Here is a 104,074-nt window from a genome sequence, read left to right on the forward strand (position 1 = left end):
GGAAAGTATATCTCTACCAGGAAAAATGGGCTCCCGCCGCCGCTGAATTTGCAGAGGTGAACGGCGCAACGCCGGGACAGGCCAATGCCAAATACGGGTACAAGCTGCTGGAAAATTTCGGCGACCTCTGGAAGTCCGACAACGCCAGCAAATTCAACAGCGAATCCGTTTTCGAAATTGCCTTTACGTCCACTTCCGCCGGTACCTGGGATTGTGTGGCCTGTACGGAAGGGAATGTGCTGAACATCCTCGTTGGCCCGCGTGGCTACAATGCCCTGCAGGCAGGCGCTCCGGATTATGTTTCCGGCTGGAGCTTCCTCACCGTTACGCAAGACCTTTTTGACGTGATGCACTTTGATCCGCGTTACCGGTATACCATCGCGAACCTTGACAGCCTGGAAGCGAACGGCATCGCCTCCTATCAGAAAGCGCATAACAATACCGGCTATTTCCTCGAAAAATTCGCCGGCCGCGTATCCAATCAGACGCAGGGCGGCGGCTCCAAGGAGCTGAACTATCCGCAGAACCTTTACGAGATCAGGCTGGCGGATACCTATCTCATGGAAGCGGAAGCGCTGGTGCGCAACGGTGAAAGCGGCGCTGCGGGCACACGTTCCTACAACCTGCTGAATGCGGTGCGTGCGCGCGTGGGACTGACCGCTATCCCCGCCACGATCGAGAACATCTTCCTGGAAAGAAGGCTGGAACTGGCCGGCGAAGGCCACCGCTGGTTCGACCTTGTGCGCTCCGGGCAGGCAGCGGCGGTGCTCGGTCCACTCGGCTTCAAGCCGGAAAGGCATTCCATTCTGCCGATACCCTTGCTGGAACTGGAGAACACAAAAATGGAACAAAGCAAGGAATGGGGAGGAACAAAATAATCAGGCTATCACTTTCAAATCAATATCATGCGATCTTTATATATTATCGGGTGCGCACTGCTTTTCGCGGCCTGCTCCCCGGAAGCTTCCACCACACCTTTGCATCCCATACCGGAGGCAACATTCAGCGCAACGCCCTTGCCGGACAATGCCAACAAGATCGTCGTGAAAAGCACGACGCCCGGCGGGTTCCTCTGGCTCTGGAACTTTGGCACGAACGGCACGGCGCGCCGTGAACAGGATACCCTGTCGTTCTCCAAAAAAGGAGAATACACCATTCAGCTGACCGTGTTCACACAAGGGGGCTATGCCACCACCGCGCAGAAAGTGAACATCGCCAACGACATGCCGGCGGTGGATATTCTGAAGGGCGGCGATATGTCCGCCGGCAGCGAAACCTTCTGGCCGCTGCTGAATACCGGCGGAACGCAAACCACCATTGTCGTTGCGGACGGCGTGCTTAAGTTTTCCAGCGCCGGCGGTACCAATGGCGCCGTTTACCAGGCCATCACCGTGAAAAAAGGCAGGGAATACACTTTCGCCGCGGATATCAAAGGCGGCGGCGCCGTGGAAACCTGGTTTGAAGTGATCTTCGGGACCACGGCGCCCGAGCAGGGCAAGGACTATTCCGGCACCACGCTTATTGCCATGAATACCTGGGCAGGATGCGGAAACATGCCGTTCAACGGTGCGTTCGTGGGCATCGGTTGCGAAGGCGTGGGAAAAAGTGACGGCAAGATAAAATTTGATAAGGACGGCACCGTTTATATGGTGATCAAAGGCGGCAGCACCGGCGCCGGCACCATGGGGCCGGACGGTATTACGCTTGACAACGTGCAGTTCCTGGAAGAACAATAATCCTGATATCATCTAAATATCCAACGATGAAAATACTGCAATACACGCTGGGCCTGCTGATAGGGCTGCATGTGACAGCCTGCTCCGGCCAGGAGAAAGATACGGTCAGCGCCCCGGTTCCCCCGGCCGCGCAAGGCCCGCAGGATAAAGGCTGGAGCTTTGAAACAACACCGGTATGGCAGGATGAATTCGATTATACCGGCCTGCCCGACACCACCAAATGGGGATACGACATCGGCGGAAGCGGGTGGGGCAACAACGAGCTGCAGTATTATACGAACAGCATCAACAACGTCTTCGCCGGCAACGGCGTGCTGACCATTGCGGCCAGGAAGGAAGCCTTTGGCGGCCGCCAGTACACGTCCACCCGCCTGATCTCCAAAGGCAAAGGCGATTTCCTGTACGGGCGCTTCGAGATCAAAGCAAAGCTGCCGCAGGGCAGGGGCACATGGCCTGCTATCTGGATGCTGCCGACCGACTGGGCGTACGGCGGCTGGCCGAAGTCCGGGGAGATAGACATCATGGAACATGTAGGCTACGATACCAACAAAGTGCATATCAGCGTACATACCGAAGCCTATTATTTCAAGATCGGCACACACAAGACCAGCACCAAAGTGATAGAACAGGCCATGCACAAGTTCCATCTCTATCGTGTGGACTGGACGCCGTACGCCATCCGTGGTTATATCGATGATGTGCTGATCTATCAGTTTATCAATGAAGGGAAGGGGTACAAGGTCTGGCCGTTCGACAAACGTTTTCATCTGCTCCTGAACATTGCCATCGGTGGCGATTGGGGCGGGCAGCAGGGTGTGGACGATACGATCTTTCCAACCAGCATGGAAATCGATTATGTAAGAGTGTATAAAATGATCGACAAATGAGCAACAAAATATTAACGGCCATCGCATCATTGCTGCTGTCTGTGACGCTTTCGTCCGCCAGCTGCAAGGGCGGCGGCGGCGACAAGCCCGATCCGGTTGACCCGCCGGAAACCGGCCCCGTTAAATCCGACGTAGCGGTATGGCTGACAAAGCCGGACAGATCGGTGCTCTTTGCATCGCAGAAGACGGCGATGGTATTTAAAGATACTTTTAACGTGTATCCCACGATCAACATCGATGAAACACAAACCTTCCAGCAGATCGACGGCTTCGGCTACACGCTGACCGGCGGCAGCGCCACGTTGATCAATGCATTGCCCGCATCCACGAAAGATGCGCTGCTCGAAGAGCTGTTCCACTGGGACAGCACCTTCATCGGCGTCAGCTACCTGCGCATCAGCATCGGCGCGTCCGACCTCAGCGCTGAAACATTTACCTACAACGATCTTCCGGCCGGTCAAACCGACGAAGACATGGCGCATTTTTCCATCGCAAAGGAGCAGAAAGACCTGGTCCCGGTATTGAAAAAGATCGTAGCGCTGTACCCGCAGATCAAAATACTCGGCTCGCCGTGGAGCGCGCCGGTGTGGATGAAGACCAACAACGCATTCATAGGCGGCAGCCTCAAACCGGAATATTATGCGGCCTATGCGAAATACTTCGTAAAGTACATCCAGGCGATGAAAGCCGAAGGCATTACGATCGATGCGATCACCCCGCAGAACGAGCCGCTGCATGGCGGCAACAACCCGAGCATGGTCATGCAGGCGGCGGAGCAGGCGGACTTCATCAAAAACCACCTCGGTCCCGCTTTCAGGGACGCGGGTATCACCACAAAGATCATCGTGTACGATCATAATGCGGACCGTCCGGATTACCCGGTGGACATCCTGAAAGATCCCGCCGCGAATGCCTTTGTAGACGGCTCGGCCTTTCATCTCTATGGCGGTCAGATATCCGCGCTGACGCAGGTCCATAATGCTTATCCCGACAAACACATCTATTTCACGGAGCAATGGGTGGGCGGCCCCGGCAATTTTGGTGGCGACCTGCAATGGCACGTCAAGAACCTGATCATCGGCGCCACCCGCAACTGGAGCCGCAATGTGCTGGAATGGAACCTGGCGGCAAACCCTTCTTATGATCCGCATACGCCGGGCGGTTGCAGTACCTGCCTTGGCGCGCTGACTGTTTCCGGCGCCAGTATAACCAGGAATGTGTCGTATTACATCATCGCCCATGCCGCTAAATTCGTGCGTCCGGGATCGGTGCGCATCGGATCGGATAATCCCGGTACGCTGGAAAACGTAGCGTTTAAAACCCCGGATGGAAAGAAAGTGCTGATCGTGCTGAACGACGGCAACGTACCACAAAAGTTCAACATCAGGTATAATGGTAAGATCGTAACAGGCGAGCTGGTTAACGGCAGCGTCGCAACGTATGTTTGGTAATAATCATTAGGTTGATGAATGAGCAAAGCTTCCGGTTCTCCGGAGGCTTTTTTTATGTGAATGCTTACATGAGTTGAAATTTTTTTTGGTGGGAATTAAAAATATTTTAATTTACAGTTAGTGTTAACCTAAATTGTATCTTTGTAGTGAATATCACATTTGCAGACCGGAAACTCGGAAAATTGATCACTAACGATCGAAGGCTGGATCAGGCTTTAGGAAAGATCAGAGCAGATAAATTACGGTTGAGGCTGGCACAGTTACAAGCTGCTGAAACCCTTGAGGATGTACGTTATCTGGCGGGTGGCTATCATCAGCTGAAAAATGATCGTAAAGGCCAGTGGGCCTGTGATCTGGATCAACCCTACCGGTTGGTTTTCAAGCCACACGAAGATCCTATTCCCATGAACGATAACGGGCAATGCACCTGGATTGAGATCACGGGCGTAGAAGTTTTGGAAATTGTAAACTATCATAAAGAGAAATGATCATGGCAAAGAAAAACGCATATTTTCCGCAATCTGTTCCGCACCCCGGTACAGACCTTGCAGAGAAGCTGGAAGAGTGGGGGATGGGGCCCAAAGAGTTTGCCATCAGAACCGGCAAACCTGAAAAAACCATTACGGCCATTCTGAAAGGTGAAAGCTCCATCACCCCCGATATGGCCGTACAATTTGAGAATGTAACCAGGGTTCCCGCGCATTTCTGGCTCAACAGGCAGCGTAACTTTGACGAGTGCAATGCCCGCGAGCGGCAGCGGGAAACGCTGGTTCAATCTATCGGCTGGGCGAAGCAATTCCCTGTTTCTGAAATGGTGAAAAAAGGGTGGTTGCCGGATGTGATCACCTGGGAGGAAAAGACGGCCGTGCTGTTGGCTTTCTTCGGTTTTTCAAATCATCACGCCTGGGAAGATTATTATTTCAGGCAGCAGCTGAAGGTTTCATTTCGTATATCACTGGTGCAAACCACGGCGCCTTTTGCGATCTCTGCCTGGCTGCGAAAAGGTGAGCTGCAGGCGGCGGAATTGTCTTCAAAGCCTTATTCTGCGGCTGCATTCAAGGAGGCGTTACCAGAGCTGAAGAAGATCATGGCCAGCCATCCTGCTACGTTTTTTGACCAGCTACAGGCGATTTGCCAGGAGGCCGGGGTCAAAGTGGTGCATACGCCCTGCCTGCCCAAAACGCCTATCAGCGGAGCAACGCGCTGGTTAAACAATACGCCGTTAATTCAACTGACAGGCCGGTATAAAAGAAACGACAGCTTCTGGTTTACTTTCTTTCATGAAGCAGGTCATATTCTGCTGCATGGTAAAAAAGATATTTTCCTGGAAGATGTGGAGTATGAAAAAAGAAAAGTGACAGAAGATGCGGAGATGAAAGAGAAAGAACAGGAGGCGGATGAGTTTGCAGTAAAATGGACGTTTTCGGAGGACGAAGAAGCGGAGGTACTTGCAGTAGCTCCTATATCTGAACAGCATATCCGGCGTTTCGCAAAGAAATTCGGTACGCACCCGGCGATTATTACCGGCCGGCTGCAGCATAAAGGGATCGTTCCCTATACCTTTGGAAAGCAGTATTTTCAGGCGGTAGACTTTGCCTGAAATAGTTATATTGTGTCAGCTAATTTCACCCTCAACCACGTTATTTCACATGCAAAAAATGCTTCTCCTCAGCGCGCTTTTCATTACCGCCGCTATCACCGCTTCTGCGCAAACCCGCAGTCTCTTTAACGGAAAAGATCATACCGGCTGGCATATAGATGTGCCGGCGAAAGACAAGGACGCCAATGCGCCCAGTCCCTTTATTATCCGCAACGGTATGATGGTCAGCCTCGCCAACCCGCAGGGGCATATCATTACGGATGCCGTTTATAAAAACTACCGCCTCCGGGTGGAATACCGCTTTCCCGGTAAACCGGGCAACTGCGGCGTGCTGGTGCATGCTTCCACGCCCCGCGTGCTGTACGGCATGTTCCCCAAATCCATCGAAGTGCAGCTGATGCACAGTAATGCCGGTGATTTCTGGTGTATCGGTGAGGACATTGCCGTGCCGGACATGGAGAAACGCCGCGGCCCGAAAGAGAACTGGGGGGCGGTGGATGGAAAAGAGCGCCGCATCGTTAACCTGACGGACGATTCAGAACGTCCGCTGGGCAAATGGAACACCATGATCGTGGAGTGCCTCGGCAATGAAGTGAAAGTATGGGTGAACGGCGACCTGGTGAATCATGGTTTCAACGCCACGGCGAGTGAAGGCCAGATCGCCTTGCAGGCCGAAGGGTCGGAAGTGGAATTCCGTAAAGTGGAGCTGACGCCGATCAGCAAGCTGACGAAATAGTTACCTATGATATCCTGTCCGTGGCTACTTTGTAGTCCGGATCTTCCAGCACATTTACTTCAATAACGTCCGCCGCATTTTTCAGCAGCAACTTGCAGTCTTCGCTGAGATGCCGGAGGTGAAGGGTTTTCCCCGCCTTGCGGTATTTTTCCGTGAGCTTGTTCAGCGCCTCTATGCCGGACATGTCCGCTACGCGGCTCTCCCTGAAATCGATGATCACTTCCTGCGGGTCGTTCTGCACATCGAATTTTTCATGAAAGGCCGTTACGGAGCCGAAAAATAAAGGACCATAGATCTCGTAATGCTTGACGCCCGAGGCGTCTGTATATTTCCTGGCGCGGATGCGTTTGGCGCTTTCCCAGGCAAACACCAGCGCGGAAATGATCACGCCGATCAGCACCGCTAGCGCCAGGTTGTGCAGCCACACCGTAATAACGGCCACCAGTATGCCGGTGATCACATCCTGCTTGGGCATCTTGGTAATGATGCGGAAGCTGACCCATTCAAAAGTACCGATCGCCACCATGATCATTACGCCCACGAGCGCCGCCATCGGTACTTTTTCAATCACCGGCGCTCCGAACAGGATCACCGCCAGGATGGTAATGGATGCGATGATGCCGGACAGGCGCGCTCTCGCTCCGGCGGAAAGGTTCACGAACGTTTGCGCGATCATCGCGCAGCCGCCCATCCCGGAAAAAAAGCCGTTGAAGATGTTGGCCGTTCCCTGCGCCACACATTCCTTGTTGCTCCTGCCGCGGTTACCCGTAATTTCATCCACAAGGTTCAGCGTCAGCAGACTTTCCGTAAGGCCCACACCAGCCATGATGAGGGCGTAGGGAAAGACCGTTTCCAGCGTATCCAGCGTAAGTGGTATGGCCGGAAGATGGAAAGACGGAAGCCCGCCGCTGACGGATGCGATATCTTTTACGGTTTTTGTATCGATGCCAAATCCGAGCACAATGCAGAATACGGCGATAATCGCAACGAGCGATGCCGGAACCGCTTTGGTCAGCTTCGGGAAGAACACTACAATGGAAATGGTCAGCATCACAAGCCCTGTCATGATCCACAGCGGTTGCCCCGAAAGCCAGGCGGGTTCGCCGTTGACGACGGTACGGAACTGTTCGAACTGCGAAGTGAATATGATAATGGCCAGCCCGTTCACAAACCCGTACATCACCGGTTGCGGCACCAGCCGGATGAATTTTCCCAATTTAAAGATCCCCACCGCCACCTGCAGCACGCCCGCCAGCGCGACCGCCGCGAAAACATGCTCCAGGCCATGCGATTGCATGAGCGCCATCAGCACAATGGCCGTAGCGCCCGCGCCTCCGGAAACCATGCCCGGTCTTCCGCCGAGGAGTGAGGTCACCAATCCCATAATGAATGCGGCATACAGTCCCACCAGCGGCGGAAATCCCGCAACAATGGCAAATGACAGGGACTCCGGCAGCATGGTCATGGCTACGGTAAGGCCGGCAAGGACCTCGTTTTTATAATTCACTTTCTGGGAAAAATCGAACAGGTTCAGGTACGCTTTCATGCAACATGCTTTGGAAGGCGCAAAGGTAGCAAAGAATGCCTAGACGCGGTGAAATATATGCTGCCGGTACTGTTCGGGGCTGCTGCCGGTGTGCTTGCGGAAGAAACGGCAGAAATAGGAACTGTCTGAAAAGGAGAGGTTGAGGGATATCTGGCTGATAGTTTGTTCTGTTTGCACCAGCTGGGCTTTGGCTTCCAGCAATAGCTGCTCCTGGATGTAGTAACTGGCGGATTTGCCGGTCTGCTCCCGGATGGTGTCATTCAGGTAACCGGGCGTAACGAACAGCATGGCCGCATAATCCGATATCCGCCTTTTGTCCGCATAATGTTGCGCGACCAGTTTTTTGAATTGCGCCACGAGCAATTGCCGGCGGGGGATGGCGGTGTCTTTTGCCTGCTGCAGATGTGCGTACAGGCGTTCCAGCTCTATCAGCATCACGTTCAGGTAGAGCCTTACCAGCAAATCGTCATTCATTGTTTTGCGGCGGCAGTACTCGGTATTCATTTTCGAGAATAACGCAGTGATCTGGCCGACAGCGGTGGCGGACAGCCGGAGAAAAGGCGGTTTGTCCGGCTGGAAAAACGGGTAGTGGTGGAGTTTCACCTGGTTACGCAGGCAAAGCAGGAAATAATCTGTATCAAAGATGCAGTGAAACCCTTTGATATCCGGGCTCCAGTATTCCGTTGCGTGCAAAGTGTTTTCGGGAATAAAATATATGCTGCCCGCCTCAAAAGTATAGGAGCGGTGGCCGATGGTTTCCCGCGCGGTGCCGGCGGTGATCAGCACCATGGTGTAGAAGTTGCGGCGATCGGATGGCTGGTTACCGTTTTTGACGGAAGGGCGCAGCTTTTCGAGCGGCACTACTTCCATGAAAGCCGTGTCTGTACTGGCCTGGCACTGCCGCGTTTCATAGGCGAAGTGTACTTTGAAATCGCGCGGGTTCTTTATGTTGATAGTGCTTTGCATGACGATGTCCTGCAAATATATACAAAATGCATCGTTGTTGCAAAATTATATCATGGCTTTATCTCCAGGCACAGCAGCTTCCCGTCCATCGAGGAAGTGATCACGGTGTTGCTATCCACCGGCTGCGCGGTGTTGACGAGGCAATTCGAGAATTTATGCTTCCACAGCAGGGAGCCGTCGGCAGCGGACAGGGCATACAGCACGCCGGAGCCGGTGGGCACGTACAGCACGCCGTTATATTCGTTGAGGGGAGAAGGGCATATCTCGTAACCCATCTCTACCGGCGATTTCCAGATCATTTCCCGTTCGTTGCTGCGGGCGTTGAAGGCGAGCACCTGTCCCTGCATGGTCTTGGCATACACGCGGTTGCTGTCCGGCGAAATACCCATGGATTCGCGCACCCAGTTGGCGGTATCGCGGAAACGCCAGACTTCTTCGCCGGTGCCGGTTTGCAGCACGGTCATATAGCGGTCCGGCGAAACGATCCACGCCTTTTGGTCGAAGGCCACCGGCCAGCATGCGGCGGGAGAGAACATGCGGTTGTTGGCGCCGTTGGTCCAGTCCCACAAAGGCTTGCCGGTAGCGGCGTCCAGCGCATAGAAATGATTGCCCCAGGAGCCGAAGAGCACTTTGTTCTCATAAATGAACGGCTTCGTTTCCACGAAACCCTTCACGCCGTCATAATCCCAGCGGAGCTTGCCGCTGCTGATCTCCCAGGCCCTGCAATGGCCGTCCGATCCCGCAACGACCGCAAGTCCGTCATATGCCGCGGCGGATGATACGATGGCTTTGCCGGTAGCTCGTTTCCAGGCGGGTTTGCCGTTTTTCAGCCGGAGGCAGTACACGGTGCCGTCTGTGCAGGGAACGATCACATGGCCGTCATGCACTAACGGCGTCGAATATATTTTCCCGCCGGCTTTGTACGTCCAGCGCCGCTTGCCGGTTTTCAGGTCCAGCGCTTTGATCTCGCCGTTGGTGTTGGTGTAAATGACTTTGTCTTCCGTGATGGCGACGGCGCTGCCCATATCGCCGGCTTCCTGTACCTGCCATTTTATTTGTACCTGTGGGTAAGCAGCGTTCATGCTGTAGGAAGGACGCGGCGGGTTGGGCATCCAGGCGGGCTTGCCGGTGGTGTTGACCTTGTGCCAGGCCGCCAGCGTTTCCATGCCGGGTGTGCGCTCGTTGAACACCAGTTCTCCGGGCGTAACGGAAACGATGTTGTATCCGCCAACGGGTTTTTTCGCGCGGAGGTTGGAGCGGCACATCACGCCGGGCACGCCTTCCCAGTTGTACGCCCTGTTCACATGCCCGTGCCCGCAGAGCATGATCTTTACGTTGCGGTCGCGCAGGCGATCCAGCACGTCATACCAGTTGTTGAGCCCGCTGTCCTGCGGATAGTGATTGATATAGATAATGGGTAATTCCCTGTTCTGTTGCTGTTGCAGCTGCCCGTCCAGCCACACGAGGTTTTCCCGCGGCACCTGTCCCGGTCCCATGCGCATGTTCGGGCCGCAGTTGGTGCCGAGGAACCAGTATCCCTTGTGCATGAAGCTGAAGGTTTCGTTACCGTATACGGTCCTGAAGGAATTGCAGCCGCTTTCGGACCATTTCGTGTCGTGATTGCCGGGAATGATGTGCCAGGGTTTGTTGAGCCGGGTGATGATGCTTTTGGAGAGGCGCAGCTCCTCATCGGAACCAAACTCTGTAACGTCCCCGGAAAAGATCACGAAATCGATCTGCGGTTGTTGATTGATGTCCGCGATGGTGCGTTCCAGGTCTTCCTGCCCCGTTTGCGTGCCTACGTGGGTATCTGTGACCAGTGCGAAGCGGAAGAGGGTATCTTGTGCCGGAGCGGCAAGGGCCGCCAGGCACAGCACCTGGAAAATGAAGAGTAGCTTTCTCATGACGAGAAAAATACAACTTTCCTCTAATTTTTAATAGATAGCTGGATGGATGGTCATTTGTAGTCTTCCCGCACGGGGCTGAACGAATCGATCAACCGGCATTCGGTTACCGCCTTTCCGCCGTGTGGCGTGTGGGGCGGGATGAGCAGCACATCGTGTTCCCGGAGGATATGCTTTACGCCGTCCAGCTCCATTTCCAGTGTGCCGGAGAGGACGTAGGTCATTTGTTCGTGCATATGCTCATGTACGGGGAACACTGTGCCGGCTTTGGCTTCCCAGTAGGCCAGCGTATGTTTTTCACCGTGAACGAAGCGGCCGGTCATACCTGGAAGCGTTTCACGGGAGGGTTTGTTCTGGAATGATTCAGGATTCATTGTGGTAAAATTACTTATTCTGCGGAATATCATCTCCGGGCGCATCCTTGCGGGGATTGTACACGGCCACGGCTACACGTGAATCGGCGCAACCATAATACAGGTACCATTTCTTTTTGAAGTACACGAGGCCCTCGATGAACACGGTGCCATCCACATACTGACCGCTTTTTTCAAAGGGTTCCACCGGCCGCAGGAACGGCACGTCCAGCCGCGCGATCGCTTTGGTCGGGTCCTGCAGGTCGAACAGCACCTGGCCGGCGCAGTAGGCGTTGCCGTTATAACGCTGGTCGCCACCGGCGCCGCGTTTGTTCTTGCCGTTGTACAGCAGCACGATGCCTTTGTCCGTCATCACCGCGGGCGGCCCGCACTCGGTGAGATCGCTGTCGAAATAACCCCTACGTGGACGAATAAACGCTTTCAGGCTGTCCTTTTCATTCAGCACCGGCGCCCAGTTCACCAGGTCATCGGAAGTAGCGCCATATACGGCGTTCTCGCCCCAGTACATAAAATACCGGCCGTTTACCTTGCTGATCACCAGCTTGCCGTCCACCACCTTTGTAACGATCGAAGCGGACTTGCTCCAGGTATTGAGGAAGCGGCCATTGTAGGCATCCTCGAAAGCGGGGCCGTGCTTTTCCCAGTGCACAAGGTCCCGCGACGTGGCCACGCCCAGCCGGGCATTCTTCCGGTTCCATTGCGTATAGAGCATCACGTACAATCCATCTTCCGTAACGGCCACCCGCGGGTCTTCACATCCGCCGGGATATTCATTCTCCCGCTGGCTGTCTTCTCCCGGATAGAGCACCGGCGTGGGCAGCCGTTTGAATGAACGGCCGTTCCTGCTTTCCGCGTAGCCAATGCGGGAAGTCCTTTTACCGATGCCGACGCCGGATTTGTCTTCCGCGCGGTACAGCACCACGATCTTTTTCTTTTTCACGGCAGCGGCGGGGTTGAATGTATCGTTGGATTCCCAGGCTACCGTTTGCTTTTGCATCGGGCAGCTGAACCAGGTGTCTTCACGGGGAGAGATCACGGGATTGACCTTCGCGGGCCGCACAAATCCTCCCAGCGCCCAGTCGGGCAGCACATTCTCCTGTTGCGCGTAAAGGGTGGAAAAAAGAAAAAGACAGGCGGTCAGCGGAACAAGCAGCTTTTTTATCATAATACGGTCTTTGAACAACCCGATAAATATATCTAATTTGATGACAAATCGTTAACCGATGGAAGCTTTTTTTGAAACGGTGCGCAGCTTTACGCCGCTTTCCCCCGAAAGCAGGGATGCTTTTGCCGGCATCCTGAAAAAAATGGAAGTGCCGAAAGGAGAAACGCTGGTAACGGAGCATGGCGTTTGCAATTACATCTATTTTATTGAAAGCGGGCTCACCCGCACCTATTATCTGAAAGACGGAAAAGATATCACGGACTGGATCAGCCTGAACGGCACATTTGCCTGTTCCATCGTGAGCTTTATCACGCGCCGGCCGGACATCCGCATCATCGAAACGCTGGAGGACTGCGTGCTGTGGGCTATTCACTATGACGACATCGAACAGCTGTTCCGGCAGTTTCACGAGATAGAACGTTTCGGGCGTCTGCTGGTCAACAGCGGTATCGTACAGATGCAGCAGCGTTTTGACGAACTGTATTTTGCGACGGCGCAGGACCGTTATCATACATTGATGAACAATCATCCGGAGATCATTCAGCGGGTACCCTTAGGCATGGTGGCTTCCTATCTCGGCATCACGCAGGAAACCCTGAGCCGCATCCGGCGGCATTGAGCTTTTTTTGACAAATGTCAAAGGAACCCCCGGCACGCTACCCCAACTTTGTGGTAAATAAACACACATTTACCATGAACACTTTGCTCTGGATATTACAGGGATTCCTCGCCCTCACATTCGCCTACTCCGGCTTCATGAAATCATCACAGGAACGGGAAAAGCTGGTCAGCGCCGGCCAGACGGGCGTGGCTAATCTTTCATACCCCATTATCCGTTTTATCGGCATCAGCGAGCTGCTGGGCGCGGTGGGCATCACCGTTCCCTGGCTGACCGGCATCCTCCACATCCTGACGCCGGTTTCCGCCGTTTGTTTCGCCGCCATTATGGTCATGGCGATGCGCATCCATTACAGGAGAGGTGAATACTGGAGCGTAACGCTGAACGTGCTGCTGTTCGCTGCCAGTGTTTTTGTGGCGTATGCCCGTTTCCGGGAAATTTAAGCCGCTGCGCTTATCTTTATCCCCATGCAGAAAACTGTACTGATACTCGGCGCCAATTCAGACGTAGCAAAAGCCGCCATCCGGTTGTATGTAGATAAAGGTTACAAGGTGATCGCGGCATCGCGGAGCCTGGACGAGCTGAAGGCTTTGCCCGTTGAAGCGATGTATTTCGATGCCACGGATTTTGACAGCCACCGCGCGTTTTATGACAGCCTGCCACAGAAACCGCACATTGTGCTGTATGCGGCGGGTTATCTCAAAAATAATGAAGCAGCGCTGCTGGATTGGGAAGGCAGTTTCAGGATGATGAAAGTACATTATTGCGGTGCGGTATCTATCCTTAATATCATCGCCATGGACACCGAAAACCCGCACCTGGAAAAGATCATCGGCTTATCTTCCTTGTCCGGCGTACGGGGGCGCAGGAGCAACTTTATTTACGGCAGCACCAAATCGGCTTTTACGCAATACCTCGCGGGGCTGCGGCAATACCTGTTCTCCCGCGGGATCACGGTAAATGTGGTAGTGGCGGGTTATATCCGCAGCAAGATGACGGCGGGGCTTGATCTGCCGGAATCCCTCATGCTGGAACCCTCGTTCATCGCGCGGTCTGTCGTGGAATCAGGAAAGCGGTTCACCATCGTTCCGGGTTTTAAATGGAAGGTGATCTACCAGGTGTTAAGGCTGATGCCGGAGCGGCTGGTAGCCAGGTTGCCGTAATACCCGGATCACGCAGGGCCTATATCAACAAAATATCAATACGGTGCGCCTGCACCATCTGCGCGGTTTCCGACCAGGAAAAAACGGTAAAATATCCGTCCTGCGACGCTACCAGCGCCAGCGCATCCCGCTGGTCGTGGATGAACTGCGCGGCGGAAAGATGGCGGGTGCCGCCGATCTTGGAAGGATGTATCTGCAACGGCGTGCCGCCGATGATAGGTTCGGTGAACAATACTTCATCTACCGGGGTGGACCAGCTGGCGCGGGCGATCTTCACGCCGAAAGCCAGCAGCTCCTGCTGGTCGTTGATCACAGTGGCGCCGTCTACCGCCGTGAGGCCGGTCACATTTTCCACTTCGCGCCGCAGGGCGTTCTGCCAATAGATCTCACTCACTGTATTGCCGTCCTGCCGGATAAGATCTGCCACGCCGGTGAAGGCGGGCGCTATGGGATATTGCATCGGATGAACGATCGATTCTTTCCATCCGTCGTGATTCGAAGGCGTCACCAGCAAAATGCCGCCACGCCGGTGTGCGCGCATGGACACGGCTATCTGTATCAGCACATTCACAGGATGGTTCCACACGGTGGTGGATTCCACGCCAAGTAACGTAGTGAGAATGGCCGGGCTGTCCGGCAGCAGGCCGCTGTCTTCATTCACGATCTTGATCTGGTCGCCGCGCAGCACCGCAACGTTGGTGAATTTGCCCAGTCCCGTGATGCGGCGGTGTTTCACTACCAGTAATCCGGGTTCGGACACGTCCACCACAAAACAATAATTCGGCAGCTGGATGGTAGTGCCCCAGATGTACAGCTCGTCGTCCTCAAACCAGATGCCCACGTGCACGCCGGCTCTTTCCACGCCGGGCGCGAGCTTGGTGAGCAACTTGGCGTTCAGGGGAATGCGGTGCTCGAACAGGAGCGGTTTGCCCACCTGGTCCGGGTGCATAAATGCCAGTGATATGCGGGTAGTGATGCCTTCTTCTTTGCGCAGGCTTGCCCAGAATGCCACATCAATGATCTTTTCGATGAGCATCGCGGAGGGTGCGGTGGCGAGGTCTTCTTCTCCGTTCCTTTCCGCACAGGCAAGATGTTTTACAAAATGTTCTTCTATCGGCGCCGCCACTTTGGAGGCCGCCTGGTATGTTGATCCGCTCGTCAATTCCATAATTTGATCTCGTTTACGGCTCAAATTTAGCCCTTTTTCCGCATGCGCCGGAGACGGCGTCGCGCAACGAAAAGCCGGTATACGATTTCACATACCGGCTTCTTAATGCGGTTATCGGCGCATGTTTACTGGGTCGCCGGATGCTCCCACAGCGGTTTATCAGCGCATCGGTGTTTCTACAGGGACGCTGCCGGATGCTCCCATGGCTGGCGGTACGGCCGTTGCAGCAACGCCGTGGCCTGCGGGTCGCCCACAATGATCCGCTTTTGCGGATCGTAGACCAGTGCCCGGCCGGTTTGCATGGATAGATTGGCGAGAATGCAGCTGGCCGTGGAAATGTGCCCTTCTTCAATATCCGCCACCGGCCGTCCGCCGGTCTCGATCGCTTTCAGGAAATCCAGCATGTGCAGGCGCGTAGCGGGGGCCGCATTCAGCTCGATATCCCGCTCTTTCAGATCTTCGGGGTATTTTTCTTTTTCATATACCACGTCCCCGTGAATGGGTTCGCCTTTGCCTTGCGGGATGAAGTCGTATGACATGGTGCTGGCCTTTAGCGTTCCCTTCTCTCCGTACAATGTAAAGGCCCAGGGATATTTCGGGTCCGCCGGCGTGCCCCAGCTGCGGTGCTGCCAGACGCAATTAAGGTTGTCGTATTCAAAAATGGCCGTCTGCGTATCCGCAATATTCGATTTTCCTTCCGTCTGCAAATAAATACCACCGGTGGAGGTAATGCGTTTGGGCCAGCCGAGCTGCAGCATCCAGCGGACAGTATCCAGCATATGTACGCACATGTCGCCCATGATGCCGTTGCCGTATTCCATGAAAGTGCGCCACCAGCGTTTGTGCGGAATCCCGTCGTATGGCCGCAGCGGCGCAGGGCCGGTCCACATTTCATAGTCGAGGAAATCCGGCACCGGTTCCACAGCGGGGTTGCCGTTGGCGCGCATGTGGTAATAGCAGCACATTTCCACATGCGATATTTTACCGAGCATGCCGGTATCTACAAATTTCTTTTTGGCTTCGATGAGGTGCGGGGTGCTTTTCCGCTGCGTGCCCACCTGCACCACGCGGTTGTATTTCCTGGCGGCGGCCACCATGGCTTCGCCTTCCAGCACATCCACGCTGATAGGTTTCTGCACATATACGTGCGCGCCGGCTTTCATCGCTTCAATGGCGGTGAGCGCATGCCAGTGGTCCGGCGTACCGATCAGCACAATATCCAGCTTGTTATCCGCCAGCATCTTGCGGTAATCCGTATACAGCTTCGGCTTTGCGCGGGATTGCTGCCGCTGGCTGACCATCTCCGCCGCGCCGGCCAGCATGTTTTTGTCCACATCACACAGCGCTACCACATTCACCGGCGATACCTGTATCAACCTGAACAGGTCGCTTTTGCCGTACCAGCCCGCGCCGATAAGACCTACGCGATATGTTTTTAACGGATCGGTGAAATCAAGCGCTTTTGCGCCGAGGGTGGATAATAACAGGGAAGCCGTAGTCCCTTTCAGAAAATGACGTCTTTGCATGAGTGGAATTTTCGTTAAACGCTCTTTAAGATACAATATTCTTAGTTTTGCGTCATGCTGAAACTGAATAAAGTACATCATATCGCTATTATCTGTTCAGATTACGAGCGTTCCAAAAGATTTTATACGGAAGTGCTGGGTTTTGATATCATGCAGGAAACCTTCCGGGCGGCGCGGCAGTCGTGGAAGCTGGACCTTTCCCTGCAGGGCGTTTATATCATCGAGCTGTTTTCTTTCCCCGATCCGCCGCCCCGCCCTTCACGCCCCGAAGCGCTGGGCCTGCGCCATCTTGCTTTTGAAGTGGACGATGTGGATGCCGCGGTGCATGCGCTGCAGGCAAAGCAGGTGAGCACGGAGCCGGTGCGGGTGGATGAACTGACCGGCAAGCGCTTTACTTTTTTTACCGATCCTGACGGTTTGCCGCTGGAGATTTATGAACGGTAGATGACATCGTTGCCGGGAACGATTGCGTAGAAAAATAACCCCCGATCTTTCGTTTAACCGAAAGTTCTGTTTAAGATTGTTGCAAAGGTTCCACTCAATAGCACACGTTATGATAGCAACCTTCGTTTTCCTGCACTGTAAAATACCTGTTGCTAATGAAAAGCATAGTATTGTTCCTGTTGTTGTCCCTGGTGGCCCCGCCCGCCAAAAAAAAACTTACGATCTGGATGATCGGGGATTCCACCATGTCCGTCAAGAGGCCGGAGGCTTACCCGGAAACGGGATGGGGTATGGCATTGGGCGCGTTCTTCCGCGATAATGTGCAGATCGAGAACAGGGCGCTGAACGGCCGCAGCACGTTGTCTTTCATCCGGGAAGGCCGCTGGCAGCCGGTTATGGACGGATTACATAAAGGCGATTATGTGCTGATCCAGTTCGGGCATAACGATGAGAAGATTGATAAAAAAGGCGTGGGCGTTATGTTGCCGGAATACAAGGCAAATCTTGCGCGGTTCGTGACGGAAGCCCGCAGCCGGAAAGCCATTCCCGTGCTGCTCACGTCCATTGCACGGCGGCATTTTGAGAACGGCGTGCTGCTGAACACCCACAAGGGTTACCCGGACGCGATGCGCGCCGTGGCGGACAGCCTCAAAGTGCCGTTGATAGATATGGAAAAAAAGACGATGGCATTGCTGACAGCACTGGGCGATGAACGCTCCATCCCGTTGTTCCTGCACGTAGCGCCGGGACATGAACATTACCCGAACGGGAAAAAAGATGATACCCATCTCAGCCCCGAAGGCGCCAGGGCTGTGGCGGCGCTCGCCGTGGAGGGCATGAAGGAAAACAAATTGCCGCTCACCAAATATCTGCGTTAAATGAAGAAACTGTCAGGCATTATATGTTTGCTGCTGGCCGCCCTTTTTGCGGCGGCGCAGCCGGGTTATCCGTCCCGGCTTACCGTGGCGAAAGACGGCAGCGGCGATTATACCACCATACAGGAAGCCGTGGATGCGGTAAGGGCGTATTCTCCCGTGCCGCTGACCATCCTGATCAAAAACGGCACGTACCATGAAAAGCTGGTGATCCCTTCCTGGGTGACCAATATCACCTTCACCGGCGAGAGCCGCGACAGCACCATTATCACGAATGACGATCATTCGGGGAAGGAAGTGAACGGCAAAAAGCTGAGCACTTTTAATTCTTATACCGTCTGGGTACAGGGCAATGACGTAACGATGGAAAACCTTACCATACAGAACACCGCGGGGCGTGTAGGCCAGGCCGTTGCTTTGCATGTGGACGGCGACCGCTTTGTGATCCGCCGCTGCAACCTGCTGGGCAACCAGGACACGCTGCTCACGGCGAATGATAACAGTTGCCAGTATTACGAGGACTGCCTGATCGCCGGCACGACCGATTTTATTTTCGGGCCGGCTACGGCGCTGTTCCGCCGCTGCAAGATCCGGAGCCTTTCCAACTCCTACATTACGGCGGCCTCTACCACGCGGAAGCAGGCATATGGTTACGTGTTCATGGATTGCAGGCTGGAAGGGAGCAGCGAGGCGGAGAAAGTATACCTTGGCCGGCCCTGGCGGGCCTACGCGCGGACTGTTTTCATCCGCTGTGAAATGGGGAAACACATACGGCCGGAAGGCTGGCACAACTGGGGTAAAACGGAGAATGAGCAAACTGCTTTTTACGCGGAATACGGAAGCACCGGAGCAGGAGGAAAGGCAGGTGGCAGGGTGCCCTGGAGCCGGCAACTCTCCGCAAAGGAAGCGAAACAGTACACCGACGTGAAAATATTCGGGGGTTGGAACCCGGCAAACATGGAAAAATGATCAGGATGAATAAAACAGGAATTTTAGTGGTTGCAGGCATGCTGCTGACTGTAACCGGCTTTGCCCAGTACTCCTGGAAGAACCTGCCCACAGCAAAGCAGCCCGTTTTCAGGAAGGATACGCTCAACATCCGTAATTACGGCGCGGTGCCGGACGGCGTTACGCTGAATACGGAAGCGATCAACAACGCGATCGCGGCATGCAGCCGCAAAGGCGGCGGCGTGGTGCTGGTGCCCGCGGGCCTCTGGATGACGGGACCGGTAGAAATGAAAAGCAATGTGAACCTGCATCTCCGGCGGGCAGCCACGCTGCTGTTCACGCCGGATAAAGATCAGTACCCGCTGGTGGAAGGCGTTTACGAAGGCCGGTCCGCCGCCCGCAACCAGTCACCCATCTGGGGGAACAACCTGCAAAATATAGCCATTACCGGTAGTGGCGTGATCGACGGGAACGGTGAAGTGTGGCGGGCGGTAGGTAAAGGCGAACTGACAGAAAGCGAATGGAAAAAGAAAGTGGCCTCGGGTGGAGTTGTTCGTAAGGATGGAAAGGAATGGTACCCGAGTGAGCAATACCGTGCCGCCAAAGAAGAGAATATGAGCATGTTGCTGACGCCGGGCAAACCGTTAAAAGATTACGCGGTGATGAAGGACTTCCTGCGCCCGAACCTGCTGGTATTTAACAACTGCAAAAAGGTGTTGCTGGAAGGCGTGACCTTTCAGAACTCTGCCGCTTGGTGCCTTCATCCTTTGATGTGTGAGGACCTTACCCTGCGCAACCTCCTGGTGAAGAACCCCGCGTACGCGCAGAATGGTGACGGGCTGGATATTGAATCCTGCCGCAACTTCCTGGTGGAAGGCTGCACGTTTGATGTTGGTGATGACGCTATCTGCATCAAATCCGGAAAGGACGAAGAAGGCCGGAAACGCGGCAGGCCCACGGAAAACGGCGTCATCCGGCATAACGTTGTTTACAAGGGCCACGGCGGCTTTGTGATCGGCAGCGAGATGAGCGGCGGCGCAAGGAACCTCTTCGTGCATGACTGCACTTTCATGGGTACCGACAAGGGGCTGCGCTTCAAGTCCACCCGCGGGCGCGGCGGCGTGGTGGAGAAGATCTATGCCAGGAACATTTTCATGAAAGACATTGTGCAGGAAGCGGTGTTCTTTGACCTGTACTACTTCGTGAAATTCGCGACGGACAGCGAGCGGGATGAGCGGCCGGTGGTCAACGAAGGAACGCCGGTATTCCGGGATATGGAGTTTGACAACATCGTGTGCAACGGCGCCAATAAAGCGATCTTCATCCGGGGGCTGCCGGAAATGCCGGTAAGCAACATCCGCATCAGGAACAGTGTTTTCAACACCACGATCGGGAAAGAGGAAACGGATACGAAAGATATTGTGCTGGAGAATGTTCGTATGAACGTTCCCGTTAAGCAGTGAAATTTTTTTGCGTTTTTATCAGAAAGGCGGTTGCCGAAATTTTCCTCCACCGTACAAGTGTGCGACGCAACGGCGGCTGATGGAAGCTGCCAAAGCCGGCCTCCCCCAAAACGGTTATGAATAATGCTGTCAGAACAAACGGAGCTGGCTTTGCGGATGTGGATTATTTCCCGGCAGCGTATTAATATGAAACACCTGCGTGGCCTCATAGCGGGAGGCCACCACGATCTGCGTGCCGTTGGCATGCTGCGTGAACAGCGAATGCACCAGGTCCGGCGAATTATTGTCTTTCGACAAATGGGAGAGCAGCAGATGGCTCATGTGCGGTGGGCGGTGCGCCTTGAACAGTTCCAGCGCCTGGGTGTTGGAAAGATGGCCTTTCCCGCCGCGGATGCGGTTCTTCAGGAAGTATGGGTAGCGGCCCTGTTCCAGCATCGTTTCATCGTAATTCGTTTCTAAAAAAGCGGCGTGGCACAGCCGGAAGTGATGAACGAGCTGTTCGCAGGGCAGGCCGATGTCTGTAAACACGCCGATCCTTGTATCCGTATGATTGCAGCGGATGATGAAGCTGTGCGGGTCGGAGGCGTCATGGTGTTTGGGAAAAGCGGTGATGTTGAGCTGCCCGATAGTTACCGGTTCGAACGCCCGGAAGGGCAGGACCTGTTGCAATTGCATGCCGCTATAGCTCAACGTGCCGTCTGTAATGTACACCGGCAGGCGGTATTTTTTGGAAAGAACGGGAATGCCGCGAATGTGATCGGTATGCTCATGTGATACGAATATCGCTTTCACCTTTTGCATGCTCAACCCGATGCGGTGCATGCGGCGCTCCGTTTCCCGGCAGGAAATACCCGCGTCAACAAGAACAGCTTCCTCCTCATTGCCGATGTAATAACAGTTTCCGTTACTGCCCGAGTTAAGTGATGTAATGAATAGCGACATCGATCTGCAAAGTAAAGGGATTTCCCCAAATTATCCGACCTTTGCTTCCTCGTATGAAAGTCTGTATAGCTGAAAAACCCAGCGTGGCAAAGGATATCGCTGAAGTGATCGGTGCGCGGCAGCGCAAGGATGGCTATTGGGAGGGGAATGGCTACCAGGTTACCTGGACCTTCGGCCATTTCTGCACCCTGAAAGAGCCGCACGACTATACGGAGCAATGGCGTTTCTGGCGGCTGGAAGACCTGCCGATGATCCCGGCCAGCTTCGGCATCAAGCTGATCGACAACGCCGGCGCGCTGAAGCAGTTTGCCGTTATAGAAGGACTGGTGCAGCAGAGCGAGGAAGTAATCAACTGCGGTGACGCGGGGCAGGAAGGCGAGCTGATCCAGCGCTGGGTGCTGCTGAAGGCGAAATGCACCGCGCCGGTGAAGCGGCTCTGGATATCGTCGCTCACCGAAGAGGCCATCCGGGATGGGTTCGCGCACCTGAAAGACGCGGCGCAATACGATAATCTTTATGCGGCGGGCAGCGCGCGCGCTATCGGCGACTGGCTGCTGGGGATGAACGCCACCCGTTTGTTCACCAAGAAATTCGCGCAGGGCAAGACGGTGTTGTCCATCGGCCGGGTGCAAACGCCCACGCTCGCGATGATCGTGGCGCGGCAGAAAGAGATCAACGCCTTTGTATCGGAAGAATACTGGGAGCTGAAAACGGTCTACCGTGATGTGGAGTTCACCGCATCTATCGACCGGATCAAAATACAGGACCGCGCTGCAAAAGGACTGGCTTACCTGAAGGAGCATCCTTTCGAAGTGACCTCATTTGAAAGAAAGGAAGGCAAGGAAGGCAATCCCCGCCTGTTCGATCTCACCGCCCTGCAGGTGGAGGCCAATAAAAAGTACGGCTATACGGCGGATGAAACGCTGCGGCATATTCAAAACCTCTACGAAAAAAAGCTGGTCACCTACCCGCGGGTAGATACCACCTACCTCTCCGAAGACCTGCATCCCAAAATAGAAGGCATTCTCCGCGATCTTACGCCTTACGCCCCGCTGACGGCCCCGGTGCTCGAGAAGCCCATTCCCAAGCTGAAATCCGTGTTCGACGACAAGAAGGTGACGGACCACCACGCCATCATCCCCACCGGCATGTACCCGGAGCAGCTGCACCTGGATGAAAAAAGAATTTACGACCTGGTGGCGCGCCGCTTCATTGCCGCGTTCTACCCGGAATGTAAGATCGCGAACACTACGGTGCTCGGGAAAGTAGGGCAGGTGCCTTTTAAAGTGACCGGCAAGCAGATACTGGAACCGGGCTGGAAGCTGGTATATGAGAACGATACCAGCGCGAAAAAAGAAGGAGAGGAGGAAGAAAAGATACTGCCTGTATTTGAAGCAGGGGAAAGCGGTCCACATGAACCGCGCATCCACCAGGGCAAGACCACTCCGCCCAAGCCCTTTACTGAAGCCACTTTGCTGCGCGCCATGGAAACCGCGGGCAAGCAGGTGGAAGACGAGGAAATGCGGGAATTGCTGAAAGACAACGGCATCGGGCGGCCATCCACACGCGCCAATATCATTGAAACCCTGTTCCGCAGGAAATACATCGAGAAGAAGAAAAAGAACATCTTCGCCACACAAACCGGCATGGACCTGATCGATACCATACAGTCGGAATTACTGAAAAGCCCCGAGCTGACCGGGCAGTGGGAACGTAAATTGCGGTTGATAGAAAAAGGGGAGTATGCGATGGAAACGTTCAAGCAGGAGCTGGTGCAGATGGTGATAGACCTTACACGGGAAGTGAAAACCGCCTCATACAAAGCGATCGCCGTTGCGCCGGAAGCGCCGCCGGTGGAGGAGAAGCCGCGGAAGAAGAAAGGCTCCGCATCTCCGCAGCAGCCTACAGACTCCACCTCTCCTCGGAAGCCTGTTGATCCCAAGACTCACAAACAGCCCTTCGATCCCGGTTCGCTAACCTGCCCCAAATGCAAAGCCCATCCACTCAAGAAGGGCAACACGGCCTGGGGCTGCGCCAACTTTTCCGCCTGCGGCTTTAAAATCCCCTTTGAGGCCGGTGGTAAAAAGCTGACGGACAAACAGCTGGCCGATCTCGTGCAGAAGGGCCGCACCGGCAAGATCAAAGGACTGCAAACCGGCACTGTGCTTGTGTTGAATGCGGCTTTCGAGATCGTTGCGGAATAGGCGCGCGCCTTTTATCCTGCTAAAATCCGATCAATATTCATCAAAAACGGTAACTACCACCGTTGATTATCCCTGTAATTTTAAGTGTTTATTTGATGGTTATTAATGAATGTAAACCGTTGATAGGATTATCAATGCTGATAGTCGCTGCCTGGAAATAACTGATCTCTGAATCGCTGAATATCCCATTTTCTCACCCGAAAAAACTACTTGCTTATGATACGTTTCATAAGGCAGACAGGCATCCTGTGCCTGCTAATGATCTCCACATGTTTATATGGCGCGGCTCCCGCCATTACCGTTTCCGGCACTGTTACCGACAAGGTCAGCGGTGATCCGCTACCGGGCGTATCTGTTCGTGTCAAAGATACACAAACAGGCGCCGTTACAGATGCAAAAGGACACTTCCGGCTGGACGTGCCGGGCAGTGCAAGCGTGCTGGTGATTTCCTTCACCGGTTATGCCACGCAGGAGATAACCGTTGGGAACCGCAGCAGCCTGCTTATTACGCTCGAAACTTCTTCTTCCAGCCTGGATGAGGTAGTGGTGATCGGTTACGGCAAACAGCGCAAGGGTGATGTGACCAGCGCCGTGGCCAGCGTGAAGCGGGATGATTTTGTGAAAGGATACGCGCGTGACGCGGGCCAGCTGATACAAGGGAAAGTAGCGGGTCTTGCTGTAGTGACCAGCAGCGGCGATCCCAACGCCACCACGCAGATATCGCTGCGGGGAAACAGCACGTTGATGTCTACCACAGAGCCGCTGGTATTGATTGACGGCATCCCCGGCGCATTGAATACCGTGCCGCCGGAAGACATCGAATCGGTGGACGTGCTGAAGGATGGCTCCGCCGCAGCGATCTACGGCACGCGGGGAACGAACGGCGTTGTGCTGATCACCACCCGGAAAAAAAGCGCGCGGCCCGCAACCATCAACTACGACGGGTATGTGAGCGTTCAGACCATTGCCCGTAAAATGGAATTCCTCGATGCGGAAGACTACCGCAGGCTGATCCGGGAGGGCTTTTTTGTGCCGACGGCGGATGAGAAATATGATTATGGCACTTCCACGGACTGGCTGAAAGAGATCACGCACACGCCCGTCAGCCACACGCATAACCTGTCCCTGCAAGGCGGGAACGGGCAAACCAACTATGTGGCGACGATCAACTACCGGCAATGGGAAGGGCTTTTTAAACGTTCGAAAAACGAGCAGCTGACGGGGCGTGCGGACATCAATCACTCGATGCTGGACGGCAAGCTCAAAATGAACCTCAACGTGATCGCCCGCAACCGCGTTTATTTCTCCGCGCCGAACTATGCGTACATCTACCGGCAGGCTATTATCCGCAACCCGACGGACAGCGTGTACGACTATGCCGGTAAATGGAAGGAAGATCCCAATGGTTACTTTTATGATAACCCCGTCCGCCCCATTTATGAAGTGGATGGCGAAAGCCGCGTGAGCGAAACGCGGTATAACGGTAACGTGGTCTTTACGCCTGTCCGTGATCTGAACATCAAGCTGCTGTTGTCTTCTGTTAAATCTTCCAGCGTAACGGGCTATTTCGAGACCTTTGACCACAAGGCGTCCGAAACGAGCCGCCGGAAAGGGTATGCTTCCCGCGGTACGTCCATCGTCCGCGATAATATGATGGAGCTTACGGGCGATTATTCACGGTCCGTGCAACGGCACAAGTTCACGGTATTGGGCGGTTACAGCTACCAGGACGTGACGTTCGAAGGCTTTTCCATGTACAACTCCGATTTTCCCACCGAGCTGTATACCTATAACCGGTTGCAGTCCGGCGACCAGCTCCGGCTGCAAACACAGGGCGAGGTAGGCTCGGGCATGTCCAGCTACAAGAACAACCACAAGCTGGCCGGTTTCTTCGGAAGGCTGAACTATGCGTGGGACGACCGTTATCTGCTCATGTTGTCCGTCCGCCACGAAGGCTCTTCCAAGTTCGGGCGTAACTATAAATGGGGCACATTCCCCGCTATCTCGGCGGGGTGGCGCATCAGCAAGGAATCTTTCCTGGCGGGCAGCGGGTTCGTCAATGATATGAAACTCCGTGCAGGCTTTGGCGTTACAGGCACCGTGCCCACCGATCCTTACCTTTCGCTGATCAGCCTGAACTACGACGGCGCCAGCCGCTTCCTGTACAACGGCACCTGGGTGCAGCCGCTGGTGCCGGTAAGGAACCCCAACCCGGACCTTCGCTGGGAAAAGAAAGAGGAATATAACGCGGGGCTGGATTTCGCGCTATGGAAAAGCAGGATCAACGGCAGCATTGACTTGTACCAGCGGGATACGCGCGACATGCTGTATAATTTCCCCGTGCCGGTGCCGCCTAACCTTTTCGGCTCTACGATCGCCAATGCGGGCAGGATGAGGAACCGCGGGGTGGAGGTGCTGCTGAATTATGATATCATCCGTACGAAAGATTTCGGGCTGACGAGCAATATCACCTGGTCGTACAACAAGAATACCCTGTTGTCCATTTCCAACGATCTGTACAAGACCACCAACGATTTCTTCTTTGCCGGTCACACGGGCGAGCCTATTCAGCTGACGACGCACCGCGTGCAAGTGGGGCAGCCCATCGGTGATTTCTACGGCTATAAATCCATCGACATCGATGAAAATGGTAAATGGATCATTGAAGGAGAAGACGGCAAGCCGAAGCCCATCGGCGAGGCGCAGCCGAATGACCGAAAAGTGCTCGGCAACGGCATTCCGAAACACACCGCCGGCTGGAACCTGGCATTCCGTTATAAGCGCCTGGACCTGTCCGTTAACATGCGCGGGCAGTTCGATTACCAGATACTCAACTTCCAGCGCCTCTATTACGAAAACCCCACCATCAAACAGTATAACATGCTGAAGACCGCTTTCCACAACGTATACGGCAAACGGCAGCTGGATAACCCGCTGGCATACGTTTCCTATTACATCGAGGACGGCGATCACTGGAAGGTGGACAATGTGACGCTGGGGTATAACCTGGACCTCGGCGCGGCCTCGTACCTCAAACAGGCAAGAGTGTATGCGTCCGCGTTAAACCTGCTGGTGATCACCGGCTACAAGGGCATCGACCCGGAGGTGAACCGCCTGGGCCTGGACCCCGGCAATGATTCCAGGGACAAATATCCGACTACACGCACCTTCACACTGGGTATCAATTTTACATTTTAATCTGAAAACAGATCCGATATGAGAACGATATATTTAACTGCGGCACTGACGATCCTGTTCTGCGGCTGCACCAACCTGGAAGAGGATGTGTACGACCAGGTACTCGAAACATCTTTCGAAGCCACGGAAAATGACCTGCCGTCCGTCATAGCACCGGCATATACGGTGATGCGCAACCTGTACATCGGCTGGCAGGGCAACTTTGACCTCCAGGAAGAATCCGCCGATGCGATCGTAACGCCGGAGCGCCCCAATGGCTGGTACGATGCGGGCACCTATCAGCGCATGCACTGGCATGAATGGCCATCGAACCAGTGGCAACCGCAGAACCTGTGGAACAACTGCTTCGCCGGCATCAATAATGTGAACCGCATTATTTCCCAGATAGAAGCCGGTACCATTCCCGTTACCAGCGGCAAGGAAAATGTGATCGCGGAGCTGAAAGCGGTGCGGGCCTTTTATTATTCCGTGCTGGTGGATACGCATGGCAATGTGCCCATCGTATCGGATTTTAACAACGCGGAGCTGCCGATGCAGAGCACACGGCAACAGGTATACGATTTTGTGGAAAAGGAGCTGCTGGATAATATGGAGCTGCTCAGCACCGAGGTTTCCAAAGCTACTTACGGCCGCCTCAACAAATGGACGGCTAAAGCCGTCCTTGCCCGTCACTACCTGAACGCGCAGGTATATACCGGCACGCCGCAGTGGGACAAATGCATCGCCGCCTGCGACGACATCATTGGCAGCAACAAGTACATCCTGGAAGCAAATTACAAGACCAGCTTCCTCACCAATAACGAAAATTCCAAGGAGATCATTTTTGCCGTGCCTTATGATGAGGTATTTGCCACGCAGAATTCCATCCACCGTAAAACGCTGGCCACCGCGCACATCAATGTGCTGAACCTGGCTGCACCCATGTGGGGCGGTAACTGCGCGGTGCCTCAGTTCATCAACACCTATGATCCGGACGATACGCGCCTGAAAGATACCTGGATCATGGGGCCGCAGTACAGCGTAACTACCGGCGCGCTGATACTGACCTATACGAAGAACGTGCCGAGCATTGAAGAAACAGGCTTTTTCGACGGCTACCGCATTGGCAAATACGAGATCAAGCCCGGCGCCAGCGGCGGGCTCAGCAACGATTATCCCATCTTCCGGTATGCGGATGTACTGATGATGAAAGCAGAATGCCTGCTGCGCAAAGGATTGGCAAATGACGCGGCCCTCCTGGTAACCGAAGTGCGGCAGCGCGCCTTTGCCACCACCAATGCCGCAAAAGCGACCGTCACCGGTGCACAGCTGCAACAGGGTAGCATATACGAATACGGTTACTGGCAGCCCAACGGCACCGTGGCGGACCCGGAAGGCGGGGCAGACATCCAGTATGGCCGCTTCTTTGACGAGCTGGGCTGGGAGTTTGCCGCGGAAGGGCACCGGCGGATGGACATGATACGCTTCGGGGTATTCTCCCGGAAGACCTGGTTCAATCATCGACCTAAAAATGACGGGAAAACGCGCTCACTGTTCCCCATCCCCCAGGAAGAGCTGGATAAAAATCCCAACCTGGATCAGAATGGGGATTATAAGTAAGGTATGTAGCCGTGTTTTAAGCGGCTACATATTTTAATTCCGGATAAATTATTTTCATTTATAATAAACATGATAAAAATTTATTATGTAACAGCGATGTTTTTGTTTATTTTGGCGGCAGTTTTTAACAAACCCGATACCAGATGAGATCAACATTGCTGCTGCTGACCCTTGCCACCACGTTAGCTGTTTCCTGCAAAAAGAAAGATAAACCGAAACCCGATCCCCTTGAGCCGCCGGTGGCAGGCGAAACGGTGCGTACCCGCATCCGCTTGTCCGGAGACATTTTTTCGTCTGAATCGCCTTTGCCTAACGGGCGGAAGGTGAATGATGCGCCGCAGTATGCGAAGGAGTTGAGGGATAGCACGCTGTATGGAATCATGGTGAAAACCGGCCAGTATTTCAACACGACGATCTCACGAGGATTGTTTAACAATACTGATTCGATCGTCATTGACCTGCCCGTGGAAGGACAGTTCAGGATTATTGCTTATGCCTATAGAAGGGGAACCGGCTCAGGATTTTTCTATGAGTGGCAGGCAGGGGAGCAATATTTTGGCTGGCCTATTTATACAACTCTCAGGAACCGGATGGATACCAGCGGCCCGATCACGGAGCATTTTAACACAATCATGGATACCCTCAGCAGCTTTCAGCTTTTTGATCCGCTGGATTCAACGAAGACCATCCCGGCGAGGGAATACACCGAAGCAGATGTGTACCGCGGTGCGATAGATGTTACCGCTACCGGCGCCCCGACGATCATTGAGCTGCCCGTGAAAAGAATGGTCTTCGGTATTAAGTTCGACGCGGCAAACTTTTCCGAAGGCAAGCTCCATGCGGGATTTTCGGGTGGATATATGGCCGTGCAGCAAGTGACGCCGGAGAATATCAATGACAAATATTTCATTTATACCGCGGGCGATTTCAAATACGCCGATACATTACGTTGGCCTGTTACCGTAGTAATGTCATGGGAAAAGCCGGATGGCAGCACGGTGGCTTTGGGTGAGAAAGAGATCAAGTTCAAGCGGAATGTGCTGACTACGATCCATGTAACGATTCCTGGTACCAGCGGCGGAATTATCCTGGACCCCATCATTACCGAATCAGAATGGTCAGGTACGGAAACAGTTACATTTTAACAATCGAAGGATGACAGGATTCAAAAGTAAAAACTGTGTTTTCAACAAACCCAATACCCGGATGAGATCAACATTGCTGCTGCTGACCCTTGCCATCACGTTAGCCGTTTCCTGTAACAAGAAAGATAAGCCCGCCCCGAATCCGCCGGAACCACCGGTTACGGGCGAAACGGTAAGCACCCGCATCCGGTTGTCAGGAGATATTTTTTCGTCTGAATCGCCCTTACCAAATGGACGGAAGGCGGAGGATGCGCAGCAGTATGCGAAGGGGTTGAGGGATAGTACGTTGTATGGCGTGATCGTGAGTTTTGCAAACAGTTATGGCCGTTTTTCCTCTGGATTGTTTAATAATAGAGATTCCATAATGGTTGACCTGCCGGAGGGAGAATACGATATCAGCGTAATCGCTTTTAAGCGTGGTTCAGGGCCTGGTTTGTATTATGAATGGAAGGATGGGGTTCCTTATTATGGTGAACCTATTAATTCTTCGCTGACAAACAGCATGTACGGTCCTAACCGCATCCAGATGCGTGATTCCTTATACTCTATGCAGCTTTTTGATCCGCAGGATTCAACGAAATCCCTTCCGTTAAAATTCATTGCTGAAGTAGATGGTTACCATGGCAGAAAGGTAGTTGCTGTTAACGGAACTCCTTCGGTCGTTACGCTGGAAATGAAAAGAATGGCGTTTGGTGTACAGCTTAGTGCCGATAATTTTACGGAAGGTAAACTACATGCGGAATTTATCGGCAACGGTGCTATGCTCCCTAAAACTGTAACGCCGGAGAATATGGGTGGGCATTTCATTTATACTTTACACTCTTTTATCGGTCAGGAGGATACTTATAGCCGTTTACTGAATGTCAGGATAACCTGGGAAAAGGCGGATGGCACGATGGTGCCGTTGGGAGAGAAGCCGGTTTATTTCAAGCGGAACATTCTCACCACCATTCATGTAACGATTCCCGGCCCTGATGAAGGAACTATTCTGGACCCGGTCATCATCGAATCAGAGTGGGTTAAGATAGAAACAGAAGAATTTTAAATAATTGAAGGATGAAGAGATCACTGCTGCTGATATTGTTGGCGATAACTTGTTCAGTTTCCTGTCGGAAGGCCAAAGATGCTGCACCCGCTGCCGGTACGCCTTTTTCAACGATCAGGTTACGGTTGACGGGGGATATGCTCATTGCTGAATCTCCACTGCCTCATGGCCGTTGGGCAGGCAATATTTCCGGCAACGCGCGGGAATTGAGAGATAGCACATTATACGCGGTGATGGTTTACAGTGGAACACCGTATTCCCACACTGTCACCAGGGGATTATTTAATAACCCTGATTCGATAGTACTGGATTTACCTGCAAGCGGCCAGTTTACTATCACAGTGATCGCGGTGAAACGAGGGACAGGCACCGGGATATATTACACCTGGAAGGACGATATTCAATATTATGGTTCTCCTTTTTACAGTACGATAACTAACAGAATGGACGCCTCCCCAGGACATCCTATGACAGATTCAATGTATTATTTTGCTTTTGATCCGGAGGATTCCACCAGGCATTTACCCCAAAGCGGGACCCCGGAAATAGATGCATACAAAGGAGATACGGCGATCGATGCTTCGTTGCTGCCGGCATCAATTACGCTGGCTCTGAGAAGGAAGGCATTTGGGATGAGGTTCAGTGCTACCGGATTTAGCACCGGAAAACTGGTTGCCGAGTTTAGCAATACGTCCTTGCCGCCTAAGATCTTTACACCGGAAAATATAGGAAGCAAAGATTTTATTCACTCATATGATTTCGGAAATCACGGTTGGTTTTCATTGCCTGTCAAGATCAGCTGGATAAAACCTGCTGGTGATACCGTTGTCCTGAATGAAAAATCGGTGCTGTTCAAACGCAACGTCCTGAGGCACATCCACATAACCATCCCCGAAACCGGCCGCACCAGCTCCGGCAACGCCGTACTGAGCTATTCCGAAGAGCCCCTCCGATAAAATTGCAATCATAGCATACCAATTTGAAATCCTGGCATCAGCGCCGGGATTTCTGTTTTTCTACATTTGCCCCGATACAAAAAATTGTTTACCCAATTTAAAATTACCCTATGGACCAAAATCAGGGAAGGGCCTTCCCGCGTTGCGCCCTTATCTTAACAGCACTCGTATTATTATTCACCGGAGCGGCAAAAGCCATGATCCGGGATTCCCTGCCCAATCCCGCGGTCAGCTTTTCCTTCACCCTCGGCAGCACGCTCCGCACCAGCGCCGGCGTATACACGGAAGACAGTGTGCTGGTCAAAACCCTCTGGAGCGGCATTACCTATTCCTCCGGCACGCATACCGCCACCTGGGACGGTACTACCGACGAAGGAACGCTGGCGGCTGACGGAAATTACAAAGTGCGGGTGCTCAGCAACAACGTGCAATACGCATGGGAGGGCACCATCGGCAATAACTCCGATGCGGACACCGGCGCTTCCGTGCAGGGCGGATACGCGCCGATCATCACCATGGCCGTCGCCGGGCAGTACGCCTACATTGCCAAGGGCTATTCTGAAGGCACGCCCAGCCAGGTCAAGTTCAACCTGAACACGCCACGCGCCGGGATTCAGATTCAGCCGCCTGGTGAGAACACCGGCCAGCAGACCACCTTCGTGGCCAGCGACAGCACCAATGTGTACTGGGCGGGTAATGATCCGTTCAACAAGACGCTGTATTTCATCTTCGCTACAAGAACGAGCGACGACCAGGAAGTGACCTTCCCGGTATACGGAAGCCCCGTAGACGCCGCACGCGGAAAGCTGTACAAAAGCTGCATCGACACGGTGAAAAATGAAAATTCCATCATCACCGGCATGGCGGTGCAGCCCACCGGTAAGTTCCTCTTCGTTTCGCACGGTCAGCTGAATGCCCTGCATGTATTGGATAAAACCACCGGTCAGCTGCTGCAAACGCTTTCCTACACCGCGCCGGGCGTACTCGCCACCGATACGGCCAATCATCTCTGGATGGCACATACTTCCGGCGGCAGCGGAACGATCGAACAATTTTCCGTGGACACGAGCGGCATCCTCACGTCTACCGGCGTTACCGTCTCCGGCGTTATCAAACCGCTCGCACTTGGCGTTTCGCCCGACAACCAGCTGATCGTGGCGGCGGACGGTGATTCCACCAGCCAGCAGCTGAAAGCCTACAGCAACCTTACCGGCGCCGCCAGCTGGACGTACGGCCTCGCGGGCGGTTACGTGAACGGTCCGGATGTTACGAACGACAAGTTTTATTTCCGGGACGTACGCAGTACCATGAATACTTTCATCGCTTTTGAGGCCGATGGCTCTTTCTGGGTGGGAGATCCCGGAAACTGCCGCGTACAGCATTATGCGGCCGACCGGACTTTCATCGACAACATCCTGTACCAGCCCAATTTCTATAGCTGCTTTGTGGATTACAATAATCCCACGCGCGTATTCGGCGCGTTCCGGGAATACGAGATCGACTACAGCAAACCGCTCGCCCGGAACAACGGTTCCTGGAAGCTGGTGAAAAACTGGGGATACAATGTGCCCGCGGCCTATGCAAATCAATACAACATCCTGCGGAACGTGAACACCCTGAGCAATGGCCGCACCTACGCCCTGTTGCGCAAATTGGGCACTACGAAATGGGAGGTGGTGGAGCTTCCGGCTTCCGGCAATCTGCGGTTTACCAATACGCTGGTGGAGGTGGATAATACCCATCTTTATCCTGATGGATCGTTGCGGAAAGTGACCCGCCTTTTCCTGAACCAGCCTACAGTATGGTCTAAACGCGAACTGACGGGATTTGATGGCGCCAACAACCCGCAATGGGGGGCATTTACAACGGTCGCCAAAACGCAACCCGCCACCGCGTCCGACCCCGGCTATTGGGGAGATGCAAACAGATTAAGACCCGGTGAGGTGACCTCCTCCGGCATCGTGCTCTCTTTCGATGGCGCCGGCGCGCATGCGGGGTTTGACAATTATCACCTCGGCGGCGTCAGGGTGGGAGACAGCACCTGGCTGTGGCGTGTGGCGCCCAGCACAACAAAAGATTACAATGGCCCGTTCCCGCCGGACGGAGCTTATGACATCGGCAACGGTGTACAGTATTCCGGCGTTTCCGCCATGGCGGTAGACCGACATATCTTTTGGGGATATCACGGCGAATTCTGGAAAAACAGCCAGACCAACAAATGGAACCACGTGTATGACGATGGCCTTTTCGTAGGGCAATTCGGGATCACAGGCCCGGAAGTTGCCGGGAAACTGGCTCCCGCGGAAATGGCGGGCAATGCCTTCAGTGCCAACATGATCCGGATGGGCGACACGGCTTACCTCTATCACAATGATGAGGGGCTGAAGCTCAGCGGCGGCATCCACCGCTGGCGGGTGACGGGGCTGAGCACCGTGCAGGAACAGGAAGTACCCGTCAGCTTTTCCATGACGGGCAATGGCCTGTTGGCATCCTACTACAACGGCACCGATCTCAACAACATGCGGCTGGCAAAGCACCGCATCGACAGCACCGTGCATATGGACCTGGCAGATACGGACCTCGCCGATACCACCGATTTCTCCGTGAGCTGGACGGGCTACATCGTGCCGCAGTACTCTGAATTATACACCTTGTACGCCAATGCCAATAAAAGAGTACGGTTATGGGTAAACGACAAAATGCTGATCGATACCACTGGTCCCGGTGAGTTTAAAGATAGCCTGATCCTCGCGGCAGGACAGCGTTATCCCGTACGCCTGGAAATCATGCAGGACGGCGGCGGTGCGGTTGCCTCGCTGTTATGGAGCAGCAGCAGCCAGCCAAAAGCGGAAGTGCCTTACAGCAGGCTATACCCGGCTCCGGCGCCTGATTATTCTGGCGGTTACGACCTGCTGGAAAATCTGCCGTTCAGGAGTATTATGGAGGATAGCATGTATGGGTGGAGGAGAGATCCGGTTCCGGAAGACTACACAGACCAATACACGAAATACTGGTCTGTAAAGACCAATATCAAGACATATGCAACGAAGGACCGCGATGTGTATATCCGGTTCCGGTCCAAAATAGCGAATACCGTCGCGACGGTTGACCGTGACCTCGGAGAGGTCAGCAGCGCCGCGTGGGAATTGTCCGGCGACCTGAATTATGAACGGAACTATCCGAATGAAGATTCGCTTAAACTGGGCCCGGATGGTAACGGCGGCAGCTTCATGGAAGTGCTGGACGATCAGGGCAGGGTGATCGTACGTTTCTTCTGGAACATGAAATACAGGTCCAAAGACACGCGCCTGTACGCCAACAACAAGATCATCATCAATGGTCATAATGATGTGATGAAGCCGATTTATTCCGTGGCGCAACCGTTCAGCATCAACATGTCCGGCGACAGCGCAACGGTTACCTACGCTGATTTCCCACCCGTGACCGTTGCCGCGCTGGACACGGCCGCGCATACGGACAAGCCCGCAAAAGTGCGGTTCTATTGCTGGTATAAAAGCTGGAACTCCGACCGCATCATTGATATCAGTCGCCTGAAATTCGCGCTCGGCACCCCAATGCCGCTGCTGATGAGGAACAGCAATTCAGAGCAGCTGAAGGAACCTTTGCAGCCGCAACCGCCGGTATTCAAAGTGTTCCCGAATCCCGTGAACGGCGCCACCTTCTATATCCGTTTCACAGACCCGGTGACGAAGGATGTACGTGTAAGGATCACCGATATGTCCGGTAAAACGGTGTTTTACAAACGCATCAGCGGGAGTGTTGTGGAACTGGACAGGAAGCTGCCTGCGGGAGTGTATATCGTGACGGTGAATGAGAAACATTCATCGAAGTTGATGGTATATTGAGGTACTAAATGACAAGGAGGGGCACTGCAAAAACAGGATAGCCCCTCCTTTTATTTAGACCGGTTTTCCAGCGATTTGATCCTTTCTTTTAATTGTTGCATGTCCTCATTCATCTGGATGATGTACAACATTTGTTCTTCAACTTTTTGCACAAGCCTTCTGTTTATTTCACCCAGATCGATGCCCTCTCTTTCTACTTCCGATGCTGCAGGCATATCCGGGAGATGTTTATTTTTCCTGATGTATTGGTTGACTTCTTCCAATGATGGCAGTGTAAATTTTTCATCGAAAACATAATCAGGCCAGTTACTATAGGATTTGACTTTCACTTTTGTAAAAATCCCGCTGCCATTAACGGCAAGCCTGTAGCCCTTGGTGTCAGAAGTTCCGATGCCGACCGATCCATCGGCCTTTACCATCAGGAGGTTTTTGCCCACCGTATTGACAGCAAAGATATTATTGTTAGCCGGTCTCGTTCCCGTTTTAGTCCTTCCATCAACCATTACAGCCGCATAGCTAGTGTCAGATCCCACTGGAACAAAGTCATCCGCCTCTCCAATGAGATATAGCCCCGAAGGCTTTCCGGGCACATAGGCTCTTCCCATAATAGTGGGAATAAAATAGCCGGAAGCAGAGGTTCCGTTTTGGATATTCAGATAGCCATCGGAGGTCGGTATGTTCGATTGGGTAAATTTTCCGATAACAGCACCCTGTACGCCATTAACATGTAGTTTTGAGGTAGGCGCAGCGGTTCCTATTCCGACATAACTATTTGACCGCTGAATGGTAAATGCTGAGTACAGATAGTTTCCGGTATTATTATACCCCCATATGGTGAAATCTGAGCCGCTGTTTCCGGTGCCTTCCACACCAAAAAGACCGATGTTCCAACGGAGGCCTGTAGGGGTGCTATCCGTAGATAGCAGGCTAATATGTCCTATGCCGGCAGCACTGGAGCCTGCGGTTGTACGAAACCTGGTGGCGCGGCCTTCCCCGAAAATTCTAAAGTTGGCAGGCTGTACTGTATCCAGTTGGTTATTAATATACGATTGCGCATCAGCAGCATGTATGCACAACAAAAGTGGAATGAAAATGAGGCAAAGGAATTTGATTTTCATGTTATTTGACTTATTGGTTTAGGGAGATGTGGGTTATCTGAGCAAATTACATTTTTGTTGAATGCATTTTTCATCCTTTTTTTACAACTCAACCCCCAAATCCTGCAACTCAACGGAAATTTCGCGGAATCCCACCCGCATATGCCAATATTGCAGGCATGAAACCGGAAAAAATCCATAACAAGGGGCAGGCCTCGCTTTTCAGGAGCAAATTCCTGGAAGTGCTGACCAAAACACACCCGCTGGTGATCTTCTGTATCTATCTGCCCCTTATCGGGTATATGCTTTATTTCAGCTACACAGCGTTGCATTTTTCGTTGCTGCGTATACTGCTGACATTTTTCGGGGCGGTGCTGTTCTGGAGCTTTTTTGAATACATCGCTCACCGCTACCTTTTCCACTGGGTGAGCGAACGTCCGTCCATCCGCCGTTTTACATATGTGCTGCATGGCAATCATCATGAGTTTCCGCGGGACAAACAGCGGCTCTTCATGCCGCCGGTGCCGAGCATTATCATTGCAGCGGTGCTGTTCAGTCTGTTCTATTTGCTGATGGGCGATCACGCTTTTGTCTTTTTTCCGGGATTCATTACCGGCTACCTCGCTTACGGCAGCATGCATTACGCTATTCATGCCTGGGCGCCACCGTTCAAATGGATGAAGCCGCTGTGGCGCAATCATCATCTGCATCATTATAAGGATGAAGAACGCGGTTTCGGCGTCAGCTCTACGTTGTGGGATCTTGTTTTTGGAACGATGTTCAAATCCCGGGAGGGGAAATAATATGCATACAGCAACTTATACACTGATCACCGGCGCCAGCTCCGGGCTGGGAAAGGAGTTTGCGATCCAGTGCGCCGCGCTTGGCAGGAACCTGATCCTGATCGCCCTGCCGGGCGGCAACTGTGCGTCCATTGCGCGGAACCTCGCGGCGGAATTCGGCATCAAAGCGGAAGTATTCGAATTTGATCTGACGGACAGCCTGGCACTGCAATCACATGTGGAGCACATCATGACGCACTTTAACGTGGACTTTCTCATCAATAACGCCGGTATGGGCGGCACTTCCGCCATCATGGATACTTCATTGGAGCGCATCGACCAGATCATCCAGCTGAACGTGCGGAGCACGGCATTGATCACCCGCCTGCTGATCCCGCACCTGCTGAAAAATCCGAAGAGCTATATCATGAACATTTCCAGCATGGCGGCTTTCACGCCTATCGCTTACAAAACGGTATATCCCGCATCCAAAGCCTTTATATCCTCCTTTTCACTGGGCCTCCGCGAGGAATTCGCCGGCACGGGCCTTTCCGTCAGCGTGGTATATCCCGGTCCCATTATGACCAATTCCAACACCACCCGGCGCATCATCAGTCAGGGCCTCAAAGGCAAGATGGGCCTGCTGTCTACCCCCGAGCTGGCAGCCATCGCACTGCGGAGAACATTGCTGCATGATCCGGTGATCATTCCCGGGCTGATGAACAGGATCAACCATTTACTGATGAACCTGTTACCTTTGGGTATGAAGCTCAGGATCGTATCCCGGGAAGTCAAAAAAGAAATACAATATGCCTGAACGCAATAAAGTGCTGGTGACCGGCGGCAACGGATTTCTCGGCTCCAACCTCACCCGCGAATTGTACCGCCTTGGCTACGACGTGCGGGTGTTGATCCGCCCCAATGCGGACATCAAAGGCATTGCGGACATTCCCTGCGAGATCTTCCGCGGGCATATCGACCGGGAAGAAGATGTATTGCAGGCCGTAGACGGATGCCGCCTCGTGATCCATGCCGCTTCTGTCACGGAGCAGTGGGCCATTGCCTACGAAGAATACGAGCGGGTCAACTTCACCGGCACGCAGCACATCGTAAACGCCTGCCTCGCTTACGGCGTGGAGCGGCTGGTGCATGTGAGCACCGCCAACACCATCGGGCCGGGCAGTAAAGAGAAGCCGGGAACGGAGCTGAACGGGTTTACGCTGTTCCATGCCAATTCGGGTTACATCAATACCAAATACCTCGCGCAGCAATATGTGCTGGAGCAGGTGGAGCGCAGGCAGCTGCCGGCCGTGATCGTCAATCCCACTTTCATGATCGGGCCGAATGATGTAAAGCCCAGCTCGGGCAAGCTGCTGCTGTACGGGCTGCACAAAAAAATCCTGTTTTATCCGCCGGGCGGAAAAAATTTCGTTTATATTCATGATGTGTGCCAGGGCATTATCAACGCCCTGCACAAAGGCGAAACGGGGAATTGCTACCTGCTGGCAGGGCAGAACCTCAGCTACCAGGAGTTCTTCGGGCTGGTGGACAGACTGGAAAACAGGCCGCGATGGCTGATCCGCATTCCGGGATTCTTGCTGAAGCTGGCCGGCTTTGCCGGCGGGATCAGGAAATGGGTGACGGGATCGCCGGGAAAACTGAACCCCTCTACCGCTTACATGCTTTGCCTGGACAACTATTACTCCGGCAGGAAAGCGGAAACGGAATTGTCCATCTGCTACACCCCCGCCGAGGAGGCGGTACGCAAGGCATTGCAATGGTTTAAAGAGCATAATTATTATTGATGAACGAAGAACAAGCAAGCGCGGAAAGCAACGAATTCCTGATAAAGTTACCCGAGAGCCGCTGGTTCCGTTACTTGTCCAGGATACTCATTCTGTACATTTTCAGTTTGATCTTCAAGTCCTTCGACCTTTCATTTATCAACGACGTAGGCAATTACACTTTCCGTTCGCACATTTTCAGCCTTTATTTCGTGCTGCTGGGCCTGCTGGTCTGGGAAGGCGCCACCTGGCTGACGCGCATTGTGGAAAAGATATCCGCGCATGCCAGCGTATTTGTCCGTTTGCTCATCATCTGCTGCGTGCTGCTGGTGTACGGCGCATTCACCGCATTTCTATTTGCTTTCGTATACTCGGTCACCGATATCTGGCTGTATAATGAATACGAAGCCTGGAAGCATTTTACAGCGTTTAGCTATGATATGATATTCGGCATCTTCATGTTTTACATCATCGCCGTATGTTTCAACGGCATCATCCTGTATTACAAAAGATGGAAGGAATACCAGGTGCAGACGGAAAGGCTGATGCGGGAAAACATACAGGCAAAATATGATGCGCTCCGCAACCAGATAGAGCCGCATTTTTTCTTTAATTCGCTGAGCGTGCTCACCAACCTCGTTTACAAAAGCGCGGACCTTTCAGCGGAATATATCACGCAGCTCGCCAAGATCTATCGGTATATCCTCGACAAGAAATTCGAGAACCTGGTGAGCATACAAACGGAGCTGGACTTCCTGGAATCCTACCTTTTTCTTATCAGCATCCGCCATCAGAACAGCATCGTCTTTTCCGAAGAGATAGAAGAGAAGGTGAAGGAAAAAGGCATGATCCCGCCGGCCACGCTGCAAATGCTGGTAGAGAACGCCATCAAGCACAACCGCTTTTCTTCGAATGACCCATTAAAGATCACCATAAAAAGTGAAGACGGGTTCCTGCTGATCTCCAATCCGCTGAAAACAAAGGCCCTCCGTGAAATGTCGCCGGGCATAGGGCTGGACAATATCCGTAAACGTTATGAGCTGGCCAGCAACAGCTCCATTGAAATACTGGAATCCGTTGATTATTTTATCGTAAAAATACCGATCATCACTGCGCCATGAGGATTGCAATTTTTGAAGACGAGATACATAACTGCGAGCGGCTGGTCAGGCTGCTGAAGCAATGTGATATGGACATTGAAGTGACCGCTGTTATCAGTTCGGTGGCGGACGGCATCAAATGGTTGAAGGAACAGCATACGGCAGACCTCATCCTGATGGACATCCAGCTGTCAGACGGCAATTGTTTTGAATTGTTCGACCAGGCAAAGATCACCACGCCGGTCATCTTCACAACGGCTTATGACAACTTCGCGCTGCAGGCTTTCAAAGTGAACAGCATCGATTATCTGCTGAAGCCCATCGAGCTGAAAGAGCTGCGCCGGGCGCTGAACAAATACGAACAATTCCGCCCGGTACCCGCTACGCCGGGCATTGACATCTCCCGGATCGCGGACGAGTTCCTGCGCCGCAACAGCACCCGTTTCATCGGTAAGATCAATAACCAGCTCGTATACGTAAAAGCGCGCGACATTGCGTACCTGCAGTTCGTAAAAGGCATTACCTACGCTACCACCACCGCCAACCAGCGCATCCCCCTGGATTACTCTTTAGACCAGATCGAGCGGCTGCTCGACAAAAACCTCTTCTTCCGCATCAACCGCCAGTTCATTATTCAACTGGACGCGATCCGCAAGATCACCACGTACTACAACAGCCGGCTGATCCTTCAGTTGCAGCCCGCGATCGAAGGCGATGTGATCATCAGCCGGGAGCGGGTGGGGGATTTCAAGAGCTGGCTGGAGGGGAAGGATTATGAAAGTCGTACATAAAAATGTGAAATTTTACATAAAGTCGTACATAAAAATGTGATATACTTCAAAAAGTCGTACATTTTTATGTATTTTTGCTTTATGAAGCGTGATAATATCGCACATTTACTAAAGTGGAAAAAATCAAAAAATCGTAAGCCGCTGATAATCAGAGGTGCAAGGCAGGTGGGGAAAACCTGGCTGATGAGAGAATTTGGCCGAAAGGAGTATCAACAATACGCTTATTTGAATTTTGAAAGCAGCGCGGTACTTAAATCGTTATTTGCGGGAGATTTTGATATAACGAGAATTCTCACTGGTATTCAGATTGAAACGGGCGTGAACGTAGATCCGGAAAACACATTGATCATCTTTGACGAAATTCAGGAAGCCCCCAATGCATTAACAGCTTTAAAATATTTTCAGGAAAATGCTCCCGAATATCACATAATATCTGCAGGGTCACTGTTGGGCGTAGCGCTTAACAGTCATGTATCTTTTCCTGTTGGGAAAGTAGCTTTCCTTGATCTTTATCCGTTCAGTTTTACTGAATTCCTGGAAGCGCTGAATGAGAAACCCCTGGTTGATCTGTTAAAAAGCCATGACTGGCAGCTTGTGACTAGTTTCAAGTCGAAGTATATTGAGCTGTTGAAGCTATATTACTATATTGGAGGCATGCCTGAAGTAATATCCACTTTTGTTCAAAACAGGGACTTCGGTGAGGTGAGAGCAATTCAGCAACGAATATTAATTGCCTACGAACAGGATTTTTCAAAGCATGCCCCGCATGATATAGTTCCACGTATAAGGATGCTTTGGAATTCAATTCCGGCCCAATTGTCAAAAGAGAACCGGAAATTTATCTATGGAGCGATCCGTCAGGGGGCACGGGCAAAAGATTATGAGCTGGCATTATCCTGGTTGATCGATTGCGGCCTGGTCCATAAAGTGAATAACATCAAAAAACCGGCAATACCGCTGAAGGCTTATGAGGATTTTGGCGCATTCAAATTGTTTATGCTGGATGTCGGATTATTGGCTGCAATGGCTGAACTGGATGTCAGAACATTGCTGGAAGGAAATATTGTATTTGAAGAATTCAAAGGAGCTTTAACAGAGCAGTACGTCTTGCAGCAACTGGTTACACAAAATGAAGGGGTGGTTTATTATTGGTCTCCTGAAAATGCGCGCTCCGAAATAGATTTTCTGCTGCAGATCGCTGGCCGTATTGTTCCGGTTGAAGTAAAAGCCGAAGAGAATCTGCAGGCTAAAAGCCTGAAAGTTTTCTGCCAGAAATACCAGCCGGAATTGGCAATCAGAACATCTATGTCTGACTTCCGCCGGGAAGAATGGATGACCAACTTGCCTTTATACGCGATCCATGAAATATACCGCCTCACTGACCCCGTTAACACAAAATGATGAACGGCAACCCCCACCTGTGAAAAACCCGGTTATTCTGTTAATTTTGATGCCTTCATCAAATTAACAGTGGACAAATATGTTCAGACGCACGAAGTTTCCTGTATTACTGGCGCTCCTGTCGGTTTTACTCTTGCAGGCATGCTCAGACAGCACGCCGCGCATTCTCGTTTTCATGAAAACGAAAGGCTGGCACCATACCTCGATCCCCTCCGGCGCAAAGGCACTCATCCAGCTCGGCAAAGATCATGGCTTCAGGGTGGATACCACGGCTGACGCCTCCGTATTTACCGAAAGCAAACTGAAGAAATACCGCGTGGTGGTGTTCCTGAGCACTACCGGCAATGTGCTCAACGGCGACCAGCAGGTGGCCTTTGAACGGTACATCCAGGCGGGTGGCGGCTTTGTGGGCATACATGCCGCGGCGGACACGGAATATGGCTGGCCCTGGTACAACAAGCTGGTAGGCGCTTATTTCAAAAGCCACCCGCAGGACCCGAATGTGCGCAAAGCTACCGTTATCGTAACAGACACGTCATTCATCGCCATGAAAGGGCTGCCGGAAAAATGGGAGCGTACGGACGAATGGTATAACTACCGCAACATCCACGCGGGCATCAGGGTGCTCGCGCGGCTGGATGAAAATACCTACGACGGCGGTGAGAACGGCAACGATCACCCGATCGCATGGTATCACGACTACGACGGCGGCAGGGCCTTCTATACCGGCGGTGGTCACACGGACGAAAGCTATGCGGAGCCGCTGTTCCTGCAACATATTCTCGGCGGCATCCAATACGCTATGGGCAATGGCCAGCCGCTGGACTATTCCAAAGCCTACGCCGTGAAAACGCCGGAAGACAACCGCTTTACAAAAACGATCCTTTCCAACGACCTGAATGAGCCGATGGAACTGGCCGTAGCGCCGGACGGCAGCGCCTATTTCATTGAACGTAGCGGCAAGTTCTTCCGGTATGATGTCAAAACCGGCCAGACGAAAGTCGTATATACGTTCCCGGTGATGCCGGATACGAAGGAAGGATTCGGGAACGGACTGTTAGGGCTTACCATCGACCCCAACTTCGCAAAGAACAATTATATCTACTTCTATTATACGCCCGCCAAACAGCCGGCGGAGCAGTATGTCTCACGTTTCAGCATGGCCGGCAAAGATTCGCTGGACCTTTCTTCTGAAAAGGTATTGCTTAAAATACCGATCGAGCTGGAAGTGAGCGCGCACACCGGCGGCTCGCTGGAATGGGACCAGCATGGCAACCTCTTTATTTCCACCGGCGATAATACGGTGCCTTTTGCGTCTAATGGTTATGCGCCGATAGATACTATCCCGGGCCGCATCACCTTTGATGCGCAGCGTTCCGCGGGCAATACGAACGACCTGCGCGGCAAGGTGCTGCGCATCCATCCGGAAGAAGACGGCAGCTATACCATACCGGAAGGCAATCTCTTTCCCAAAGGCACCGCGGGCACAAGGCCGGAGATCTATACGATGGGCTGCCGCAATCCCTACCGCATTTCGGTGGACCAGGCAACAGGCATCCTTTACTGGGGCGAGATAGGGCCGGATGCAGGTGAAGATGGCGAGCAGGGCCCCCGCGGGTATGACGAGATCAACCAGGCGCGCAAACCGGGCAACTATGGCTGGCCATACCTGGTGGGCGACAACAAGCCTTACCATGAATATGATTTTGCCACCAAAAAGCTCGGGCCGCTGTTCAACCCCGATGCGCTGCAAAATCCCTCGCCCCACAACACCGGCCTGAAGGCCCTGCCTCCGGCGCAAAAGGCGATGATCTGGTACCCCTACGGCCAGGCCCCCGAGTTCCCGGAAGTGGGCGCCGGCGGCCGCTCCGCCATGGCGGGGCCTGTGTATCATTTCGATGCTTCGCTGAAGTCGGAAACGAAGCTGCCGGAGTATTACGATAAAGCACTGTTCATCTACGACTGGATGCGTAACTGGGTATTCGCCGTGCGGCTGGATGAACAATACAACTACAAACGCATGGAGCCTTTCATGTCCACCAACGGGGATTTCAAACGCCCGATAGACATGGCGATGGGCCCGGATGGCGACATCTACATGCTGGAATACGGCTCCGTGTATGGTGTGGACAATGATGATGCCCGGCTGGTGCGCATCACCTACAACGGCGGCAACCGCGCACCCGTCGCGAAGATCACTACCAACGATACCGTGGGCACCGCCCCGCTGAAAGTGAATTTCAGCAGCGCCAGCTTTGATTTTGATGAAGACGACCAGCTGCAATACGAATGGTATTTTGAAGGAAGTAAAGTAGGATCTGAAGAAGCCAACCCGGTGCATACCTTCACCAGCAACGGCCTGCACAAGGTAGTGCTGAAGGTAACAGACCCCGCGGGCGCTTCCAGTCAGGATACCATCACCATCAATGTTGGAAACACATTGCCACAAGTGAAGGTTCAAACCTCCGGCAACAGCACCTTCTTCTTCGGCAACGCCCCGCTGGCGTACAGCGTGTCGGTAACAGACAAGGAAGACGGAGAGATCAGCAAGGACCGCCTGATGATCGCGCTACATTATGTGCCGCAGGTAAAAGGGCAACCGCAGATGGGACATCAGCAGATCACCGCCGTACCGCAAAGCGCCGGCAAGCTGATGATGGAAGCGAGCGATTGCAAGGCTTGTCATCAGCTGGATAAACCTTCCGTGGGCCCGGCTTTCGTGGAAGTGGCGAAGCGGTATAAAAATGACAGGAACGCCATCAGCTATTTGTCCGACAAGATCATCAAAGGCGGTGGCGGCGTATGGGGCGAGCATTCCATGAGCGCCCATCCCCAGATGTCGAAAGAAGATGCGGCGGAGATCGCGAAGTATATTCTTTCCACCGGCGATCAGCAAGCCGCGGCAAGCCTGCCGCAGGAGGGAAGCGTTGCGCTGAAGGACCATTTGTCCAAAGGCGCGGACGGGCGCTATGTGTTGTCCGCTACGTATACGGACGGCGGCGGCAGCACCGTTCCGCTTACCGGCAGCGACCTGCTGGTGTTGCGCGCGCCGCGTGTGCAGGCGGAGGATGCGGATTCTGTGCGGAACATCGGCCGTACTTCCGAACACCTCGGCTCCATTCATAACAAATCGTTCGTCCTGTTCCGGCAGATAGACCTGAAAGGCATCCGCACCATCACCTACCGCTATTCCTCCCTGAACAGGGACGCGGTGCTGGAAGTGCATGTGGACAAAAAAGACGGCCCGGTGATCAGTACATTCGCGTTCAAAGCTACCGGGGACTGGAACAACTGGAAAGAAGTAACCGTACCGGTGAAAGATCCCGGCGGCAAGCATGATCTTTACTTTGTGTTCCGGAAAGACGAGCAGCCGGATCAGCATTTGTTTACGCTGGACTGGCTGGAGTTCAAATAAGATATCTGGATAAAATGGGGCTGACCACATACAGGTCAGCCCCGTTTCGTATTTAAAAGTTCGTATCCACGATCAGCTGCGCTCTCGTTGAATTGGCAAAGTCCATCGGGATGATGCCGTAATGCCCCGAAGTATTGCTTGTAAAATAGGTGTTGATGCGCGGGTTGATGTTATTGGAAACGGAGGTGATGCTGGGAATACCGAAGATGAGTGAGCGGTAGCCGCTGGTGAAATTGATGTACAGTGTGTTGTTGGTGCTGCCGGCTGCTTCCGTGAAGAGGCTGGTGATGCCGTCCCATTTGTCGTCATTGTCCGGCACCACGTACTGGTCCTGCACCCGGAGGTTCGCATCCGGGGTGTTGATGCTGAATGTGGTATTGTCCGCCCAGTTGGTGGCATTGATGCCTTTGGGCGTTGAGGACGCGCCGAACCTCCGCAACAGTACGATCTTCCCCCTCACGGTGCCGAGGTTGGGCACGGAAGCGGAGAGATGCCAGCGGCCGGGGTCTTGGGTTACATAGCTGTCGAACGTCTGCTCAAAGCTGCGCGTGTTGTTGGATGGCGTGTGCTCTTCCTTCACGCACATGATGATGGTTTCGCCCGGATGATTGTTCAGGAAAGATGTGCAGGCATTCAGCACATCCTGGAAGTTGAGGTTCTGGTAAATGGCGCCGTGATGGATGGCGAACGCATCGTCGATGTGGCGGCAGCGCACGTCCAGGAAGCGGATGCCGGCATCCAGCTGCTGCGCGATGGTGAGGTCCTGGCACTTGGCCGTGCCGGACACCGGCTCAAAGCGCGCGCCGGCGTCATGTGTACCGGGAATGGAAATCTGCGCGAGGCTGGTGTTGTCCGGCAGGTCCGTCATCCAGCTGTTCAGCGCCGCGGTCAATGCCTGGGGGCTGGCGGACTGCAATTCGTTCGTTAACAGGGGAGCGCTTTCCTGCGCGTCTTTGCGGCAGCCGAAAAATGCAATGGCTGCAAGACATAAAAGGGTTGTTCTTTTCATACTGTATAATTGAGGGTTGTGGAATATGCGGGTTTCGGGTACACGGGTTACATAACGTTTGTGAAAATACGACAGATTTTCGGGCTAATTCGATTTTCTCATTATCTTGTCGTTAAATTCAGTTATGATCATCGATACATTGCAGAACGCGCATCGCTACCACAGCCTCGGCCCGAAATTCATCAAAGCTTTTGACTATCTCCGCCAGACTGATTTTACCACACTGGAGAAAGGGAAATACGAGATCGATGGCACAGATATTTTTGCCATCGTGAACGAATATGATACGGTAGATCCTTCCGGTGAGCAGATGGAATCCCACAAAAAATACATCGACGTACAATATATCGTAAAAGGAAAGGAACAGATCGGGCATGCGTTCTTGCAGCAGCAGGTGCCGTCCAAAGCCTACGATGAGGAAGCGGACTACATGCTGTTCGGCGAAAAACCTTCTTTCTTTTCCCGTTTTGAGGAAGATATGTTCGCGATCTTCTTTCCTTCAGACCTACACATGCCCAACCTCCGCGCGGAAAAGCAGGAGCGCGTTAAAAAAGTGGTGATCAAGGTCAGCGTGAACGGCGTTCACCAGTAAAAATAGATCCGCCCGATATCGATCAGCTTGAACAGGATGAACCAGGTGACCAGGAAGGCGTGGAACTTCCGGTTCGTGCTTTTCATGGCAACGATGCACAGCACGATGTCTATTGCGCTGGTGGTAAGGTAATACGGGTAATTCAACGACAGGAAATGCTGCACGCCCTTGAGCAGTGTGTCGGCCACGTCAAATACGTTGGTGATGGCCAGCAGGCCGAAGAACCATTTGCGCCGGGAATAGAAGAAGTCTTCATAACCTTCATAATCCTTGATATCGTCCGGGAAGAGGAGGGAAGCCAGGCCGTAGAAGGTCATGATGTAACAGACCGTAAAGAAATACGCGGGGAACGTCCAGTGCAGGATGCCCGACAGTTTCCGTTCCCACCACCAGAACAGCAAAAGCTCCAGGAAAATGAAAAAGGCATAGAGCATATGTATCCAGTAAGGCTTTGTGCGATGGGGATGCTGAATGAATTTTACAGCGGCTTTCAACAGGGTGGCAAGACTAAGGCTGAGGATCATCCCGAGGACGATCCGGATATGGGGAAATGCTTCCATAGCGAATTTAACTGGTTCCTATAAAGTTATTGTTTTTTTTTAATGCTGACGGAATACCCGGGGCGGTACGCCTTCCAGCCGCCTGAATTGCCGCGTGAAATAATTGAGATTGTTGAAACCCGCGCGGTAGCTGGCTTCTGTGATGCTCAGTGAAGGATCGGCGAGCAATTGCTTGGCGAGCCTGATGCGTTCCCGCGTGATATATTCCACCGGCGAAATGCCGAATGTTTCCCGGAAGAGGCGGAAGAAAACGGACTTGCTCATGCAGGCCGTTTTACAGAGGCTTTCTATGCTGATGGAGCTGGACAGGTTTTCGCGGATGTATTGCACCACGGGCGCAAAGCGGTGAGCTTTGACGGGATTGTTCTCCAGGATGGATAACTGTTGCGTCTGTACGACGCGCACCAGCAGGGTTTTAATAGTGAGGTCGGTCAGCGCGTCCCGGATACCTTCTTCTTCCATGCTCACGCTGATGAGCTTGTTCAGGCTGTTGGCCAGCTCCTGGTTATTGAAAAAATGGAAATAGGAAAAGTTGAGTTCCCAGGGAATTTCCTTGGGGTAGTTCTGGTTGAGGAAATCCATCGTTTTGTTCACCATGTCCCAATCCAGCGCCAGCGTGGCGCACTGCACGGGGTGCTGCTCATCCGCTTCGGGGAAATCCACTTTCATGGAAACGCCTTCCGGCAATATCACGGTTTCCCCCGGCAGAAAATCAAAGCCGGGTTCCCCGGAGAGGTACATCACTTTTTTGCCCCGCATCATGCTGGTGATCACGAGCCCGTCGTACGACAGGGCTACGTTCTCGCATTTCCGCCAGGTTTCGAAAATGTTCAGCTCGCAATGTTGCAGGTTGAAGACGCGGCGATGTTCCACCAGTGAATCCACTTTGGAAATATCGCTCAGATTAATGGTCTGGATCGGGTATTTTTTCATAGTAGGCGCTCGACGGGATAAAATTACGGATATCCGGCAAAAAATAGGAGAATTGTGCTGTTTTCAGGGATGATCGTGCTACTTTTCTTTGCCCGGGACACTTATTTTTGCCCCGTATTACCCCATGGCGTTATGAAATACCGCCTCATTACTATCTCCAAATTAGCATCAGGAACTTAAAAATACTGCGCTGAATAATATTTCCCGGCGGCGTGCTGTCGAACTTGCCAAAGGTGAAATATCAGCGCAATTGATGTCGCCGGCGACAGTTGAAATTGATTTTGCGGAGATTGGCAGGAGTTTGCCGCCGGGCTGCGGCAACAATGGACGGAGGACGTGGGAGGCCCTTCATCCTTCCGGTTCAGCCCACAATGAAATAGAAGCCGTTCGCAGGGACGGCTTCTTTTATTGGTTGCCGTCCTGATAGACGATCCTGCCTTTTACCATGGTCAGCTTCACGTTGACGCCGGCGTCCATGATAACGATATCGGCATCTTTTCCCGGTGTGAGGGAGCCTTTGCGGTCGTCTACTTTCATGATCCTTGCGGGGGTGAGGCTCATCATCCTGACGGCGTCGGGGAGCGGCACGTCCGCCATCCGGATCATATTCCGCACCAGCCGGTCTGCCGTAGCCACGCTGCCTGCGAAGGAGCTGCGGTCCGGCAGCTTCGCCACGCCGTCTTCCACGATCACGTCCAGCCCGCCGTTGAGGGGGCCGAGTACACTTTTGCCGGGCGGCATGCCGGCGGCGCGCATGGCGTCGGTGATCAGCGCGATGCGGTCCGGCCCCTTGATCTTGTAAATGAGCTTCAGCAGGGCGGGCGGCAGGTGAACGCCGTCCGCGATGACCTCCGCATCGATTTCGTCGATCAGGTATACGCTTTCGATGACGCCGGCATAGCGTACCAGGTCTTTCCGCATGACGCCGGACATGCAGGAGTAGAAATGTGTGGCCAGCGTGTAGCCGCATTCCACGGCTTTGGCTACATCTTCATATACGGCATCTGTGTGGGCGATGGCGGGGAGGATGTTGCGGGAGCGGAGGTGCTGGCCGAGTTCCAGGGCGCCGGGCAGTTCGGGGGCGGCGCTCCACCGCACGATATGCGGGCTGTAATCCAGGATGGCGCGGTACTCCTCGGGGTCGGGGTTCCGGATATAACGCGGGTCCTGCGCGCCGCGCTGGTTCATGGCAAAGTAAGGCCCTTCCAGGTGTATGCCGAGCAGTTCGGCGCCGGGATGGCCGCTTTTATGCACCCGCTCAAATACATCGAGTGTGCGCAGCAGGTCTTCCTTTTCCGCCGTGAGCGTTGTAGGCACCATCGCTGTTGTGCCGTAACGCGCATGCAGCGCGGCAATGCCAAGAAAAGCCGCCTCCGTGCCGTCCATGAAATCATGTCCGCCGCCACCGTGAATATGGATGTCAATAAATCCCGGCGATACGTAACACCCCTTTGCATCGATCACCCGCGCCTCCGGCGCTTCCATATTTCCTTCGCTGATAGCCGCGATCACCCCGTCCCGTATCAGCAGGCTGCCTTCCGGGATAATGCGGAAAGGCGTGATGATCTGTCCGTTGATGATCCTGATCTGCTCCATTTACACAAGATACGTATAAGGGGTGAGCAATATTTGACATATATTTGCCGGAATCTTATCTCTTACGCTATGAAGAAATTACTTACACTTTCTGCGCTGGCAGGCGCCATGCTGCTCTGCGGCCAGGTAAAGGCACAAGACATTACCAAAGGTAACCTCGCATTCCTGAAAGGCGTTGACGAAATCAACGTTTCCTTTGTTTACACAGACCTCAAAGTGGGCAAAGAAGGCAAAGAAGCCAATTACATCAAAAAGAAAAAAACGGAACGGGAAGCCAAGGAACCCGGCGGCGGCGCGGCATGGGAAAAAAGCTGGTATGACGACAGGCCCAAGCGCTATGAGCCCAGGTTCATCCTCCTGTTCGGCAAGTATGCGGAAATGAAGATCGGCGATGAAGATGTAAAAGGCAAATACACGATGGTGGTGGACACCAAATTCATTGAGCCGGGCTACAACGTGGGCATCTCTTCCGGCGCCGCTGTCATTGACCTGGATATTTCCATCTTTGATGCAAGCGATATGACCAAGCCCCTTTGCAAGATCAGGATGGATGATGTGAAAGGCGGCAAAGGCCAGTTTGATACCGGTATGCGCATTGGTGAGGCATATGCCAAAGCGGGCAAGGAACTGGGGAAGCTGGTGGCGAAGAAGGCGAAGTGATGTTTTGTGGATGAAGTTATAAGGCCGGCCTCTTTGGAAGCCGGCTTTTTTATTCTTTATACCAGACAAATTGCCCCTGTTTAAGACTTCTGACCTTCCCATCATCATCGGCAACAAATTCATAGTGTATGGAATGCCCGTTCGCGCCTTCTACCTTAAAGCGGAGCCCACCGTCCGGGATCATAGGTTTGCCCGGTAACAGGTCCTGCAAATAGGAAGAATAGAGCGTATCGTTCCGCAGGGATATTTTCATTTCCGCGTATCCACCGGGCAGTTTGTAAGTGCCCACATAGCTTGTAATATCAGGCACTTCCTTTTTGCCATAAACGGTGTTGACGATATCCGCAATCTGCCCGTTGATCTGGTTGAAATCCACATCAGAAACATTGGTCAGGATCACCCAGCCTACTTTACTGTCCGGATTGAACACAACTATGCTGCGATAGCCGGGTACTGCTCCTTCGTGCAATGTGTAAGGGTAAGCGGGTTTCCATGCCAGTCTTGAATAGATCATCCTGGCTTTGCTTTCGGCTGAAAGCACGCGGGGCTGATCGTTAAACTGGAAGGAGATAAAACGGCACATATCTCTTGCGGTGGCGTACATGCCGCCGGCATATAATGCGGAGTACGGTTCAAAGTAGGGAACGGTGTCGGTGGCGCCGGTTACCGGGTTGTAGCGGTAGCCCTTGGCGACCTGTTTTCTGGCAGCCGGTTCGGTGAGGAACCCGGAGTTTGTCATGCCGAGGGGCTTGAGTATATTATTGCGTACATATGCGGAGAAGTCCGTTTTTGCAGCCCTTTCCAGCGCTATGCCCAGCACGCTGTAGCCGAGGTTGGAATAGTGCCGGTCGTTGTGGTGCAGATAATGGTAGGGTGGATATTCCAGTTTGATGAACTGCAGGGACCGGAGCAGCGCTTCGTCTGTCGAGAACCATTTCAACTTTTCTTTTCCCCCGGTGATCATCCAGCGGTCATACGAAACAGAAAAATCAGCGTCCGCCGGGGTGTTGCGCGGCAGGCCGGCGGAATGGGTCACCAGCTGGAAAAGTGTAGTGGGACCGGTTCCGGGGAAATCCGATTTTACTTTGTACTCGGGAACGTATTTTCTTACGTCATCGTCCAGCTTTACGGCGCCGCGCTCTGCCAGCTGCATCAGCATGGTGGCGGTAAACGTTTTGGTGACGGACATGATCGGGAATTTTGCATCGATGCTTGCGGGTGTTTGATGCGCTATGTCGATATATCCCAAAGATGATTGATAAACGATATCGTTTTCGTGCACCACACAAACAGCAAGGGCGGGCGACTTGCATTTATCGCTGAAACCGCTGATCGCTTTATTCAGTTTGACGGCGATGGAATCGGGAAGGCTTTGAGCCTGTGCGGGCCGCTGGATTAAAAGGATAGCAAATGTGAGCAGTACCGGGAAGTATTTTCTCATTTTATCGTTTTGGCGGAGAGGGATGAATATGATGCCAAAATGGATTTATTTAGACGGTAGGGGTTTACAGATATAATTGCATTGTATGTGTCCGGTTTCAATACAGCTGCCGTTCGCTTGCGGGCGGAAAAAAAGTGCCGGAGCTGATCTGCTCCGGCACGCCTGAATGCTATTGTTTGATCAGCCGCAAGGTTTCCTTTTTGCCTGCTCCTTCCAGTGAAAGGAAGTACATGCCGCTCGGGAAAGCGCTGATGTTCCTGCTCACATCTTTTTCTCCCCGCGCCACGTTCCATACGGTGATCAGTTTACCGTTCACGTCGTATACCTTTATTACCCTGCAATCGCTGCTGACGGGCGTGATCAGGATATTTCCGCTGGCGGGGTTGGGATAGACGATCGTTTTTGATGCCTGCATGATCTGTTTGCCCGGCGCCAAGGATAACAGGTGTTCTTCCGTTCCGGCGCTGGTCCCGCAATTATCAATGATGAACCAGTTGAACTTGAACGTGCCGGACACTACGTGTATGCCGGTATAGCTCAATGCGGGCAGTGTAATCGTATCCGTTATTGTCTGCCACTGGCCACCGGTGGAAGGAATATCCTTGATACCGAAGTTGAAGCTGCTATGCCCCACCTTTATCTGCGCGGGCGCTGTGGAGGATACGCGGAAGCTGATCCTGTACAGCCCTGCGGTTGGTACGTTCAGCGTGTTGTAAGCGAAGTAATGCCCTGGGGCAAGGCCGGTGAAGTTTTGTCCGCCGCCAATGTCCGTGCAGCTTTCCAGTGTGGGACCGGAATGGCGGGCGGAGAAGCTTTCGGCCTCATAGAACGTGTTCACAGAGCAATCGTAGACATGTAATGTGGCGGTATCGGTAAACCCGCCGGCGCTGGCTGTTACATGATATGTACCGGGCGCTGCGTTGGCGGTTACCAGTCCGGTGCTGTCCACCGTATTGCCGGAACCGGTGACGGACCAGCTTACTGCCGGCAGGGAAACGGGCTGGTTGCCGGCGTCATAGCCGGTAACGGCGAACTGGTGCCAGTCTCCTGTGCCGAGGGTTACCGTGTCAGGCGCCAGCTCAATACGGGCGAGGGGTTCCGGTTCTTCCGCGCAGTTATCGATGGCGAACCAGTTGAACCGGAAGCTGCCGGACACGGCATGTATGCCGGTGTAGGAAAGGGCGGGCAGCGTAAGGGTGTCAGAAATCGTTTGCCATTCACCGTTAGTGTTGGGTACGTCTACGATGCGGAAAGTGAATGTGCCGTGGCCGATCTTTATTTTCGCTGCTGCGGTGGTGGACACGCGCAGCCGGATATTGTACTTGCCGGGTGAGGGTACTTGCAGATTGCTGTATGCGAACCATTTTCCCGCCGTGATGCCGGCAAAATGCTGGCTGCCGTCCACGTCGTCCGTGGTTTCCAGGTAGGGGCCGGCGGCGCGTGATGAGGCGGATTCCGCTTCATAGCGGTGATTGACGGTGCAGGTATAACCCAGTTCCACCGCCAGTGTGTCGCTGACTGCGCCAGACCGGGCGATCACCGCAAATATGCCCGGTGTATTGCCGGCGGTTAATACGCCGTTGGCGTCAATGCTATTGCCGCTTCCGGTGACTGACCAGAATACTGTATCCATTACGGGCACCTCTGTGTTGTATTGATCATATCCTTTTACCGAGAATTGCTGTGAAGCGCCTACCGGTATTACCACCGAATCGGGTAGTATTTCGAGGCGGGAGAACACGGGCATGTTGTTGACGGTTACAGTGGCCGTGTCGGCAAGTGTACCTGACGTGGCGGTAACGGTGTACAGCCCCGCGGAATCCGCCTGCAACAGGCCGGTAGCACTGATCTGGCTGCCTGTGCCGGAAACGGACCATACTTCCGCCGGCGAAAGCATCATGTAGTTGCTGTCCGCGTCATATCCCCATGCGGTGAATTGCAGGGACTGCCCGGTAAAGAGTTGGGCACTGTTCGGTTTTATCACCACGCTTTCCGCTTCGTACGCGGATGCCGGAACGATTTCCAGCCAGTTGAAATTCCAGCCGGGAGTAGTGGATGTCACGCGGATCGTTTGCTGTCCCGGGCCAAAAACAATAGGTGCGGACGCAACGGTTATCCACGTTTGCCAGCCGCCGCTGGCGGGTAGCTGCACGCTTGCGAGCGCAGTGGAATCCCTTGTGACAGAAAGCCCCGAAAGCGTATTGGCGGCTACCCGGAACCTGATGCGGTAAGCCATGCTGTCCGGCACATCAATATCGTACTCAAACCAGGTCTGGCCGGTGATGCGGCTCATGTTCAGCCCGCCGCTGGTATCGGCGGTGTTTTCAGAACAGCAGGCATTGGTGTTATCGAAATCCTCGGCTTCTATTCTTGCCGGTATCGGTTTATAGTTTGTGGACCTTACCTGCACGTTGGTGGAGCCGGATAAGGTGATGGTATCGTGCGTGGCGGTGGCGGTAACAACGCCTGTGCTGTTGATGACGGCAAAGCCGGAGGCGCTGATGGTGTTGCCGCTGCCTGTGATGCTCCACACGGGCGTAATGCTGTCCATCACATGACCGTTCTGGTCCCATACTTTCGCGGTGAACTGTTGTGTTGCGCTAGGCAGTACGGATATTTCAGATGGAATGATCTCAACAGAATCCGGCACAGGCGTTCCCAATCCTTTTTGATAAACGCGCACATAGTCCACCAGCATGCTGTCCGGCCAGTCGGCTTCCACGATATTTCCACCCATTCCTCCACCGATGGCGATATTCAGGATAATGAAAAAAGGTTTGTCGAAAGGCCAGTCCCGCCAGTCCGTCTGCGGATTTACGTAAGTATAGAACGCCCTGCCGTCGTGCGTGAACCGCAGGGAGTCCGGCGACCATTCCAGTCCATACACATGATATACGGTATCCACGTCGGGCATTATTTCGTTTCCGCCGAGGTTGCCGCCGTTCGTCCAGTTCCTGTTCTCTGTATGCACGGCGCACATGGCTTTGCCGAAGGTATTACCGACGTGTTCGAGTATATCTATCTCGCCGCTTTTGGGCCAGTTGCCGTAGCTGCTGGTGGTGGGCATCAGCCAGAAGGCAGGCCAGGAGCCCCGCGCCTTTGGCAGCTTCGCTCTCATTTCCACCTTGCCATACAGGAAATCCATTTTACCCTGCGAGATCACCCGCGCGGACGACCAGGGCTCGTTGGGATTGCCGGTCGGGAAATCTTTTTTGCCGGTCAATACAAGATTGCCGTCCCTTACTCTGGCATTATCATGCGCAGCGTCCGTATATACCTGTTCTTCGCTGTTGATCCAGCCTTTCGGCCGCGGATCGATCGTCCATCTGGAAGCATCGGGCAGGCCGTCCGTTTCAAATTCATCGTTATATATCATCGTCCAGTCCGGGTTACCATCGAAGACCACGTTGCCGGTGGCTTTATAGGCGGCGATCTGCGCGTTCTGCAATTCATTTCCGTCCACCGTCAGCGTAAAAGCCGTTCTGGAATAATTGGCCGGTGAGTTGCCGCTCAGCACGATGCTGGCGGTGGTATCGTTTACCCGTAATATGCTGCCGACGGACACGCCGGGCGGCAGGGAGGAAGTGGTCCAGTTGGCGGGGGCAAGCGTTGCGGCAAACACATCGCCATACAATTTTACTTCGATCGTTTTTCCGTTTTCCTGTCCCATTGGAATATTCATACCGGTCATCCTGATGCCGGTGGGGTCGGGTGCGAGGATGTGGTCAAAATATAATATCCCGTTTGCCTTCCGGCCGTCGATGAACTGTACGGTGATGCGGTCCAGGTCCGTTCGGTGGCTCACGCCGGGAAAAGTGAACACGGCTTCTTCCCATTGATTGGCCTGCTGTATCTGGTACGTCTGGTACACAGCCTGCGTGTAGTCGCTGCCGGGCTGTAGCTTGAAGAGCACTTCTTCCTGCACATTGCTGTACACCAGCATTTTGAAAGTGCTGCCGGCGGACAGGTCGAACGGAGCACTGAGCGTGCATGCGGCGGCCATGTAGGGAGAGCAGGTCGTGTCCTTGATAAATTTAGCGACATGAGAACTTGGGTTGAGGGCGGAGGGTGCCGGGTTCGGCTCATTGAAAAGTACAGTGCCGGTGGCGTTTGCGCCGGCATTATAGATCCATATCCCCGAAGCGGGGCCGTTACCTTCCATGTCGTCGATCAACCGGAGCTGGGCCGGTAACCGGTGGCACAGCAGGATGGATAAAAGCAATAAAGTAGTGATCTTTTTCATATCGTGGAATATTAGGTGTCTAGGATGATGGTATAAAAGGGTGAACTGGGAACGGGCTACTGAATAAAAATATGGAATTTTTTTAATGCAACTATCACCTCTGCATGAAATATTCCCTGAACGCTACACTGGTACCGGTTTTTTGCTACCTTTGCCCTTACCGAATAAATTAACACCTACTCCTCTATGAAATACTGCGTTAATGCTGCACTGGTAGTACCGGTGTATGTTATCATTTCCTTACCAAAGAAATTAATACTGCCTTTCTATGAAATACTTTCTGAACGCTGCACTGGCAGCGCCGGTTTCCCTTTGCCTGAAATTACCGCCCTCAGCTGAATACGGACGCAAAACCCGCTAACGCGCGGGTAAGAACCCGATTTTTAATACAGCAATATTCAAATCCCTCCATGCAAAGGAACCCTTACCATTTCACCAGCCTGGCGCTGTTATGCTGGCTGGTCGTCCATCTTACCACTTCCTGTGCCGTAAGCAGGAAAACGGTGTATTTCTCCGATCTGCGGGATACGGCCGCGGAGCTGGCTTCATCCCGGTTTGATGCGCCGGTCATCCGGCCGGATGATATCCTGTCCATTCACATTCAAACAATCGATCCCACGGCCGCCGCGGCGATCAATGATATTCCGGCTGCACCCGCCACCGGATCCGCCTCACCGGCGGGAGCACAGGAAACCACGGGTTTTGTGGTGGACAAAAACGGGAATGTGGACATTCCCCTGCTGGGGGAGCTGCACCTGGCTGGTCTTACCACGTACGACGCCTGCCGCATTGTTAAACAGGCGGCCGCAAAGTATTTCGTAAATCCCGCTGTACAGGTGAGGTATGCGAACTTCCGGGTGACGGTGCTGGGCGAAGTAGCGCGTCCCGCAACCTATACGTTCCCCAATGAGAAGGTCACCGTGCTGGACGCCATCGGCCTTGCCGGCGACCTGACCATCTACGGAAAAAGAGATAATGTAATGCTCATACGCGATGAGGGGGGCGCCACAAAAAAAATGGTGCGCTTTAACCTGAATTCTTCTTCCATGCTGAAATCCCCTTACTTCTACCTGCGGCAAAACGATGTGATATACGTAGAGCCGGGTAAAGGCAAGATCGCATCGAATAACGCCGGCAGAGCGCAGCTGATCACGATCATCGGGGCGGTTGTTTCTGTCGCTATTGTAGCCCTGTCAAGACTTTAAACGGATGATGTATGACGGAATGGACTAACCCCGATATGGAAAACACCGTTAACGACCAGCAACAGGTCATTAACCTGGTGAACAGGCTGAAGGCGCACTGGTACTGGTTCGTGCTGAGCGGTATCCTGGGCCTGGCCGCGGCATTCGTGTACCTGCGCTATGCAACGCCGATGTATATGATCAATGCCAAAGTGCTGGTCAGCGATGAGAAGAAAGGCGCGGGCCTCGCCGGCGAAAACCCGATGCTGGAAGGCATTTCAGGTATGCTGGGCGCCAAAAGCACCGTTGATAACGAAGTGGAAATATTGAAAACGCGCACCCTCATGGAGCGTGTGGTGGAAGATCTCTGCGCGTATATTACTTACTTCCATAAAGGTAATTTACGGGATGCGGAATTGTATGAAGCTCCTTTTGAAGTGAGGCTACCCCGGCCCCGGCAGGATTTCAGTCCCGCTACTTTCAGCGTGCAGCCCATTGATGAAGGCCGTGTGGAAGTAAGCGCGGAAGATTTTTCCCGGACCGTACGTTACCATGAACCCTTTGACCTGAAGGGCATCGGGACCGCCTCCATCGCACGCAATACGGCGGTGCCGTATGAAAAGGAAAGCTACCTGTTCACCGTGACCGCCTTCGATCAGCAGGTGGCCAATTACCTGGGCAGGCTCAACGTAAAAGTCACCAATAAACTCGTAACGGTCATCGACCTGGGATTTCAATACCCCGTGAAGAAGAAAGGTGAAGAGATATTGAGTACGCTGATCAGCGCGTATGTGTCTGGCAACGTACAGGATAAAAACACGGTGGCGGACAGTACGATCGCTTTCATCGAAGACCGGCTGCTGCTGGTAGGCCGTGAGCTGGAGGCTGTGGAAAAACGCATCCAGCAATTCAAGCAGGTGAACAAGCTGACGGATATGTCCGCGCAATCGCAGCTGCTTATTGAAAATTCCAGCGAGCACGTGAACGATCTCGCGAAAGTGGAAACGCAGCTGAGCATTATGGACCGCATCCGGACTTACCTGGAAGACGACAAGGGCCTGCGGATATTGCCCAGCGCCGAGCTGTTGAACGATGTTGTTTTCAAGGGCCTCCTCGAAAGATATAATGTGCTGTTGCTGCAGCGGGACAGGGCGCTGCTAGGTTCCACGCCCAACAACCCCGCCGTGGTGAACCTCAGCAACCAGATCACTTCGCTCCGGCAGGATATGCTGGGAAATATCGGCAGCACGATCCATAACCTGGAGATCACCCGCAATGACCTGGAAGGCAAGATCGGTCAGATCGAATCAAAAATAAGAACAGTGCCGGCTACCGAGCGCATGTACCTTGGCCTCGCCAGGCAGCAGCAGATCAGGCAGGAACTGTATGTGTTCCTGCTGCAGAAGCGGGAAGAAACCGCTATCGGCAAAACCTCTAACCTGTCCAACTGCAAAGTGATCGATTTCCCCAAAGCGGCGGTCAAACCGGTAAGCCCGAGAAGAACGCTGGCAATGGCGCTGGGATTCATGCTGGGACTGGTGATCCCGGCCTGCGCCGTATACCTGAACGAGATATTCAACACCCGTGTGCGGAAAAAAGAGGATGTGAGCAGGGAAACATCGCTGCCGGTGATCGCGGAGATCAGCCACAACGATCAGAAGGGGAAAGACCTGGTAGTGGAGGAAGGCGCCCGCTCTCAGATATCCGAAGAATTCCGCTCGCTGCGCACCAACCTGGCCTTTTACCTGAAGTCGGACAACCAGAAGACCATTCTGCTAAGCTCCAGCATGGGCGGGGAAGGCAAATCGTTCGTAGCGGTGAACCTCGCCATGGTCATGGCGCTGTCCGGCAAAAAAGTGGTGATGATGGAGATGGACCTCCGCAAGCCCAATATCATGACAAAACTGGATGTCAAAGGAAAGCTGGGTTTTAGCAACTATGTGATATCGGGCGATATAACGCCGGAAGATATCATTGTCCCTTCCGGCATTCATCCGGACCTCTACGTTATCAGCGCGGGCCCCATACCGCCCAATCCTTCGGAAATGATCATGAGCAGCCGCACATCAGGGTTGATGCAGGCGCTGCACAAACAGTTCGATTATATCATTATCGATGCGCCGCCGGTGGGCCTGGTAACGGATGCACAGCTATTGAGCGAGTATGCGGACATCACTCTGTACCTCGTCCGCCATGCCTATACACACAAAAGCCAGCTGCGGCAGCTCAATGCGCTGTACAAGGAAGGGAAGATGGGAAGAATGGCGCTGCTAATGAACGATATCAAACGGAAGGGCGGCGGATATGGTTATGGATACGGTTACCAGGGATATTATACTGACAGCAGATCATAACGGCATGGAGGAGGCAATAGCAAGCAGATACCGGAAAATGGGCATGCGCGTGCGGGAGCTGATGCCGGCCATACTGGCCTTTGGCGTCCCGGCCACCATCAACCTCGCCAGCATCATGGTATTTACCCGGTTGCTGTCGCTGTACGCTTATGGAGAGCTTTCACTGGCCTGGGTAACTATAGAGTTCACCTGCGGGATATTCTACCGGTGGAGCAAGATGGGTATGATCCGTTTTTTCGACAGAAGCCAGCGCTCCATTATTGTGGGAATACAATTCACCTTCGGCGTATCCTGCCTGATGCTGCTGGTGTTGCTGCTGCTGTTCCTTTTCGGTGAAAGGTCGGGCTGGGTGAGCAGGCACACGTTTATCTTTCCTGTAATGCTCGGGATCATTGCGAGAGGGGTGGCCACTTTTATACAGGACGTGCAGCGGATATACCATGAAAAACTGGCGCGGTACACCTTCGTTTCTTTCCTCTGCAATGCGGCGTACTACCTGCCGGTGATCGGGCTGGCGATATGGACGCGGGGAAATATCCGTGTGGACGCGATCCTGTACATCCAGGCGTTCGCATTGCTGCTCCTGTGCCTCGGCATATCCGCGCGCCCGCTTTGGCTGCTCCGCAAAAAATTATTCCGCAAACAACAGCCGGGGATGTACCGGGGCATCATGCACTATGGCATACCCATCGCCATCGCCTCTGTGGCGATCGGCATGTTCGCACGGATAGACCGGTATGTGATCGAATACGTGCTGGGGTTCAGGGAGCTGGGCATTTATTCCGCCGCTTTCAGCCTCTCGAACCTGGTGGTCAGCTCCATTTTCACCGTGCTTACCATTTCCTCCTATCCGGAGATCATCCGCCGGCTGAACAGCGGCAGGCAGGCGGAGGCGAAAGTTTTGTTCAGACAGAACGGGCAGCTCATTCTAACGGCTGTGCCGGTATTTGTGTGCTGCGCCTGCCTGCTGAATACTTTCCTGTGCCAGGTATTGTTTGGCGGCAAGGCGCCTGAAATATCCGGCGTGTTCCCTTATGTGCTGCTGGCTACTTATCTCTTCAACCTGCGCATCCATTATTTCGACCAGGTGTTTCAGTTTTCGCACACTACCCGCGTATCCATGTACCTGGCTATCGTGCTGGGAGCGGGCCACCTGGCATTGAGCTTCCTGCTGACCCGTACGGCCGGCATTCATGGCATTGCTTTGTCTAACGCATTGATGAGCCTGGCGGGAATAGTGTTCACCTGGGTATTTGTAAGAAGAATTTTCAGGATAGAACTGAGCAAACCTGTAGTTGCGCTCAATATTGCGGGCCTGATCGCCATAACGATATACCTGATGCTGATATGAGGAACACCGCATATATCACTAACCGGTACCTGCTGATCTTTGTGACGGTGCTATGCTTCCTGGGCATCGGCCTGCTGGGCGCCGTGGGGTATACGATGGGCAAAGATGCGTCCAGCGCGGTCACCAAGATACATCCGCTTTCATATGTACTATTGTTTATCAGCATGCTGAACCTGATGCGGGTAAGGGATAAGGAGCAGATACTCCGCGGGCTGTCTTACAACAAGCCGGAATACCAGCTGCTCTTTTTTATCGGTGTCATTGTCTTCTACCTTTACCTGATACAGAACCTTTCTTCTATTTCCTTCATTGTGGATACGCTGGTGTGCCCGGCGCTGCTGGCCATTAACTTCCGGTATTACCCCGAGCGGTTCAAATGGTCTGCCCGGAAGCTGTGCCTGCAGCTGCTGATGATCAATGCATATGTTGCTATAGCGGAACGTTTGTTGTCAATGAACTTCTTTCCGATCGTGACCACCTTTGGCGAGGAGTTCCGTTCCACGGCATTGCTGGGTCATCCGTTGAATAACGCGCTTATCACGTTCGTAGGTTTTTTATATGCCGCTGTGGTGCCCTTGCCGGTGACGCGCAAGCTTTATACGATGACGGTGCTGCTGATCGCCATGGTGTGCTTCGGGGCGAGAGGGGCGCTGTATGCCAGCATGCTCAGCCTGGTCCTGTTGTTCATTGTGCCGGTATTCACATCCCGCAAGGCGTACTTCAAAAAGATCAGCCGCCCGCTCATCATCACAATGCTGACGGTGATGATAATGCTGGTGGTCTATCTCATTCTTTATACTTCATTCGGTGAAAGGCTGGTGGAGGCGTCTTTTTACGACAGCAGCTCGGAAGTGAGGGCGCGGGCTTTCGATATCATAGACCTGGACAATCTTGGCAATTATTTCTTTGCGAAAGACCAGGCGGAAATGGATATGCTGAGCTATTATGCGGATGTAGAGATCATAGAGAACTTTTTTATTTTCTGGGTCTTGAAATTCGGGCTGATCCTGGCGGTGGGGTTGTGTGTGATGATCTACCGGCTTTTTTATCTGCGGATGCCGATACAGAGCAGCTTTAAACGGCATGTTGTTGTTTTACTGCTGCTGCTGGCCGCGGCTACTAATAATTCGCTGAATACGAATACACAGCTGCTGTCCATATTCGTCCTGTTCTTTACCATTCCGGATACGGCAAAGGCTGTACATACTAAACAATGATTTGACCATGAGGATCGCACATGTAATTTTTTCACTGCAAACAGGCGGCGCTGAGCACATGCTGGTGGATATTATCAATGAACAGGTGTCGCAGGCTGAAGTAGCGCTGTTTGTCTTGAATAACGAGGTTAACCCGGAGATCGTCGGGCGGCTGAACAGCGCTGTTCGCTGCAGGACTTTCGGCAGGCGGGAGGGGAGCCGGAATCCCGTTCCTGTGGCTTTGTTCAATGCGGCGCTGCTAAGGGGTAAATTCGATGTCATTCACTGTCATAACCTGAACATGGCGGCCCTGCTGCTGCCTTCGCTCCGGAGAAAAGCAATGCTCACCGTGCATGATACTATCAGCACACCTGAAAATCTTACGCGGTACAACCGCTGTTTTGCTATTTCTTATGCGGTGCGGGATTCTGTGCAGACACATGCATTTACGCACTGCAGGGTTATACAAAACGGTGTAAACTTCAATGAAATAGCGGAACGCCGGGTGATACCGCTCCGCACCGGCAATTTCCGCATATTGCAAGCTGGCCGCCTGCGGCATAAAAAAAAGGGGCAGCACGTTTCAATTGAGGCATTGAGAATATTGAATGAAAGGGGCATTCATGATGTGGAGATCGACTTCATTGGCGAAGGCCCTTCCTGTTCATACCTGCAAAAGCTGGCAGAAGAACTTGGCGTCAGCAGCCATGTGCGCTTTCTCGGTTGTAAAGACCGTGCGTATGTGTACAATAATATACAGTGTTACGACCTAATGGTTCAACCCTCTGTTTATGAAGGCTTCGGCCTTACAATAGTAGAGGCGATGGCCGCAAAAGTACCGGTGTTGGCATCTGCCATTGAAGGCCCCATGGAAGTGCTGGATTCCGGGAGGTATGGTTTTCTTTTCGAGAAAGAAAGCGCCCCGGATATGGCGGACAAAATCATTCACATCATGGGCATTGCGCCGGAGGCCATGCGTGCTTCGGTGGACAAAGCATACGACTATGCGCTGGAAAGGTTCAGCGTAAAAAGAACTGCACGCGATTACCTGGAGGAATACCGGAGGAAAGATTAAAAAGAAAGGCTGTCTCAACAATAAAAGAGACAGCCTTTTCTTTATCAATCCTTCAATATCCACATCACCGCATTCACATTGTCGCTGCCGCTGAACTGCCGCTGGATGGCCTGGTCCAGGTTCTTGTTGTTATAGCTCAGCTCATTGGAGGGATAGAGCCAGCGCAGGGGGAATTGTGTGGTGGGGGTGTTGAGGTTGGTGCTGGAATTGAGCACGAACGCCGGATACCCGGTACGCCTTTGTTCATACCAGGCGTTATAGTTGCTCCCCTGCAAAAAGCCCGCGATATATTTTTGCGTGATGATCTGCTTCAGCTGGTCCTGCATGCTGCCGGTGAGCGCGTTGTTGGTGACGTATTGCGCGATGTAGGCGTCATCTATTTTCATGTTGTGATGATAATCCGCTACATCCGGCGTATAGGTTGCGGTGAACTTCATGGCATTGGTAATGCCCGCTGCGTAGTAACTCTGCGCGGTGGTTCCGGTTACCCAGCCCCTGATGGTTGCTTCGGCCAGTATGAACTGCTGCTCCTGGTAGCTGAAAACGCTCACGGGTTCCGCGTTTACAAGATTCACGTAGCGGTTGTTCAGGTCTGAATAGTCTTTCGAAACACGCATGGTTTGCAGGTCGGGGAATGCATCGGATGGCTCGGCGCCGAGATAGGCGTCCCAGTCGTCCGGCTGCATGCCGTTCGCTATTTTAACGGGAGAGGGCTTGGCGTAGTAGAACAGCCGGCGGTCGCCCATGGCTTTCATGGGATCGATGAGCGTTGCGGAAAGCATGGTGTAGTTGGATTTTACGAAGGAATTTCCCGAGCCGGCCGGTACGTCGGACCATGGATAGTTCTGCCCCGCGGTGGCGTTGTAGGCCAGCGCGAAGTTATCTTCGTATGTGCGTAACAGTGGCCGGTTGGCTACGATCTCCTTAAACCGCCCGATCACGTCCAGGTCGGTGTCTGCTGTTTTCCGGTACAGGTTCATGAGCACATGCAGCTGGAAGCCGTTGGCAAGCCTCCGCCAGTTATCGGTTTTCCCGTTAAAGATCGGATCGCCCGCGAAATCGGTGCCCTGCGCAAAGAGCATGTCTGCGCTGTCCAGCTCGTTGATGATGCCGAGAAAAACTTCTTTCTGCGTATCGTAGCGCGGCTGGATGATATCTTCCGATTCGCCTTTCACGGCTTCGGAATAGGGAATGTCGCCCACCTGCATGGTGGTCTGGAAGAATTGCCAGGCACGGATGAAATGCCCCAGCGCTTTGTAGGACTTCGCCTGGCCTTCATCCTGCGCGGCGGTGATCATGGGCGTAACATTGCGCAACAGCAGGATGCGGTCGAAGCTGGCCCGCCCGAACCTGTTATACTGCAGGTTTTCCTGGCCTTCTCCCCAGGTGAGATATTTGCCCAGCAGGTAGGGCTGCATGAAGCCTTTCGTGTTGCTGATGCTGCTCCTCGTAACGTTGAGGATCATATTGGTGGCGAGCATGGCGGAAGTAACCTGCGTGGTCTGGTTGGGATTGGTATTGATCTCGTTGAATTTCGAGCACCCCGCCCAGAGGACCACAGCTGGCAGGATGATGAAGATGTATCTGGACATTGAACGTTTCATGTGATTGCTTTTTGATGGATGATGCTGATCAGAATCCTACCCTGAAATTGATGCCCACCATTCGCTGGGAGGGAGCGTTCAGGTTTTCGTCGTCCACATCCGGGTCAGAGAACCTGAATTTGGTAAAGAGGAAGAGGTTCTGCGCGGTAACGGAAACAGATGCGCTCTTGATGCCGGATTTGCCCAGCACGCTGGAAGGCACCCTGTAGCCGAGGGACATTTCACGAATTTTCACAAAGGATTTTTTCTGCACGCCGTAATCTCCCGCCCGGAAGTTCTGCGTATAATCCTGGTAAGAAACCTGTACGTCGTTCGTGGCATATTTGCGGGAGTCGCTGGTGATGTTGCCGAAGTTATCGTAGGTAACGCTGCCGGAAGTTACTTTCACGCCATTGCCCACATAGTTCGTTTTTCCGTTCACCACTTCATCATACCGCCAGTTATTGTCCGTATCCGGATGCGTGCCGGTATCAAACATCTTGTCGTTGACATAGTTGTACATCAGGCCGCCGATGCGCCCGTCGATATTCAATCCCATGGTAAAATTCCCGAACAGGAAAGTGTTGATGAAACCGAAGCTGAAGTCGGGGTCCGTGTAGCCGTATTTTTTTACATAGTCGCTTTCCATGGGGTAGCCGTTATTGTGGATCACGTTGCCCTGCGGGTCCCGCAGCCAGTAGTAGTCGGTATAGTTATCCAGGCGCTCGCCTTTTTTCACCCAGGGGCTTTTGGCGGAGTACACGGAGTCCAGGTCTTTATAATAACGATGCTGGTTGGAGAAGTTGATCGTGGATATCCATTCAAACCGGCTGTTCCTGATCACAGAGCCGCCGAGCGTTATCTCGATCCCTTTGCGGACGTATGTTTCGTCTGTATTCACCAGCGTGCTGGAAAAGCCGGAAGCGTTGGAGATGGAGGCGGGTATCTGGCGGTTATAATAGTATTTGTTGAAATAGGCCACATCCAGGTTTACCCGTTTCTGGAAGAGATAGGCGGCCGTACCGATCTCCCAGGTGCGCTGTGAGCTGGGCAGGAGGCTTGCACCCAGCAGGTTGGAAGGGTAGCTGGCGGAGTTCAGGGTATTCCAGGCGGCTGTGGAGGTCGAGTACAGGCGGTTGATGGCATATACATCCGCCGGTGTTTTAAAAGTGGCCCAGGAGCCGCGGACCTTCCACATGTCTACAAAACCGGGCAGCATCAGGAATTCGGACAGCACCACGCTGGACCCGATGGAGGGGTAGAAGTAGGCGCGGTTCTCTTCGGGCTGCGAGGAGTTCCAGTCGTTACGCCCGGTAGCGTCAATGAACACGGCGTTCTTCCATCCGATGGCGGCTCTTCCGTACAGGCTGTTCACCTGCCTGCTCTGATAGCCGGGCGAAATGGTGGGCGGCTCTACAGAACCCGCGAGGGAGTAAAAGGTGGGGGAGGTGAGGCCGTTCTTCGTGCTGGCGGAAAGGGTTTCATCCACCCAGCGGTAGATGGTGCCGCCGGCCATCACGTCAAAAGTAAAATCACCTGCTTTTTTCTGGTAGTTGAGCATGATATCATCGTTCGTGCTCCAGCCGTAATCCTTGTCGATCCGGTAAAGCCCGCGTGCGTTCCAGCCTCCGCGGGTGGAGTAGATGTTGGCGGTGGGATTGGAGAACGTTTCCTTGTTATCATACACATCATAGCCTATCCGCAGCAGGAGGCTAAGCTCCGGCGTGAATTTGTAGTTGGCGGTAAGACTGGCGTTGATGGTGCTTTGCTGGATGCCGTTCAGTTTTTCGTATGCGATCAGGTAAGGATTGTCGTACCAGTTGGTGTACATCCAGTTTTGTGTCTGATACGGCACTTTCCAGTAGTCGCGGTACTGGCGGATGTCGTATTCGGGACCCGTCCACATGGTGAGCTGGTAAATGTAGCCCTGGTTGCCGTAACCCGAACCCCAGATCTGCGGCGCTGTTCTCCGGCTGATGCCTACGTGGCTTTCCAGCGTGAATTTGTTGGTAGCCTTCAGTTCCCCGCCTACGGTGAAGTTGAACATGTTGAGTTTGGCATTGGGGAACTGGCCTTTGTTGTAGATATGGTTCAGTGATGCGCGGAAGCTGCCGTACTGCCCGCTTTGCGCAACGCTGATATTATTGTTGGTGATCAGGCCCGTTTCCATGAAGTTCTTCAGGTTGTTCTTGCCGAGGGAGTTGAGCGGCCTGTCATCTTCGAATTGTTTGGTGACGGGGTTCCAGTCCCGGGCGGTTTCGCCGATGTCCAGCTTCGGGCCCCATACGTAGTCGTTGTCGATCTCTCCATTCTGCCCGCGAGCGTAGGAGCTTTGTATTTTGGGGATGGCGAGGAAGCCGGTTTGCAGCATGGTGTTGCTGTTGATGGAAATGGAGAGGCCGCCGCCGGAGCCTTTTTTGGTGGTGACGAGGATCACGCCGCCCGCGGCCCGGGAGCCGTACAAAGCGGAAGCGGTCGGTCCCTTCAGGATATCGATGCTTTCGATGTCGTCTGTCGGCAGGTCGCGCAAGCTGGTATTGCCGTAGGGCACGCCGTCTATTACCAGCAGCGCGCCTTCGCCCCGCAGCTCAATGGTGGGCCGCGCAAAGAACTCGGTGGAATTTTTGATCACCAGTCCGGCCGCCTGCCCGGTCAGCGATGTAGCCACGTCTACGCCCTTCACCGTTTGCACCGCATCGCCCTTTACCTTTTGTACGGCATATCCGAGCGCTTTTTCCTGCCTCCTGATGCCCAGCGCCGTTACCACGAACTGGTCCAGCGCGATGGCGGATTCGCGCAACACGATGTCAATGGTCTGCTGGCCGGTGAAAGCCTGTTCCACCGAGGTGTAGCCGAGCAGGCTGAACACCAGCACATCGCCGTTGTTCACGGGGTCCAGCCTGAACTGGCCGTTCATGTCCGTAGTTGTTCCCCTGCTGCTGCCTTTTATGTGCACGCTGACGCCCGGCAGTGCGTTGCCCGCGGAGTCTTTTACCACCCCTTTTACGGGCTCGCGCTGCGCTTCTTCAATAATGTCCAGGATGCTCTTGTGCGTATCAGGCTGCCCTGCTTTCACAACGTACAGGCGGCCGGCGATCTTCCGGCAAACGAGGCCCAGCGGCGAAATGTATTTGTTGAGCCGCGTTTCAATATTCCGGGCCCTGAATTCCCGTATATCCGGGATCGTTACCTGTTTCCCTTTTAACAGTTCCGTGTTGTAATTGAAACGAACATCGAGCCGGCTTTCGAGTTCATTGATCACGGTGATAAGCGATACTGCCCGGGGGCTGGCGCCGGACTGGGTCGCGGATAGCTGCAGACTGCATAGCAACAGGATAGCCATGATCAATCTGGAGCGGATAGATCTTATTTTTTTCATAGTGTTATCTTGGTTGTTGGCGAGATGCTATTTGTTAACGTGAATCTGGTTGTTTTGTAAGTGAATTTTAAGTGAGAATGCCTGTTCCAATGTTGTTAATGCCTGTTGCAGGTCGTTGGACGGGAGATAGCCGGTAAAGAGCAGATCTTCCGCGCCGGTGTGGTCGAACACTGCTTCATAGCCATATTGTTCCCCGAGTTGCCGCATGACCGTTTTCAGCGATTGTTCGCGGAAAGCGATCAGGTCGTATTTCCAGGAAGTGTAGCGCAGCGTGTCCGCCGGCTGTGCGGAGAGCTTTCCCGTTGCGGCGTCGTAGTCCGCCATCTCACCCGGCCGGAGTATGATGCTTTGCCGGGCCGAGCCTACTTTTACACTGCCTGAATTCAGCACTACCTGTGTTTTTTCTTCCTTTGTGTTGACGTTGAAGGAAGTGCCCAGCACGGTAACATCGAGCTTGCCGCCCGCATGCACTACGAAGGGCCGGCTTGCCTGCTGCTCAACGGTAAAGAACGCTTCCCCGTTCAGCCATACTTCGCGGCTGTTTTTTAAATTGACGGACAGGCGGGCCTGCTGGTTCAGTTTGATGATGGTACCGTCTTCCAGCTCGATGGTCTGAACCGTTCGGGTGCCGTTCTCATAATGTTGCAGCGCATTTTTGGGGGAGTATTGCAGGGCGATCAGCGAAGCGATAGCGATGGCCGGCACTATCACCGCCGCGGCCCTTACCCAGGTGCGTTTCCAGAAGGGCTTTATCCGCCGTATGGCGCCGGACCGGTATAAAATGGACGTTAGCACAGCTTCGGCGGCCCATGCGGGCATTTCCGGCCAGCTGCCGTCCGGTTGCAGTTCTTCCACGGAGGGGATCGCTTCCGGCGAGGGGTTGTGCCGCAGGTACCCGAGGATCTGCCGACGTTCCTCCGGTGTGCAGGTGCCTGCCGCCAGCCTGATAAACAGTTTTTTTATGTGATCCTGCTTTTCCTCCATCGGATTCAGATAAGATTGATCTATAGTAATACGGTCAGGAACGGGATGAGGACGATCGGGGAATAAAATATTTTTTTCAGGCGGGTAAGAGGATGTTGAACGCGGCCAGCAGCATGGCGATGTCCGCATGGCGGTGGAGGTACGCGCGCACAAAGCGGGAGGCTTTTACGAGCTGGTCCCGGACGGTGTTGACGGAGATGCCGAGGCGGTCGGCGATTTCCTGGTTGCTGAGCCCTTCTACTTTGCTCATTTTATAGATCAGCTGACGTTGCGCGGGGAGGCGGGAGATGGCGTTCATCCTGAGTTCTTCCAGCTGCTTTGTATAGAGCTGATGATCGGAGGCGCCAAAGCCTTCTTCGAAGGTTTGCAGAAAGCGTTTCCGGAATTTTTCGTCATGCACGGCTTTGCGGAGGTAATCGAATACGTAGTTGCGGGCAGACCGGAAAAGATAAGCCTTCAGCGGTCTGGAGGGGTCCAGCGCTTCATGCCGTTGCCATATCTTCATGAAAACTTCCTGTACTGTGTCCAGCGCCACTTCCGGCGAGCCGCACAGCTTCAGGGAGTACCCGTAGATCTGGTTCCGGTACCTGTCATATAATACGCTGAAAGCCGCCTGATCCCTGTCCCTGATCATTCCGCACAGCGCTTCGTCGGTTGTGTCCAGCATTGCCCCACAGATTTTGGTTAAACGGTACTAACTGTTACGGGTTAGTGAGTCAAATATATAAAATAACAAATGGCAAAGCGTTCCGTGGTATGAATTTCGGATTATTTTCATGTTAAAGGGGGGCTTGCGTTGCCATGAAGCGATTGTTTTTGCTTGCGTACCTGTTTGGGCTTAACTTTGGATCTGTCACTATTTTATTTCATGCAGAACATCGGATCATTCCTCCACATCTATAAACAGAACAGCGTACTCCCCATCCGCCTGGTTTCTCCAACCTTCGGCCATCTTCCGGCAGATATTACGGACAAATATGGCCTTGCCCACCGCAAGCCGCACTACTTTTTCATCTTTATGCTGAAGGGCGTCACCCTCCACGGCGTTGATCTTCAGCAGTTCGACATAAAAAGGAACGAGCTGCTTTTCATCGTCCCACATCAAATCCACCAGCTGCCATCTACCAAACTCGGTACGGACTATTTCAAGCTCGGTTTTGATGAGGACTGCCTTTCTCTCTTACCCAAACAGTATCCCTTCCTCATCAACCCTTTCAACAGGCAGAAAATTCAATTTTCCGCATCATCCGCGGCAAGACTTAAGTCTGTTTTCGAAATACTCCGCGAATTGCTAAGTGATATGAACACCAGTCCTGACCTCGTTCTTGCGCACCTCAACAGCTTGCTGGCGGAGATCAACGCCGCGTATTTCTCGGCGGACAAAAATCCCGCAGACGAGAGGCTCTCGAAATACACCCGGTTTAAAATCTTTGTAGAGGACAACCTTACGGATCACATGACCGTTCAGGATATTGCTGAAAAACTTTCCCTTAACACCAATGGCTTATACAACATCGTCAAGCACTATTCCGGGCTTTCGCCCAAGGAGTTCATCACCAACCGCCTGATACTGGAAGCCAAACGGCGCCTTTATTATGCCGAAAGTTCTTCGGTGAAGGAGCTGGCTTACGGGCTTGGCTTCAATGATCCCGAATACTTCTCCCGCCTGTTTAAAAAAGCCACCGGCAAAACGGTTTCCGCCTTCATTCAGGATTTGTCAGGGAACTAATGTGTTTTGTCCGGTTCCTTTACTGATGTTCGCGGGATATTTGTTCAAAAAAAATGATGAACAGAAAACTGGGAACAAACGGCCCTGATGTATCCGCAATAGGATTGGGATGCATGGGAATGTCCGGCGTTTATGGGCAAAGTGACGATCAGGAATCTATTGCCACCATTGAAAGAGCTTTGGAACTCGGGCATAATTTTTTAGACACGGCCGATTTCTACCGGGTAGGCCACAACGAAGAGGTGATCGCACAGGCCATCAAAGGTAAGCGGGGCAAAGCTTTCCTTTCTGTGAAGACCGGCATGTTCGTTGCACCCGGACCTAATAAAGCAATGACCATGGCGCGTGTAAACGGGCATCCTGATTATATCCGTCATGCTGTGCTTTTCAGTCTTCAGCGGCTCAAAACGGATTACATCGATCTTTATACACCTGCGCGGGTAGATCCCAACGTTCCCATCGAAGACACCATCGGCGCATTATCCGAGCTTGTTGAAAAAGGCGTCATCCGTTACATTGGTCTTTCAGAGGCCTCCGCGGCAAGCATCCGCAAGGCCGCCGCGGTGCATCCCATTACGGCGCTGCAAATTGAATACTCCCTGTGGAGCCGTGACATTGAAGCGGAAGTGCTGCCAGCCATCCGCGAACTGGGCATTGGCCTCGTGGCTTATTCTCCGTTGAGCCGCGGTTTTTTGAGCGGGGAGTTCCAAAAACCGGAAGATATAAAGGATAACCGCGCGCACATGCCGCGCTTCCAGGGCGAAAACTTTTACAGGAACCTGGAGCTGGTGGAAAAGATCAGGGCGCTGGCCGCTGAAAAAGGGTGTACGCCGTCGCAGCTGGCGATTGCCTGGGTGTTGGCGCAGGGAGAGGATATTATTACCATTCCGGGTACGAAGCGTATAAAGTATTTAGAGGAAAATATTGCATCGGAGCATGTGCGGCTGACGGAGGAGGATTTGCGGAGTATTGAAGCTATTATGCCGGCGGGAGTGGTTTCCGGTACGCGGTATCCGGAGATGTTCATGCATCATTTGAACAAGTAGATCAATTGATAACAACCCTCATCCCCTGGTACTGCACCGTATGCGCGCTGAAATACCCCAACGCCCCCCCGGTCACATTACTCACCGGGTTGGCCGGCGTTGCCAGCACATCGGAGCCGCTGGCGCCCGTGTTCAGGCTGTACCAGAATTTGTAAACGTTCGGATCTATGCACTGCATCTCCACATAAAGGCTGTCGCCTTCTTTCAGGTCATCTTCTTCCCGGATTTCCGCGGGGGAGTACAGGGCAAGAAACACGTCGCGGCCATTGGAGAGGTTGTCGTTATTCACAAATATATCCGGCCGTTGTTCGCCGTTCACGTATTGCACGAAGTTATAGCTATTGCCCGGCGCCTGCGGGTCGCGGTATCCCACATTCGCCACCACGCGGCTGCGCCCGGCAACGGACGCACGGCCTACCCACAGCGCGTCGAAGTTCACGGGGTCGGGCATCTTGCTGGATGCGGTAAAAATGTGATTGTCTATCGTCGCTTTCAGCTGATAGGTATGACCGGGAACGCCGTGTAGGCTTAAACTTTCATATACGCCCTTCCTTACTTCAGCCAGCGTCACGGGGGCGCCGCCGTTGTCGGACACCTGTATCACCGCGCCGCTGACGCCGCGGAAATTATTGTCGTCTGTAAAATTGCTGGTGGTGGACAGCAGCACGCGGCAGGTATCTTCATTGGTGATGATGCCTTCTATCACATATTTTTTTTCCGCAGGATGCAGGCCCGCATTGATCACTTTCTCGCAGGCGGTGAAAAGTCCGGCGGCCGTGATAGTACATATGAGTTGAAGTATCCTGTTCATCAGCATTAAAAATTGAAATTGTAAGTGATGGAAGGCACGAAACGGAACAGGGTCACCTGCACCGCTTCCGTGTAATCCGGGTTTTCCCTGGACTCGCGGAAGTAGATGGAATAGGCGTTCTCCCGGCCATAAGCATTGTACACGCCGAAGTGCAGCGCGGAGTTGCGCAGCTGCAGCGTTGCCGCCACGTCCAGCCGGTGATAGGCGGGCATGCGGTAGCCGTTGCGTTCGGTGTAATAATACACCAGCCTGTCGTCCATGACGATGTACTTGCCGGCGGGAAAGGTCACCGCATTGCCGGTATGGTACACCCAGTTGGCGGAAAGCACCCATTTTTTCGACACCTGCCAGGAGGAAACAACGGATATCTCGTGCGTTCTGTCCTGCTTCGCGTTATACCATTCGTTATCATTGATGCCGTTGATCCTGCGTTCTGTTTTGGACAGCGTATACCCGATCCAGCCGGTCAGCTTCCCTGTTTTCTTTTTCAGCAGCCATTCCATGCCGTATGCCCGGCCTTTTCCCACGAGCAGCATGGTTTCTATAGGCTCATTGGAAAATATCTCGGCGCCGTTGCGGTAGTCCAGCTGGTTTTTGAGCGATTTGTAATAGGTTTCCACCGTCAGCTCGTACCTGTCGCCGGAGATGCTTCTGGAATAGCCGGCGCTTACCTGGTCGGCAATTTCCGGTTTGATCAGGTTGGAGCTGGCAATCCATTTATCGGTTGGATTGGCGGAAGTGGCGTTGGAGATCAGATGCAGATGCTGCACGTTGCGGGTGAAGGCAAGGCTGAGCGAGCCGGTCTTGTGCACTTCATAGCGGATGGCAACGCGGGGCTCGAGGTTGAGGTAGGTTTTTACCACTTCACCGCGGCCGGTGCGCAGGGTATCGGTGATCTTTCCATCTTCGTTGATCCGGTAAAAATCCCCGCCGCCGAATACCATGAACCCGGTTGCGCGAAGGCCATATGAAATGTTGAGCTGGTCGCTGGCTTTCCAGGTGTTGTTGACATAGAGAGCATTGTCCAGCGAATATCTTTTGGGTTGCTGCTGGTTATTGATGCCGGAGTTTTCGCCGCCTTCCAGCAGCAGCGGGTACATTGTATGCCAGGTACTTTGCCATCCGGCGCGGGTTTCATGCCGGGCGTTAGCGGTATAGAGAAATTCCGCTTTCGCGGTGTAATCCCTGATCCTTGAATAGATGGACACAGCTTCGTCCGCCAGCAGGGTGGAAGTGGTGTTCTCGTAGCTGCTGTAGTGCACGGACAGGAAAGACATGAGCTTGTTGCTGTAGATATGCCGCCAGCGCAGGGAAGCTACGCTGTTGCCCCATTCCAGGCCAAAGGCATTGCTGAGCCGCATCACATCTTTGCCGGTGTAGGCGGAAAGGTCCAGCTCGTCTTTCAGGCCAAGCCGGAAGTTCATTTTCAGGTTCAGGTCGTAAAAGTTCAGGTCGCTTTTGCGGATGGCGGAATCCCGTGAAAGCTTGGCGAACAGGTCCGCATACGTTCTTCTGCCGGACAGGAGAAAGGAGGATTTATTTTTGACGATGGGGCCTTCCACGTTCAGGCGCGCGGCGATCAGCCCGGCGCCGCCGCTGATATGATACTGTTCGTCGTCGCCATTGTTGGTAGTGGCGTCTACCACCGAGGAAAGGCGTCCGCCGTATTGCGCAGGCATGGCGTTCTTGTAAAAGGAAAGGTCTTTGATGGCGTCGCCGTTAAAGGTGGAAAAGAAGCCCATGAGGTGGGACGCATTGTACACCGGTGTGCCGTCCAGCAGAATGAGGTTCTGGTCCGCGCTGCCGCCTCTTACGTAGAAGCCACTGTTACCGTCGCCGGCGGATTTGATGCCTGGCAGCAGCTGTATTGTTTTCAGGATGTCCCGCTCGCCCATGAAAACGGGGATATGCTCCATTTCTTTCAGTGAAAAGTGCTCCATGCCCAGGGTGCGGGGCACTACCTTGGTAATGGTGACGCCTTTCAGGGTATCGCGGGATACGATCACGCGGGAGGTGTCCTGCGCGTACAGGGAGGTGTAAACAAAACAGGATAATATGGCGGGAAATAGTTTCATTGAAAAGGTTGCATTGAACGCGTTTACCCCTGCACCTTCGCTTCCAGCTCCATTACTTTCTCAAATACGTTCTCATATTCCTCATTCGCCTGCGCAAGCGCCGTTCCGGCCTGTTTATATGCTTCTTCGGCTGTGCGGAACTTTTGCTTGTCGCTATACACATCGGGGTTTCCCAGCGCCGTTTCCAGCTGCTGCACGTCTGCTTTCAGCTTCGCGATCTTTTCTTCCAGCTGCTGGAATTGCCTTTGCTGCTTTTGCAGCTCTTTTTTCAGTTCTTTATCGATGGGGGGATTTTTAGCGGCCGGCTGCTGCGGGGCTGCCACGCTTTTTTTTTCAGGTTTGGGTGGCTGCGCCTGCTGGGCCATGCGTTTTTTCCATTCTTCCCACTCTGCATAGGTGCCTTTAAATTCCTTGATCTCGCCGTCTACGATCTCCCATATTTTGTTGGCCGTGCGGCTCACAAAATAACGGTCGTGCGACACGAGCACCAGGCTGCCTTCGTATTTGCCGAGGGCGTCAATGAGCATTTCCACGGAGTTCATGTCCAGGTGGTTCGTGGGTTCGTCCAGCAGCAGGAAGTTGGCCTGGCTGATGATCACTTTGGCGAGCGCTACGCGGGCTTTTTCACCGCCGGACAATATCCGGATCTTCTTGAACACATCGTCGCCCTGGAACAGGAAGCACCCGAGCAGCGAGCGCAGTTCCATTTCCGTTTTGCCGCTGCCGCAGCTTTTCAGCTCTTCCAGTATCTCGTTGTCCATATGCAGCGCTTCCAGCTGGTGCTGCGCATAAAAGCTCATCACCACGTTATGGCCGGGGGTGCGGTTGCCTTCGATGGGTTCGGTGCCGGCGATCACGCGCAGCAGGGTGGATTTACCCTTACCGTTGGCGCCGATCAGCGCGATCTTGTCCCCACGGTTGATCTCGGCGCTGGCATTGCTGAGGATGTGCAGGTTGCCGAAGGATTTGCTCACGCCTTCCAGCGTGCTTAATATCTTGCCGGGCATTTTGTCTACCGAGAAGTTCATGCGGATCTTCGAGGGGCCGCCATCTACCTGCTCCACGCGCTCCAGTTTGTCCAGCCGCTTGGCGATGCTCTGCGCCTGCGCCGCTTTGGAGGCTTTCGCCTTGAAGCGTTCGATGAACTTTTCCTGCTGGCGGATGTAATCCTGCTGATTTTCGTATGCGCGTTGCTGTAACTCGCGGCGCAAGACTTTCTCTTCTTCAAAAGCGGAGTAGTTGCCGCTGTAGTGATGCAGTTCCTCCTGGTAAAGCTCCACTACTTTATTGACCATCCTGTCCAGGAAAAAGCGGTCGTGCGATACGATGATCACGGCGCCGTTGTAGTTGGAGAGATATTTTTCCAGCCATTCGATGGAGGGGAGGTCGAGGTGGTTCGTCGGTTCGTCGAGCATGAGCACATCGGGCTGCTGCAGGATGAGCCTGGCCAGCAGTACGCGCATGCGCCATCCGCCGGAGAACTGGTTGTAAGGGCGTTCCAGGTCCGCCGTGCTGAAGCCGAGACCTTCCAGCACCGTGGCGGTCTTGTGACGGATATTGTAGCCGTCCAGCGTATCGAACTCGTGCAATTTGTCGCTGTACTCATGCAGCAGGGCCTCATCCTGGGAATGTTCCAGTTTTTCGGTAAGGATCTCCAGTTCCTTTTCCACCTTGAGCGCCTGTTCAAAGGCCGTCATGCCCACGTTCAGGATGGAATCGTCGGTTTCAAAGCTGAGGAGGTCCTGGTTAAAGAAACCGATGCTCAGGTTCTTTATCTTGTTGATGCTGCCTTTCGAAATGGTGTATTCCCCGTTGATGATACGGAGCAGGGTGGATTTACCGGTGCCGTTCAGCCCCACGAGGCCAACGCGGTCGCCGGGCACGATGTGCCAGGAAGAGTCTTCCACGATCGTTCTTGCGCCAAATTCAAATGTGATGTCCTGCAGTGCGATGAGCATACTAAAATTGCTGTTAAACGCGCAAAGATAGTACATTTTTTGGTGGTATATTTGCCCAAAAACCAATCGTATGCGTTTGAAACAATGTTTATGGATACTGGCTGCGGGCGCTGTTTTCGCCGCCTGTCAGCAACCCGGCAAGACGGCGGCGGCTGACGACACGCAGCAGGAAACGGCCGGATTGCCATCCAGCCTGTCCCCGGAATTTTATGATTCTCTGAAACTGGCCATGAGCGCATACTATCAATTGTCAGGCGCACTGGTGAAAGCGGATACGCAGGCGGCGGACATAGCGGCGGCGGCGTTGAAATATCATCTGGACAGCCTGCCGGTGGCCCGGCTGGAAGTGGATTCCACCCGCAAGGGCATCCTCCTGGGCAGCGCGGGCGACATCGCAGCGGAGCTGAATGGCATGCTGATCGAGAAAGGCGGGCTGGAAGCGCGGCGTACGTCGTTCAAAATGGTGTCCGACCAGTTGTACGACCTGTTACAGAATACCGGGCTGAAAGGCGGCACCGTGTACCGCCAGCATTGCCCCATGGCGTTCGGGGACCGCGGCGCCTACTGGCTCAGCGATAATGCGGAAATACTGAATCCCTACTTCGGGGATGAAATGCTGCATTGCGGCAGCGTGACGGACACGTTGCGCTTTCAGTGATCATTGCCCGTAAAATGCATCTTCGGGGAGAGGGTTGTTACATGTGAAATACATTGAACCGGTGACCGTCAGGGTCAGCAAACACAAAACCGTAATAACCCTCTCCAAACTCTTCCGGCCTGGAAACGATCGTTCCCCCGGCTTCCTGCACCGCTTTTTCCCAGTTATTCACCTCTTCCTTCGTGTCGGCAGAAAGGGTGAATATTATTTCATTCCCGGCTTTTGCATCAACTATCGGCCCCTTCATCGCCGGCTCAAGCACATCCTTCAAAAAGAAATGGATGATAAAATTGTCCTTGCCAAAGAAGAAGCTGGTCAGTTGCTCCGACGCTCCGTTTTGTTTAAACCCGATCTTTTTATAGAACGCCGTGGTGCGTTCCAGGTCCTGTACACCGAAATTGGCCCAGATTTTTGTTTTCATTGCTAAAGGTTTATAGTGAATAGTTGTATTGGTTTCAAAGATAGCCTTTAAGCTTGTCAGGCACGATGGCTATTCATGAAATTCTGCGGGGGGATTTCCGCCAATCTTCCGGCAATAATTTTGCAACAAGCTTTGTGGCGCCGGCAACAAAACACCGGTGCTGTGCGTATATACCTTATGCGCCATATCTTTATCATGGTATATATATGCCTGCTGGCATTGCCGTCGCTTTCACAGCAGCGCTTTGCCATCAGCGGGTATGTGCGGGACAGTACCACCGGCGAATCCCTCATTGGCGCGAGCATCGGCCTGAAAGGCTCCAGCCGGGGCGTGCAGACCAACACCTACGGCTTCTACGCCATTACTTTACCGCCCGGAGCATACACCCTCGTTTTTACTTACATCGGCTATGAACAGCAGGAGCGCACCATTCAGGTAAAGGGCAGCATGGGCGTGAACGCATTGCTGGTGCCTAAGTCTTTCCAGGCCAGGGAAGTGGTGATCACGGACCGGCGGAAAGATCAAAATGTGAAGAACACCGACATGGGCACCATCGCGCTGACCACGGAGCAGATCAAAAAACTGCCCGCGCTCATGGGGGAGGTGGACCCGCTGAAGACCATACAGCTGCTGCCGGGCGTGCAATCCGCCGGGGAAGGGAACGCGGGCTTTTATGTGCGCGGCGGCGGGCCGGACCAGAACCTGATCCTGCTGGACGAAGCGCCCGTGTACAACACCGGGCATCTCTTCGGTTTCTTTTCCATTTTTAATGCGGATGCCATCAAGGATGTAACGCTGATCAAAGGCGGCATGCCCGCGAACTATGGCGGACGCCTTTCTTCCGTGCTGGACGTGACCATGAAAGATGGCAACAACCAGCACTTCCAGATGGAAGGCGGCATCGGGGCGATCGCTTCGCGCCTGAGCCTGCAGGGGCCTATCCAGAAAGACAGATCGAGCTATATGATCTCCGGCCGGCGCACGTATGTGGATATTCTTGCACGGCCTTTCATGAACGACAACAGCTCCTTCAGCGGCTCCGGCTATTATTTTTACGATCTGAACGCCAAAGCCAATTACCGTTTTTCAGACAAGGACCGCATCTACCTGAGCGGCTACCTCGGGCGGGACGTGTTCCGTTACCGCAATAAAGAGCGCAGCTTCGAGGTGCACATCCCCTGGGGCAACAACACCGCCACGCTCCGCTGGAACCACGTGTTCAGCAAAAAGCTGTTCGCCAACACATCGCTCATCTACAACGATTATAATTTTATGTTCGACGCGGCCCAGCAAGGCGTCAACATCCGCCTGAATTCCGGCATCCGCGATCTGAACGGCAAGCTGGACTTCGATTATTACCTCAATTTTAAACACCACCTGAAATTCGGCGGCAATTATATCTACCACACTTTTATCCCTTCTTCCGTATCCGGGCGGCAGGATACCACGGTTTTTCAGCCGGACAATGCGTTCCGCAAATACGCGCATGAAGCGGCTTTGTATGTGCAGGACGACTGGGAGATCAGCGATCAGTGGAAAGTGAATATCGGCATCCGTTACAGCGGGTTCCGGCAGATCGGTCCGTATACCCGCTACACGCGGGACCGGGAGGGCAACAAGCTGGACAGCGTGGTGTATGGCCGCGGCGCCAATGTGCGCAGTTACGGCGGATGGGAGCCGCGCATCATGCTGCGTTATGCCTGGAACGATCAGAACTCCATCAAGGCGGCCGTATCCCGCAACAACCAGTTCATTCACCTGGTGACCAATGCGGGGAGCACATTGCCTACGGACATCTGGGTGCCGAGCACCTACCGCGTGAAGCCGCAGTTCTCCTGGCAGTACGCGCTCGGCTATTTCCGGAATTTCAATGATAATGCCTGGGAAACCTCTGTGGAAGCCTATTACAAAGACATGCAGAACCAGGTGGAATACCGCGAAGGGTATACGCCTTCGCTAACAGACCCCGAAGAAGATTTTGTGTTCGGGAAAGGATATGCCTACGGCGCGGAGTTTTTTGTGCACAAGATAAAAGGTAAGCTGACGGGCTGGATCGGGTACACGCTGGCGTGGACCTGGCGGCAATTCCCGGCGCTGAACGGCGGAAAACGCTTCCCCGCCAAATATGACCGCCGCCATGATCTCTCCGTTGTGGCTACGTACGAGCATAACAAGCGGTGGACCTTTTCCGGCGTGTTCATCTTCGGCAGCGGCAATACCAGTACGTTGCCGGAGAAGTTCTACTTCGTGGAAGGCGTGCTGGTGCAGGAATACGGGGATGTGAACGGATACCGGATGGCGCCTTACCACCGGCTGGACCTGTCCGCCATCTACACGCCGAAAAAGAAAAAGCCGGAACGCCGCCTGACCAGCACCTGGGCGTTTTCCATTTACAATGCCTACAGCCGGATGAACCCGTATTTCATCTATTTTGATCAGATGGGGAATGTGCTCAACGGCAACCTGGAGATCAAGGCCCGGCAGGTATCGCTGTTTCCCATTATTCCGTCGGTTACCTGGAATTTCAAGTTTTAACGGGATGATCGTGGAAGGCGGTCAGGTATTTGTCGATATACTCCTGCTTCCGCTTGTTCCGGTATTGCATTACAAACCGCGGGTGTTCCAGCGGGATGATCTTTCCGAAGAATTTCTCCTTTTCGTTCAGCCGCATGACGAAATCCGCGTTCTTGCCGGTTCCCAGGCAATACCCCACGCTCCGGTCGATATTGAACTGCAATTGTTTCCGCAGGCTGTCGATCATAAATCCGTACACCGCATCGGTCAGTGCTTTGCTGTCGTAATAATTATAGTTGATCTCCTTGCCGCCGGGCTGCAGCGCGGTGAAGCCGAGGGGCGACATGGCGGCGATGTAGAAATCACCGTAAAACCGCTCCGGACCGCCGTAGGCGGCGATCACATCGTAGACGTAAACGGAGGAGGGCTCGTAGGTTTTAATGCCTGGGATCACTATGCCGCAAGGGTCCGCCAGCCGCTGGGAGTCCGTGAACGGAATGCCGGTGACGCCGGCGCCGAACCTGCCGGGATTGATGCCTACGATCATCTGCCGCCGGCGATGGTCGCCGTAGAACTTACCGTAAAACTGCCGCACGATGTCCATTACACCGTGCTGTTCCCGGAAAGGGTTCATGATGCGGATGCCCGGCGGGAGCTTGCCGGTGAATTCCAGGTTGGCGTTGAAATCAATGATTTGCGCTGCTGTTGTTTCCATTTGGTAAAAATAAACCGTATCTTTTTAACTCGTTTTCAAAAGCGTGGAAATGAACGGAAACACTATCATCCAGGCAACTGCATTAACCCGGTCATATGAGCGCAAAGTTGCGCTGGACAAGATCGACCTCAACATTACAAAAGGAGATTGCGTAGGCATCGTCGGGCGCAACGGCGCCGGGAAAACCACTTTGCTGAAGATCATCCTCGGCCTTTTACAGCAAACGGAAGGGACCATGCTGTATGAAGGACGGCCCGGTCCGGATACGGATTTCAAAAAGCGCACAGGTTTTTACATCGGCAGGGAATACCTGCCGGAAGAGCTTACGGGCCTGCAATATCTTCAGTTCCTCAATCACCTGTACAATAACGGCAAGCTGCGGGCGGAAGCTGAACTGCTCGGGCTGATCGGTTATTTTTTTGAAGGGACGGACAGCAGCGGAAAGGCCATCGGCGCTTATTCTTTCGGGATGATGCAGAAGATTGGCGTATGCGGGGCGCTGGTGAACCAGCCGGAGTTCCTGGTGCTGGACGAGCCTTTCTCCGGCCTGGACGCTTTTGGTTGCCAGCGGCTCATCGGCTTTCTGCAGCAGTACCGGCAGGGGAGGACCGTGCTGCTTTCTTCGCATGACCTTTCCTTCGTGGAGAAGAGCTGTAACAAACTGCTGGTCCTCGAACAGGGAAAAATACTGTATTACAACACCATGGAGGATTTCACCCGGAACGGCCGGCATTCGCTGGAAGAATCCCTTTTTTCATTATTGCGCCCGCAGGAAACGGACGGGGAAAAGATCAACTGGCTGATATAACTTATGCGCTTCCTGTTATTTATCATCATCCTGAAAGGCAGGGCTTTCCTGAACGACAGCAGCTTCAGCGGCGGCTTGCGCATTCTTTTTTTCTTTTTGATGCTGTTGACGACGGGGCTTTATGCCGCAGGGGCGGGGTTGCTGCTGAATAGCCAGGGGAGCAGCCCCGCGCGGTTCATGAGCTATCTGAACCTGGCCGTGGGGGCGCTGGTGGTGCTGAAAGGTTATTTCCCTTCGAATGTTCCGTTCAGGCATATTTTTTTGGTTGCACACCCGCTTTCCGCCACACGGAAAGCGCTGCTGCAGGCTTGTTACGACCTGGTGACGCCATTTTACCTGCTGGTGGCGGTGTTTTACATCGTGCTGGCATTGACGGCGGACGGGTTCAGCGGGCGGTTATTGGCGATGTGCGGATTGAATCTGCTGGCTTTTTATTTTCCGGAAAGGATTTTGAAGATGCGGCAGTGGTGGGCGTTGTTATTGCTGGCGGTGGATGTTTGGGGCGGCATGATTCTCACGGAAGGGCTGAATGCGCGCACGGGCATAGTGCTTCCCGGGAATGTACTGTATATGCAGATGGGCATCATATTCCTCGCAGGCGTGCTGTATGTACGGCAATACAAAAGAACGCTGCAGAAAACTCCGGTGGCCGCGGCGGCCCGGCGGGGAAACGTCCGCCAGTCCCTCGCAGGGCTTACCTGGGCTGCAATTGCGCGCCGCAGGCAGCTGCGGGTGGGCATTATGGCGGCGTATGTTTTCAAGACGATATTCTGCGTGCTGGTGCTGGTGACACTGGACCGGAACCGGGCGCGGCTGGACGATCTGTCTATCCTGCTGGCGGTGTTCTGCTCGCCGGTGGTCATCTGCAATTATGTGCTGAATAACCTGTTCGGGTATGTGCCGCAGGTTTTTGTGCGGATGGCGTATATGGTGCCGCAGGGCGTGCTGTTCCGGAGGTTCCTTTCGTTCAGTCTGCGCCTGGCGTGGCCGGACTTCCTGCTGTCGCTCGGCGTGCTGCTGGCGGTGGAGCTGTCCTGGAAATATCCTCTTTTCCTGATCTGCGCATATGCCAACGCCGCCATCATCAGCTTCCTCGTGTCCGCGCTGGCGCCGAGGAAAGTGAGCAAAGCCTTTGATATCGCCAGCTTCCGGTCCAACACCTCCATCCTGGGGAACATCCTGCTCGGCGGAAGCACCTTCGCGCTGTTCTGGTACGCCGGCCGGCCGCTGGTGTTCTTCACGCTGGAAGCGGCTTTCCTGCTGGTATTGCTGCTGGTATGGCGATTTGGTTTCAGCCGGGAATACGACCGGGTTGTGAGCGCGATGGCGGGCAGGATTATCTGACGGACTGCGGAGGTATCTCCACCGGGATCTATTATTTTTAAATGCGTTTAACGAAAGCTGGCATTTACTGATTGATTTCGTAATTTCGCATGCTATTTATTTGAGAAAAGGATTTATGATCAACATTACATTCCCGGATGGCGCAGTCAGGCAGTATGAACAAGGCGTATCAGCACTGGACATTGCAAAATCCATCAGCGAAGGGCTCGCGCGCAAAGTTTTAGCGGCAAAAGTAAACGGACAGGTGGTAGATGCTTCCCGCCCCATTACGAAAGACGGAACATTGCAGTTGCTGACGTGGACGGACGCGGACGGCAAAGCGACCATGTGGCATTCTTCAGCGCACCTGATGGCGGAGGCGCTCGAGGCCCTGTACCCGGGAGTGAAATTCGGCTATGGCCCCGCCCTGGAAAACGGCGGTTTTTTCTATGATGTGGACCTGGACGGCCGCCAGATCTCCGATGAGGAGCTGCGCAAGCTGGAAGTGAAAATGGCCGAGCTTGCCAAACAGAACAACGCTTACGTACGCCGGGAGATCTCCAAGGCGGACGCTATCCAATATTTCACCGACAAGCAGGACCCCTACAAGCTGGACCTCCTGCAAAAGCTGGAAGACGGCAGCATCACGTTCTACACCCAGGGTAATTTCACCGACCTCTGCCGCGGGCCGCACATCCCCAGCACAGGGTTCATCAAGGCCGTGAAGCTCACCAATATTGCCGGGGCTTACTGGCTGGGGAACGAGAACAACAAAATGCTGACCCGCATCTACGGCATCACTTTCCCTTCCCAGAAAGAGCTGGATGAATATCTCGCGCTGATAGAAGAAGCGAAAAAACGCGATCACCGCAAGCTGGGCAAGGAGCTTGAGCTGTTCGCCTTCTCCGAGAAGGTGGGCCTCGGCTTGCCGCTCTGGCTGCCGAAAGGCGCCATGCTGCGCGAACGCCTGCAATCCTTTCTGCAGAAAGCGCAGGTGGAAAGCGGCTACCTGCCGGTGATCACGCCGCATATCGGCAACAAGAACCTTTACATCACCTCCGGCCACTACGAGAAATACGGGAAAGACAGCTTTCAGGCCATTCACACGCCGGAAGAAGGTGAGGAGTTCATGCTGAAACCCATGAACTGCCCGCATCACTGCGAGATATACAAAACATCGCCCAAATCGTATAAAGACCTGCCGGTGCGCTTCGCGGAATTCGGTACCGTATACCGCTACGAACAGCACGGGGAACTGCACGGCCTTACCCGTGTGCGGGGCTTTACGCAGGACGATGCGCATCTTTTCTGCCGCCCGGACCAGGTGAAGGAAGAGTTCTGCAAGGTGATAGACCTGGTGCTCTACGTATTCAACAGCCTCAGCTTTACGGATTTTACGGCACAGATTTCGCTCCGTGACCAGGAAGACCGTGCTAAATACATCGGGTCAGACGAAAACTGGAACCTGGCGGAACAGGCGATCATCGAATCCGCCGCTGAAAAAGGGCTCCGCACCGTGGTGGAATACGGCGAAGCCGCTTTCTACGGCCCGAAGCTGGACTTCATGGTGAAAGACGCCCTGGGCCGCAAATGGCAGCTCGGCACCATCCAGGTGGATTACAACCTGCCGGAACGTTTTGAACTGGAATATATCGGCGCCGATAACAAACCGCATCGCCCTGTAATGATCCACCGTGCGCCGTTCGGCTCCCTGGAAAGGTTCATTGCCGTGCTGATAGAGCACTGCGCAGGTAAATTCCCCCTGTGGCTCACGCCCACACAGGTGAAAGTTCTGCCAATCAGTGACAAGTTCCTGCCATATTCAGAAAAAGTGGCAGAATTGCTAAAAAAAGCGGAAATTCGCGCTGAAATTGACGATAGAAACGAAAAGATCGGTAAAAAGATCCGTGAGGCAGAACTGGCCAAAGTACCGTACATGCTCGTGGTAGGGGAAAAAGAAGAAGCAGCGGGAAAAGTAGCGGTGCGCAGGCAGGCGAAAGGAGACCTCGGCACCATGAGCACGGAGGAATTCACACAGCTCGTGCAGGACGAAGTGATCAACCGTAAACCTTTTGAATGATCCGCTTGTTTATAAAGAATTTTAACCAGCAAGATGTATCGCCGGCATAAAAAAGTAACATCTCCGGCAACTACATCGATTTATTTAACAATTTATCATTTTAATGCAACAAGGACCAAGACCAAACTTTAACCGGGGTAGAAACCCTAATTTCAGAAGAGAGCAACAGCAGGAACATCGTACCAACAGAATGATCCGCGTGCCGGAAGTCAGACTGGTTGGCGATAACGTGGAGCCAGGAGTGTACCGGACGGAGGAAGCTTTGCGTATGGCCGAGGATCAGTCGCTGGACCTGGTAGAAATATCCCCCAATGCAGCCCCACCTGTATGCCGTATCATCGACTACAATAAATTCCTTTACGAGAAGAAGAAGAAAGAGAAAGAGATGAAAGCCAACGCTCACAAGAGCGAGGTGAAGGAAATCCGTTTTACGCCGAATACGGACGATCACGACTTTGATTTTAAAGCCAAGCATGCCGAAAAATTCCTGAAGGAAGGCAACAAGGTGAAAACATATGTTCAGTTCAAGGGACGCGCCATCATGTTCAAGGAACGTGGTGAGCTGATCCTCCTGAAATTTGCGGAACGTCTTTCTGAAGTAGGCGCCCTGGAAGGGATGCCCACAATGGAAGGCAAGCGTATGATCGCCATATTTGCGCCGAAATCCGCCAAGAAGAAACCGGCGAAAGAGCCGAAAGAAGGCGGAGAACAGCAGCAGGCGCAGGCCCCGCGTGAACCACGCCCGCAGCAACCCGCAGGCGCACCGCCCGTACGCCGGCCCATCGAGATCAAATACGCCAACAGGCCGCCCCAGGGAGATAAACCCGCTGAAAACAAACCCGCTGAAAACAGCGGTAACTGATAAAATGAAATTTGAAACAGCCCGGCGTGAAAGCGCCGGGTTTTTTTTATGCGGAAGATATTTTTCAACGCCGCTGGTGTCCGAAACGTCACCAGGCTTCAGCCTTTCATCATCCTCAGCCCGATATACCGTCATCAGGCTTCAGCCTTTCATCATCCTCAACCCCTGATCTTCGACAACTCTTTCAACGTCTTCTTCCCACGGCTGATAAACGCCGCCGTAGCGCCCTCCCGCAGCTGATCCTCTATCAGCAGCACGATCTCGTGTCTGATATCCGGGTATTGCTTCGCCAGCCCCGCCAGCACGGTCATGGAAAAGGCGCGCACCGCCACGGTTTCCTGCGGGTCTTCCAGGAAACGGAAGCAATAGTCCATCACCGGCCCCTGCAGATCTTCCGGCACTTCCAGGTATTGCAGCACCCGCACCACATTTCGTTTAACCGCCACCGGTATGCCCGCATCGCCCATGCGGTGCACCATGCTGTGCAAATGAGGCGTTAGCAGCGCAGGATGTTCCTTCGCCACCAGGCTCATGATCCACGCGGCGCGCTGCACCACGCGGTATTCATCGTGCAGGAAAAGCTGCATCAGCGCTTTCATGCGCGCGGGATCGTTACCGATCCATCCGGCGATAACAAGGGAATGCGCTTTGGAATGTTCTTTCAGGATTTCGTTGCGGAGCTGCATAGCTGTATCGCTAATTTACAATAATGACCAGTTATAAAAAAATCACCGTTTTTCTGTGACTTTCCTTTTTCTTTGCCTAAAATCACCCGCTTTTGATTAGGAAGGAACTTCGGATCATCCTGCTTTCGCTTGGCATCAGCCTGTTGCTTACCACCGCCAAGTTCACCGCTTACTTCGTGACACACTCGGTAGCGATCCTTTCGGATGCGCTGGAGTCTATCATCAATGTTGTGGCGGGAGGATTCGCATGTTACAGCATTTATCTTTCCGGCAAACCCAAAGACGCCAATCATCCTTACGGCCACGGGAAAGTAGAGTTCTTTTCCATCGGGTTTGAAGGAGCGATGATATTCATCGCCGGCTGCCTCATCCTGTTCAAGGCCGCGCAATATTTCATTCACCAGCCGGTGCTCGAGGAAGTGGACCAGGGTATCTGGATCACCGGTGGCACAGCCATGGCGAATGCGCTGCTCGGCCTCTACCTGGTGCGCGCCGGCAAAAAACTTCCTTCCATCACCATCGCCGGCAACGGCCAGCATATTCTGACGGACGCCTATACATCCGCCGGGCTGATCGTGGCGCTGGTGCTCATACATTTTACGGGACAAACCTGGATCGATCCGGCGGTGTCCGTGATAATGGGATTGCTGATCCTGCGTAAAGGCTATCAGCTGATGCGCCAGTCTATTTCCGGGTTGATGGATGAAACGGACATGCAGGTGGTAGACCGGGTGATCGCCATCCTCAACGAGCACCGCCACCGCACCTGGATCGATGTGCATAACATGCGGGTGCAGCAATACGGGATCGACTATCATATCGATTGCCATGTTACCATGCCGTATTACCTCGAGCTGAGCCGCGCGCATGAGGAAATGAAAGCGTTCGAGGAGCTGGTGGACCGGGAGCTGAACGGACATGAAGTGGAGTTCTTCATCCACATCGACCCCTGCATTCCCGCCAGCTGCCAGCATTGCCAGCTGAGCGAATGCCCGGTGCGCAGCCATCCGTTCCGCAGCAAGGTCACCTGGTCGCGGGAGAACGTGCTGCCTAATCATAAACATATCGATTAGAAGATGCAAAGGATATTGATCGTTGAAGATGAAGTGAAAGTAGCCAACGCCGTGCGGATGGGATTGGAAGAGAACGGCTTTGAAGTAGAGCTGGCGTATGACGGCCGCGTGGGCAAAAGCCTTGCCGCCACGCAGGATTACGACCTGGTGATCCTGGACCTGAATCTTCCCTATAACAATGGCTACGAGATCTGCGAAGTGATCCGGCGGCGGAATGCCCGGGTGCCGGTCATCATGCTCACCGCCCTCGGCGGTATGGACGATAAAATGCAGGCGTTCGAGCTGGGTGCGGACGATTACCTCGTGAAGCCTTTCGACTTTCGTGAGCTGCTGGCGCGTATCCGTGTTTTCCTCAAGCGCGCCGGCGCCGAAGTGCCGTCCACCAACCGCTATAAGATCACGATCGCGGACCTGGAAATTGACCGGGAACGCAAGGAAGTGCTGCGCGGCGGCAAAAAAATTCCGCTGACGGCCAAGGAATACCAGCTGCTGGAACTGCTGGCGCTGCATAAGGGCAAGGTCATCTCCAAAACCACCATCGCGGAAAAAGTCTGGAATATCGATTTTGACACCGGAACGAATGTGATAGAAGTCTACATGAATTTCCTCCGTAAGAAGATCGACAAGGATTTTGATCAGAAGCTGCTGCATACCAAAACAGGCATGGGCTACTATCTTTCCGAAGAATGAAGATCAAATACAAAATAGCGCTGTATTACACTTTGTCCGCCGCCTTCCTGCTGGTGGCCTTTGCGGTGCTGGCGTACTATTTTTCCGCGCAAACCCGCCATGAAGAGTACCTGGGCAGGCTGGAATACCGCGCAAAGTCCATCGGCGCGGTGATCATCGAGAACGACGAAGTGCAGATAGGGCTGTTGCGGAAACTGGATAAAACCACCTTCCAGGACCTCTACCAGGAAACCATTCTTGTGTATGACGACCGCTACGACCTGCTGTACACCAACATGCGCGACACGGCCGTGCGTACGCCGCATTCGCTGCTGGACTACATCAAAACGAACAAACGTTATATTCATAAAGACAGCGGGGGCGAGCGCGCCGGGATCTACTATACGGAAGGCAACACCTCCGTGTTGGTGATCGTGTCGTCTTTCGATAAATACGGTTTCCAGAACCTCCGCAACCTGGAACGCATTCTCATCATAGAGCTGGCCGTGGCGGTGATCCTGCTCGTGGTCATCGGTTACTTTTTCGCGCGCAAGATGGTGCAGCCGATAGACAGGCTGGTGGAGCAGGCGGACAAGATCAATGCCAGCAACCTGCAGGACCAGCGTGTGGCGATCAAGGGGAAGGACGAGATCGCGCAGCTGGGCGCGAACTTCAACACCATGCTGCAACGCCTCAGCCATTCCTTCGACCTCCAAAAAAGCTTCGTGAGCAATGCCTCCCACGAGTTGCGCACCCCGCTGGCCGCGATCATCAGCCAGCTGCAGGTAGCCCTTGCCAAACGCAGAAGCGGGGAGGAGTACGAAGGTCTGCTGCAATCCGTGCTGGAAGATGCGGAAGGGTTGTCTGAATTAACGAACGGATTGCTGCAGCTCGCGCAATCCGAGCTGAGCAGCGAGGAATTCGTGTTCACGCCGGTGCGGGTGGATGAGCTGCTGCTGGAAACCGGTGACCTGATCCGCCTGAAACGGAAGTCCAGCAGCAAAGTGGATATACAGTTCATGAAAGAACCGGAGCAGGACACCTACGTCACCTGCAACGGCAACGAAAGCCTGCTGAAAGTGCTTTTCATCAACCTGTTCGATAATGCCTGCAAGTTTTCAGAAGATAACACCGCGCAGGTGCATATTGATTTCGACAGCCGGCGGATGCTGGTGCACGTGCGTAACACGGGCCCCGGCATCCCTCCGGATGAACTGAATAAAATATTCGAGCCCTTTTACCGCGGCCGCAACGGGCAGCATGTGCGGGGGCATGGGCTGGGACTGTCTATCTGCAAAAAGATCGTGCAGCTGCACGGTGGTGAGCTGCTGGTACGGTCCCGCGTAAACGAAGAAACCGTTTTTATCGTGCAGCTGCCGCACCTCTAATCCGCTTTCAGGCTGTTCACAGGATTGGCCATGGCGGCTTTCAGGGCCTGGAAGCTCACTGTTAGCAACGCAATAGCCAGCGATGCGGTACCGCCCGCAAGGAAAATGCCCCAGCTGATATCTATCCGGTATACATAGTTCTGCAGCCACTGCTGCATGAAATACCATATCAGCGGCGTGGCGATCACAAATGCAACCCCGATCAGCACCATAAATTCCTTCGAGAATAAAAAGACGATATTGGAAATGGTAGCGCCCATCACCTTGCGCACGCCTACTTCCCGGATGCGCTGCACGGCCATGAAAGAGGCCAGTCCGTACAATCCCAGGCAACTGAGAAAGATGGCGATGCCGGCGAAGATTTCGTATAGGCGGGCCTGTTGCTGCTCCTCGCGGTAATACCGGTCGATCTTGTCGTCCAGGAACTGATATTCGAATATCTGTTCCGGAAAATTGGCCGTCCACAGCTTTTCAATGGCTTTCATGGAGCCCGGCAGGTCTGTTCCCGAAAGCCGGATGCCTGCTGTATTGTAGCGCCTTTTCACGTTCGCCATGAATGCCGGTCCGATCGCTTCTTTAAAGGTGCCGGTATGAAAATCCTTCACAACGCCTACCACCGGCCCTTTGGCGAATCCGTCCCACACATTGATTTCTTTATGGAGGATGTCTTCCGGATTGGTGATGCCGAGCTTTTTCAGCAGGGTTTCATTCACGATGAACTCGCGGACGGAATCCGTGCGGGTAAGGTTCCTGCCCGCTACCAGCTTCAGCTGGTACGTATTAATGAAATCGGCGTCTACCCACTTGCTGATGGCGGCAAAATCGGTTTGTTTTTCCGCATGATCGAACTTGAAGGGCGTCCACCAGTTGTCTGATTCGGAAGGCGTGGAGTTGGAAAAGCTCACTTGTGCAACGCCTTTCATGGCAGACAGCTGGTCCCGCAGATAGTTGATCTTGCTGTTGCCGGCGCTGTCGTTACGGAACGATACATTAACGACGGCGTCTTTCGTAAATCCCATCGGCTGCCGGCGGAAGTAGTTCAGTTGTTGAAGGATGATGAGCGTGCCGATGATAAGCCCCTGTGCAATGATGAACTGGAACACCACCAGCCCCCTGCGCAGGGAAATGCCTGCCGTGCTGCGGATGGCCGTCACCTTGCTTTTTAGGGCCCTCACAGGATTGAAACCGGATACCACCAGGGAAGGGTAGAAGCCGGCCAGCAGCGTGACGGCAATAAAGATCACTAACAGTAACGCATATAGGTATTGATCCGTCAGCATACGCGCATGTAACGGCAGGTCCATGGCCCGGCCGATGTATTGCAGCGCGGACGCGGCGGCGGGCACGGCCAGCAGGAGGGAGCAGAGCACAAGTATCGCCGTTTCCGCCAGGAACTGCACCTGCAATTGCCAGCGGTTGCTGCCCAACACCTTGCGCACACCGATCTCCCGCGCCCGGTTCACGGCCTGCGCGGTAGAAAGGTTGATGAAGTTCACGCAGGCGATCAGCAGGATGAAAATGCCGATAAGCCAGAGCAGGCGAATACGGTCATCCGGCACCACACGGCCCAGGAAATTGTTGGTCGCTTTATCGGAATGTACGGCAGACAAGGGTTGCAGCTTGTAGGTGTAGCGGTTGTTGGCGGTCCTGTATTTCTCCGAGAAGGCGAGGAGCTGCCGGTTCACAGCGTCGGGGGACTCGCCGGGGCGGAGCAGCACATAACAATGATGAATGCCGTCCAGGCTCACCCAGTCCTGCGAATCACTGAACCGCGGGTGGCTGTAAGGCACCACCACTTCCAGCTGAAATTCCGTGTTGGGCGGCGGATCGGCCAGGATGCCGGTCACTTTCAGGTTGAATATCAGATCAAGCCGCACGGTTTGTCCCAGCGCCTTCGTCCAGTCCCCGAAATATTTCTCGGCAACCGACTTGGTAAGCACCACGCTTTCGCGTTCGTTCAGCGCGGTGGCTTTATTCCCCGCCAGCCAGGTGTAATCGAACATCCGGAAGAAAGGCGGCTCCACGAAAAAGATGCGCGGCTTGAATTTTTTGATGGTATTGCCATGTTTATCCGCTACAGACACCTGCCGGAAGCCGAACGTTGCAACGCCGGAAACGCCTTCCATAGCGGGAAAGTCATGCGGCAGGGCGGTAGGCAGCGGAAAGGGCACCGCTTCTGTATACGTGCTGGTATTCCCCGGCTGCTCCATGATGGTGAGCACCCGGTAAATGCGGTCTTTTTGCTGATGAAAATCATCGAAGCTCCGCTCGTACCGGATGATGATAACGATTACCAGGAAAACAGCGATGCCCGCCGTAAGGCCGGTGATATTGATGATGGAGTAACGCTTGTTGCGCCAGAGGCTTCTGAATGCGGTCTTGAAGTAGTTTTTGAACATGGCGGATGAATTGACGACACACTTTCTGCAAAAACGGTACAAAAATATCAAACGCTTCATTATGAAGGTATTGCGGGATGGTGATGCAGCGAATTTGTCCGGTTTTAGCCTTTGTCATGTCCGGAATCGAACATTTACCCGGGATGCAACATTTTAATTTCTTTTTAATCCGCTTTAAAGGTGGCTTTAATGCCTGCGTCGGAGCTTTGCAGGGAGAATCATTGGCGGCGGCGGACAGGTCGAAGGCAACATAGATCCGCTCATTTAACTGGCAGGCAAGCGAAATATACAGGTACAACTGGCCAGCCTGAATGCAGCTACGTCTGCCGCTGCTTTTCATGACTTTACCACAACATGGGAACATATTTTTTCTCCATCCTCCTTCTCATTTTCCTGGCGGGATGGAGCGGTTGCAAACAGCGCCAGGAGCAACAGACCGAAGCGGTCACATTTGTGCTGAGCGATACTATGATGGCGTCTGTTTGTATAGATACCACTATTGTCAGACCTGTGGAAGGAGAGCTGCGTCTCCGGGGAACAGTGGCGGCGGACAGGATATGGATCACGGCCGATGTGCCGGACAGTGACGTTTTTCGTTTGAAGGCGGGAAACCCCGTGGAGGTGACGGCTGCGGGCTACCCGGACCAGGTATTTAAAGGGCGGATCGGCAAAGTGTACAACCGGCAGGTGCGTATCCGGCTAAGCAGTGAGGGCATGCAGCTGCGGCCGGAAACACCTGCTACCGTGGTGTTTCGTTATCGCGAGGACAGGCAAATGCCCGCCATCCCGTCTTCCGCCGTGATCTTCGATAAGGGCAGGAGCTTTGTGATGGTGTTCCGGGACAAGTATAATGTTCATACGCGGGAGGTGCAGGTATCCGGATCGCTCAACGATGTTTCCTACATCAGCAAAGGGCTGCGGCCGGGCGATAAGGTGATCTCCCGCAACCAGCTGGTGATCTATCATGCATTGAATAGCATAAACAGCAAATAACACAGGTTTTAGTTCGCAACATATAGGTTGATAGTATCCTCTCCGCCCTGCCAGCAAGAGAAATCGCGGGGCGGACTTTTTTCACTGTTTGAATGCAAATAGCCGGGTATGCGCCCGGCTATTGCTGTTGGATGGATCTATCTATGGGTTTTAAGGTGCCTGCGATTTATTCTTCTCCGGCCTCCTCGCCGTCCCCATGCCCGAGGATCGCGCGGAGGGGGCGTACGGCCTGGTAAATGCCGCGGTTATAGCGGTTACCGAGGATGATGAGCGTGGTGGAGTCTGCCACAAAACGGTAGAAGACGGTGTTGTTGCCGTGCCACCAGCCGTTGTGATATACGATGTTCTTTGTGCTGTCCGGGTACACCATCAGGCGCCAGCCGTAGCCGTAATTCCTGATGCCCGGTTTTTCGTTGCTGTATGGTGTGAATGCGGCTTTGAGGGTTTCGGGCTTGAAGAGCTTGCCGGAATAAATGGCCTGGTCCCACTTGAGCATGTCCTGCACAGAGCTGTAAATGCCTTTGTCGCCTACCACGCCGTCATACGGATCATCGGGTTCCGCTTTCCAGCTGAAGAGGTGGCTGGTGGTCTGATGCGGGCGCGGCGCCTGCGTGGGGTCCGCCACGAAAGTATGGGTCATTTCCAGTGGTGTGAAGAAAGTTTCCTGGAGGTAATCCGCATATTTTTGTCCGCTTGCTTTTTCTATGATGGAGGCCAGTAACAGGTAATTGGTATTACAGTAGTTAAAGTGACGGTCCGGCTGGTATTGCGCCGGCGGCTTGTGTTCCGTCATCATGCGGATCACGTCGTCGTTGGTAAGAAAGATGGATTTATCCTTGATGAGGCTGTCGCAGAAATAGAGGTAGTTGGGCAGGCCGCTGCGGTGGTTCAGCAGCATGCTTATGGTGATGCCGAGGTAGGGAAAGTCCGGGAAATATTTTTGCAGGGGATCGTCCAGCCCCAGCTTTCCTTTTTCCATCAGCGAAAGTACGGCCATACCGGTGAAGGTTTTGGAGATGGATGCCAGCTGGAACGAAGAGCTGTCGGTAACCGGTACCTTGGTGGCATGGTTTTCCATGCCCTGGTATTTTTCATATAATACCACGCCTTTTTTAGCTACCAGGATAGCGCCGCTGAATGTGTTGGGAGACAGGCGGTGCTGCATGAGCGCCGATACTTCCTGCCGGACGTGCTTCGCATAGGAGCTGGTGGATATGGCCTTTTCTTCTTCGTCGCTTAAGCCGATGTTGTAGACCGATACTGGTTTCAGTGGCTTTTTCTCGGTGTTCCTGTGGGCGGAACTGCTGTTACATCCGGTGTAAAAAGTGGTGCTCGTGGATATGATGGTAACACAGACAATTGCCTTCAGACGGTTCATTCGTTGCTCGGTGATAATAGATTTAAAATCAGGATTTTCAGCAATTTTCATGCCCATTGCTGCGATTCCGGTAGAAAATATTCAAAAAAACTTAACAAGTGGGCATCTTTTTTAAGCAATCTCTAATATGTAGGGCTCCATGTTTGATTATTGCTGAAACTCCGCTAGGTTTGTGCCACTTTTTAGTGACAAAAGCACCCTCGCGATTGTCATTTTTATGTCACAGAAGAATTAACGATCACCATGAGCCAGAAGAAATTAACCAGTTATCCGAAGGAGAAGATCAACATCCTTTTATTGGAGAACATCAGTGATGCCGCGGTAGCGGAGTTCAAAGATGCCGGTTATGTCAACACGCGCAAGATTACCGGCGCGCTCAGCGAGCAGGATCTTATTAAGGAAGTGAAAGACGCCCATCTGCTGGGTATCCGCTCAAAATCGCGGATCACGCCGGCCGTACTGGCTGCTGCAAAAAAGCTGCAGGCCATCGGCTGTTTCTGTATCGGCACCAACCAGGTAGACCTTAAATCGGCCACCGACCAGGGTGTTGCTGTTTTTAACGCACCATATTCAAATACCCGTTCGGTAGCCGAACTGGTGATCGGATTGTCGATCATGCTGATCCGCCGCATTCCGGATAAAAATAACGCCGCCCACAAAGGCATCTGGATGAAAGAGTCCGCCGGCAGCTATGAATTACGCGGTAAAACGCTGGGCATCGTGGGGTATGGTAATATCGGCAGCCAGGTGAGCGTGCTGGCCGAAGCAATGGGGATGAACGTGATCTATTATGATGTGGAAACAAAGCTGCCGCTTGGCAATGCTACGCAGATCCGCACGCTGAAAGACCTGTTCGGGCAGGCGGACATCATTTCCCTGCACGTGCCGTCCAACAAGAGCACGACCAACATGATCACCAAACAAGTACTCAAACATGCGAAAGAAGGCGCCATCTTCATCAACTACGCCCGTGGCGAGGTGGTGGACCTGGACGATCTGAAGGACGCGCTCGAGAAAGGCCAGCTTTCCGGCGCCGCGATAGATGTGTTCCCCGTAGAGCCGGAAAAGAACGGCGCGGCATTTTCCACACCGCTGCAACAGCTGCCCAATGTGATACTCACCCCGCACATCGGCGGCAGCACGGAGGAAGCGCAGCATAACATCGGGCTGGACGTGAGCGCCAAGATGCTGAACTACCTGGAAAAAGGCGCCAGCTTCGGCTCGCATACCATCCCGGCGATCAGTGTGCCTGCCGTGGAAAATACCCACCGCATCCTGCACATCCACCGGAACGTGCCCGGCGTATTGTCCGAGATCAACAGCGCGCTGTCTTCCAAAAACATCAATATCCTCGGTCAGTATCTGAAAACGAACGACCACATCGGGTATGTAGTGCTGGACGTGGATACGAAGCTGTCACAGGAAGCCTTCGCATTGCTGAAAGAAGTGAATCATACGATCAAAACACGATTGCTGTATTGATAAAAGATAAACAGGTAAAAGTCCCGGTTCACAGACCGGGATTTTTTTTGTCCCGGATTTTAGGGAGATTTGGGGACTTCAATTCATTCTCTTGTTATGACGAAATTACTCAAACTGGAAGAGCTGTTCATGTTCCTGCTGGCTTTGCTGATGTTTAACCAGCAATGTTCCCTGTCCCTCTGGTGGTTTTTCGGCTGCCTTTTATTGCCGGACATCAGCATGATCGGTTACCTGGCCGGCCCGAAGGCGGGGGCGTATGTATATAATTTCTTCCATCATAAAGCCGTGGCGATCGCTGTATATTTCGCAGGCACTTACTTTTCCAGCGAGATCGTCACTTTCATTGGCATCATTCTATTCGCGCATTCCTGCATGGACCGGTTGTTCGGTTACGGGTTGAAGTTCATTACGGATTTTAAGGATACGCATTTGGGGAGGATAGGGAAGGGGTGATCTTTATAAAGCATCAATTTCGTCACATACCTGGCTTACCTGGTCCAATCCATAGAATAAGGAATCTACATCGATGGACATCCATTGCAGCAATTGCAGGATGCAGGCATAATGTTGCCGGATATAAACCGTGTCCTTTACGGGTTGCCGTTCCAGAAAACATATAGGTTCATGATGAGCGATGCGGTTGCGTATATTATTGATCCGGGTAAGTTGCCGGAAAATAAATGGAGCATTGTATTTAACTGCCGCCGTGCTTTGTGGCCTGGAGGAAAAGAGGGAAAGCAGATTCTGACCCAATGCCCTGTATTGATGACGGGAGAAAAGATAACGCCAGAAACCGAGGCCAAGCCCGGCTACCAGTTTATTATGGGAGTATCTGTCCGCCAGCGACGATAACACCTCCCTGATCGTGCCGGCGGTTTTTGCGCAGTTCTCGTTATCAAACAGCCCGCCTTCCAATGCGGCATCCCGCAGCCAGTCTGGTCCGAGCGCTGCAGTGCAATGCCGGTTGATCGTGTTGCGCAACGTAACTTCAAAGCAACTGATGATCGTAAACAGTTTTTGAGAAACTTTGAGATTCTTGCGGTAGAGTGTCATGGCTTTTTGTGTATTGCCCTGGCAGGCGATACGATACCGGTCCAGCCGGGCAGGAGAAATATTGTGCTCGAAATCTTTAAAATTCATGAATTTTTTTTTGAAGTCTTAAAAAAAGGTATATATTTGTGGTATCTAATTCCCGGTCGTCCCTGGCGCAAGTCAAACTTCCGGGTATCGTTTTTTTAGCCCATTCCGTTTTCTGGTGCGGATATCTTCATCAGGCTTTTCCTACAATTTTGCTGATAATACTTTCTCTTTGTTTTGCAGTGCAGATATGCCATTGCGCGTGATATTTTTTCTGAAAGATTCCGGGAGAAATCTTCCAGGGTTAACAAATAAATCTTTTGACGGCTGCAATTTAAGCAGGTTTTCAATTCGAAAATCGCTATGATAAAAATGAATGGAAAATGAGCGGACAAAAAGTTGAAGAGTGCGACGCAAGTAAAGTTGATAGTTGAACAATTGCCGGCTGCATAATAAATAATACAGTTTCTAAAACGCAAAGGGGCGGCTTACTTCGCCGCCCCTTTGCAAGGATTGATATAGTGTTTGTTGTTACCTTATCACAGTTACATCTCCTTTGATAATGAAGCTCGGGCCGTTGACCACTTTCTTGTAGGTCATCCACCATACGAAGGTGCCGATATCTACCGGGCGGCCTTTGTACCAGCCGTTCCAGCCCTCGTTCATGTCTTTGCTGAGGAATACCAGCTCACCCCAACGGTTGAAGATGCGCAGCTCGTAGTCGTACATTGGTCCTCTCACTACGGGGCGGAACACATCGTTATTGCCGTCGCCGTTCGGTGAGAAGGCGTTCGGGAAGTCCGGACGGCTGTCGCATTCCTTCACATCGATGGTGATCTCGTCTGTTGTGCTGCCGCAATCGTTGAAGGCGGTCACGCTGTAGGTGCCTGGTTCCGTGATCTCGATGGAGCTGCTGGTCTGACCGTTGCTCCAGAGGTAGGAAGTGGCGTTCACGGCGTTCGCTTTCAGCATGAAGCGGCGGCCTTTACAGATGACGGTGTCGTTGCCCAGGTTCACGGTCGGCGGACCGGCCACGATCACGTTGAAGCTGTCTTCCTTATAGCGGTCGCAATACCTGTCGAGCACCCCGAGGATGTACTTGCCGCCTTGCGAGAAGGACTTCACAGGGTTGAGGTCCCCGTCGTTCCAGCGGTAGGTGGATGCATCCGGGTGGCGCGCGTCTACGAGGATGCTGCCGCCGGGGCAGATGATCCTGTCCGGACCGAGGTCTAATTCCATATCCGGGCGTTCGGCCACTCTCACCATTTCACGCACCACGCAATTGTCCCTGTACACGGCCACGGAGTAGTTGCCTGCTTTGCTCACCAGGATGGAGTTGCCGATCTCGCCGGTTCCCCATTGTATGCGTCCTGCATCGGTGCTTACCGTGAGGAGCACGGACTGGCCGGGGCAGATGCTGGTGTCCCTGCTGAGGCTGATATCCGGCGGCGGGTTCACGGTTACGTTGATGGTGTCGATGGTGATACATCCGTTCTTCGCTACGCGCACCCAGAACTGTTCCTGTGTGCTGACGTTGATAGACGGCGTGGTGGCGCCGGTGCTCCAGAGGTAGGAGGCTCCCGGTACGGAGGCATCCAGTATCACGTTCTGGCCGCGGCAGATGGTGGTGTCCGGGAGGTTGACGAGCGGCATCGGTATAACGCCTACGGTGATCTCGTCTGTTGCCGTACACATGCCGTTGCTGACAGTTACCCTGTACGTGCCTGCCTGTGTTATCCGGATACGCTGGGTGGTTTCACCGGTAGACCACCGGATCTGGTAGCCGAAGTTGGCGGCGCCAGCGTCCAGCACCATGCCGTTACCGCCGCAAAGGCTGGTATCGTTGCCGAGGTTCACCACCGGCATCTGGAGGTAGGTGATGTCGTACGTCATGGTATCGGAAGCGCAGCCTGTTGCACCGTCCCTTACAATGAAGGATGCGGAGGTGGCGCCATTCACATTGAAGCGCGGGTTGGAAGAGGTCATCGGTACCCGTACCGCATTGGCCGGCGTTACGCCTACCAGTGTATATACCGGCCTGGTCACTCTGCCATTCGTTTTCAGCGTGATGAACGGATTGCTGGAGCAGTTCACGATCACATCCGCCGCCAGTTCAGGTTTCGGACAGGGCAGCACAATGATCCGCTGTGTCACTTCCTGCGCTGCGTTGCCGCATGCATCGGCCACGCTCCACCTTCTTACGATCGTATAGCCGTTGCAGATATCCCTTACGAAAGGATCTGTGGTGTAGCTCACGAGTTTCGGGAAGGAAGGATCGCAGTTGTCCGAAGCCATCAGCCTGACATCCGCCGTCGGAACCGGAGATCCGCAAGGCACGGTGATGTCTGCCGGCGGCATGGCGATCACGGGGCTGGTGGTATCTACTACGGTGATCACCTGGCGCAGTTCGGAGGTGTTGCCACATTCGTCCCTGGCCGTCCAGATATTGATCAGGCGGTAGTTGCCGGTGCATTCGCCCGGTATGCTTTCTTTCACCTGGCGGTGTGTTACCCTTACCGCGCCGGGGCGGCTGCAGTTGTCGGAGGCGGTAACGATCACCGGTGCGGGGATCGCTTCACAGCTTACCGTCATATCCTGCGGAACAGGCGCGTTGAATATCGGGCCGGTAGTGTCTATCACGGTTACGATCTGTGTAGCCACTGCCTGGTTACCACATTCGTCGGTGGCCGTCCAGGTGCGTGTGAGCCTGTAGTTATTGATACAGGTTGCGGAGAGTATCTGTTTCCGGAAGGAGTAAGCCACGGTCACGTTGTTGCCGGAGCAGTTGTCCGTTGCCGTTAATACCGGTGCTGCGGGCACTTCATGGCAATTCACCGTGATGTTTGCCGGCGGCAGGATGGTGAATACCGGCGCCGTTCTGTCCTGCACGGTCACTACCTGTCTTACAGTGACGCTGTTGCCGCATTCGTCGGTAGCGGTCCATGTACGGATCAGGCGGTAGCTGTTGATACATTCGCCCGGTATGTTTTCCCTTATTTCGTTTTTAACGATGTTGATGCTGTTTACGGCGCTGCAATTGTCCGTTGCCGTCAGGTCCGGCTGCGCCGGGATGGCGTCGCATTCCACCGTTACATCTGCCGGTACCGGCATGGAGAAGGTGGGCGCTGTTCTATCCACTACCGTGAGCACCTGCGTCACTACGGCGCTGTTGCCGCATTCGTCGGTAGCCGTCCATGTACGGATCAGGCGGTAGTTGTTCATGCAGGCGCCGGGGATGTTTTCACGGCGTTCGGCCTTCACGATGCTGATCGGGCTGGTGGTGCAATTATCCCTTGCGGCCAGGTCCGGCTGCGCGGGGATGGCGCTACATTCCACGATGGCGTTGGCAGGCGTGGCCACGGTGAAGGCGGGCGGCGTTCTGTCTACTACCGTGAGCACCTGCTGCACGGTCCTCGTATTGCTGCATTCGTCTGTAGCGGTCCATGTGCGGATGAGGCGGTAGTTGTTCACGCAGGCGCCGGGGATGTCTTCACGGCGTTCGGTCTTCACGACTGTTACGCGGTTGGACGGTGTACAGTTGTCGGTCACCTGGAGGTCCGGCATTACGGGGATGGCACTGCATTCTACGGTAGCATCCGCCGGAACGGACTGGGTGAATGTGGGCGCGGTGATGTCGCGTACAGTGATCACCTGCTGTACCGTGGTTTCATTGCCGCAGAGGTCCGTAGCGGTCCATGTGCGGATGAGGCGGTAATTGTTCACGCAGGCGCCCGGTATGTTTTCACGGCGTTCGTTCTTCACGATGCTGATGTTGCCGGACGGCGTACAGTTGTCCGTTGCGGTCAGGTCCGGTTGCGCCGGGATGGCGTTACATTCTACGGTTACGTCCGCCGGTGTTGACATGGTGAATGTCGGCGCCGTGTTATCCACTACGGTGATCGTTTGCGTAACGGTGGAGCTGTTACCACACTGGTCGGTAGCCGTCCATGTGCGGATGAGGCGGTAGTTGCTGGTGCAGATAGCGCCGGGTATCTGTTCCATCCGTTCTGCGCGGGTCACTGTTACGCCGGTTCCTGCGCTGCAGTTATCCGCGGCGGTGAGCATCGGCTGCGTGGGGATGGCGTTACATTCCACGGTGACGTTGGCCGGTGTTGCCATGGTGAATACCGGTTTGGTGGTATCCTGTACGGTGATCACCTGGGTCATTACCGTGGTGTTGTTGCATTCGTCGGTGGCAGTCCATGTGCGGATGAGGCGGTAGTTGTTGACGCAGGCGTCGGGAATGTTTTCCCTTCTTTCTGCCGCCACTACGGCAATATTCGCGGTAACGGAGCAGTTGTCCGTCGCATCGATGTCCGGCTGTGCCGGGATGGCATCGCAGTTCACCGTGGTGTCCGCGGGAGCTGCCGATACGAATTGCGGCTTCGTGGTATCCCTTACATCAATCACCTGGATCACGGTGGTGGCGTTGCCACATTCATCCGTGGCGGTCCATCTGCGCAGCAGCCGGTAGTTGTTGGCGCATGCGCCGGTGATGTCGATATGTTCCTGGGTGTACGCGATATTCACGTTCAGGGTATCGGTACAGTTGTCTTTCGCCATCATTACCGGCGGTGCGGGTATTGCGTTGCAATCCACGGCGGTGTCTGCAGGCGTTGGCGTGAAGAACACCGGTTTGGTGCGGTCTTCCACGGTCACGTTCTGCGTCCATTGGGTGGTGTTGCCGCATTCATCCACCGCGGTCCATGTGCGGACAAGGCGGTAGCTGTTGGCGCATGTACCATTTATGCGGGTTTCCGCCGGTGTGATGGTGATGCTGGCAGGAGCGGAGCAGTTGTCCGTTGCCGTGAGCTCCGGTTGTGCCGGCACTGCGTCACAGGATACGACGGTGTCGCGCGGGTGGGTGGTGAACACAGGCGCAACGCGGTCTTCTACGTTGATGGTCTGCGTGATCACTGTTGTATTGCCGCATTCATCCTGTGCGGTCCATGTGCGGATCAGCTGGTAGCTGTTGGCGCAGGCGCCGTCTACCCGTACCTGTGAGGTGGTAACGGTCACGCGGTTGTCGGCCGAGCAATTGTCGGTAGCGTCGATCTCCGCTTGTGCCGGTACGGAATCACAGGCCACGGTGATGTTGGCGGGCGGTATCATGTCGAATACCGGCGCGGTGGTGTCTATCACCGTGAGCGTTTGCGTATGTGTAACGGTGTTGTTGCAATCATCGATCGCCGTCCATGTGCGGATGATCAGGTAGTTGTTGACGCACCTGCCGGGCAGCGGTTGCCTGGTTTCGTTCTTCACTACGAGCACCTCGCTGGTACAGTTGTCGGTCGCTTCCAGATCCGGCTGGTCGGGGATGTTGTCGCATTCCACCGTCATGTTGGCCGGGAGGGGGAGGACGAACCTGGGCAGGGTGGTGTCTATCACATTGATGCGCTGGCGGATGAGGGTGTTATTACCGCATTCATCGGTGAGCGTCCATTCCCTAACGAGCTGATAGGTATTTGCGCAAGCGCCGTTGATACGTGTCTGTCTGAATGTTGTATCAATGTTGGCTTCCACTGAGCAGTTGTCTGCAACCGGGAATGTAGCCGGGTCGGGCACTGCATCGCAGGATACGGTGGTATCCCGTGGTGCCGGTCCTACCACTATCGGGCGGGTGGTGTCTATCACGTTGATGCGCTGGCGGACGATTGTACTATTGCCGCATTCATCTCTGAGCGTCCATTCCCTTACCAGTTGATAGGTATTGGCGCAAGTGCCGTTGATGCGTGTTTGTGTGAATGTTGTATCGATATTGGCTTCCACGGAGCAGTTATCGGATACCGGGAATGTGGCGGGATCGGGCACGGCATCGCAGGATACGGTGGTATCTCGCGGAGCAATGCCTGCCACTACCGGGCGGGTGGTGTCGATCACGTTGATGATCTGA

General features: G+C 53.6%; 79 protein-coding genes (1 of these 79 running past the window's edge). 49 read left to right on the top strand and 30 right to left on the bottom strand.

From position 1 onward, the window contains the following. The 7 genes from CCY01nite_RS18545 to CCY01nite_RS18575 form a co-directional block, all read left to right on the top strand. Positions 1–878, top strand: the 3' portion of a protein-coding gene (locus tag CCY01nite_RS18545; RefSeq protein ID WP_146864924.1) for a RagB/SusD family nutrient uptake outer membrane protein. It extends 676 nt beyond the left edge of the window; only the last 878 of its 1,554 coding nucleotides appear in the window; its start codon lies beyond the left edge, outside the window; its stop codon occupies positions 876–878. 27 nt (positions 879–905) lie between these two features. After that, the gene (locus CCY01nite_RS18550; RefSeq protein ID WP_146864926.1) at positions 906–1,736 is read left to right on the top strand and encodes a PKD domain-containing protein; all 831 of its coding nucleotides are present in this window, start codon (positions 906–908) and stop codon (positions 1,734–1,736) included. A gap of 26 nt (positions 1,737–1,762) precedes the next feature. Next, a complete protein-coding gene (locus CCY01nite_RS18555; RefSeq protein WP_146864928.1) occupies positions 1,763–2,623 on the top strand; it encodes a glycoside hydrolase family 16 protein in 861 nt (286 codons plus the stop codon). Beyond that, positions 2,620–4,074 carry a glycoside hydrolase family 30 protein gene (locus tag CCY01nite_RS18560; protein ID WP_146864930.1) on the top strand — a complete coding sequence of 485 codons (1,455 nt, stop codon included), beginning with the start codon at positions 2,620–2,622 and terminating at the stop codon, positions 4,072–4,074. Before CCY01nite_RS18555 ends, CCY01nite_RS18560 begins: the two co-directional genes overlap by 4 nt. A 146-nt stretch (positions 4,075–4,220) precedes the next feature. Then, positions 4,221–4,562 (top strand): type II toxin-antitoxin system RelE/ParE family toxin, encoded by a 342-nt coding sequence (locus CCY01nite_RS18565; RefSeq protein ID WP_146864931.1) that lies wholly within the window; start codon positions 4,221–4,223, stop codon positions 4,560–4,562. A 2-nt stretch (positions 4,563–4,564) separates the two neighbouring features. Beyond that, positions 4,565–5,674: an ImmA/IrrE family metallo-endopeptidase gene (locus tag CCY01nite_RS18570; protein WP_146864933.1), complete on the top strand. Its 1,110-nt coding sequence runs from the start codon at positions 4,565–4,567 to the stop codon at positions 5,672–5,674. 49 nt (positions 5,675–5,723) lie between these two features. Continuing rightward, positions 5,724–6,410: a 3-keto-disaccharide hydrolase gene (locus CCY01nite_RS18575; protein WP_146864935.1), complete on the top strand. Its 687-nt coding sequence runs from the start codon at positions 5,724–5,726 to the stop codon at positions 6,408–6,410. A gap of 4 nt (positions 6,411–6,414) precedes the next feature. On the opposite strand, the gene CCY01nite_RS18580 is transcribed toward CCY01nite_RS18575, so the two are convergent. Genes CCY01nite_RS18580 through CCY01nite_RS18600 form a run of 5 tightly spaced genes read right to left on the bottom strand, consistent with a single transcriptional unit; the run spans position 6,415 to position 12,365 of the window. Next, positions 6,415–7,956: a SulP family inorganic anion transporter gene (locus CCY01nite_RS18580; RefSeq protein ID WP_146864937.1), complete on the bottom strand. Its 1,542-nt coding sequence runs from the start codon at positions 7,954–7,956 to the stop codon at positions 6,415–6,417. Between the two features lie 39 nt (positions 7,957–7,995). Continuing rightward, positions 7,996–8,922 (bottom strand): helix-turn-helix domain-containing protein, encoded by a 927-nt coding sequence (locus tag CCY01nite_RS18585; protein WP_146864939.1) that lies wholly within the window; start codon positions 8,920–8,922, stop codon positions 7,996–7,998. Positions 8,923–8,972: 50 nt separating this feature from the next. Beyond that, a complete protein-coding gene (locus CCY01nite_RS18590) occupies positions 8,973–10,826 on the bottom strand; it encodes an outer membrane protein assembly factor BamB family protein (RefSeq protein ID WP_146864940.1) in 1,854 nt (617 codons plus the stop codon). A gap of 53 nt (positions 10,827–10,879) precedes the next feature. Then, complete coding sequence (locus CCY01nite_RS18595) at positions 10,880–11,200, bottom strand: cupin domain-containing protein (protein ID WP_146864942.1); 321 nt, start codon at positions 11,198–11,200, stop codon at positions 10,880–10,882. 10 nt (positions 11,201–11,210) lie between these two features. Then, positions 11,211–12,365, bottom strand: coding sequence for a beta-1,2-mannosidase (locus CCY01nite_RS18600; protein ID WP_146864944.1), 1,155 nt, complete (start codon positions 12,363–12,365; stop codon positions 11,211–11,213). Positions 12,366–12,423: 58 nt separating this feature from the next. Between CCY01nite_RS18600 and CCY01nite_RS18605 the strand changes: the two genes are divergently transcribed. From CCY01nite_RS18605 to CCY01nite_RS18615, 3 genes are all read left to right on the top strand, one after another. Continuing rightward, entirely contained in the window at positions 12,424–12,984 is a 561-nt protein-coding gene (locus CCY01nite_RS18605) for a Crp/Fnr family transcriptional regulator (RefSeq protein ID WP_146864946.1), read from the top strand. Positions 12,985–13,058: 74 nt separating this feature from the next. Further along, a complete protein-coding gene (locus CCY01nite_RS18610; RefSeq protein ID WP_186831138.1) occupies positions 13,059–13,427 on the top strand; it encodes a DoxX family protein in 369 nt (122 codons plus the stop codon). Between the two features lie 24 nt (positions 13,428–13,451). Further along, a complete protein-coding gene (locus CCY01nite_RS18615) occupies positions 13,452–14,147 on the top strand; it encodes an SDR family NAD(P)-dependent oxidoreductase (protein ID WP_146864949.1) in 696 nt (231 codons plus the stop codon). A gap of 19 nt (positions 14,148–14,166) precedes the next feature. On the opposite strand, the gene CCY01nite_RS18620 is transcribed toward CCY01nite_RS18615, so the two are convergent. Both CCY01nite_RS18620 and CCY01nite_RS18625 read right to left on the bottom strand, forming a co-directional pair. Beyond that, positions 14,167–15,315: a putative sensor domain DACNV-containing protein gene (locus tag CCY01nite_RS18620; protein WP_186831139.1), complete on the bottom strand. Its 1,149-nt coding sequence runs from the start codon at positions 15,313–15,315 to the stop codon at positions 14,167–14,169. Positions 15,316–15,491: 176 nt separating this feature from the next. Then, on the bottom strand, positions 15,492–16,841 hold the full coding sequence (locus CCY01nite_RS18625) for a Gfo/Idh/MocA family protein (RefSeq protein ID WP_146864951.1): 1,350 nt from the start codon (positions 16,839–16,841) through the stop codon (positions 15,492–15,494). A 54-nt stretch (positions 16,842–16,895) separates the two neighbouring features. Here CCY01nite_RS18625 and gloA2 point away from each other — a divergent pair, with 54 nt between their 5' ends. The 4 genes from gloA2 (at position 16,896) to CCY01nite_RS18645 (ending at position 20,571) form a co-directional block, all read left to right on the top strand. After that, entirely contained in the window at positions 16,896–17,285 is a 390-nt protein-coding gene (gloA2, locus tag CCY01nite_RS18630) for an SMU1112c/YaeR family gloxylase I-like metalloprotein (protein ID WP_146864953.1), read from the top strand. Between the two features lie 155 nt (positions 17,286–17,440). Continuing rightward, the gene (locus CCY01nite_RS18635) at positions 17,441–18,163 is read left to right on the top strand and encodes a rhamnogalacturonan acetylesterase (protein WP_146864955.1); all 723 of its coding nucleotides are present in this window, start codon (positions 17,441–17,443) and stop codon (positions 18,161–18,163) included. After that, positions 18,164–19,129, top strand: coding sequence for a pectinesterase family protein (locus CCY01nite_RS18640; protein ID WP_146864957.1), 966 nt, complete (start codon positions 18,164–18,166; stop codon positions 19,127–19,129). 5 nt (positions 19,130–19,134) lie between these two features. Next, positions 19,135–20,571, top strand: a complete 1,437-nt coding sequence (locus CCY01nite_RS18645) for a glycoside hydrolase family 28 protein (protein WP_146864959.1) — start codon at positions 19,135–19,137, stop codon at positions 20,569–20,571. Between the two features lie 129 nt (positions 20,572–20,700). Here the strand turns inward: CCY01nite_RS18645 and CCY01nite_RS18650 are convergent, their stop codons facing one another. Beyond that, positions 20,701–21,513: an MBL fold metallo-hydrolase gene (locus CCY01nite_RS18650; RefSeq protein ID WP_146864961.1), complete on the bottom strand. Its 813-nt coding sequence runs from the start codon at positions 21,511–21,513 to the stop codon at positions 20,701–20,703. Between the two features lie 83 nt (positions 21,514–21,596). On the opposite strand from CCY01nite_RS18650, the gene CCY01nite_RS18655 reads away from it, so the two are divergent. The 7 genes from CCY01nite_RS18655 (at position 21,597) to CCY01nite_RS18685 (ending at position 35,526) form a co-directional block, all read left to right on the top strand. Beyond that, positions 21,597–23,717: a type IA DNA topoisomerase gene (locus tag CCY01nite_RS18655; protein WP_246129976.1), complete on the top strand. Its 2,121-nt coding sequence runs from the start codon at positions 21,597–21,599 to the stop codon at positions 23,715–23,717. Positions 23,718–23,933: 216 nt separating this feature from the next. Beyond that, positions 23,934–26,915 carry a SusC/RagA family TonB-linked outer membrane protein gene (locus CCY01nite_RS18660; RefSeq protein WP_146864965.1) on the top strand — a complete coding sequence of 994 codons (2,982 nt, stop codon included), beginning with the start codon at positions 23,934–23,936 and terminating at the stop codon, positions 26,913–26,915. Between the two features lie 18 nt (positions 26,916–26,933). Beyond that, positions 26,934–28,514 carry a RagB/SusD family nutrient uptake outer membrane protein gene (locus CCY01nite_RS18665; RefSeq protein ID WP_146864967.1) on the top strand — a complete coding sequence of 527 codons (1,581 nt, stop codon included), beginning with the start codon at positions 26,934–26,936 and terminating at the stop codon, positions 28,512–28,514. Positions 28,515–28,657: 143 nt separating this feature from the next. Beyond that, positions 28,658–29,659: a hypothetical protein gene (locus CCY01nite_RS18670; protein WP_146864969.1), complete on the top strand. Its 1,002-nt coding sequence runs from the start codon at positions 28,658–28,660 to the stop codon at positions 29,657–29,659. Positions 29,660–29,669: 10 nt separating this feature from the next. Continuing rightward, entirely contained in the window at positions 29,670–30,704 is a 1,035-nt protein-coding gene (locus tag CCY01nite_RS18675; RefSeq protein WP_146864971.1) for a hypothetical protein, read from the top strand. Between the two features lie 11 nt (positions 30,705–30,715). Then, positions 30,716–31,660 carry a hypothetical protein gene (locus tag CCY01nite_RS18680; RefSeq protein ID WP_146864973.1) on the top strand — a complete coding sequence of 315 codons (945 nt, stop codon included), beginning with the start codon at positions 30,716–30,718 and terminating at the stop codon, positions 31,658–31,660. Positions 31,661–31,770: 110 nt separating this feature from the next. Continuing rightward, the gene (locus tag CCY01nite_RS18685) at positions 31,771–35,526 is read left to right on the top strand and encodes a PA14 domain-containing protein (protein ID WP_146864975.1); all 3,756 of its coding nucleotides are present in this window, start codon (positions 31,771–31,773) and stop codon (positions 35,524–35,526) included. A 50-nt stretch (positions 35,527–35,576) separates the two neighbouring features. Here the strand turns inward: CCY01nite_RS18685 and CCY01nite_RS18690 are convergent, their stop codons facing one another. Continuing rightward, entirely contained in the window at positions 35,577–36,644 is a 1,068-nt protein-coding gene (locus CCY01nite_RS18690; RefSeq protein WP_146864977.1) for a hypothetical protein, read from the bottom strand. Positions 36,645–36,802: 158 nt separating this feature from the next. On the opposite strand from CCY01nite_RS18690, the gene CCY01nite_RS18695 reads away from it, so the two are divergent. The 7 genes from CCY01nite_RS18695 (at position 36,803) to CCY01nite_RS18725 (ending at position 45,896) form a co-directional block, all read left to right on the top strand. Continuing rightward, entirely contained in the window at positions 36,803–37,426 is a 624-nt protein-coding gene (locus CCY01nite_RS18695; protein WP_146864979.1) for a sterol desaturase family protein, read from the top strand. Between the two features lies 1 nt (position 37,427). Then, on the top strand, positions 37,428–38,222 hold the full coding sequence (locus tag CCY01nite_RS18700; RefSeq protein ID WP_146864981.1) for an SDR family NAD(P)-dependent oxidoreductase: 795 nt from the start codon (positions 37,428–37,430) through the stop codon (positions 38,220–38,222). After that, positions 38,215–39,210, top strand: a complete 996-nt coding sequence (locus tag CCY01nite_RS18705; RefSeq protein WP_146864983.1) for an NAD-dependent epimerase/dehydratase family protein — start codon at positions 38,215–38,217, stop codon at positions 39,208–39,210. Before CCY01nite_RS18700 ends, CCY01nite_RS18705 begins: the two co-directional genes overlap by 8 nt. Further along, on the top strand, positions 39,210–40,310 hold the full coding sequence (locus tag CCY01nite_RS18710) for a sensor histidine kinase (protein ID WP_146864985.1): 1,101 nt from the start codon (positions 39,210–39,212) through the stop codon (positions 40,308–40,310). The genes CCY01nite_RS18705 and CCY01nite_RS18710 overlap by 1 nt, the downstream gene beginning before the upstream one ends. Continuing rightward, the gene (locus CCY01nite_RS18715; RefSeq protein WP_146864987.1) at positions 40,307–41,080 is read left to right on the top strand and encodes a LytR/AlgR family response regulator transcription factor; all 774 of its coding nucleotides are present in this window, start codon (positions 40,307–40,309) and stop codon (positions 41,078–41,080) included. Before CCY01nite_RS18710 ends, CCY01nite_RS18715 begins: the two co-directional genes overlap by 4 nt. A gap of 81 nt (positions 41,081–41,161) precedes the next feature. After that, entirely contained in the window at positions 41,162–42,481 is a 1,320-nt protein-coding gene (locus tag CCY01nite_RS18720) for an ATP-binding protein (protein WP_146864989.1), read from the top strand. 79 nt (positions 42,482–42,560) lie between these two features. Next, the gene (locus tag CCY01nite_RS18725) at positions 42,561–45,896 is read left to right on the top strand and encodes a ThuA domain-containing protein (protein WP_146864991.1); all 3,336 of its coding nucleotides are present in this window, start codon (positions 42,561–42,563) and stop codon (positions 45,894–45,896) included. A 52-nt stretch (positions 45,897–45,948) separates the two neighbouring features. Here CCY01nite_RS18725 and CCY01nite_RS18730 read toward each other — a convergent pair whose 3' ends face one another. Next, positions 45,949–46,905 (bottom strand): phosphatidylinositol-specific phospholipase C, encoded by a 957-nt coding sequence (locus CCY01nite_RS18730; protein WP_146864993.1) that lies wholly within the window; start codon positions 46,903–46,905, stop codon positions 45,949–45,951. A gap of 124 nt (positions 46,906–47,029) precedes the next feature. On the opposite strand from CCY01nite_RS18730, the gene CCY01nite_RS18735 reads away from it, so the two are divergent. Next, positions 47,030–47,497: a NanQ anomerase/TabA/YiaL family protein gene (locus tag CCY01nite_RS18735; RefSeq protein WP_146864995.1), complete on the top strand. Its 468-nt coding sequence runs from the start codon at positions 47,030–47,032 to the stop codon at positions 47,495–47,497. Here the strand turns inward: CCY01nite_RS18735 and CCY01nite_RS18740 are convergent. The 3 genes from CCY01nite_RS18740 to nagA form a co-directional block, all read right to left on the bottom strand. Further along, the gene (locus CCY01nite_RS18740; protein ID WP_146864997.1) at positions 47,488–48,057 is read right to left on the bottom strand and encodes a hypothetical protein; all 570 of its coding nucleotides are present in this window, start codon (positions 48,055–48,057) and stop codon (positions 47,488–47,490) included. The genes CCY01nite_RS18735 and CCY01nite_RS18740 overlap by 10 nt on opposite strands. Before the next feature lie 39 nt (positions 48,058–48,096). Then, positions 48,097–48,990: a helix-turn-helix domain-containing protein gene (locus tag CCY01nite_RS18745; protein WP_146864999.1), complete on the bottom strand. Its 894-nt coding sequence runs from the start codon at positions 48,988–48,990 to the stop codon at positions 48,097–48,099. 405 nt (positions 48,991–49,395) lie between these two features. Next, the gene (nagA, locus tag CCY01nite_RS18750; protein WP_146865001.1) at positions 49,396–50,586 is read right to left on the bottom strand and encodes an N-acetylglucosamine-6-phosphate deacetylase; all 1,191 of its coding nucleotides are present in this window, start codon (positions 50,584–50,586) and stop codon (positions 49,396–49,398) included. Between the two features lie 69 nt (positions 50,587–50,655). Here nagA and CCY01nite_RS18755 point away from each other — a divergent pair, with 69 nt between their 5' ends. Next, positions 50,656–51,246: a hypothetical protein gene (locus CCY01nite_RS18755; protein WP_146865003.1), complete on the top strand. Its 591-nt coding sequence runs from the start codon at positions 50,656–50,658 to the stop codon at positions 51,244–51,246. 49 nt (positions 51,247–51,295) lie between these two features. Here the strand turns inward: CCY01nite_RS18755 and CCY01nite_RS18760 are convergent, their stop codons facing one another. Together CCY01nite_RS18760 and CCY01nite_RS18765 are read right to left on the bottom strand one after the other, a co-directional pair. Further along, entirely contained in the window at positions 51,296–52,687 is a 1,392-nt protein-coding gene (locus CCY01nite_RS18760) for a serine hydrolase domain-containing protein (RefSeq protein ID WP_146865005.1), read from the bottom strand. A gap of 169 nt (positions 52,688–52,856) precedes the next feature. Then, positions 52,857–56,930 (bottom strand): carbohydrate-binding protein, encoded by a 4,074-nt coding sequence (locus CCY01nite_RS18765; protein ID WP_146865007.1) that lies wholly within the window; start codon positions 56,928–56,930, stop codon positions 52,857–52,859. 410 nt (positions 56,931–57,340) lie between these two features. Here CCY01nite_RS18765 and CCY01nite_RS18770 point away from each other — a divergent pair, with 410 nt between their 5' ends. From CCY01nite_RS18770 to CCY01nite_RS18790, 5 genes are read left to right on the top strand one after another with little or no spacing between them, the layout of a single operon-like run. Further along, on the top strand, positions 57,341–58,135 hold the full coding sequence (locus CCY01nite_RS18770; RefSeq protein ID WP_146865009.1) for a polysaccharide biosynthesis/export family protein: 795 nt from the start codon (positions 57,341–57,343) through the stop codon (positions 58,133–58,135). An 11-nt stretch (positions 58,136–58,146) separates the two neighbouring features. After that, the gene (locus CCY01nite_RS18775) at positions 58,147–60,468 is read left to right on the top strand and encodes a GumC family protein (protein WP_146865011.1); all 2,322 of its coding nucleotides are present in this window, start codon (positions 58,147–58,149) and stop codon (positions 60,466–60,468) included. A 4-nt stretch (positions 60,469–60,472) separates the two neighbouring features. After that, the gene (locus CCY01nite_RS18780; RefSeq protein WP_186831140.1) at positions 60,473–61,819 is read left to right on the top strand and encodes a lipopolysaccharide biosynthesis protein; all 1,347 of its coding nucleotides are present in this window, start codon (positions 60,473–60,475) and stop codon (positions 61,817–61,819) included. Continuing rightward, entirely contained in the window at positions 61,816–63,036 is a 1,221-nt protein-coding gene (locus CCY01nite_RS18785) for a VpsF family polysaccharide biosynthesis protein (protein WP_146865015.1), read from the top strand. The genes CCY01nite_RS18780 and CCY01nite_RS18785 overlap by 4 nt, the downstream gene beginning before the upstream one ends. Positions 63,037–63,043: 7 nt before the next feature. Further along, positions 63,044–64,090, top strand: a complete 1,047-nt coding sequence (locus CCY01nite_RS18790) for a glycosyltransferase (protein WP_146865017.1) — start codon at positions 63,044–63,046, stop codon at positions 64,088–64,090. A gap of 44 nt (positions 64,091–64,134) precedes the next feature. Here the strand turns inward: CCY01nite_RS18790 and CCY01nite_RS18795 are convergent, their stop codons facing one another. The 4 genes from CCY01nite_RS18795 to CCY01nite_RS18810 all read right to left on the bottom strand — a co-directional run bounded on the left by CCY01nite_RS18795 (position 64,135) and on the right by CCY01nite_RS18810 (position 70,703). After that, a complete protein-coding gene (locus CCY01nite_RS18795; protein WP_146865019.1) occupies positions 64,135–65,694 on the bottom strand; it encodes a SusD/RagB family nutrient-binding outer membrane lipoprotein in 1,560 nt (519 codons plus the stop codon). Positions 65,695–65,722: 28 nt separating this feature from the next. After that, positions 65,723–69,052 (bottom strand): SusC/RagA family TonB-linked outer membrane protein, encoded by a 3,330-nt coding sequence (locus CCY01nite_RS18800; protein ID WP_146865021.1) that lies wholly within the window; start codon positions 69,050–69,052, stop codon positions 65,723–65,725. Between the two features lie 27 nt (positions 69,053–69,079). Continuing rightward, positions 69,080–70,036 (bottom strand): FecR family protein, encoded by a 957-nt coding sequence (locus tag CCY01nite_RS18805; RefSeq protein WP_186831141.1) that lies wholly within the window; start codon positions 70,034–70,036, stop codon positions 69,080–69,082. 76 nt (positions 70,037–70,112) lie between these two features. Continuing rightward, complete coding sequence (locus CCY01nite_RS18810) at positions 70,113–70,703, bottom strand: RNA polymerase sigma-70 factor (protein WP_146865025.1); 591 nt, start codon at positions 70,701–70,703, stop codon at positions 70,113–70,115. A gap of 201 nt (positions 70,704–70,904) precedes the next feature. On the opposite strand from CCY01nite_RS18810, the gene CCY01nite_RS18815 reads away from it, so the two are divergent. Then, the gene (locus CCY01nite_RS18815) at positions 70,905–71,765 is read left to right on the top strand and encodes an AraC family transcriptional regulator (protein ID WP_146865027.1); all 861 of its coding nucleotides are present in this window, start codon (positions 70,905–70,907) and stop codon (positions 71,763–71,765) included. A gap of 53 nt (positions 71,766–71,818) precedes the next feature. Then, on the top strand, positions 71,819–72,811 hold the full coding sequence (locus CCY01nite_RS18820) for an aldo/keto reductase (protein WP_146865029.1): 993 nt from the start codon (positions 71,819–71,821) through the stop codon (positions 72,809–72,811). A gap of 1 nt (position 72,812) precedes the next feature. Here CCY01nite_RS18820 and CCY01nite_RS18825 read toward each other — a convergent pair whose 3' ends face one another. The 3 genes from CCY01nite_RS18825 to CCY01nite_RS18835 are packed head-to-tail and all read right to left on the bottom strand — an operon-like array spanning position 72,813 to position 77,655. Further along, a complete protein-coding gene (locus CCY01nite_RS18825) occupies positions 72,813–73,622 on the bottom strand; it encodes a DUF4249 domain-containing protein (protein ID WP_186831142.1) in 810 nt (269 codons plus the stop codon). Between the two features lie 5 nt (positions 73,623–73,627). Beyond that, positions 73,628–75,697, bottom strand: coding sequence for a TonB-dependent receptor plug domain-containing protein (locus CCY01nite_RS18830; protein WP_146865032.1), 2,070 nt, complete (start codon positions 75,695–75,697; stop codon positions 73,628–73,630). Between the two features lie 23 nt (positions 75,698–75,720). Beyond that, entirely contained in the window at positions 75,721–77,655 is a 1,935-nt protein-coding gene (locus tag CCY01nite_RS18835; RefSeq protein ID WP_146865034.1) for an ABC-F family ATP-binding cassette domain-containing protein, read from the bottom strand. 70 nt (positions 77,656–77,725) lie between these two features. On the opposite strand from CCY01nite_RS18835, the gene CCY01nite_RS18840 reads away from it, so the two are divergent. Continuing rightward, the gene (locus CCY01nite_RS18840; protein ID WP_146865036.1) at positions 77,726–78,313 is read left to right on the top strand and encodes a DUF3347 domain-containing protein; all 588 of its coding nucleotides are present in this window, start codon (positions 77,726–77,728) and stop codon (positions 78,311–78,313) included. Between the two features lie 37 nt (positions 78,314–78,350). Here the strand turns inward: CCY01nite_RS18840 and CCY01nite_RS18845 are convergent, their stop codons facing one another. Next, complete coding sequence (locus CCY01nite_RS18845) at positions 78,351–78,734, bottom strand: VOC family protein (protein ID WP_146865038.1); 384 nt, start codon at positions 78,732–78,734, stop codon at positions 78,351–78,353. A 195-nt stretch (positions 78,735–78,929) separates the two neighbouring features. Here CCY01nite_RS18845 and CCY01nite_RS18850 point away from each other — a divergent pair, with 195 nt between their 5' ends. Continuing rightward, the gene (locus tag CCY01nite_RS18850) at positions 78,930–81,269 is read left to right on the top strand and encodes a TonB-dependent receptor (RefSeq protein ID WP_246129977.1); all 2,340 of its coding nucleotides are present in this window, start codon (positions 78,930–78,932) and stop codon (positions 81,267–81,269) included. Here CCY01nite_RS18850 and CCY01nite_RS18855 read toward each other — a convergent pair. Next, positions 81,259–81,963, bottom strand: a complete 705-nt coding sequence (locus CCY01nite_RS18855; protein ID WP_146865042.1) for a uracil-DNA glycosylase family protein — start codon at positions 81,961–81,963, stop codon at positions 81,259–81,261. The two genes, CCY01nite_RS18850 and CCY01nite_RS18855, sit on opposite strands and share 11 nt — an antisense overlap. A 49-nt stretch (positions 81,964–82,012) precedes the next feature. On the opposite strand from CCY01nite_RS18855, the gene CCY01nite_RS18860 reads away from it, so the two are divergent. From CCY01nite_RS18860 to infC, 4 genes are all read left to right on the top strand, one after another. Continuing rightward, entirely contained in the window at positions 82,013–82,771 is a 759-nt protein-coding gene (locus CCY01nite_RS18860; protein WP_146865044.1) for an ABC transporter ATP-binding protein, read from the top strand. 3 nt (positions 82,772–82,774) lie between these two features. Then, positions 82,775–84,115, top strand: a complete 1,341-nt coding sequence (locus CCY01nite_RS18865) for a hypothetical protein (protein WP_146865047.1) — start codon at positions 82,775–82,777, stop codon at positions 84,113–84,115. Between the two features lie 115 nt (positions 84,116–84,230). Continuing rightward, on the top strand, positions 84,231–86,174 hold the full coding sequence (gene thrS / locus CCY01nite_RS18870) for a threonine--tRNA ligase (RefSeq protein ID WP_146865049.1): 1,944 nt from the start codon (positions 84,231–84,233) through the stop codon (positions 86,172–86,174). A gap of 103 nt (positions 86,175–86,277) precedes the next feature. Then, on the top strand, positions 86,278–87,036 hold the full coding sequence (gene infC, locus CCY01nite_RS18875) for a translation initiation factor IF-3 (RefSeq protein WP_146865051.1): 759 nt from the start codon (positions 86,278–86,280) through the stop codon (positions 87,034–87,036). Positions 87,037–87,194: 158 nt separating this feature from the next. Here the strand turns inward: infC and CCY01nite_RS18880 are convergent, their stop codons facing one another. After that, positions 87,195–87,722: a HEAT-like fold family protein gene (locus tag CCY01nite_RS18880; protein ID WP_146865053.1), complete on the bottom strand. Its 528-nt coding sequence runs from the start codon at positions 87,720–87,722 to the stop codon at positions 87,195–87,197. 92 nt (positions 87,723–87,814) lie between these two features. Between CCY01nite_RS18880 and CCY01nite_RS18885 the strand changes: the two genes are divergently transcribed. Genes CCY01nite_RS18885 through CCY01nite_RS18895 form a run of 3 tightly spaced genes read left to right on the top strand, consistent with a single transcriptional unit; the run spans position 87,815 to position 90,852 of the window. Then, positions 87,815–88,795 carry a cation diffusion facilitator family transporter gene (locus tag CCY01nite_RS18885; RefSeq protein ID WP_146865055.1) on the top strand — a complete coding sequence of 327 codons (981 nt, stop codon included), beginning with the start codon at positions 87,815–87,817 and terminating at the stop codon, positions 88,793–88,795. A gap of 3 nt (positions 88,796–88,798) precedes the next feature. Further along, positions 88,799–89,485, top strand: coding sequence for a response regulator (locus CCY01nite_RS18890; RefSeq protein ID WP_146865058.1), 687 nt, complete (start codon positions 88,799–88,801; stop codon positions 89,483–89,485). After that, positions 89,482–90,852, top strand: coding sequence for a sensor histidine kinase (locus tag CCY01nite_RS18895; protein ID WP_146865060.1), 1,371 nt, complete (start codon positions 89,482–89,484; stop codon positions 90,850–90,852). Before CCY01nite_RS18890 ends, CCY01nite_RS18895 begins: the two co-directional genes overlap by 4 nt. On the opposite strand, the gene CCY01nite_RS18900 is transcribed toward CCY01nite_RS18895, so the two are convergent. Beyond that, the gene (locus CCY01nite_RS18900) at positions 90,849–93,191 is read right to left on the bottom strand and encodes an ABC transporter permease (protein ID WP_246129980.1); all 2,343 of its coding nucleotides are present in this window, start codon (positions 93,189–93,191) and stop codon (positions 90,849–90,851) included. The genes CCY01nite_RS18895 and CCY01nite_RS18900 overlap by 4 nt on opposite strands. Continuing rightward, positions 93,106–93,591, bottom strand: coding sequence for a hypothetical protein (locus CCY01nite_RS26915; protein ID WP_246129978.1), 486 nt, complete (start codon positions 93,589–93,591; stop codon positions 93,106–93,108). Before CCY01nite_RS26915 ends, CCY01nite_RS18900 begins: the two co-directional genes overlap by 86 nt. Before the next feature lie 14 nt (positions 93,592–93,605). Between CCY01nite_RS26915 and CCY01nite_RS18905 the strand changes: the two genes are divergently transcribed. Next, entirely contained in the window at positions 93,606–94,244 is a 639-nt protein-coding gene (locus CCY01nite_RS18905; protein ID WP_146865064.1) for an efflux RND transporter periplasmic adaptor subunit, read from the top strand. Between the two features lie 166 nt (positions 94,245–94,410). Here CCY01nite_RS18905 and CCY01nite_RS18910 read toward each other — a convergent pair whose 3' ends face one another. Further along, complete coding sequence (locus CCY01nite_RS18910) at positions 94,411–95,622, bottom strand: serine hydrolase domain-containing protein (protein WP_146865066.1); 1,212 nt, start codon at positions 95,620–95,622, stop codon at positions 94,411–94,413. 243 nt (positions 95,623–95,865) lie between these two features. Here CCY01nite_RS18910 and serA point away from each other — a divergent pair, with 243 nt between their 5' ends. Next, complete coding sequence (gene serA / locus CCY01nite_RS18915) at positions 95,866–97,104, top strand: phosphoglycerate dehydrogenase (RefSeq protein WP_146865068.1); 1,239 nt, start codon at positions 95,866–95,868, stop codon at positions 97,102–97,104. Between the two features lie 96 nt (positions 97,105–97,200). After that, positions 97,201–97,557 carry a DUF4260 domain-containing protein gene (locus tag CCY01nite_RS18920; RefSeq protein ID WP_146865070.1) on the top strand — a complete coding sequence of 119 codons (357 nt, stop codon included), beginning with the start codon at positions 97,201–97,203 and terminating at the stop codon, positions 97,555–97,557. A 3-nt stretch (positions 97,558–97,560) separates the two neighbouring features. On the opposite strand, the gene CCY01nite_RS18925 is transcribed toward CCY01nite_RS18920, so the two are convergent. Together CCY01nite_RS18925 and CCY01nite_RS18930 are read right to left on the bottom strand one after the other, a co-directional pair. Then, entirely contained in the window at positions 97,561–98,244 is a 684-nt protein-coding gene (locus CCY01nite_RS18925; RefSeq protein ID WP_146865071.1) for an Abi family protein, read from the bottom strand. Positions 98,245–98,712: 468 nt separating this feature from the next. Then, positions 98,713–104,061 carry a T9SS type B sorting domain-containing protein gene (locus CCY01nite_RS18930; RefSeq protein WP_222614436.1) on the bottom strand — a complete coding sequence of 1,783 codons (5,349 nt, stop codon included), beginning with the start codon at positions 104,059–104,061 and terminating at the stop codon, positions 98,713–98,715. Positions 104,062–104,074: the final 13 nt, after the last annotated feature.

It is taken from the genome of Chitinophaga cymbidii (assembly GCF_007992715.1).
In the GTDB taxonomy this organism is placed as follows: Bacteria; Bacteroidota; Bacteroidia; order Chitinophagales; family Chitinophagaceae; genus Chitinophaga; species Chitinophaga cymbidii.

Excerpts from the sequence above, each read along its gene's own strand:
- CCY01nite_RS18550 (WP_146864926.1), top strand. The coding sequence starts at position 906 with ATGCGATCTTTATATATTATCGGGTGCGCACTGCTTTTCGCGGCCTGC.
- CCY01nite_RS18555 (WP_146864928.1), top strand. The coding sequence starts at position 1,763 with ATGAAAATACTGCAATACACGCTGGGCCTGCTGATAGGGCTGCATGTG.
- CCY01nite_RS18560 (WP_146864930.1), top strand. The coding sequence starts at position 2,620 with ATGAGCAACAAAATATTAACGGCCATCGCATCATTGCTGCTGTCTGTG.
- CCY01nite_RS18570 (WP_146864933.1), top strand. The coding sequence starts at position 4,565 with ATGGCAAAGAAAAACGCATATTTTCCGCAATCTGTTCCGCACCCCGGT.
- CCY01nite_RS18575 (WP_146864935.1), top strand. The coding sequence starts at position 5,724 with ATGCAAAAAATGCTTCTCCTCAGCGCGCTTTTCATTACCGCCGCTATC.
- CCY01nite_RS18580 (WP_146864937.1), bottom strand. The coding sequence starts at position 7,956 with ATGAAAGCGTACCTGAACCTGTTCGATTTTTCCCAGAAAGTGAATTAT.
- CCY01nite_RS18585 (WP_146864939.1), bottom strand. The coding sequence starts at position 8,922 with ATGCAAAGCACTATCAACATAAAGAACCCGCGCGATTTCAAAGTACAC.
- CCY01nite_RS18590 (WP_146864940.1), bottom strand. The coding sequence starts at position 10,826 with ATGAGAAAGCTACTCTTCATTTTCCAGGTGCTGTGCCTGGCGGCCCTT.
- CCY01nite_RS18595 (WP_146864942.1), bottom strand. The coding sequence starts at position 11,200 with ATGAATCCTGAATCATTCCAGAACAAACCCTCCCGTGAAACGCTTCCA.
- CCY01nite_RS18600 (WP_146864944.1), bottom strand. The coding sequence starts at position 12,365 with ATGATAAAAAAGCTGCTTGTTCCGCTGACCGCCTGTCTTTTTCTTTTT.
- CCY01nite_RS18605 (WP_146864946.1), top strand. The coding sequence starts at position 12,424 with ATGGAAGCTTTTTTTGAAACGGTGCGCAGCTTTACGCCGCTTTCCCCC.
- CCY01nite_RS18610 (WP_186831138.1), top strand. The coding sequence starts at position 13,059 with ATGAACACTTTGCTCTGGATATTACAGGGATTCCTCGCCCTCACATTC.
- CCY01nite_RS18615 (WP_146864949.1), top strand. The coding sequence starts at position 13,452 with ATGCAGAAAACTGTACTGATACTCGGCGCCAATTCAGACGTAGCAAAA.
- CCY01nite_RS18620 (WP_186831139.1), bottom strand. The coding sequence starts at position 15,315 with ATGGAATTGACGAGCGGATCAACATACCAGGCGGCCTCCAAAGTGGCG.
- CCY01nite_RS18625 (WP_146864951.1), bottom strand. The coding sequence starts at position 16,841 with ATGCAAAGACGTCATTTTCTGAAAGGGACTACGGCTTCCCTGTTATTA.
- gloA2 (WP_146864953.1), top strand. The coding sequence starts at position 16,896 with ATGCTGAAACTGAATAAAGTACATCATATCGCTATTATCTGTTCAGAT.
- CCY01nite_RS18635 (WP_146864955.1), top strand. The coding sequence starts at position 17,441 with ATGAAAAGCATAGTATTGTTCCTGTTGTTGTCCCTGGTGGCCCCGCCC.
- CCY01nite_RS18640 (WP_146864957.1), top strand. The coding sequence starts at position 18,164 with ATGAAGAAACTGTCAGGCATTATATGTTTGCTGCTGGCCGCCCTTTTT.
- CCY01nite_RS18645 (WP_146864959.1), top strand. The coding sequence starts at position 19,135 with ATGAATAAAACAGGAATTTTAGTGGTTGCAGGCATGCTGCTGACTGTA.
- CCY01nite_RS18650 (WP_146864961.1), bottom strand. The coding sequence starts at position 21,513 with ATGTCGCTATTCATTACATCACTTAACTCGGGCAGTAACGGAAACTGT.
- CCY01nite_RS18660 (WP_146864965.1), top strand. The coding sequence starts at position 23,934 with ATGATACGTTTCATAAGGCAGACAGGCATCCTGTGCCTGCTAATGATC.
- CCY01nite_RS18665 (WP_146864967.1), top strand. The coding sequence starts at position 26,934 with ATGAGAACGATATATTTAACTGCGGCACTGACGATCCTGTTCTGCGGC.
- CCY01nite_RS18670 (WP_146864969.1), top strand. The coding sequence starts at position 28,658 with ATGAGATCAACATTGCTGCTGCTGACCCTTGCCACCACGTTAGCTGTT.
- CCY01nite_RS18675 (WP_146864971.1), top strand. The coding sequence starts at position 29,670 with ATGACAGGATTCAAAAGTAAAAACTGTGTTTTCAACAAACCCAATACC.
- CCY01nite_RS18680 (WP_146864973.1), top strand. The coding sequence starts at position 30,716 with ATGAAGAGATCACTGCTGCTGATATTGTTGGCGATAACTTGTTCAGTT.
- CCY01nite_RS18685 (WP_146864975.1), top strand. The coding sequence starts at position 31,771 with ATGGACCAAAATCAGGGAAGGGCCTTCCCGCGTTGCGCCCTTATCTTA.
- CCY01nite_RS18690 (WP_146864977.1), bottom strand. The coding sequence starts at position 36,644 with ATGAAAATCAAATTCCTTTGCCTCATTTTCATTCCACTTTTGTTGTGC.
- CCY01nite_RS18695 (WP_146864979.1), top strand. The coding sequence starts at position 36,803 with ATGAAACCGGAAAAAATCCATAACAAGGGGCAGGCCTCGCTTTTCAGG.
- CCY01nite_RS18700 (WP_146864981.1), top strand. The coding sequence starts at position 37,428 with ATGCATACAGCAACTTATACACTGATCACCGGCGCCAGCTCCGGGCTG.
- CCY01nite_RS18705 (WP_146864983.1), top strand. The coding sequence starts at position 38,215 with ATGCCTGAACGCAATAAAGTGCTGGTGACCGGCGGCAACGGATTTCTC.
- CCY01nite_RS18710 (WP_146864985.1), top strand. The coding sequence starts at position 39,210 with ATGAACGAAGAACAAGCAAGCGCGGAAAGCAACGAATTCCTGATAAAG.
- CCY01nite_RS18715 (WP_146864987.1), top strand. The coding sequence starts at position 40,307 with ATGAGGATTGCAATTTTTGAAGACGAGATACATAACTGCGAGCGGCTG.
- CCY01nite_RS18720 (WP_146864989.1), top strand. The coding sequence starts at position 41,162 with ATGAAGCGTGATAATATCGCACATTTACTAAAGTGGAAAAAATCAAAA.
- CCY01nite_RS18725 (WP_146864991.1), top strand. The coding sequence starts at position 42,561 with ATGTTCAGACGCACGAAGTTTCCTGTATTACTGGCGCTCCTGTCGGTT.
- CCY01nite_RS18730 (WP_146864993.1), bottom strand. The coding sequence starts at position 46,905 with ATGAAAAGAACAACCCTTTTATGTCTTGCAGCCATTGCATTTTTCGGC.
- CCY01nite_RS18735 (WP_146864995.1), top strand. The coding sequence starts at position 47,030 with ATGATCATCGATACATTGCAGAACGCGCATCGCTACCACAGCCTCGGC.
- CCY01nite_RS18740 (WP_146864997.1), bottom strand. The coding sequence starts at position 48,057 with ATGGAAGCATTTCCCCATATCCGGATCGTCCTCGGGATGATCCTCAGC.
- CCY01nite_RS18745 (WP_146864999.1), bottom strand. The coding sequence starts at position 48,990 with ATGAAAAAATACCCGATCCAGACCATTAATCTGAGCGATATTTCCAAA.
- nagA (WP_146865001.1), bottom strand. The coding sequence starts at position 50,586 with ATGGAGCAGATCAGGATCATCAACGGACAGATCATCACGCCTTTCCGC.
- CCY01nite_RS18755 (WP_146865003.1), top strand. The coding sequence starts at position 50,656 with ATGAAGAAATTACTTACACTTTCTGCGCTGGCAGGCGCCATGCTGCTC.
- CCY01nite_RS18760 (WP_146865005.1), bottom strand. The coding sequence starts at position 52,687 with ATGAGAAAATACTTCCCGGTACTGCTCACATTTGCTATCCTTTTAATC.
- CCY01nite_RS18765 (WP_146865007.1), bottom strand. The coding sequence starts at position 56,930 with ATGAAAAAGATCACTACTTTATTGCTTTTATCCATCCTGCTGTGCCAC.
- CCY01nite_RS18770 (WP_146865009.1), top strand. The coding sequence starts at position 57,341 with ATGCAAAGGAACCCTTACCATTTCACCAGCCTGGCGCTGTTATGCTGG.
- CCY01nite_RS18775 (WP_146865011.1), top strand. The coding sequence starts at position 58,147 with ATGACGGAATGGACTAACCCCGATATGGAAAACACCGTTAACGACCAG.
- CCY01nite_RS18780 (WP_186831140.1), top strand. The coding sequence starts at position 60,473 with ATGGAGGAGGCAATAGCAAGCAGATACCGGAAAATGGGCATGCGCGTG.
- CCY01nite_RS18785 (WP_146865015.1), top strand. The coding sequence starts at position 61,816 with ATGAGGAACACCGCATATATCACTAACCGGTACCTGCTGATCTTTGTG.
- CCY01nite_RS18790 (WP_146865017.1), top strand. The coding sequence starts at position 63,044 with ATGAGGATCGCACATGTAATTTTTTCACTGCAAACAGGCGGCGCTGAG.
- CCY01nite_RS18795 (WP_146865019.1), bottom strand. The coding sequence starts at position 65,694 with ATGAAACGTTCAATGTCCAGATACATCTTCATCATCCTGCCAGCTGTG.
- CCY01nite_RS18800 (WP_146865021.1), bottom strand. The coding sequence starts at position 69,052 with ATGAAAAAAATAAGATCTATCCGCTCCAGATTGATCATGGCTATCCTG.
- CCY01nite_RS18805 (WP_186831141.1), bottom strand. The coding sequence starts at position 70,036 with ATGGAGGAAAAGCAGGATCACATAAAAAAACTGTTTATCAGGCTGGCG.
- CCY01nite_RS18810 (WP_146865025.1), bottom strand. The coding sequence starts at position 70,703 with ATGCTGGACACAACCGACGAAGCGCTGTGCGGAATGATCAGGGACAGG.
- CCY01nite_RS18815 (WP_146865027.1), top strand. The coding sequence starts at position 70,905 with ATGCAGAACATCGGATCATTCCTCCACATCTATAAACAGAACAGCGTA.
- CCY01nite_RS18820 (WP_146865029.1), top strand. The coding sequence starts at position 71,819 with ATGATGAACAGAAAACTGGGAACAAACGGCCCTGATGTATCCGCAATA.
- CCY01nite_RS18825 (WP_186831142.1), bottom strand. The coding sequence starts at position 73,622 with ATGAACAGGATACTTCAACTCATATGTACTATCACGGCCGCCGGACTT.
- CCY01nite_RS18830 (WP_146865032.1), bottom strand. The coding sequence starts at position 75,697 with ATGAAACTATTTCCCGCCATATTATCCTGTTTTGTTTACACCTCCCTG.
- CCY01nite_RS18835 (WP_146865034.1), bottom strand. The coding sequence starts at position 77,655 with ATGCTCATCGCACTGCAGGACATCACATTTGAATTTGGCGCAAGAACG.
- CCY01nite_RS18840 (WP_146865036.1), top strand. The coding sequence starts at position 77,726 with ATGCGTTTGAAACAATGTTTATGGATACTGGCTGCGGGCGCTGTTTTC.
- CCY01nite_RS18845 (WP_146865038.1), bottom strand. The coding sequence starts at position 78,734 with ATGAAAACAAAAATCTGGGCCAATTTCGGTGTACAGGACCTGGAACGC.
- CCY01nite_RS18850 (WP_246129977.1), top strand. The coding sequence starts at position 78,930 with ATGGTATATATATGCCTGCTGGCATTGCCGTCGCTTTCACAGCAGCGC.
- CCY01nite_RS18855 (WP_146865042.1), bottom strand. The coding sequence starts at position 81,963 with ATGGAAACAACAGCAGCGCAAATCATTGATTTCAACGCCAACCTGGAA.
- CCY01nite_RS18860 (WP_146865044.1), top strand. The coding sequence starts at position 82,013 with ATGAACGGAAACACTATCATCCAGGCAACTGCATTAACCCGGTCATAT.
- CCY01nite_RS18865 (WP_146865047.1), top strand. The coding sequence starts at position 82,775 with ATGCGCTTCCTGTTATTTATCATCATCCTGAAAGGCAGGGCTTTCCTG.
- thrS (WP_146865049.1), top strand. The coding sequence starts at position 84,231 with ATGATCAACATTACATTCCCGGATGGCGCAGTCAGGCAGTATGAACAA.
- infC (WP_146865051.1), top strand. The coding sequence starts at position 86,278 with ATGCAACAAGGACCAAGACCAAACTTTAACCGGGGTAGAAACCCTAAT.
- CCY01nite_RS18880 (WP_146865053.1), bottom strand. The coding sequence starts at position 87,722 with ATGCAGCTCCGCAACGAAATCCTGAAAGAACATTCCAAAGCGCATTCC.
- CCY01nite_RS18890 (WP_146865058.1), top strand. The coding sequence starts at position 88,799 with ATGCAAAGGATATTGATCGTTGAAGATGAAGTGAAAGTAGCCAACGCC.
- CCY01nite_RS18895 (WP_146865060.1), top strand. The coding sequence starts at position 89,482 with ATGAAGATCAAATACAAAATAGCGCTGTATTACACTTTGTCCGCCGCC.
- CCY01nite_RS26915 (WP_246129978.1), bottom strand. The coding sequence starts at position 93,591 with ATGAAAAGCAGCGGCAGACGTAGCTGCATTCAGGCTGGCCAGTTGTAC.
- CCY01nite_RS18905 (WP_146865064.1), top strand. The coding sequence starts at position 93,606 with ATGGGAACATATTTTTTCTCCATCCTCCTTCTCATTTTCCTGGCGGGA.
- CCY01nite_RS18910 (WP_146865066.1), bottom strand. The coding sequence starts at position 95,622 with ATGAACCGTCTGAAGGCAATTGTCTGTGTTACCATCATATCCACGAGC.
- serA (WP_146865068.1), top strand. The coding sequence starts at position 95,866 with ATGAGCCAGAAGAAATTAACCAGTTATCCGAAGGAGAAGATCAACATC.
- CCY01nite_RS18920 (WP_146865070.1), top strand. The coding sequence starts at position 97,201 with ATGACGAAATTACTCAAACTGGAAGAGCTGTTCATGTTCCTGCTGGCT.
- CCY01nite_RS18925 (WP_146865071.1), bottom strand. The coding sequence starts at position 98,244 with ATGAATTTTAAAGATTTCGAGCACAATATTTCTCCTGCCCGGCTGGAC.